Source organism: Gilliamella sp. Choc6-1, assembly GCF_001690385.1.
GTDB lineage: Bacteria > Pseudomonadota > Gammaproteobacteria > Enterobacterales > Orbaceae > Gilliamella > Gilliamella apicola_A.
The window spans coordinates 1-115,343 of sequence record NZ_LZHI01000064.1; the positions used below are offsets into that span (position 1 = coordinate 1).

The window sequence follows — 115,343 nt, forward strand, 5'->3', positions numbered from 1 at the left end:
CGGTTTAACGTTAGTCTAGCCAGTCGTGGCGATAAGACCACTTGATAATGCGCTTCTTCTTTATTTACCGATAATTGGCTAAACTCGGTGATAATGCCATAAATCTTGCGAGTGCTTTTATCATTGGTAAAATCACCCAAGGCACGGATTGCAGAACTGAGCGCATCGCTTACAACAGAATTAAATGAGAAAGTAGCCGGTTGGTTTAAAAAAGCATCGGTAGATAGGGTTTTATTGGCACTGGTAAAAGTAATGGTGTAATGCCACAGCTGGTTTAAGGCCTCTTCGCCTTTGACGTTTAACACCGATATAGGAGCGCTGAGTTCATCAATGGTTAGTGTGTAACGGTTGTGGTTTTCGGTGTTTGATAATCCGCTGATTAACGTTTTACCCACTTGATGGATGATTGGATTTAAATCTTTTGCCATTTTTTATCCTTTTTATTCCATTCTATCTAATTATTGCATTAGTCGAACTGCTTTTAATGTCTATTTCAATTGTGATTTACCATCACACATAAAATAAGTCCATATTTTACCATTCTGATTTTTTTAAAACGGCAGTCTGTTCATAAACTATCATTACTTAGATAAATCAATTAATTGTTATTACATTATAATTATGCTCTGAAATGATATAGATTAATGGTCAAAAAAACAAAATTTTATTAACAAAATTTACAAAATTAATTATGAAATTCACAAAGAAGTCTATTTTTAATCGGTTAATTTTTATTAACGCCTTTTAATGCAATAAATTATATTTTAAAAAAACACTATATATTCTGTATGTAGAATTATTAATAATAAAACTATAATGACTAAATAGCATTTTAAAAATAAAAATACCGTTAGTATAACTAACGGTATTTAAACATGAATAAAAAAAGAATAACTAATATTAATTTTTTATTTCTTTATCGCTTTAGCATTAGGTAAATCGGTAACGGAACCTTCATAAATTTCAGAAGCTAAGCCGATCGATTCATGCAAAGTTGGGTGAGCATGAATGGTTAAGGCAATATCTTCTGCATCACAGCCCATTTCAACGGCTAAAGTGATTTCGCCAAGCAATTCACCACCATTGACCCCAACAACTGCACCACCTAATAAGCGATTATCTGCTTTATTGAAGATCAGTTTTGTCATTCCTTCAGAACAATCAGAAGCGATGGCTCGTCCTGAGGCTGCCCATGGGAAAATTGATACTTCATAATCAATACCTTTTTCTTTCGCTTCTTTTTCAGTTAAACCTACCCAGGCAACTTCCGGTTCTGTGTAAGCGATAGAAGGAATGGTTTTTGGATCAAAGAAGTGTTTTTTACCAGCAATCACTTCTGCTGCTACATGCCCTTCATGTACGCCTTTGTGCGCAAGCATTGGTTGCCCCACAATATCACCAATGGCATAAATGTGTGGTACGTTGGTGCGCATTTGTTTATCCACTTCGATAAATCCACGGTCAGTAACATTAACGCCTGCTTTTTCGGCACTAATTAATTTACCATTTGGTGTACGGCCAATTGCTACTAATACCGCATCATAAGTATGGGTTTCGGTAGTTCCGTCTTTCTTTTCCATGGTGACATAAATTGCATCATGTTTTGCTTCAACGGTAGTAACTTTAGTTTCCAATCGTAACGTGAATTTCTTTTGGATCTGTTTAGTAAAGACTTTAATTACATCTTTATCTGCAGCCGGGATCACTTGGTCAAACATTTCAACAACATCAACTTCTGAACCAAGTGCATGGTATACAGTTCCCATTTCAAGGCCTATAATTCCGCCACCCATTAATAATAATTTTTTAGGAATGGTGGTTAGCGCTAAGGCATCTGTAGAATCCCAAATACGCGGATCATCATGTGGAATAAAAGGCAACTTGATTGGACGAGAACCCGCTGCAATAATCGCATTATCAAAGGTGATCTTAGTTATTCCTTTTGATGAAGTCACCTCCATTGTATGACTACCGGTAAACTGTGCTTCACCTTGAATAACATTGACTTTACGCATTTTGGCCATACCAGCTAGTCCATTAGTCAGTTGACTAATAACTTTTTCTTTCCAGCCACGCACTTTGTCTAATTCAAGTCTAGGTGTACCAAAATGGATACCATGTTCGGTTAATGATTTTGCTTCATCCATTACTTTAGCAACATGAAGTAATGCTTTTGATGGAATACAGCCTACATTTAAACAAACACCACCAAGTGTTGAATAACGTTCAACAAGGGTAACTTCTAGTCCAAGGTCTGCAGCACGAAACGCAGCGGAATACCCCGCTGGTCCTGCTCCTAAAACCACAACTTGTGTTTTAACATCTTGACTCATAATTTGATCTCCTTAATTACATCACTAAACGACGTAAGTCGGATAAGACGTTAACAATATGGCTTAAGAAGCGTGCACCATCCGCCCCATCAATCACTCGGTGATCGAATGATAATGATAATGGCAACATTAGCCGTGGTGTAAACTCTTTGCCATTCCAAACTGGTTTCATGCTAGAGCGAGATACACCTAAAATACCAACTTCTGGCGCATTAACAATTGGTGTAAACGAGGTTGTACCAATGCCACCAAGGCTAGAAATAGTGAAACATCCACCTTGCATATCGCTACCTGTCAATTTACCTTCACGTGCCTTTTTAGAAATTGCCGCAAGCTCACGAGAAAGTTCAACAATACCCTTTTTATCAACATCTTTAAATACTGGTACTACAAGACCATTTGGTGTATCGACAGCAACGCCAATATTAATGTATTTTTTGATAATTAAGGTTTGGGCATCTTCAGATAATGAGCTATTAAAGCGTGGATACGCTGTTAATGCACTTGCTACCGCTTTCATGATAAACACAAGTGGAGTGATCTTAAGATCAAGTTTTTTCTTATCTGCTTCTGCATTTTGTTGCTTACGAAATGCTTCTAAATCAGTAATATCTGTTTCATCAAATTCTGTCACATGCGGAATCATTACCCAGTTACGGTGTAAATTTGCACCTGATACTTTTTGAATTTTAGTTAATGGTAAACTTTCAACTTCACCAAATTTGCTAAAATCAACTTTAGGCCATGGTAATAGACCAGGTAATGCGCCACCTGTAGCGCCACTTTCAATTTGTTTAACAGCATTTTTTACGTAAGTTTGAATGTCTTCACGTAAAATACGGTTTTTAGGACCTGTAGCGGTAACTTTTGCTAGATTTACCCCAAATTCACGTGCTAAACGACGTACAGATGGTGTTGCATGAGCATAAGCATCGTTTTCAACAAACTCATTGCTTGATGAAGCAGGCGCTGATTTTGCAGCAACTGGTGCTGGCGTTGGCTCAGGTGCTGCTTTTTCAGCAACAGGAGCTGCGGCAGCTGGAGCTGCTTGAGTAACTGGAGCTGCACTAGATGTGGTTTCAAATTCCATGATTTTGGAACCTGTTTTTACTTTATCACCCACTTTTATCGTGATACTTTTAACTGTACCTGCAATGGTTGCTGGTACTTCCATTGACGCTTTATCACCCTCAACAGTAATTAATGAATCGTCAACAGATATTGTGTCACCCACTTTTACCAAGATTTCGGTCACTTCAACTTCGTCGCCGCCGATATCAGGTACATTAACATCAACAATTTGACTAGCTGCAGCTGTCACTGCTGCTACTTCAGCTTTTGGCGCTTCTTGTACTGGAGCAGGCGCTGCCGATGCAGCGCTACCCTGTTCATCAAAAACCATAATATCCACGCCAGTTTTGACTTTATCACCAATTTTTACTGAAATGGATTTGACAATACCCGCTTGTGGAGCAGGGATTTCCATTGAGGCTTTGTCGCCTTCAACAGTCATAATTGACTGTTCTGCCTCAACTTTATCACCAACGTTAACCAGAATTTCGGTTACTTCGACTTCATCACCGCCGATATCAGGTAATTTAATTTGAATACTCATTATGACAACCTCTTATGCAATTCGTGGGTTAAGTTTATCAGCATTGATCTCGAACTTTTTGATCGCGTCTTCAACAACACTTGCGTCAATATCACCGCGTTTAGCAAGTTCACCCAATGCAGCAACAACGACATAAGATGCATCAACTTCAAAATGATGACGTAAATTTTCACGGCTGTCACTTCGACCAAAACCATCTGTGCCAAGTACTCGGTAACTTTCAGCAGGAACAAATCCACGAATTTGCTCAGCAAAGATTTTCATGTAATCAGTTGAAACCACTGCTGGATTATTATTCATAATTTGAGCAACATAAGGAACTTTAGGTGCTTCGCTTGGGTGTAACATATTGTAACGTTCACAATCTTGTCCATCACGAGCAAGCTCTGTAAAGGATGTTACACTATAAACTTCAGAGCTAATACCATAGTTTTTCGCTAAAATATCAGCTGCTTCACGTACATGACGTAAAATTGAACCAGAACCTAATAACTGTACTGTTGGTTTGCCTTTTTGACCTTCAACGGTATCTAGTTTATAAATACCACGACGAATGCCTTCTTCTGCACCTTCGGGCATTGCAGGTTGTGCATAATTTTCATTAAGTGTTGTAATGTAGTAATAAACATTTTCTTGTTCACCATACATACGACGTAAACCATCTTGCATGATTACCGCAACTTCATAAGCATAAGCTGGATCATATGAGATACAATTAGGGATGGTTAATGATTGAATATGGCTATGACCATCTTGATGTTGTAAGCCTTCACCATTTAATGTTGTACGACCTGATGTGCCACCAATCATAAATCCACGTGCTTGTTGATCACCTGCTGCCCACATTAAATCGCCAATACGTTGGAATCCAAACATTGAATAGTAAATGTAGAAAGGAATCATTGGGAAATCATTAGTGCTATATGATGTTGCAGCAGCTAACCATGATGCCGTTGCACCACATTCGTTAATTCCTTCCTGTAGGATTTGCCCTTTTTCATCTTCACGATAATAAGCTACTTGCTCTCTATCTTGTGGCGTGTATTTTTGACCATGTGGATTATAAATACCAATTTGACGGAATAAGCCTTCCATACCAAAAGTACGAGCTTCGTCAGCTAGAATTGGTACTAATCGTGGTGCTAATTCTTTATCCTTCAGCATAATGTTAAGTGCTCGGACAAACGCAATTGTGGTTGATATTTCTTTTGATTGTGCTTCAAGTAATGAAGAGAATTCACTTAGTGGTGGAATAGAAACAGTACCAGAGAACTTAGTTAATCGCGATGGAACGTAACCATGTAATGCATTACGACGCTCATGGATATACTTGTATTCTGGAGTATGTTCTTCAAATTTGATGTATGGTAATTTTTCAAGTGCTTCATCTGTTACTGGAATATTGAAGAAATCACGAACATGACGCACGCCATCCATATTCATTTTTTTCACTTGGTGTGCAATATTTTTTGCTTCAGCTGCAGCTCCCATTCCATAACCTTTAATGGTGTGAGCAAGAATAACTGTTGGGCGATCTTTCGTTTCTTTTGCTCGTTGGAATGCAGCGAACATTTTAGCTGGATCTTGACCACCACGGTTTAATCTAAAGATTTCTTCATCAGACATATCTTTAACTAATTCTGCAGTTTCAGGATATTTGCCGAAGAAATGCTCACGAACATAAGCGCCATCTTTAGATTTTAATGTTTGATAATCACCATCTAGCGTTTCATTCATTAAGCGAATTAATTTACCTGATTTATCCTTTTGTAATAATTTATCCCAACGATCACCCCAAAGAACTTTAATAACATTCCAACCGGCACCACCAAAAACACCTTCTAATTCATTGATGATTTTACCATTACCCGTTACTGGACCATCTAAACGTTGTAAATTACAGTTGATAACAAACACTAAATTATCGAGTTTTTCACGCGTTGCAACGGTGATTGCCCCTTTTGATTCTGGTTCATCCATTTCACCATCACCTAAGAAAGCATAAACAGTTTGTTCAGAAGTATCTTTTAGTCCACGATTTTCTAAATATTTTAAAAAACGTGCTTGGTAAATTGCACTAATAGGACCAAGCCCCATTGATACTGTTGGGAATTGCCAGAATTCTGGGAGTAGTTTAGGATGTGGGTAAGAAGGTAACCCTTTACCATGTACTTCTTGGCGGAAATTGTCTAATTGTTCTTCGGTTAAACGACCTTCAATAAATGCTCTCGAATAAACCCCAGGTGAAATATGCCCTTGGAAATAAATTAAATCGCCGCCATCTTTTTCATTGCGTGCTCGGAAAAAATGATTAAAACAAACTTCATAAAATGTAGCCGCTGATTGGAATGATGCCATATGACCACCAAGTTCCAGATCTTTCTTTGATGCCCTTAGTACCATCATAATGGCATTCCAACGAACAATTGAACGAATGCGTCTTTCTATTTCCCAATCGCCAGGATAAGCAGGTTGTTCTTCTACTGGAATAGTATTTATATAATTACTTGTTGAAGAACCAAAAAGTAACGGTACACCTCCATCTCTCGCCTTATTGACTATTTGTTCAATAATATACTGCGCACGTTCGATTCCTTCTTCACGGATAATTGACTCAACACTTTGTAGCCAATCTCGTGTTTCGACGGGATCGATATCATTCATTTGCATGTCCGACATATAAAAACCTCTTTTTTGTTTATAAAAATGCAGTATTTGCTATCCTTAGCTATGACTAAAGCTATGAAACTTTATAAGCTAGAAGCCTGCATTACGGAACTTTATTAATATCAGTCTGCCATTTTCAAGAAAAAAGTAAAGCAAACCAAGGTTTAGAAAAGAATGTTAATTCCTATCAAATTAATCAACCATTTCAATGATAATATTTAATACAGTGTTAGTTATTTGATAAATAACCAAATTTTACTAATGAATAAATACAAAAAAAAAGATACAATGTCTATATCGAAATCATCTACAAGTTGTCAAATTGTAGTAAAATCTGATATATATTTATAAATTTTTTGTTAATATCAATAAGCAATACCATGAGCATTAATAATGTTATCATTAAAGATTTACATATTGTTCCTTATATGCAAACTTATCAAGCTATGCATGAATTTACACAAAATCGTAATGAAAAAACACTTGATGAAATTTGGTTAGTAGAACATAAGCCTGTATTTACCCAAGGTAAAGTGGGTAAAGCTGAACATTTACTAAATCATACAAATATTCCAGTTATTCAAACTGACCGCGGTGGTCAAATTACTTATCATGCACCCGGTCAACAGATCATGTATACTCTAATTGATTTAAAAAGACGTAAGATTGGCATTCGCAATATGGTAAGCTTTTTAGAAAATAGTGTCATTCAAACTTTAGCGCATTATGGTATTATAGCTTACACCAAAACAGATGCCCCTGGTGTGTACATTAATCATAAAAAAATTTGTTCCCTTGGTTTGCATATAAACCGGGGTTGTACTCTACACGGGCTGGCATTAAATATTGATATGGATCTTGCTCCCTTTAATAACATTAATCCTTGTGGTTATGCTGGGTTGCAAATGACACAATTAAAAGACTATGTTTCAAACATTGATTATAATGAAATAAAACAACTATTAACCGATAATTTTATTAATTATCTACCTAAGTATTAAGATACCAATTATGCAAAATAATGAAACAATAATCAGAAGCTCGAAATATCGTGATGCTGATAAAACACGCTTAATTCCAACAATAACATTAGAAGATTCTGCACCTCTAAAAAAACCTGAATGGATGCGAATTAAATTATCTGCTCACTCTGATAATATTGCACATATCAAAAATACCATGCGTAAACATGGGTTGCATTCAGTTTGCGAAGAAGCCTCTTGCCCTAATTTAGCAGAATGCTTTAACCATGGTACAGCCACTTTTATGATTTTGGGAGATATCTGTACTCGCCGTTGTCCATTTTGTGATGTTGCACATGGTCGTCCATTACCACCAGATCAAGATGAGCCAATAAAACTAGCTAAAACTATCCAAGAAATGAAGTTGCGCTATGTTGTTATTACTTCTGTAGATAGGGATGATTTAAAAGATGGTGGCGCTAGTCATTTTTCTTCTTGTACACAAAAAATCCGTGCTTTAAACCCTAGTATCAAAGTCGAAACGTTAACACCTGACTTCCGTGGTTGTATTGATGAAGCAATTGATGTCTTAAGTGATAATCCACCTGATGTATTTAATCATAATTTAGAAAATATACCTCGATTATATAAGAGAATCCGCCCTGGCGCTAACTATGAAGGATCACTTAAATTACTGGCAGCATTTAAAGAACGACATCCTGAAATTCCTACAAAATCAGGATTAATGGTTGGACTTGGCGAAACCAATGAAGAATTAATTCAGGTTTTAAAAGATTTACGTAGCCATGGTGTTACTATGCTTACCCTTGGGCAGTATCTACAACCAAGTAAATATCATTTACCTGTTGAACGTTATGTTTCACCGCAAGAATTTGATGAATTAAAACAGATAGCATTAGAGATGGGATTTACACATGCTGCTTGTGGACCTTTTGTTCGCTCCTCTTATCATGCGGACTTACAAGCAATGGGTAAAGAGGTAAAGTAGCATTTATTTACAACAAACATTAGCTATTATCATTTACCATAATAATAGCTTTAAACCATTGGCATAGATAATATTAGCTTTTAATGTTATCTATGCTTTATCTTTTTAAAATAGTATATAATTAAAACAGTGCACTAAATATAATAAATTTTTTATGCATTATTTTAGGTAACTTTTAATTATTTTTCCTTATATAACTAAATACAGCCTAATGTCACTAATAGCACTGATGAAAATTAAAAACTATGAAAAAATCATCATTTATTTTTTCAATTAATTATTTAGTTATCAACCACCATGAATCGACGATTTTCAGTCACAATTTGTAAAAATATAGGTAAGCTAATTTTTTCGCCTTTTTGTACTTTTCCATTAAGGTTATAAATTTTAGAGCGACCAAATGCATCAAGAATAATGGTTTTATCACTATAAAGTGCAGCAATTTCATTATCATTACCGGCAATAATCCATTCTCGTTTCTTGTTATTAAATAAATTGTTACCTTGGCTATATTGTGGTGGTGATGTGGTAACATGAAGAGCATCTTGCATTAATGTACGCATTATATCTGTTTGTGATGTAATATTGCTTATGTTTGTACTGTTTTTATTTGGCCATGACATGATTAATGGCACTTTTAAAGATGCTCGGCTGTAGTCTTTATCGTCATTACGCAATACTAATTTCTGAGCGGTATCTATTTTAATATCGTTTGTACCAGTAATAATAATCACCGTATTGTCAAAGGTATTAGTCGATTTTAGGTAAACAATGAGTGATTCTAGATATTGATCCAATTTTTTCGCTTCTGATTCTAGCATACTAACAGATAAATTTTTGTTTTTTACACCAAGAGAGTACTGTATAACCGAAAATAATGGTGCATGATTATGAATTCTGTTTTGCTCATCATACCATACCAGCCAATGATCGGTGATTTGTTTATTGGATTGTTTTTTCGGTTCAGGTATCGAAAAATTAGATAGTAAAGCCGAACGATATAAAGGTTCAGCAAACCCATCATACGAAAATAATCCTAAACTATAATGTTGATTGATTACTGTATCAAATAAAATTGAAGTTCTATGGCTTGCTAAAATACTATTATAATAGTTTGGATCTAAGCCATAAAAAAGCGAGAACTTATTAATATTAGATTGGTTACTTGCATCATAATGATTTACAAACTCGATATTCTCACTAGCAAATTGTTTTAACCATGGCATATTATGAGTAAGTAAGTAATTATTCCAACCATCAATAATAATCATCAATATATTTTTTTTGTTTTGTTTGTCATCATACGTTATACGTTCAAGTGGATATTCTATTGCGATGGCGAAAGGATTGCCAACTTGACTAACACGCGTACGGTAGTCATTTTCTTCCATAAAACCATAGCGTTCAAGAAAATGGCGAGCCGTCAATGGATATGATAATGGTAAACTTGATCGTTGCATGGTTATTGGTCGATAAAAATTTGCATCTGCCCAAATGTGAATAAAATGTGAGGAAACAAAACAGAGAATAAATATAATTACCACTGGTTTGGCATAACGTTTGCGTTTACTTAGGCTTCTTAGTTTTTTCCAACTCCATAACGCAAATAATATTTCAACCAATAAAATAAATGGAATAATGATAAAAGCAGAACTTAAAAAGGTCGCTTTTTGTGAGGTAAATAATTGCCAAATTGATAAATTAAGATGCATTCTAAAGTGTGAAAAGATCTCAATATCAATTAATAATAATGAGATGCCTAATGTCGCTATGGTAGTTGCTATTATTCGTTGCCAGCGAGAAGAATGTATAAAAAAACTTAATGGGAAAAGCACAATTAAATAAGTAATAAATGTTAAAAAACTAAAATGCCCAATTGCGCTAATAATGGCATATAGCCTCCCCATAAAAGTTCGTGGCCAATCTGCGATGATTAAATATTGACTTCCCAGAGCAATAGCAACAAAAACATTAAACAATGTGAACCAGTGCCCCCAACTAACAATTTGTGAGGAATGGTCATCTTTAAGATGATTATTTTTGAGTTTAAGCATATTTAATCGTTGATAATAAAGAAATAAATACTATATTTTGTTCTATAGTTTACCTGATTTTGGAAAATCTTTCTGTAATTTTTTTATTTGTTAGCATAAATGTTGGGGTAATTTGTTGGCGTTAATAGTGATACTTGCTATAATTTGCCGATTAATTTAGCTAACTAATAAGGCTATAATTTTGGCCATTACACAACTTAAAGCGCATCAGACCCAACCTGATTTAGCTCATGTTATTGAGCTTACTAATAAAAACAATGTAACAGAAGAATCAGCAATAGTTGAATTAAATAATTTGCTGGCTTGGCAACCACGTGTTGCATCTGCATTATCAATGTTATGTCCAAATAAGAAAACCAATTATACTCCAAGATTTATGCTGCTTAAAGCTCCTGAAAGCGAGCTGTTTTTTGACTTGCTCAAGCAAGCAGTTAAGCTAAATTTATCACCTACTACTCTTGGTTATAGTTATTTTTTTGGTGACAATAAAATTACATTGTCAAAAGCTAAAAATAAGCAAGATAATTTTGCCTCCCAAGATAGCTGTTTATCAGCAATTTATGCTGATGTAGAAAAGCTGTTTGGCTGTGTTAGACAACCTGAAAATAGCACAATGAGATTACAATCAGGACTTGTTCATCAAGCCAATGGCGGGGGTTTAATTTTAGGTATGCGTTCCCTACTTAGCCAACCCAATCTATGGTCACAATTAAAGCAAATGGTTATAAAACAAAAGTTTGAATGGGTTTCAACAGATGAAGCTCATCCGTTACCATTATCTATTCCGCCAATGCCACTTGATTTACGTATTATTTTAGTTGGCGATAGGTTAAGTATGGCTGAATTGCAGGAGTTTGAACCTGAGTTTTATACTTCTGTAATTTATACTGAATTTGAAAATGAACTACATATAAAATCATCAACACAAGTTGAATCGTGGTTGGATTATGTAAAATTCATCGCCAATAAACAAAATTTACCAATAATTGATTCATCTGCTTTTAGTAAAATTTATCGAGAGGCTATACGACATACGGGAGATCAATATTATTTACCATTTTCTGTCGATTGGATTCATTCAATGCTAGTTAATGCCTCGTATTTTGGTCAAGATAACATGATTAATGAATATTCTATTAATCAATCAGTTAAAGAAAAATCTTGGCGTGAGGATTATTTAAAGGAGCGAATCTATGAAGAAATCTTTAGCAATCAAATAATGATTAAAACTAAAGGGTATGTAGTAGGGCAAACAAATGGCTTATCGGTTATTGAATATCCTGGATATCCAATAGCAATTGGTGAACCAAATCGATTAAGTTGTTTGATTCATTATGGAGATGGTGAATTAATTGATATTGAGCGTAAAACTGATCTTGCTGGGAATATTCACACAAAAGGCATGATGATTATACAAGCATTTATTATGTCTGAATTTGCAATTAATCATCAATTACCTTTTTCAATATCGTTAGTGTTTGAGCAGTCTTATGGTGAGGTTGATGGAGATAGCGCATCACTTGCAGCACTCTGTGCAATTATGAGCGCATTATCTGGCATGCCTATCGATCAACAATTAGCCGTTACAGGTTCAGTTGATCAATTCGGTAATGTACAATCGGTTGGTGGCGTTAATGAAAAAATAGAAGGTTTTTTTACAGTTTGTAAACATCAAGGTTTAAACGGGCAGCAAGGAGTCATTATACCTGCAAATAATCAACGTCACTTATGCTTAAGTGATGAAATAGTTGAGGCTATTGAGCAAAATAAATTTTCAATTCATACCGTTGATCATGTCGCCGAAACTCTCCAATTAATTACAGGTATTGCTTATAAAGATGATAATAATATTAATCTGTATAAACTTATTCATGCTCGTATGCAATCTATGCTAATGCAGGATAAAAAAAAGGATGGTTGGCTAAGTAAATGGCAAAGATATTGCAAAAAATCTTAATACCCAATAAACTTTAGCCGTATTTTGTTAATTGTCTAATGGGAAAATTTATTTAGCCTTAGAGTTTTTACCGACTCTTGATGATTATTAATTTGATAATCATGTAGTAATAACAACAGATAAAAGGTTTTTTTATGATATTTGAACGTAAATCTTCATATGATAAATCAGACTTGATTAAATCAGGAAATAGTGAATTATTTGGCCATGATGGTCCACCATTGCCATCTGATTTAATGCTTATGATGGATCGTATTATTGAAATGAATGAAGAAGGTGGTAATTTTGGCAAAGGCTATATTGAAGCAGAATTTGATATTAACCCCGACTTATGGTTTTTTAAGTGCCATTTTAAGAATGATCCTGTTATGCCAGGTTGTCTAGGACTTGATGCTTTGTGGCAATTAGTCGGGTTTTATTTAGGATGGTTAGGTGGAAAAGGTAAAGGCCGTGCGCTTGGCGTTGGAGAATTGAAATTAAAAGGTCAAATTCTTCCAAAAAATAAAAAAGTAATCTATAAAATTCATTTCAAACGTGTTATTAATCGTAAATTAATTATGGGGATCGGTGACGGCGAAGTTTATGTTGATGATAAATTGATTTACGAAGCAACCGATCTTAAAGTTGGTCTTTTCAAAGATACGAGTGAATTTTAATTTAACTTTGTGTTTTATAATCAGTCTTACTATTTGTTTATAGTGAGACTGAAATTAGGTGCTTTTCTAAATAGTTATGAAAATAAATTTTATTGTTGATAACAATCTTTCAATTTATAATTATTTTTATCGTGTTAATTTTTAATGATTTCTGTGTTTTCATTTTTAGTTATAGTTAAGACAATATGATAACTAAATTCTTTAATTATTGATCCAATATGTGATAATAATGTTTTTATTAAAACAATTTCTTATTTTTTTAATTCTCGTCAGCTCATTAACTTCTTTAGCATTTGCAGATTTTAAAGGTAGAGTCATCAAAGTTATTGATGGTGATACCATTGAGATTTTAGTCCCCAAAAAAAGAACAGTTCGAGTGCGATTACTTGATATTGACGCTCCAGAACGTCAACAAGCTTATGGAAATATTTCGAAAAAATATCTAGCTTCGCTTATTTCTGGCAAAACTGTTTTTGTTAAAGAAAATAAAAAAGATATCTATAAAAGAACGTTAGGAACTATTTTTTATAATGGCACTAACATTAATATGAAAATGGTTAAAAACGGGTATGCATGGGCTTACCGATATAAAGGCATTGCTAATAACAAAAAAATGGTCGAATTAGAATATAAAGCTAGAAAAAACAAGATAGGACTTTGGAAAGATAAAAATCCTATAGCCCCATGGAATTTTAGAAGCCTAAATTAATATTGATTTAAGTGTTGTAATAACATATATTTTTTAATCGAGGAGACATTACTTCAAGCTGTTTTAGAGCATCTAAACCTTGTTTGCAACCAAACTCTTGATTATCTTTTGGCATTTGAGAAAGTTACTTTTTGTATCTTTTAAGCCTTTTTCATCATATCTGTTTTCTGTTTTGTAGCTGCCTCACTTCACTGGAATAGCTTTAGCAATTTTATCCACTTTATCGAAAGATACTTTACTGCTTATGATAATTCAGCCATAGCAACTGAAGATAAATCTAATAAAATGACTGATAATAATAATTTTTTCTTACGTTATTTTTCATTACAGGAATTTAGATTATTATTTTGATAATATTAAGAATTAGTTAAATATTGAAATTATAATAGCAATTTTTCAAATACAACAATATTGGCAAAATAAACGAATTAAAAGATGGAAATAATACAATTCAAAAACAATTTTAGGAGGCATCTTATCAGCATATTCACATGCTGATAAGATAAAAGAGGGGGCAAGTAATTACATTACTCTAACGTCTGCTGCAGATGGACCTCGTTCACTATCTTGGATAGAGAATTCAACTTGTTGGCCTTCACCTAAAGTTTTAAATCCTTCACCTGCGATTGCAGAAAAGTGCACAAACACATCTTTACTGCCGTCTGCTGGGGAAATAAAACCATAACCTTTACTTTCATTGAACCATTTTACTTGACCAGTTTTCTTAGACATAATAATCTTCCTATTAAAAATAAAATTTAAGCCGATTAAGGCTAACTTAAAAAAACATAAAACTCGGACTGCTTATAAACACTGAAAAGCGAAACTGAAGAGAACTAATACTAATGTTACTAATGTAAATAGAAAGTAAACTACAAACTGCTTATATCAAGATGTTACTAAATAAATCTGCACGTTATATGCTGTTGACTATTAACTCATATATTGCGGGTTAATGCAAGAAATGTTTATATAGTTTTTCTTTATCAGTATAATAGGCAAAACTTATATCATTTTCCGGTATAAGATTTTCCATAGTAAGAGAACAATATAAAGTTTAGAATTTTTATTCTTTACTAAGAAATTTGGATTTATTAATAGTTATTTCTACTGCATCGATCACAGCAGAACGAAATCCTTTTTTTTCAAGCATTTGCACACCTTCAATAGTTGTACCAGCAGGCGAACATACCATATCTTTTAGCTCACCGGGATGTTTTTTTGTTTCAAGTAACATTTTTGCTGATCCCATAACAGTTTGAGCCGCAAATTTGTATGCTTGTTTTCTAGACAGCCCGCCCTTTACAGCACCATCGGCCAACGCTTCAATAAACATAAATACAAAAGCTGGAGATGACCCACTTGCTCCTACAATGGCGTCAATTAAATATTCAGGTACGATCTCTGTTTCTCCAATACAGTTAAATAAATTTTGAACAATGGCTAATTCATCTTCTGATACTTCAGTATTAGGTGTAATAGAACACATTGCGGCATTGACTAATGCTGGTGTATTTGGCATCACTCGGATGATTTTTTGTTCATAGCCAACACTTTTAGCGATAGCTTTAATACTAACGCCAGCAGCCACAGAAATAATAATCGTATTTTTTTTCAATTCTTTTTGGATATCATTTAATACATCCATTATGACATTCGGCTTCACCGCAACAATAACAATATCGGACTCCCTTGCTACATTTTTAGCAGAATCTAAATTATTAATCATATAAGAGCGATTAAGGTTATTCCCTTTTTCTGGATGTGTATCATAAACGTAAAGTTGTTTTCCATGTACAATACCACTAGCTAAAATACCTTGTAATATTGCATTTCCCATATTACCTAATCCAATAAACCCAATGCGTTGTTCCATTTTTATGGCCTCTTTAAGTTTTATATGTACCTGTATAATAGTATAACGTATTTTTTATAAGAACTTTAAAAGTTATTTTGCTAATGATTTTGGTGTTAATTCTTTATTGTTTTCTTTATCTGTCTTAATTTTTTACTTTATTATGTTAATCGTCATTCTCAATTCTCTTTCATGATTTGCATCCCATATTGTTGACCAGTCTGCATCAACGAGAATATCTGATTAATCTTTCCTTCGTAAATAAGATGACTTACAGCAGGTGTATTAATTAGTATTTCAAACAATGCTTTACGATTACTATTCTCTAAAACTAATTTTTGACTGATAATCGCTTTTAAACTATTGGATAACCTTGCTCGAATAAAATCACGTGAGTCTTTATCAAACACACCAATAATACGATTAATACTTTTTATGGCTGATTGTGTATGTAAGGTAGCAAAAACTAAATGGCCTGTTTCTGCTAGCGTTAGAGCTGTATGTATTGCTTGTCTATTGCGTAGTTCACCAAGCAATATAATATCTGGATCTTGTCTTAAAATACTTTCTATTACAACATTGAAATGAGTAAGTTCTCGTTGTTGAATTAGTGATTTATCATTTTGATAAATAAATTCTATAGGATCTTCTAGTGTAATAATATGTTTAGAATCGGTTGCGTTAATATGTTGAACTAATGCTGCCAATGTAGTGGATTTACCACTTCCTGTTGCACCTGTTATCAAAATAATACCATTTTCTGTTTTTGTTAATTTAGGTAAAATATCAGGTGCAGCAAGCTCAGATAAACTGGGTATCCGCTGATTAATAATACGGAATACAGCAGAAATACCACGCTGCTGATAAAAAATATTTGCTCTGAACCGCCCTATTTCGTTAGTTTGATAAGCTATATCAATTTGCCCATGCTGTTGTAATCCTTTTTTTTGAGACTCGTCAAGTAAACTAAGCAACTCATTTTTTAATACCGAGGATACTAATTTTTCATGAGATAAAAAGTGCAATTGTCCATTAATGCGAATACATGGCTTTTCGCCACTTGAAAGATGCAAATCTGAAGCATTTTGAGTTACACTAAGTGCTAATAATGAGTTTAGCATTATATTTTACCTATTAATCATCATTTGGAAATTAATATGAATACCGTATATGACAATTTACTTGCCATTAAAAATGAAATAAAAAAAATTGCCTCGCTATGTGATAGAGATCCCAAGGATATTGAGCTTATTGCAGTCAGTAAAACTAAATCAGTAGCACAAATTACAGAAGCAATAAAAGCGGGGCAAGTTTCATTTGGTGAAAATTATGTTCAAGAAGGTATTGAAAAAATTAAGCATTTTAAGCAGAACATGCCTGAAATACCATTAACTTGGCATTTTATTGGTCCATTACAATCGAATAAGAGTAAATTAGTTGCTCAATACTTTGATTGGATGCATACAATTGATCGTTTTAAAATCGCTCAGCGCTTAAGCGAGCAACGCCCACCAGATATTCCTAAATTAAATGTATTGATTCAAATCAATATCAGTCAAGAATCAAGCAAATCAGGAGTTACACCTGAAGAAGCTGCTGATTTAGTAAATCAAATAATTACCCTTCCAAATCTAAAATTACGCGGCTTAATGGCTATTCCGGAAATTGAAAATGATTTTAAGAAACAATTAAGTGTTTTTACTCAAATGAAACAGCTTTTAAAAGTATTACAGGTTAATTATCCATTTATGGATACCTTGTCAATGGGAATGAGCAATGACATTAAAGCAGCTATTGTTGCTGGTAGTACGATGGTTCGCATTGGTAGGGCTATATTTGGCGAAAGGCAATATTTATAATATATTACTTAAATATCTTATTTTGAGGAATTTTAAATGACATCGCTTTTCTTTCTGGGAAAAACAGTTTTAACCGTTTGCCTTTATATTTTAATTTTGCGTTTATGGATGCAGCAAACTAGAGTCAACTTTTACAATCCTTTTACTCAATTTATTGTTAAAATTACTCAACCTATTTTAGGTCCACTACGAAAAATTATTCCATCAATTGGACGATTAGATACTGCAACATGGGGACTTTTGTATCTATTTGCATTATTAAAAGTAATATTTGTTTGCAGCTATAGTTTAATAAGTTTTCCATTTTGGGATATAAGTTATTTGCTATTTGCTTTTCCGGCAATATTACATGCAGTTGGACACCTTTTATTTTGGCTGTTACTATTTCGAGCAATCCTAAGTTGGGTTAGTCGAGGGTATTCAGATGCTGATGATCTACTTTCTCAACTAACAGAACCTTTAATAGCCCCAATTCGCCGAATAGTTCCGCCGATAGGTATGATTGACATTTCTTTTATGATCATTGTTTTTATTCTTATGCTATTAAATATGTTTGCATTCGATCTTTTTGGTTATTTGTGGATTATTCTGTAAAGCGGTTTATGAAAGCATTAGGTAAAAATGGAGCAACTGCTCCTTTTTTATTTTTTAGATTATATGATCTTCCCAACAAATTACATCTTTTTCATAAACAATACGGTTTCTAACTGATATTTTTAGTTTATGCATAAGTTTTTTATTACCAATAATAAGCGGATGCCATTCTGGTAATCTTCCATTTTTAGAAAAGTAGCGATATGAACAGGTCAATGGTAACCATTCAATAGTTAAAAGATTTTCACGAGTCAACTTAATACAATCCGGCTCATAATCAAATCGTTTATGATAATGTCTACACTGACAAGTATGAGAATCAAGCAGGTTACAAGCAACATTAGTATATAAGATTTCGTTTGTATCTTCGTCCATTAATTTATTTAAACAGCATTGACCACAACCATCACAAAGTTGTTCCCATTCTTCATCGCTCATTTGAGCTAATGTTTTAGATTCCCAAAATGGCTCTATCATACTTTAAAATCATCTTCTTTTAGCATTTGTAAAAAAAAACCATCCATTTTAATTTTTTTCTCAATCTCATCTGAAGTACCTACCACAAAACGTCGTTTACCATCAAGTAAAACTTTCATTACAAACACTGGTTTACCAAAAATAGACAATATTTTATCAGGGATAGTGGAAAAATTATTTTCTTTTTCAATATATAGATAACAGTTTTCTTTTTTAGAACTTCGATAGATATAACACCACATCATAAGGTAATCCTTAATAATTTTTTTTGAGGCTATTTTTTAAATAAACGCCTGCACCAAATAACCCTGGGTTATCATGTATTATGACATAAACAGGAATTTTTTTTACTAAGTATGACATTCTTCCTTTGTTTTCGAATGCTTCTCGGAATGGGGATGCTTTAAAAAACTCAATGAAACGAGGCACAATACCACCAGCAATATAAACTCCACCTTGTGTATTAAGCGTTAATGCTAAATTACCGCCAAAACGTCCCATAAATGTGCAGAAATAGGTTAATGTCTGCAAGCTTAATGAGCAACTTTTAGCTAAAGCTTTCTTAACTATAATTTCAGGTGTTACATCTTCAATTGGTTGGTTATTAATTTGTAATAATGCTTGATAGATATTCACAATCCCATTACCTGATAAAAAACGCTCTGTTGATACACGTCCAAATCTTTTGCGTAATTTTGCTAAGATTCGATCCTCATCGTCATTTATCATAGGTAATTCAGTATGACCACCTTCCCCTGGCAAGCTCATCCAGTTTTGATTCACTTTAATTAAGTGTGATACCCCAAGCCCAGTGCCGGCGCCATAAATTGCAATTGGGTAATCTAAATCCGGTTCATTTCCACCTATTTTAACTAGATCATGTTTAAGTAATTTGGGAATCGACGTTGATATTGCTATAAAATCATTAATTACTTCAAGCTTTGTTAGTTTCAATTCTTGCATTAATTCATAACGAGAAAATGACAAATTATTATTGGTCATATTTACTATATCTTCATCATCAATCGGACAAGCAATAGCAATACAAGCCATCTCAATATTGACTGATTGTGCTTGCAGATAATTCTTAATTAACGTTAACAATATATCATTTTTTGAAATAAGAATTTTTTTAATGGCTGATAGCTCGTTGGTTGCTAAATTGTATAGCGCAAAACGGGCATTAGTTCCACCAATATCGGTGACTAGTGCATATTGACTCATTTAGTTCCCTTTTATAATAAATTAATTTTTTAATTTAAATAACAAGCTACTTTATTTGTCAGTTGTAGAAAGTAATATCATCAATTATTTATAACAATTTAACTAGGTTAACTTTATTGGTATTACTTATATTGGACCCCGCTAAATAAAGTTTAGCAGATAAAGTCTTAAATATTTAAAATAACCAAAGCCTATAGCCACTTTTTAAGTTTAAAATATATATAAGGTGCTACGCCAGCTAGTAACATTAAGAGTAATGAAAACGGATATCCATATTCCCATTTAAGCTCAGGCATATTTTCAAAATTCATACCATATGCTGAGGCAACCACTGTAGGTGGTAAAAATACTACTGAAACAACTGAAAATATTTTAATGATTCGACTTTGTTCAATATTAATAAAACTTGTTGCTGCCTGCATTAAAAAGTTTACTTTTTGAAATAATGATTCATTATGCGGCACAAGCGATTCAATATCTCGAATAACTTCACGAGCTTGTTCTAACTGCTCCGCTGGCATTTTAGCACGACGAACTAAATAATTAACTGCACGTTGGCTATCCATTAAACAAAGGCGCACTTTCCAAGCAGTATCTTCAAGTTCTGCTAATGAGGTAATAGCTTCATCATAGTGTTCTTGTGCAGAACGATCCATAATAATTAAACTTAGCTCTTCAAGCTCACTGTAAATATTTTCAATCTGATCCGCTAATTGTTCAACTTTAACTTCAAATAAATCAAGTAAAACTTCATATGGATTTCCATCACCCATAGTTTGATAACGTGAGCGCATTCGATATAAACGGAATGCAGGTAAGTCTCGTTCACGTAATGTAAATAAACGCCCGTTATGAACTGTGAAGGCAACTGTCGAGTTACCAGCTCGATCTTCAGCATCTTCATAAAAAAAGAAAGAGTGAACATGCAGGCCTTCGTTGTCTTCAAAAAAACGAGCTGATGCTTCAATATCATCTAATTCTATACTTGTTGCTAAGTTTTGTCCTAAATTTGCTAAAACAAATTCGCGATCGACTTCTTCTGGTTCAATTAAATCAATCCAGGTCGCATTATTTATGTCGCCTTCATTAATCTTCACTAATTGTTTGTTTTTTAGTCCAAACGCATTAATCATAAGGCCTCCTCCTTTAGGGGAAATGTTTTAGAACACGCTATTAACAAATGTGGGGCATTATACTCGTTCTATCTATAAATTCCTATGGTTAAGCTGATTTTTCTGTATTACAGGAAATTGTGAATTTCATTCCATTATTGAATTAAATTCGGTGATGTTACAGCTGTCTCATGCTACAATAATACACTTAAGTATATGTGCACTTTTTAGGAGTTTATAATGGCAAATCGAGGAATAAATAAAGTCATTTTAGTGGGTAATTTAGGTCAAGATCCAGAAGTTCGCTATATGCCAAATGGTAATGCTGTCGCTAATTTTAGTATTGCAACGTCAGAATCATGGAAAGATAAGCAAACTGGTGAAACACGTGATCGTACAGAATGGCATAGAGTAGTCGTCTTTGGTAAATTAGCCGAAATTGCAGGAGAATATATTAAAAAAGGAACTCAGGTTTATCTTGAGGGACAATTACAAACTCGCAAATGGCAAGATCAAACCGGCAATGATCGTTACACTACTGAAGTTGTTGTGAATCCAATTGGAGGTACATTGCAAATTTTGGGTTCTCGAAATAGTAATGAAGCATTTGAAGATGGATCACAAAAATGGGGACAAAGTGCTAATAATGTTTCTTCTGCACCTACTGCGGCGCGCTCTTCAACACAAAGCATACCAACTTCTCATACTAAAGCCCCTGAACCCCCAATGGATTTTGATGATGATATTCCATTTTAATTTTCGCAATAACTGGGTGTCAAAGTACGCCCATATTTCTTTTATTTATAATTATTTATCTGCAGTCAATCAATTGAAAAAAATGGTCACTATGATGTTTCAACTTGAGTTGTTTACACCGCTTTAATTTTAGTGCTTTTATTGTTATGTATTATTCTTTAGCTTTGTATACGAAGTGCTAGCAGTATAATGCGCTGTGTAGAAAAAGTGGCATTGAAGCTATTTCAAAAATTATGGACTCTTTATTAGCTTGTGTTGGAATACAGTTTATAATCAATGGTGTAAAAGAATTAGTATTAAATTTTACCAACATCTAATATAAAAATAAACTTAATAAAACTAAAGCGTTGTTATGCTTTTAATCATTTCTACTCGCATTAAATAATCATAGAGTGGAATTAGTTGTTTAAACCCTTTAACTAATTTTTTGGGTAAATCACTATTTAACACGTCTTCAATATGATTACTTGTCACCATAACCGCAAGATTTTTTCGGTTATACCAGGTTGCAACTTTTTCTTCTTGTTCTTTGATCAATGGACGTTTATAACTTTCCCCAACAAGCTCAAATGGTTTTTTGACACAACGTGCCATAGCTAAAAACTTCTTAGTATCATTAAGAATCTCATCTCGAAAAATATCCATCGTTTGTTTTGATGAACAATAATAGCCAAGTCCATATTGATAACTATTTGGACTAATTTCAAAAAAGTAAGCGGGAGCCTCTTTCCAATCTTTATTGGGGCGCTTAAATGTCAACCATAATCGGCTACAATAAAGTGATTTATCATTTGAAAAACGGGTATCTCGATGTATACGTGAAATTGTTTTACCAATAGCTGGGCGAGTTTCAAACCATTCGTCAATTTTAAGCATTTCCGGAGCTAATTGTTCAACCAAAAGCCTAAATGGTTTAACTAAATCGTTATCATAAATAGCACGATGTTCTTCAAACCATGGTTTGCTGTTATTTATCCAAACATCTTGTAAAAAATTAAGCCCATCTTGCGTAAACCCAGTAAAGTTTGCCATTGCTTACTCCTTAAATAACGCTCTTACTTTTTCTAAATCTTCTAAAGTATCAACACCAATTGCTGGAGGCTGTTTTGCCACAGCGACATGAATTTTTTGACCATACCAAAGCACTCTGAGTTGCTCTAACATTTCAATTTGCTCAAGTAAAGATGGAGCCCAATTAATATACTGACGAATAAAACCTGCACGATAGGCATAAATACCAATATGACGAAGATAAAAATCACCAATGCTAGGCAGTTTTAATAGATCAGTCGATTTAGCAAAACGATCTCGTTCCCAAGGAATCGTAGCACGAGAAAAATAAAGTGCATAGCCTTCTTTGTCAGTCACAACCTTAACCGTACCAGTATTAAATGCTTCGTCAACAGAATTAATTGGTACGGCTAACGTTGCCATTCCTGTTTTATATTGCACCAAATTTTCTGCCACTTGATTAATAATCATAGGTGGTATTAAAGGTTCATCCCCTTGTACATTAACAATAATTTCATCATCTGAAAATTGATAAGCATTAATGACCTCTGCTAACCTTTCGGTACCTGAATTATGCTTATCACTTGTCAGAATGACTTCTCCTCCATGCGTTTTGACTACATCAAAAACTTGTTGATGATCGGTTGCAATAATCACTCGACTGGCTAAGGATTTTTGCGCTTGTTCCATTACACGCACAATCATAGGTTTTCCATGAATATCCGCTAATGGCTTTGCAGGTAAACGGCTTGAGCCATATCTAGCAGGAATAATAACTGAAAAATTCATAACTAATATCCTGCCTTTTTATTCTTGAGTAGATAATGGCTTATTAAGTGACTTTGCTTCACATTCAAGTAAAACAGGAATATTATCTTTTACGGTATAGACTAAATTATCAGCTAAACAAATTAGCTGTTGATTATTGGCATCATACTGTAGTTGCTCATGGCATTTTGGACAAGCAAGTGCGCTTAAAAGTATTTCTTTCATATTTTATTCTCTTTTGGAATTTATTTTATCTAATAAGGAACAGATCTGCTCAATTACTTGCACGGGGATTACCGCATCAACTGGTAAATACCACCAATTTGCTTGAGCAAATTGTCTGCATTTAACCGCATCTTTTTCAGTCATTAAAAGAGTTTGGTCACAATTTGCAATATCGTTTAACAATAACAACGTAAATTGTTGATGATCTGCAAAAGGAATGGTTTTAATTACATTCATTTGCATTTTAATCAACATATCAAAAAAACGGTTAGGATGGCTAATACCTGCAATAGCACAAATATTTTGTAATGAAGATAATGGTTTTTTTTCTTGAGTAAGCAAATTTACCGCGTATCGTGGTGTTAATTGCATTGTGTAGACTTTATTAGGGTACTTTTGAGCTAGGTTATTTACACTATCACCATTTATAATGATTAAATCAACCGACTTTAATCGACTTTCTCGTTCTCGCATTGGTCCTGCAGGCATCCACCAACCATTACCAAATAAACGTTTTCCATCAACAACTACAACTTCAATATCACGCGATAGTGCATAATGTTGCAAACCATCGTCAGTCAAAATAACGTCTAATTGATACTGCTTTAATAGTGCTTGAACAGCGTCAGAACGGTGTGGAGATACAGCAATAGGCACATTAGTACGTTGATAAATAAGTACAGGTTCATCACCTGCTTGTTCGGTTGTTGTTGTTTTATTTAAAATAAGAGGATAACAATCAGACTTACCACCATAGCCTCGTGAAACTACTCCAACTTGTAACCCTTTTTGTTTTAGCGATTCAATTAAACCAACAACTAGTGGCGTTTTGCCATTACCACCAACAGATAAATTGCCAATAATAATAATAGGTACGGGTGAACGCCAAGGTTTTAAAATACCTAATCGATATAAAAAGCGACGAACAAGAGCAATCAAACCATATAATAAAGAAAATGGTATTAGTAACCAAAATAAACGATTTTTACCATACCACAGTTTTTCAATCATTATTTAATCACCATTTAATTTTGTTTCTTAATAAAATTCAATTAGTTGATATATTTTTAATATATCCCATTATTCTATTTTTAATCTATTAATTTTATAAAACTTATTAATAACTGGATATTTTAAGTAAAGCCTTAAAAGGGAATTATCTTATCTTATAATTAAAAAAAATACTAAATCAATTTATGAATAGTTTAATAGTATTTTACTGAAATTTTTTAATATTATATTTAAAAAATTCTTTCTATTAATAGAAATTGATGCAATAGTGATTTGATAAAACAATTATTGAGGTTTACTAAATGATAAACTCAAAATAATTAATCTATAAATTTGGAAAATTTGAACATAATAATATAAAAGAGAAAACAAATCTAACCATTTATTTTATATGATATTTTTCAACATTCAAAAATCTATATATCATTGATAAATGATATATAGATTCGTAATTATGTTAAAGAATTTTCAATCTATTTAGATTGTGCTTTTTGTAAGTAAGCTTGGAAATCTTGTTTATTACCATCAAAAACGATATTACCGCTATTTAACATGATTACACGATCGACAAAATTAAGTAGATTAGTTCTATCTGTTGCGATAATCATTGTTTGTCCTTCTTTTGCACGTAATTCTAACTGAGCTAATAGCAATTTTTCGGAATTGGGATCTAACTCAGCTGTTGGATTATCAAGGAGTGATATTGTATGCGGAGATAATATAAATCGTGCTAAAGCTAACTTTTGACGCTGTAATATTGTTAAAGGAACAGGCAATTGACGCCAATGAGTATCAAGCCCATTGTTTAAAAACGGGAGTAAACTGTGTAAATTAACTTGTTTTAATACTTCAAGAGCTCGCTCATGCGTAATTTGGTTAGGCTCATTATTTAAAGTAAGATATTCATAAACTGTTTCACCGATAATACCACTATATTGCCATAGATAGTGGGTTTCACTACGTAACGAATCTGCAATTGATTTGGTTAACATAAAGCCATTCCAAGTTATATTACCTTCATTTGCACCTAAAATACCTAGTAATAGTTTTAGTAATGTACTTTTGCCAGCCCCAGGACCACCAACTATAGCAATACGCTCGCCTTGCTTAATTTGCAAACTAATATCATTTAAACATGGTAATGAGGGATGATATTTAAAACTAACTTTTGATGCACTCCAACCATTTTCTGGACCATTAAATCCACTTAATAATCCATTTTCACTTTGTTCCTTATCTAGAAGAACATTTATTTGATTCATTGAGCTAGTCATACGTTGGAGGTTTGGTAACATATGCATTAACGAGAAGAGAGGTTGACTTAAACGCCCACCAATGATAATTGTTGCAAATAAACCCGCTGGTGACATATTGCCTGTTTGAATAAGATAAAAGGCAACAATAACAGCTAGCACAGTCTGTAAGCTCATTAGTCCCATTAAAAATGAGCTACAACGATTATGAATAATAAATCTTTTTTGTTCATTTTGTTGTGCTTTTTCGTTACCAGCTAAAAATGTGTATGCTGCTTCTTTGTAAGCAACTGAAGATTGATAATATTCAAGAGTTGTTGAAGAGAAAGGAACCTGCGCATTAATAGTTTGTATAGCTTTATTTTCGTAATAAAAAAGTGTAATACGAACTATTGCACAGATAAATATAACAATAGGTACAATAATCAACCAACCAGCAACTATCGCAATAACAATAAAATATAGAATACTAAATACTAAGTCTAAGACTGTACTAGAAAAAAATGCCAAAAATTGCATTCTAAATTGATTCCAGCTATTCATTGCTTCAATAACTTTACGTCCCCATTGAGTTGTAACGCTAGGCATTACTTGAATAAGTTCTAAAATAATTTTTGGTTCTAGTCGATATTGAACAAGCGATGAATATTCGCAACCTAATTTTATTCGATCCATTCGGAAATAATACTCTACAAAAATTGCAAGTATTACACCTAAAGAAAGTGTCCAAAGTGATGCATCTGCCTGCCCAGGAATAACACGATCATAAATAGCATTTAGATACAAAGGAATAATCATAATAAATAAATTTATAATTAATGTTGTCCAAAAAAGACGTGAAATAATTTTATTTTCTTTTTGGCCAAGCACTAATAAAGAACGCCAAGTTAACCTATTTTGCCTTTCTGTTGGTAAAACACGCCAAGTATTTTCTGGCAATTGCTTTAACTTTACATTCTTTTCATTTTTAATTTTATTAAATCGAACGGAAAGTAAAAGCCATCCTGTATTTTCTTCAAAAGCGACATATAAACCTTTATTAACTGCATTATGATCTTTTGAACAAGGAAACAACTCAATACCAAGGTATTTTTTAGCTAATTCAAACAATGTTTCTTGAGTTATATTTTCATCTAGCTTATCGACTTGCTCCTGCCACTCCCATTGACCAATAGGTAAGGATAGTTTTTTTGCAGCCCCAGATAAGACCGACTTTAATTGTGAAATACTCGAATTATTTAAAGTATTTGAAGATAATTCACTATTCATAAAGATATTTAATACCTATACATGATTCCAAGTTAATGTATGGGTACCGTCAGTCCACTGATCAATTCCTGCAGCAACTTCAGTATGAACCCATGTCCCCATGCTATCAAGGATTTGAAGCGAATCAGCGCTATCTGTATCAAATTGGATATTATTATTATCCATATTTTTAAACAGATCATCAATATTAACAATAATAAAATCACCATTAACATTATCTTTAAAATTGAACACATCTATATGTCTAAATAAGCTATTATCAAATGTGGTAAAATCAAAGATTCCTGAACCTACACCCTTTGCTTTTGATACTGCATCATTGCCTAAGCCACCATCAATCAATTTGTATTTAGTTAAATCAGAAAGTGATTTGAATTGGAAATCATCATTCTGGTTAGTTCCTATAATATTAGCGATAAAATAAATTTGATCATCGCCCAAATTACCTTTATGAACTTTACCTGCTGACATATCAACTTTAATAGCTTCACTTATTAAGTGATAATCCAAAGTTGTCGTACCAGAAGCTGCATTATGACCATTAACGATTTTATCATTACCTGCACTTCCATAAACAATATCATTACCATCTCGAGTATAAATTTGGTCATCTAAATGACTTCCATAAATGATATCGCTGTTATCAGTACCAATTATTGAATAAATATTGTTAAGCGAATCTACTCCATTATATCCATTGTTAGAAACCTTACCTGTTTCTAGGTTAGCTACGACACCTTGCCCTGTTCTGACCGAAGAGTAATCTACAACAGCATCTGAACCTACACCAGTTAATTTATTATTTCCTGCACCTCCAACTAAAAGTCCCTTTCCAGTTAGAGCATCATCGTATTGTGAGCCTCTAATGTGGTTGATTCTAGAGATTTTATCATGTCCACCAAAACCATTAGTTGCAGTACCATTACCATTTTCATCTAAAGTAACTATAACACCTTGGTTACCTGAATCATAAAAAATCCAATCATCACCACCACCACCATCAATAATATTATCGCCGCCATTTGCACGAATATGATCATGTTGAGAGCCACCAATAATTCTATTACCTATTGATTTATTACCGTTAATTTCTGCACTACCACTTGTCATTAACATAACGTTAGTAATACTGTTCATGCTTACCTTACTACTGCCTGTAATGATTTGGTTTTCAAGATCTATCATATAACGACCAGTCATGGTATTTGACAATATGATAGTATCCTTTCCACCATTCCCATTTATTAAAGTTGTACTTTTATCCAATAAAAATATATCATTGTTAGCCGTACCAACAAACTTTGTAAAGGCATTATTGGTGAAAGTATCCTCATACTGTTGACCATTTATAACTTTGATTACTTTACCGTTGACAGCATCTACTTTTATTCCATCACCTTGGCCAACGTTATTTGAATAACGACTATAATCTAATGTGTTTGTTCCACCTGCTTTTGCAATAATCTCATCATTACCTAATGATCCATAAATGATATTATTAAAACCACCACCTAGTGTTATTTTGTTATTTTCTGCATTACCTTCAATAACATCATCAAATGCTGAACCAACAATATTTTCGATATTTTCTATAATGTCTTGTCCATATTTACCATTCTGTTCTGAGCCATTTTTATTAGCGATATTATTTTGTAAGCTAACATCAATATTACTACTAACGTTACTATAATCTAATGTATCTATACCTACGCCACCATCGTAATGATTATTCATACTACCTTTACCCACTATAATATAATCATTACCATTACCAGTGCTTATCTTATAGTCAGTATTATCGTTTAAGGTAAGATGATCATCAAAATTTGTAGCAATAATGCCATTAATACCGACCAATTGGTCTGTACCACCAAAGCCATTTGAGTAAGCTCTCTGTGTTTTTAAATTTATATTAATTGCAGAAGTTGCCAAACTATAATCAACGGTATCATTATCCATCCCACCTATATAAGTGTTATAACCTTTACCTGCAATATAAATATTATTTCCTGATTCGCCATGAATTACAGCACGGCTTGTTGTATCACCATTAATTTTGAATATATCATTACCTGCTCCGCCATAAATAGTCATACTACCATTTGCTGTTACAAATAAATCATCGTAATTACTTCCTATAATTGTTTGAATATTTTTAAGAGTATCTTTTCCACCGAAGCCATTAGCTTCGACTTGCTCTACACTATTCGCTAAATTAACGACAATTCCATTGGTTGCATATTCATAGCTTGCTGTTACATTACCCCCATTACCACCAATTAAGGTATTATTTCCACCCATTCCAATTAAAGTGTCATTTCCACCATTACCAATAATAATGTTATCTTTATCATCACCTTTTAATATGTCATCAAAATGCGTACCAGTAATATTATTAATATTTTTAACGGTATCATTACGTCCCATACTATCAGTAACAGATCCTTTAGTTAAATCAACATTAATACCCTTGGCTGTTGTTTCATAACTTAAGGTGTTAATACCCTCTTTACCATCAATATAATTAGCATTCCCACCTCCAACGATGAAAACATCGTTGCCAGCGCCGCCAATGAGTTTATTATCAGTATTTAAATCTCCAATGAAAGTATTATTACCATCATTACCAACAATATTTTGAATATTCTTGAGTTCTTGATTCGCAGCACCTGAAACCATATTAGCATTTAAATCAAAAATTAAATCCCCTTTTACTTTAGAGTAATCAACAGTATTTACACCTGCACCACCATCATAAATATCCTTGGAATTACTGGCAATAATTACATCATCACCCGCACCACCAATGACATGTACATTATTAGGCTTACTTGATAAGAGAAGGTTTCCATCCATATCAACAATCGATGAAGGAGATTCGACAATAGAAAAATTAAAATTTTCTGTTTTTGTTACACCATTTTTATCGGTATAGGTAACATTCACACCAAATTTATTAATCTGATTTTCAGGATATAAAAGGATAGCTTCATTTGGTAATAAGCCATACTTATCACCTTGAGGAGTACCTCCTTTGATAATTTCATATCCCTGAGGAAGCCCAGTTATGCTATCAATAGTTTGCGCATCATCAAAAGAAATAATACGAAGAATTTTACCCTCTTGAATATAGTTTCTATTTGTGACATCGATAGTCCAGTTAGCATTTTCTGTCGAAAGATCAACAACAGTATTTGAATATTGTTCACTAGCACCATCGGTTGTTCTAGCAGCTAAATTACCACTACCTACCTTTACAACATGTTGAGCACCATCAATTAGCCCTTCCCATTGATAAAGTTTGACTTTTGGGGGTTCTGGTGCCAAATTCTCACTTGACTGTGGTTTTACTATTGGTGCTACACCATCGATATTAGATTCGTAATTTGATGAATCGGAACTCGAAGATGATGTTGAACTTTTCTTAAGCATTATTGTAGAATTCGGCGATTTGAGTTTGTTAAGTGTTATCTCCATATCAATATTCATCATTTCATCCAGCGATGACTCAACATCAGCAGTCGACATGTCAGCACCACCACTACTATCAATAACCACAAAATTATCAGTCATATTAGTTGTGACATCGACAGTTTTATCCTCGGTGCTATGTGCGTTTTGTTCATCATCTTTAGTAATATTATGATCGGGAACATTTGTCTCAATAATATTTGGAGAAGTTTCTTCCACATGTGCTAAGCTTAAAATATCATAAGAAGTTAGCTTTTTCCCATCATTAAATGCAAGAGAAAGAACTCCACCATGAAAAGAGGCTAATTCTGCCCCCATTGTTAAGATTAATTTACGCCCATCACCTGTTGTAATAATTAAATCAGGACCATTAATTGATAAAACTATATTATCCTTTTCCCATGATGCGTTAATATTATTATCTTTAAATGTAAATGGGATCACTGAAAAAGCTGAGTCTGACGGTGTCAATGCTGTATTTGTATTACTCATAAACTTATCTCATTTCTTACTTTATTGTGATTTAAACGCGATTAACTACTAATTCATTTGTGCCGTCAGTCCACGTTTCTGTAGAACCACTTGTTGTATGACTCCAAGAGGAGGAATTAATTACGGCTAAATTATCATTACTATCTAAGACAAATTCTACTTTGTTCTGATCCATATTATTGAACAGGATTGATAAATCAATAGAAATATTATCCGTTTTACTATCATTAAATTCAAAACGTTCAATGTTTTTGAAAATAGTTTGAGCATGCGATCCAAAAGAGAAATTGCTTGATTCGCCTGATTTTTTAACTATGTCTTGACCTAATCCACCATCAATTATTTTGTAATTATTTAAGTCTTTTGATGAAGATATTTTAAATACATCGTTTTCATTAGTACCAATAATATTTTCGATATTTTTAAAAGTATCTTTACCATTGCTACCATTATTACCTTTAAAAACTGTACCAGCTTGAATATCCACTTCAATTTTCGTATTACTTAATTCACTATAATTTAAAGTGTCATTGCCATTACTACCGTCATATTTGTCGTTACCTTCGCTACCATAAAACATATCATTTCCAAAACGTCCTGTTATGATATTATCATTTGCGTTACCACGAATAACACTATGATTTGAACTAGCGGTAACATTATTAATGTTAATCAGCGTATCGATTCCTTTTGCTCTATTACCTTTTTTGATAGCTGTCCCAGTTGTTAAATTGATATCAACAAATTCCGCATGATAATAATCAACTATCGCATTACCTATACCGTCGATTGTATCATTGCCAGATAACGTTTCAATTTTTCCACTCGCTTTGATGTAATCATCATAATTAGTCCCTATAATTCTGTTGATATTCTCGATTGTATCAACACCACCATAGCTATTTTGTGTTGCCATACCCGTCCCTGTTTCATCAAGCGAAATTACTAGACCTTGACCTGTTTTTGATTCCATATAAGATATGAGATCGGAACCACCCCCACCAATTATGTAATTACTTCCCCCCATAATATAGAAAGTGTCGTTTGAAGCCCCTCCAACAAACTTGGTTACTCCAGTTGTTTTAGTGTAACCTACATTGCCGTTAATATTTGAAAATCTCACTTCATCAATATTATTTATTTTATGTTGATATAGTGTATCTTTATTCCAATAATCAATCTCTTTTTTATTAAGAGATGCTAAAACTTTTCCTGAAATGTTACTGTAATCAATGGTATCATGGCCTGCACCACCATCTATTTTTTGAAAACCAGTTGATGCAAAAAAAGTATCATTACCACTTGAGCCAACAAAATTGTTAAAATTTAAGAAGCTATCTACACCTGAATTTTTACTAACTTCACCAGTACCGATATTAACTTTCACACCATTAGTTAAATTATCATAACTTAATGTATTATCACCTGCTCCGCCATCGATAGTGACATTGTCTATACCACCGTGAATAACATCATCATAGTCGGATGCAATAATTTTTTGAATATTAGTTAACGTGTCCTTACCACCAAAACCATTATTCGTTACGTTACCGGTTAGCAAATTTATATCTAAACCAGTAATTGCATTACTATAATTAACAGTATTAGTAAAACCCGCACCGTTACTTCCACCATTAATTACGTTATTACCATAACCAGCAATAAAAGTATTGTTTCCTAAACCACCATCTATAGAATGATCACCATTACCTAAAATAAAATAATCGTCATGATTAGAACCAACTACCTTATTAATATTTTTTAAAATATCAATACCATAAAAACCATTTTCAAATGCAACTCCCTGATCAAAATCCAAAATTACTCCAGTAATTGCCGATGAATAATTAACGATATCGTTTCCTATTCCACCTAAATAATTATTAAATCCCACACCAGCAAAATAAATATTATTACCACTATTACCACTTAAAAATGTAATACTTGCATCATTACCGGAAATATGGAAAATGTCATCTCCTGCACCACCATCAATTATAGTTGTCCCTACACCTGTATGGAAAATATCATTATGGCTACTTCCAAGAATATTTTGAATATTGATAAGTGTGTCTTTACCACCAAAACCATTTTTAATAACTTGTTTATCAGAATTTCTTAAGTCAACGTTTATTCCTGACTTTGCGTCAGCATAACTGGCAGTATTATTTCCTTCACCGCCATCAAGAATATTGTCCCCCCCCATTCCTGATAAAATATCATCACCTTTGCCGCCATTTATCTTATTATTTTGATCATCGCCAATCAGTACATCGTTAAATAAACTTCCTATAATATTTTGTACATTAGACAAAGAATCTGAACCACCATTTCCATTATTAAGTGCGATGCCTTTAGATAAATCAACCGAAACTCCACTCGCCGCAGCTTCATAATTGATGGTATTTTCACCTTTTCCACCATCAACAATATTGTTTCCACCGTTACTAATAATTACATCGTTGCCATCACCACCAACTAATTTATTACTATTTGTTAAATGTCCAATTAAAGTATCACCATTATTACTACCAACCACATTTTGAATATTTTCTAAGGTATGATGGGTATTTTTTGAAGTACTTTCACCTTTATTCAAATCAATAATTAATGATTCTTTTAGTTGACTATAATTTACTGTATTTGTTCCCTCACCTCCATCATAATGCCCATTCTGGTAACCAGCAAAGATGGTATCGTCTCCACTACCTGCAGTAATATCAACATGGTTTTTAGATGAAGCTAGTTGAAAATGTCCTTTACTATCAACGATAACACTAGGATTATTGGAAACATCGAAATTTGCTTCTTCTGTTATATTTTGCCCATCATTATCAACATAGCTGAATGAAAGGTTGAAGGTAAAATTTACTCCTTCAGGATATAAAATTAGAAATTGATTTGATTTTAAACCGTACTGTTTACCTAGAACAGAATCACCTGTAATTATTGTCATATTACTAAGTTCACCTGTTACAGAAGTAACAATTCTAGCATCATCGACTTCAATAATGCGACCGATTTTCCCGATAGGAATCATATCAGTATTATTTACATAAATTGACCAATCTTCCGTTTCCTCCGATAGATCAATATGAACCTTTTTATATTGTAATGCAAAATTATCAGAAGATGCTGCTTCATCATTGCCAGTTCCACTCATCCAAGTTTTTGTTGTTTGATCAACAACAGATTTAATCTGGAATAGCTTAATTGCCGGAATTTCGACTGCATCAGGTTTTTTATCAACATGGCCTTCATTGTTCTCAATCATAAGCGGCGCTTCTGCAATAAATTTTTCTGGTAATGATTCAGCTGTATCCGATGCTGAAACTAAAGAACTATTCTCTGATACATTTACGTCAATTTCTTTAAATGATGGAGAAGATTTTTTAGATATCATTTTTTCAAGTTCTTCAGTACTATCTTCCTGTTGTTGTAATTTACTTTCAAGATTTTCAATCTCTATAAATTCAACAACTTCATTTGCTAGCGACTCTACTACTTCTATATCATCTTGCCCTTTTAACTCAGATTTTGTATCAATAGGAGATTCATTATTTTCAGTAAATTTAGGGGCTGTATTGATAAAACTGGCTTTTGATATTATTTCATCTGAATTTATAGTTACACCATCTTTAAACTTGAACGTGAAAATATTTTGATCTAACGATGCAAATTTAGCTGCTAAAGGTAATATTAATTTTTTATCACCAGACTGAACAATTAAGTCAGTACCATTAATTAATAACTCAACATCTTTATAGTTAACAGGAATATAATTATCTGCATATGTTGCAGGAACGACGGCTATTTCCGGAGATGCTGGTATTGGTAATTGATTATATGACATCTATTTACATCCATTCATTTAATAAGTTAAGGTTCAGAAAAAATAAGAGAACTATTTGACAATAAAGGTTTTAAAAAGTACTCAAGTAATGTTCTTTTTCCAGTAAGCAGGTATGCATCAACGCTCATCCCTGGATACATTGTAACATTATATTTTTCAGCTGGAACTTCAATACTTACAAGATAATAACGCCCTATATTTTCATCAGATAAAGCATCAGCGCTGATAACAGAAACTTTGCCTTCTAAGGTATTAGCATATGAAACATCAAAAGCACTTACATGTAATTTTGCGACCATATTTTCCCAAATGCGATCACGATCCTCTGGTCTTACTCTTACTTCAGCAATTAAAGGAACTTTTGATGGTGCGATTTCAACAACCTCTCCACCTTGCCTAATAACTGCACCTTTATGAGCAACAAAAAGGCGCTGAATAACTCCATCAACGGGGCTTACAATTTTAGAGTTTTCTCGTCTTTCTTCACTAGCTGTTTTTAATGCATCAACACGACTTAAATCAGTATTAACTTGAGTTAATTGTTTTTGTACATCAGATATAAAATCTGCTTGAATCTGTTCATATCTTGCTTCATATTCTGAAAGCTCACTATTTAGTCTTGGTATTTTAAGTCTAGCTTCATTAAGGGCAGTTTGAATTTGTTGATATTCAAGTTTTTTCTGTAGTAAACTTCCTTGAGCCGCTGCACCTTTAGTCACCATAGTTTTATAAAGCTGAACCTCTTGTTTTGCTAATTCTGCTTGTTTGCTAAGATCATCAATCTTGGTTGCCAACTCCAAAATTTGAGCTTTTTTCTGTTCAACTTGAGCGCTATTAACCTGTTTTTGTGCTTGTAAAGCGACTGATCTCGATTCAAATAAACTCGATTCACTAGTGATGATTTCATCTAGGTATTTTTCTCCAGTAAATTGTGGTTCAAATTTTTCACCACTTAGTTCTGCATGTAATCGCTGAACTTTTACAAGCAATGCTTTGCGTTCAACCTCATTTTTAGCATAGCTTTCATTTACATAACTATTATCGACAATAGCAATCAACTGACCTTCAGTGACTTGTTGCCCTTCATGTACTAAAAGTTGTTGAATTACTCCCCCCTCTGGGTGTTGAAGTGTCAAGTTTCGGCTCTCGACTCTAATCACTCCTATTCCTTTTACAAGCACATCAACTTTAAATAGCGAGATCCAGATTAGAAATAAAATGAAAACAACTAATGTTCTACCTGCTATACCATCAGGCATATAGTTAGTTATCCTTTTTAGAATGTCTAAAGATTTATCTTCCATTTTCCTTCCAATTACTCTCTAATTTTCCTATGAGGGTTATTTATAATTTACACTACTGTCCTATTACTCTTGATTGATTTAGTGATTGTCCTTGACGTTGAGTAGTCGGTTCTGTTTTTATATCAGTACTATTTTCCCGTATATGTATTGAGACAAACCCAATATCACTCTTATTGACTGAAGAATTTTCTATCTTAACTTTTTGAATAGAAACCCCTTCAATCTGTAATATACTAAATACAGACAAACTACGATCATATTGTAGAGATAAAGAAACTCCCATTTGAGCATCATCTGATGAAGTAGCAAATATAACTGCTCCTTTATCCTCAATTTGATCTTTATGAAGCTTAATCCAATTTACCAATTCCTCTTTATTTTTAGCAGTTAAATAATTTTGGTTACGTAGAAATTCAAGACGTAACTCATCGCGGTAAAAAGGTTCATTATATACAAAAAATTGTGTAGCCACTTGATTACGCTCACGCAATTTAATACCAACATTTTGCTGAGCAATTATCATTAGTATTTGAAAAAGTAATGTTATTAAAAGATAAACAAGTAACAATACTGTCATCATATCTACATATGCTGGCCAGAAATGTGAATTTGATTTCATAAGACAATACCTTCTCTGTTAATTCAAGTTTAGTCTAGACATTCCAACCTCTAACTGATCAGCAAGAAGATATAGACCTAATGTTGAAAGATAATAATCATATAATGCAGATAATTTACTCACTTTAGCACTAAAATAGTCAGTTTCTACTGTTAATAAATCATTTAGATTACGCTGTCCTAAACGAAATTCATCCATATATAATTTTCTTGTTTTGCTTGCATCTTGTTCAGCTTTATATTGAATTCTGAAAGTATCTGCAGCATTAAGTGCATCTTCTACCAAATTATTTGATATTTCTTTAACATCACGAACAAGTTGATTATAAGATGCCATGCTATAAGTATGACGTGCAGTAGCCTGACCAATTCTAGATGTATTAATTCCACCATCTAAAATTGGCATGCTAACTTGTAGCGAAACTTTACCACCTATAAAGTTACCGTCTTTATCATCTGGATGTTGGAAAGGTTTAGTATAAGAACCTACCGCATCAACTGTCGGGTATCTCGCACTTTTGGCAACTTCAACTTCTGATCGAGCACTGTTTAATTGAGATTCAGAAGCTTTAATATCAGGGTTATTAACTAAAACACTTTCTAAAATTTCTTGAAGCTCTTCGCTACTAATAAAAGCCTCCTTTAATTTTAAACTTTTAGTGGGAACAGAACGCCCTAACAAAGTGTTTAATTCTTGGGTTGATTTCTTCAACTGAAGTTCAATTGATTTAGCAGCATTTTGAGCATTAGTTAACGCTAGTTGAGCTCTTATTGCTTCAGATTGAGGAGAAAGACCGCCGTTTACACGTACACCAATAGTTTTAACGAGATCTGACATTTCTTTTATATAATCTTGTGCATAACTCTTTTGTTGAGTATAACGGCGAATATTAAAGTAAGCTTTAATCACATTGAAAGATACTTTATTTTCTTCATATTCAGCAATATATTTAGCTGATTCGCGAAGCTGAGTTGCACTGTCTACACCATAACGAGTACGCCCAAAGTCAAGTAAATTATATTGAAGAGAAACTTGAGCTTGGGCGTATTCATCATTTGAGCGAGAAATAGAATTCATTCGATCAAATGAGTAATCACGAGTTTTCGCTAATACGTTTACCTTTGGGTAATAGCCAGCTTCAATTTCTTGAATTCGTGCATCAGCTTCTGTTAATTTAGAATTGGCTGACACAGTTCGTAAGGAATAGAATTGAGCAATCTCTATGGCTTCTTGTAAACTTAAACCGCTTGATGAAATATCAATACCATGTAATAAAGCAGTTGGTAGTTGTTTGCTTGCTAATAGCAGACTTTCATTAGCATCATAAGTTTTGTTCATATCAGGTTGTTCATGTTTAACAACACAGCCAATCATAAGAGAAGATAATACACTTAATACGATAATTTTACTTTTCACAACAAAAATCCATATAATGAATAACGATTAAACACAGCTTAGTTTTACTTTATTTCCACAAAATAGAGTTAACTAACTTAAGATAAAATATCATCTCAAGACTGAATAGATGCTCTTATAGATGTCATTTGACCAACACATTCAATCAGTGCTTCATTTTGTTGACGTATAGCTTTAACAACCGCTTCGGAATCACTCGTTTTAGTACGAGCAATAGATTCAATAGTTAATAGCTGTTGGCGAACACCTTGAATTTCAGATTGTAGCTCTACTAATGTTTTAGCAACTTCATTGAAAGAAGTAACTATCTGTAAGCGATCTGCGTTCATGCCCCCAATAGCTTCTATTAAAGCAACACGGCTTTGTTCCGTTGAGTTGCGAACATTATCGATAGCATTAATTGTTTGGTTCTGAATTTCAGAAATTTTAACAGCGTGATCATCAATTGCATTTAATGCATTATTTGCTGTCTCTAATTCAAATTGAATACTACGCAATATTGGTTGCTGACCTTCAATAGAACCCAATACTGAGTTAATACCAATTAATTCACTTTGAATCTGACCTAAAATTGATTGCATAGAATTAAAAGATTGATTTTGTGATACCACACTCTGCTCTTGTTTCTGAATAAGTTTATCAAGAAAATCAGCTAATTTATCTGTACCTTCAATTTGTTTTAATTGATTATTTTCAAAGGTTTTTTGGTTAGAAAGAAACTGATTAAATAAATCTAACAACGCAGCATTAAGACCATTATTCTGTATAGAAACGCTGCTGCAGCCTCTCTTCCTACTATTGAACTTACAGAACCATTTTTTCCTGGAATTTGACCGATAAAATCATCAGCATGCGTTTTAGCCCAATCCTCCACCGAAAAGTAGATGTTATCAACAGTTGAACTTAATAAATGAGCAAATAACCCCATTATTAATGACCCCATCAGCCCTAGAAATGATGCCGTAAACGCAGCTGACATACCGCCTAAAGGAGCCGCAATTCCTCCTAATAGAGCTGAAAGATCGGAAGATCCAGAGGTAACAACATCCATTGATTCCCTTATACTTCCCATAGTAAGTATAAGACCAATAAACGTACCTAATAAGCCTAATCCAACAAGTAACCCTGATAAGTAATCGGCTCCAGATACTCGATGAGAAAAACTATCTTTTAACTTGTCTAAAATTGAGTTTCTTATTTCAGGTCCTTCATAAACCAGTTCAGAAATTCGTCCATTTAAACTTTTTACAGCCCCTTGAAAAGGGAATCTATCTAGTTTTTCAATATCATTTGAGGATGACGAGGATGCCATTCTTGTGAATTTATTCCAACTAGTCACACCTATCATTAATGAGATAGTAGAAAAAGAGATATAAATCACACCAATAATTTGCATTGAAACGATAGCAGTATTAATTATTACGTTATGACTAATAGCCTCTAAAACGTCTTCATAAAAATATGCAAAAGCTATAACTATTACAAAAAGGATCACTAAAATTAATCTTAGTGATCGTTTAACAGAATTCAACTTCACTTTATTCATCCTTAATCTAAACTAGAAAATTATTTATAATTTAGTTTTGATATAACTATTTTCTATTTTTTATAAAAAATTAAATTTAATCACTTTTTTTTGTATATTTTGATAAATGTACATTCTATTATCAATTAAATAAAAATCAAACTTTTTTATCAAAAAATATTTAAATGATTGTTAATATGAAATGAATTAGACGAAGAATCACTTATTAAAAACAATTTTAATTTTAAATTAATAATATTTTTTGATAACGTTTTTTCAATAAGATTTTCTTAAAATTGATAATTTACGCTTTAACTATAAATTACTTTACACTAATATCTAGTCTTTTATATTTAATAATTGTCTGACAAATAACCAAACCAATTATGATACCATCTCGGTCTATTGTGAGCTCGCATGGTTTTTAATTCCCATTTATTTTTATAAAAAAATAGAATTATCTGACCTGTTCTTGCTGTAGTATAGTAGTCTAGTTGTAAATCTTTATAGCGTTTAGCTATCTTTTTTGAAGGCAATTTCCATGGATTATAACGTGATGTGGAAGCCAATGAACTTTTGGGTTTGACATGATTTAAAAATGCATAACTTGATGAAGTATTGCTACCATGATGAGGTATTTGTAATATCGTTGATTCTAGTTGATTATGATATAAAGATACTAATTGATATTCCTGATTGTGTTCCAAATCACCGGTTAATAATATTGAAAATTTACCATCAGTTACTTGTACAATACATGAATCTTCATTTTCTGCATAATCAACCATTTTATTTGGCCAAAGCACTTTAAATGTTATTTCATTCCAGATAATGCTATTACCAGCCAAACATTGATAATTGTTATTTAGCTGTGTAGAAGAACTCATTAGCCATGAATTAGGATATATTCGTTGAAGCTCTTTTAATCCGCCAATGTGATCATTATGTTGATGACTTATGATAATACCTATAACATTTAAATCATGCTGCTGTAAAAACGGAATAATAATGCGTTCTGCTGCTGAACTTTTTTGCCAATTGGCTCCAGTATCATACAAAACTGCTGATTTACCATTATGAATAACAATAGCCAAACCATGACCTACATCTAACATATCAATCCTCCATAAATAATCTTGTTTTTTTAGTAACGGAGAGGTTAATATCATTAATATAATTAGAACAGTGATATTAAAGCGGTACAAAAATCCAATACGTATAATTATAATTGCAAATATACCGACAAAACTTAGTAGACAAAAGTTTGAAGGCGTATTTATCCATAAAAACTTCAAGGAATTTAAACAATAAAATAACCATTCTAGTGATTTTTCAGCAATCAACCAAAGCCAGAATGTAAGATTAGAACAGTTAACAAAACAAGTTATTAATGCGAATAAAATAACAGGAAACGTTATTAGAGAGATTACAGGAATTGCAATTAGATTAGTAAATAATGAAACTGCACTTACACCTTGAAATAAAAAAAACTGAATAGGTAACAACAAAATTGTCAAACTAAATTGTAGATGCAATAATCTAATAATATACCAGCGTTTTTTATGTTGTATGCATTTAGATAAAGGTATCCATTCATAAATAAAAATTAAGCTAATTACGGCATAACACGATAACCAGAAGCTTTCTGATAAAATCATTAATGGATCAAAAAGCAACAATAATGCAATAATTCTATTAATCTTTTGCCATTTACTTATTTGCTCATACTTATAACGCAGATAAATCCAAATTGTTAATGCTAATATTGCACGTAAAGCAGGAGGATTTAAACCTGTAAGCCATGCATAAAAAACCGCACATAACCAACCTATCATAATTGGTATATAAAAATGCATAAAACGCTGGGGTATTAAAAACATTTTTACTTTTACTAAAAAATAACTAATACCGAAAACAATCAAGATGTGCATACCTGATATTGCCATTAAATGTGCAACCCCTGTTTTCATCATGATGTTACGATGATCATCATTAAGTTGAGATCGATCACCGAAAGCAAGCGCGATTAATATACCGCGATAAGTAAATAAATTAATATAAGGTAAAACATTATCTACAATACTTTGGCGAATATCGATTTTACCATCTAATAAATTAGCTTGGATTATTTTAGCAGTTAATAAATTTCGATTAACAATTGCAAAACGTTGACTATCAAATGAGCCCTCATTTAAATAGCTATGTACTACTTTTGTTTTCAATTTTAATTGCCAAATTTGGCCAGATTTTGGAATTTCTGACATATCCCAATAAATTGAAATTGGCATATTTGTGGAAAGAGGATGATAAGTATTATTCAAAATGGAAAATTTTACATAATAAGGTTCAACTAATGTGACAAACTGTCGGGTATTGATACTTTCAACTTTAGCGTTCACAACTAATGTTTCATCAATAAGAGACTCGATATTTAATAAATATTGCTTAGAATAAGCTGTAGACCACAAAAAGCTTAAACCAAACATAACAACACAAATCCAACACTTTTGAAATTTGGATGGTAGTACTAATAAAATGATAACCAGTATTACTGCAATCAAATACCACTGGGTATCAGAAGGTAAATAAGACAAAAACATTAATGGTAAACAACCTAAAGATAACATAATTGCTTGTAAATCTAGTGAATTAATTTGCCTCATTGTTTCAAATACAATTTATAGAAATAACTTTAGCAAACCTATCATGTTATACTTTATAATAAGGTCTTTATTTTTAAATTTTCGAGCTAACTCTCAATATTATATATTTATTTGATATAAACATATAACTTACCTATAAATATTTAAAAATTAATCATAAATAAACTTGACGTTAAGATTTTAATCAATGAAAAAGTTTAATAATTTTGAAAATTAGAATGCAGCAACTACTTTAAATATCTTAATTTTACTAATCTTAATAAACTAAAAAACCTTTGATTTTACTCAAAGGTTTTCAATGAAGAATATTTGAAAACTATGCTTTTACGCCGTTATTTACTCTTTCACGTAACTCTTTACCTGGTTTAAAATGAGGGATATACTTCTGTTTAACCACAACTTTAGTACCTGTTCTAGGATTTCTTGCTTTACGTGGGGCACGATAGTTCAAACTAAAACTACCGAAACCTCGAATTTCAACACGATCATTATTTTCCATTGCTAAAGCGATCTGTTCAATAATATCCCTTACTACTTCATCAACTAATTGCACAGGAAGGTGCGCCCGCCAGTTGACGATTCTTTCTGCTAAATCTGATCTGTTCATGGTCACTCCTAATTTATTTGCAGGCATATAATTCTTTTATTTTATACTACAAAAGAAAAAGAGGGCAAGCCCTCTTTACTCTTTAAATAAATAATTTTTACTCAGTTTTTGATGCTGCTTTAAATGCTTCAGCCATCGCATTAGTAAATGATGCTTCTTCTTGATTAGCAGTGTTATTTACAGTAGCAAGAGCTTCTTTTTCTTCAGCTTCATCTTTTGCACGTATAGATAAAGAAATTGCACGTGTTTTACGATCTACATTCATAATCTTAGCTTCAACTTCGTCACCAACTTTAAGTGCGGTGGTTGCATCTTCGATACGTTCGCGTGCAATATCTTGAACTTTTAAGTAGCCTTCAATACCATCAGCAATTTCAATAGTTGCACCTTTAGCATCAACTGCAAGTACTTTACCTTTAACTATTGCACCTTTTTTGAAGTTTGAGGCAAAACTACTGAATGGATCATCTTCTAATTGTTTAATACCTAAAGAGATACGTTCACGATCAGCATCAACTTGCAGAACAATAGCTTCAATGTCATCACCTTTTTTATATGATTTAACAGCTTCTTCACCTGGCATACTCCAAGAAATGTCTGAAAGATGAACTAAACCATCAATACCGCCATCTAAACCAATAAAGATACCGAAATCAGTGATTGATTTGATCTTACCACTAACTTTATCACCTTTATTGTGTGATTCAGCAAATTGTAACCATGGATTTGGTTTACATTGTTTCAGACCAAGAGAAATACGACGACGCTCTTCATCAATTTCAAGCACAATAACTTCAACTTCATCACCTAAGCTAACTACTTTAGATGGGTGAATGTTTTTGTTTGTCCAATCCATTTCAGAAACGTGAACTAAACCTTCAACACCTGTTTCAATTTCAACAAAACAACCGTAGTCAGTTAAGTTAGTTACTTTACCAGTTACTTTAGTACCTTCTGGATAACGTTTAGCGATTGAAACCCATGGATCTTCGCCTAATTGTTTTAAGCCAAGTGATACACGTGAACGATCTTTGTCAAATTTAAGTACTTTAACAAGTAATTCTTGACCAACTTCAACCACTTCACTTGGGTGTTTAACACGTTTCCAAGCCATGTCAGTAATGTGAAGTAAACCATCAACTCCACCAAGATCAACGAATGCACCGTAATCAGTAAGATTTTTGATGATACCTTTAACTTCAGAACCTTCTTGTAGATTTTCTAGAAGTTGTTCTCTTTCTGCACTATTTTCAGATTCGATAACTGCACGACGTGAAACAACAACGTTGTTGCGTTTTTGATCTAATTTAATAACTTTTAATTCGATTTCTCTATTTTCAATATGAGAAGTATCGCGTAATGGACGAACGTCAACAAGTGAACCAGGAAGGAACGCACGAACGCCATTAAGATCAACCGTAAAGCCACCTTTAACTTTACCATTAATAACACCTAAAACTGTTGCAGCATCTTCAACTGCTTTTTCTAGTATTATCCATGCTTCATGACGTTTTGCTTTTTCACGAGATAAAATTGTTTCACCAAAGCCATCTTCAATTGAGTCAAGCACAACATCAACAATATCGCCAACTTGAACTTCTAATTCACCTTGGGCATTTTTAAACTGCTCTACTGGAATTGCGGATTCAGATTTTAAACCAGCATCAACTAGAACAACATCTTTGTCGATTGCAACGACAGTACCACGGATCATATTACCAGAACGAGTGTCTAGTTGATTTAAAGACTCTTCAAAGAGTTGAGCAAAAGATTCAGTCATATTTATATACTTAAAATTAATTTAACGTCCACATTACATCATGTCTTATGGGGTTATTGATGATACTCCACTCATCCTTGTGATGGAGCTTGGTTTACTCACGCTGTAAACTGACTTACAACACAATTTTTTGTTTATATACGTAATAGATTGTTCAAAAACATCTTGAATAGAAAGCGATGTAGTATCAATTATTAGCGCATCAACTGCAGGTTTAAGTGGCGCAACAGCCCGATTACGATCTCGTTCATCACGCTCAGTTATCTCCTGCAAAATTCCGGCGAATTTAACATGTTTTTGCTTATGTTGCAACTGTTTCATTCGTCTTTCAGCACGTGATTGTGCACTTGCATCAAGAAAAATTTTAACAGGTGCATCGCTAAATACCACGCTACCCATGTCTCGACCATCGGCAATAAGCCCAGGTGCTTGCCTAAAGTCACGTTGACGTTGTAATAAGGCAACTCTAACTTTATTGAGTGCAGCTACCTTTGAAGCTGCGCCACCTGTTGCTTCGTTGCGAATATGTTTAGTTACATCAACACCACTTAGCAGAACCTTAACTTCAATATCATTACTGTCAAAAGTCAAAGGTAAATTTAATGCTAAATTAGCTAACTGGTTTTCATCATCCAGGGCAATATTTTTTTCAAGAGCAGATAATGCTAGTACGCGATAAATAGCTCCTGAATCTAAAAGGTGCCATTTTAAATGATTCGCTAATGCTTGACATAATGTACCTTTACCAACACCACTTGGTCCATCAACAGCAACAACGGGAACTATTTTATTCATTTTATTGTTCGCTTAATCGTTTAAATTGTTCAAAATAATCAGGAAAAGTTTTCATTGTGCATTTAGGATCTAATATCGTCACTGGTGTATCAGATAATGCAACTAACGAAAAACACATAGCAATACGATGATCATTATAGGTTTCGATTTTAGCATGATTTAATTTAACTGGTGGAATAATAGTAATATAATCGTGACCTTCATCAACAGTTGCACCAACCTTTCTTAATTCTGTCGCCATTGCATATAAGCGATCAGTTTCTTTCACTCGCCAATTATAAATATTACGAATCGTAGTAGGACCTTTAGCAAACAATGCCGTTGTAGCAATTGTCATTGCCGCATCGGGAATATGGTTCATATCCATATCAATACCATTTAATTCACCATGTGAACATTCAATATAATCATCAGCCCAAGTGATTTTAGCGCCCATTTTTTCAAGCACATGAGCAAATTGCGTATCGCCTTGCAAACTTTTTTTACCAATTCCTGTAACACGAACAGTGCCACCTTTAATTGCTGCAGCCGCTAAAAAATAAGAAGCAGAAGAAGCATCACCCTCAACCAAATAATCGCCTGGCGATTGATAATCTTGGTTTGCTTTGATAACAAATGATTGATAGTTATTGTTAACTACAGTAACGCCAAACATTGCCATCATTTTGACTGTAATATCAATATAAGGTTTAGAAACAAGATCACCAATAATAGTAATTTCAGTGTCTTGTTTTGCTAATGGCGAAGCCATTAACAACGCTGTTAAAAATTGGCTAGAGACCGAACCGTCAACTTTGATATCACCACCTGTAAAGCCGCCTTGAATATGTAGTGGTGGATAACCTTCATTTTCAAGATAATCAATTTTAGCTCCACCTTGACGCAAAGCATCGACCAAATGACCAATTGGGCGTTCTTTCATGCGAGGTTCGCCCGTTAACACAATATTATTATTTCCAAGACATAACGTAGCAGTTAAAGGACGCATTGCTGTGCCTGCATTACCCAAAAAAAGTTCTAATGCATGGTCGGATTGCAAAATACCGCCTACACCTTGCACATCACAAATCGTACGATCGTGTGATAGCTGATACTTCACACCTAACGTCGCAAGAGCATCAAGCATATAACGCACATCATCACTATCAAGTAAATTCGTTAACCGTGTATTACCTTTACTCAATGCTGATAGTAATAACACACGATTAGAAATACTTTTTGAACCAGGTAAATTGATTGTACCATTAAATCTTTTTATCGGTTGTAATGTTAAGGATAACATAAGGGCTCTCTTTAATCTTCTTTAAAATTTTTCTAACGTCGCTTTCAATAAATCAATTGCTTGCTTATTTTTAGCACTATTTTCACATAGCTTATCAAATAAATGACGATACCGTTTAATTGCATCGTAAGATGAGGTAATCGAAGCAATACCAGTAGTAACATTAGGTAACTCACCTAATCGAAACGGGCTAATTGCTAATGAAATAGGATTCTCATCTTGATAAAAAATCTGAAAAGTAATTGACGGAATTGCTTCTTGTGTAATAGCAATCGTTGGCGAAAGGGATTGCTGTTCAATTAACTGAATTAAGTGATAAACTTCTTTACGTGCTAGTAACATTCTTTCCGATTTTTTACCTGGCGAAATAGCTAAATTACCTACCAAACCAATATGTAAAAAACGTTCTACATTACGTAAACTGATTAAATTAATAACTTTTGGGACTGATTGATGGAACTGAGCTTTACGATCTTTTAAAATAGACAAGGTAGTTGCATATTTTTGAGGATCTATGGATTTATTTGCCTCATTTAACATCATTGCTAAATGAGGCAAATAATCAGAAGAGGTTAATAAAAATGAAAAAGGATCAAAGTGAGAATAAATATGAGTTGATTGCTGTTCTAGTTGGCGCATGCGTTCAAAAAAGCCTTCACCACTCGAATAGTACTCAGTGTCAATACCAAGTAAACTAGCAAAAGACGTGTCGAGTAAGAAAGCTAAGCGCTCTAGAGTGTCAATTTTAACGATCTCACCTTTTTCTAACCGATATACTGCTGCTCTTGAAATTTTAAGACTTTCTGCGACATCTTCAGCCTTCAAAGAGGCTGCGATTCGGTACGCACGTAGACGCTGACCAATAGCACAATAATCAATCGTTCTAGTAATCATAATTCACTCAAACTATTTAGATTACTGCAGTGTATCATATAGCAATAACTATGCCAATTTTGAATATAAGCTATTTTAGGCTGGTTATATGACGGTAAGTTCATGTGATTAAAAATTTTATTATAAGAGCAATTTTATAGCGCTTATATAATGATAAACTAGAGCTTAAGATATTATAGATTCTGTTTTAAAAATCGAAAACAGAATGTTATTGTAATATAAAGGAATAGTTATCGATTTATTAATAAATTACTTTTAATTATATTTTGTTATCCATAGTTAAACAGTCCCATAAAAATTGGCATTAACAAAGTTAGCAAAAAACCCTGAACCATTGCTGAAGGAACAATAATAACACCAGCTCCTTTTTGTAACATTGGCAAAGTAAAATCCATTGAAGTAGCCCCACACAAACCAAGTGCAGTCAATTTATAACGTTTAATCAATATAGGAATTAATAATATTGCAGATACTTCACGTAGAATATCATTTAAAAATGTGGCACTCCCAATAATAGCACCATGCGCTTCTGTCATTAAAATACCCGATAACGAATACCAACCAAATCCCGATGACATTGCAAGACCAACGCGAACAGGCAAGTTTAAAATAAATGATGCAATTATTCCTCCTAAAAAAACACTCATAACGACCAAGATAGTCGCCATCACCCCTATTTTATTAATTAAAATATGCTTAATTGAAATATTATTACTGCGTAATTGAATTCCGACTAAAAATAATAAAAAAACCAGTATAACCTGAGTTATATTTTCAGCATATTGCCAAATAAATAATGGCAATAATCCACAAATAAATCCGATAATTAATGCAATAAAAACACGTAATGATTCAAAAATCATCTTAAAAGGTGATGTATAAGTTTGAGTTAAGCTATTGGTCTTGGAAGTAAAAAAATAGTCAAAGATAATTAAAAAAATAAAATTACCGCCAAACGAGCAAACAAAAATAACACAGGCATAACATAAAATAATTTGCAAATTAGTAGTTAGATTATCCATATGGGCAAGTTCAGCGCCCATAATAAATAACATTAAATAAATCATCCAACTTAATGTTTGGTTAATCGTATCTATCCATTTCTGGCTTTTGAATTTAAACAAATAACCTATACACATTGGAATCAGAGCAATAAGGATACCAAAATACATACTTTATCTCCTAACTTACAATTTATCTTTTCCTTTTTAATACTACTATACTCTTTATATTAAATTATGTTAAAGAGGCTAATTGTGTTTCTATATCATTTGCCATTTGATCTAGCAAAGCATAACGATTACGATACTCAGAACGCTTTTTACTAGCAATTTCTTCTATCGATTTTCGTTCTATTTTGTTTGGTAAAATAAATAAACCTTTGGTATTTTTTTTACCATCAATGCTTAACCAAAAACTATCATAATCAGATAAGATTTGTTCCTGACGACTGTTATAACGCCAGTTATTGTAAATATGAGTTTGATTTCCAACGGCTACAATTTGCTCTAAATGGAAATAATGAACAATAACTGATACAGCTTCAATCAACACTCGCTTAGGAAATAATCCATAACAGTTTTTAGTTGCTTTTTGTACACGCGATCTTGCATCGGCATATCCACTACCTTGTAAGCCTGCAATAAACAGAGTCGTTTTTTGTTGATATTCAATGATACAAAAGGTTAATGTTGCCAAATCAACACCTTCATTATCAAAAAAATAAAGACTTATTTCACCTTCTCGTGCAAATTTATTTCGCGCTTGAATGGCTATTTGTATATTAACATCATTCTTTACTATTAAATTAGCTAGCACATAAGGTGAATCTGGATTATAAAATGCTTTTGTCATACTATCTGGGTGCTGCGATAAAAAATCGTAATGGTAAGATAATGCAGCAAAACGTTCTTTTTGCGTTAGACAAGATGACAAATATGGACGTTGTAACTTACATGGCAAATTAGTCTGGCATGAAAAGTAATACCCAAGTAAAGGATACTTCCTTAATTTATCGAGCCATTTAAGTGTAATTGTTTTTAAAAATAAGGTTCTTAAAAAAAACTTATAACGATAGGTCGCTTTAAGCCACAGTTCATTTAACGGTAGTTTACCTGTACAAAGCCAGTTAAATAATTGCCATTTACTTTTTGGCTTAGACATATTCGTAATATTATTCATAAGGAAAAAATTTAAATTGAGCTAGTTAATTGAAAACATTAATGCGATGACTAAATTAAGAAATACCAATTATATATTAAAAATAAGTCATGAATACAAGGTGCAAAGAGTATAACACAATATAAATCAGCGCAACTATTTCTATATATTGTTAAAAAAGTTGATGAAAATAAAAAACGGCGAACAAGTCACCGTTTTTATTAAACGATAGATCAAACTGCAAAATAATTATTGACCTTTAACTTCTTTTAGCCCGTTAAATGGTGCTTTTGAACCTAAAGCTTCTTCAATACGAATTAATTGATTGTATTTAGCTACACGATCAGAACGGCTCATTGAACCAGTTTTAATTTGCCCCGCAGCTAAACCTACCGCTAAATCAGCGATTGTAGAATCTTCGGTTTCACCACTACGATGAGAAATAACCGCTGTATAACCTGCATCTTTCGCCATTTTAACCGCAGCGATAGACTCAGTTAATGTACCGATTTGATTTACTTTAACTAAGATAGAGTTGGCAATACCTTTTTCAATACCTTGTTTGAAGATTTTAGTATTAGTTACAAATAGATCGTCACCTACTAATTGGATTTTGTGACCTAATGCTTTAGTTTGATAAGCCCAACCTTCCCAATCACTTTCATCTAAACCGTCCTCGATTGATACGATTGGATATTCACTAGTTAAACCTTCCAAGTAATGAGTAAATTCTTGAGCAGTGAATTCTTTGTTGCCTTCACCTTTCAATACATATTTGCCCGTTTCTTTGTTATAGAATTCAGATGCAGCACAGTCCATTGCTAAAGTGATGTCTTTACCTAAAACATAACCTGCTTTTTCTACTGCTTCTTTAATGCATGCTAATGCTTCCGCATTTGACCCTAAGTTAGGCGCAAATCCCCCTTCATCACCTACTGCAGTATTCATGCCCTTAGCATGTAAAACTTTTGCTAAATTGTGAAATACTTCTGAACCCATACGGATTGCCTCACGTACTGTTTTAGCACCAACAGGTTGAATCATAAATTCTTGTAAGTCGATGTTGTTATCAGCATGCTCACCACCATTGATGATATTCATCATTGGTAATGGCATTGAGTATTGACCTGGAGTGCCGTTAAGGTCAGCAATATGTTGATAAAGTGGAACTCCTTTAGCAGCCGCTGCGGCCTTAGCCGTTGCTAAAGATACAGCAAGAATTGAGTTAGCACCTAAATTAGATTTAAAATCAGTTCCGTCTAAGTCAAGCATAATTTGATCGATAGTAGCTTGATTCAATGCATCTTTACCTACTACAGCTTTTGCAATTGGACCATTAACATTTTCAACAGCTTTTAGAACACCTTTACCTAAAAAGCGAGATTTGTCACCATCGCGAAGTTCTAACGCCTCACGTGAACCTGTTGATGCACCAGATGGTACAATTGCAAGACCAACAAAACCACCTTCTAAATGAACTTCAGCTTCAACTGTTGGATTACCACGAGAGTCGATCACTTCACGACCATGTACTTTAACGATTTTTGCCATGTTATTTTCCTCTATATGACAGATATTTTACTAATGTTAATTCAAAACTATTTTTGTTGCTGCTCTTGATAAACTTTGGCAGCTTTTATAAAACTACTGAATAATGGGTGTCCATCTCGTGGTGTCGAGGTAAATTCCGGGTGGAACTGACAAGCAACAAACCAAGGGTGTTCTCGAATTTCAATAATTTCAACAAGTTTTCTATCTGTTGAAAGCCCTGTTACTTTCAAACCAGCTTTAACAACTTCTGGTAATAAATTATTATTTACTTCATAGCGATGACGGTGGCGTTCAGCAATAGATTCGTTTTTATACATACCATATACTAATGAGTTTGGTTCTAGATGACAAATTTGTGAGCCTAAGCGCATAGTTCCACCTAAATCACTATTCTCATTACGTTGAACCACATTACCTGATTCATCACTCCATTCAGTGATTAAAGCGATAATAGGATTAGCACAATCTTTAACGAATTCAGTTGAATTGGCATCTTTAATACCAGCAACATTACGTGCGTATTCGATCATAGCTACTTGTAAACCAAGGCAAATACCTAAATATGGAATTTTGTTTTCCCGTGCATAGCGAGCTGCCATAATTTTGCCTTCAACACCACGATAACCAAATCCACCTGGAATTAAAATAGCATCTAAACCTTGTAGTAAATCGGTACCACGTGATTCAAGATCTTCTGAATCAATATAACGGATATGCACCGTTAAACGATTTTTTAATCCACCATGTTTTAACGCTTCATTAACTGATTTATAGGCATCTGGTAAGGCAATATATTTACCCACCATACCAATGGTCACTTCGCCAACTGGATTTGCTTCTTCATAAATAACTTGCTCCCACTCAGAAAGGTCAGCTTCTTTACAATCAAGATTGAAACGTTTACAAACAAAGGAATCTAAATTTTGTGATTTTAATAATGCAGGAATCTTATAAATTGAATCAACATCTTTAAGCGAAATAACCGCACGCTCAGGCACATTACAAAATAGGGCGATTTTGGCTCGCTCATTAGCAGGGATGATGCGATCAGAACGGCAAATTAACACATCGGGTTGAATACCAATTGATAATAATTCTTTTACTGAATGCTGCGTCGGCTTGGTTTTAACTTCGCCAGCAGATCCTAAATAAGGAACCAATGTTAAATGCATAAACAACGTATGTTCACGCCCCACATCAACGGCTAATTGGCGAATTGCTTCTAAAAATGGCAGTGACTCAATATCGCCCACCGTGCCGCCGATTTCAACAATCGCAACATCAAAACCTTTAGCACCATCAATCACACGCGACTTAATTGCATTTGTGATATGAGGAATAACCTGCACTGTTGCCCCTAAATAATCTCCACGGCGCTCTTTACGTAACACATCAGAATAGATGCGACCAGTAGTAAAGTTGTTTTTTCGCGTCATTTTAGTGCGAATAAAACGCTCATAATGCCCCAAATCAAGATCGGTTTCGGCACCGTCTTCTGTCACGAAAACCTCACCATGTTGAGTCGGGCTCATTGTACCTGGATCAACATTAATATAAGGATCAAGTTTAAGCATGGTGACTGTTAAATTGCGGGCTTCTAAAATTGCAGCAAGTGATGCTGCGGCAATGCCTTTACCCAAAGAAGAAACGACACCGCCTGTAACAAAGATATAATTCGTGACCATTAATACCAGACCATTATTTATTTAATAGAATAATATTGCACTAAAACTAAATGATAAAAACCAATGCAATATACGATGAATTAGACGGGAAAATAGTATAACAGAATCCATCCTTGCTCACAATTAAATAATTATTTTTAACCAATGTTTTCAACAAGCATATTAGCCAAACTTATAACGAGTTTAGCTAATCAACTTTCACGATTAAATATTATCAATAATCGTGAAAATCATTCTAAATTATACGATTAGCGTATAAATTTTTAATTTTATTGTTACGAAGTCGATTCTGAATTAGTTTCAACAACAACATGAAACCGTTAAAAATGGTTGTGGAAGTTAAAACCCCAAATAACAGTAGGCTTAAACACATTGGCAATAGATTTTCGCTTATATTCGTTTGATATAAACTTTGCGTATTTATGGTTAATGCTGCAATGGTGTGATTACTGTCATAATCAACCTTTGAAACGAATCCCGAAATTTTGAGCAGACCAAGATCTGCATAAAACTTTTTGTCAGCTTTTGGATCTACAGCCTTACTCAATTGTAAATTTGCTTCATCTTTGCCATCGGTTTGATGAAAATATCCATTAGATATTACTAAATGAAAAGATGTACCTGTTGTTAGACTGTGAATTAATGCTTTTTTGCATATATCAGCATCATCTTTAACAGGCCTATCACATGACCATGACTCCCCGTTCAAGTTTAAATACAATAAATCACCAGGCTTGATATTGCTATCTAACAATTTTGATGCATCATCAAAAAACCAACGTTGTGAATCATGATTAAATTGATGATAAGCAAATGAGATATTATCACTCACATGTGCTTGAGTATAGACAACATAAATAAAGAACGTTCCTATCAAAAAAAGCCATAAATTACGCCCCCAAAATCTTGGTGGACCAAACTGTTCAACCTCTTTACCAACCGACATAGCATAACCATAGCGAACAATTTTTTTATTGTTTATATCAACATCCATTTCAATATTAAAAACACTACTTTCAGGAATAAATGATTGCCAATTTTTAGGATAGCTTAACTCTAAATTACGGCCAACTATAATCTTTTGTGATTTGGCAATTTTATGATTTATTTTTCCTCTTATTTGATTAATAAATTGCACTTTTGTTTTAGATTTTGGTTTACGGTAATAAAAATAAATAGCAGCCAGAAAATTCACCCCAAACCAAAACAGATCGTGCAATTCTTTTGTTTGCCAAAAACCATTAAAATAGCTGATTGCAAAAATACCAAAAAATACCGTGACTATCCCTTTATTTGATTTATTACGGCAAGCTGATTCTTGAAGTGTTTCTTTTCGAACTGATAAAATTTCGTAACCAAATTTTTTACTCAGTTTAGGATTTGGACTTACAGTGTGTTTAATATTTTCATCTAAGTTTTCACCTTCTGGATATTTTGAAGTGCTGCTCAACCAATACATTGAACTTTGTTTATCATATTTTTGTTCTGCCAAATAGATAGCTTTAAATGCTGAATCTATTTTATGACCATTTAACTTAACGGCGATAGCGTAATTTTGGGTAAGCACAATTTCAACTTCGTTAAAATCACTAAGGTAACGGTCCATTTTAAAAGGAAATGTAACATCAATATTATCGATTTTATAGGAAAAAGTGTCTTCGGGATGTGAAAATTCATTTTGTTTTAAACAATTACCGGATATTAACATCACATCTTTAGAAACTAATGATAACTTTTTTACCCCTGAAGATTTCTGACTAGTCATCGTTAAATATGTTTCTACACTATTTATTTCGTCTTTAGTCACTATTCTAATAGGTTTGAAGTTGTTAACCGAACTACTTGCCATTAGCTTTTTTTATACTTAGTGCTTCTATATTTTTTTATTGGATAAAAAATAAATGAAACAATAAATTGAATTAAGACGACCACCAACATCTGCATTGTAACTTATTCCTTATAAACCCTATTGTATAATAACTAACTGAAAAAATTGAATCTTAATTTCTTAACCACGAAAATTAAGGATTTACTGTTTTCTAACTGCGCGATAAACCGATAATACCAGAACGAACAATTTCAACTATATTGCACGTTTCACGAATTGAGGCTAAAAATGAGTCTAGTTTTTCGCTAGTCCCCGATAATTGTACGATGTAATGTGTTGCCGTTACATCCACAATTGATCCTCTAAAAATATCAGCGCAACGTTTAACTTCATCACGAGCATCAGCCCCTTTCGCTGCAACTTTAACAAGCATTATTTCACGCTCAACATGTGGTCCTTCGGTTAAATCATGCACTCGGTAAACATTAACTAGTTTATGTAGCTGCTTTTGGATCTGCTCAAGGACGTGTTCATCACCACTAGTTTGTATTGTCATGCGGTGCATGGTAGGATCTTCTGTCTGTGCTGTTGTAATTGTTTCAATATTAAAACCACGTTGCGAGAACAAACCAATAATTCTAGATAATGCACCTGGTTCATTTTCTGTAAGAATTGATAAAATATATCGCATTAAGTTCTCTCCGTTTTACTAAGCCACATTTCATTCATTGCTCCACCTCGAACTTGCATAGGGTAAACATGTTCGGTAGCATCGGTCATAACATCAACAAAAACCAATCGATCTTTAATTGCCAATGCGTGTTTAAGTTTTAATTCGAGCTCCTCACGCTTAGCAATAACCATACCTACATGACCATAAGCTTCTGCAATTTTAGCAAAATCAGGCAATGATTCCATATAGGAACAGGAGTGACGACCAGCATAAATCATATCTTGCCACTGTTTTACCATTCCTAAAAATCGATTATTAAGATTTAAAACAATAACAGGCAAATCATATTGCAATGCAGTTGAAAGCTCTTGAATATTCATTTGAATACTACCGTCACCAGTCACACATACTACACACTTTTTAGGAAAAGCTAATTTAACACCAAGAGCCGCCGGTAAACCAAAACCCATGGTACCAAGCCCTCCGGAAGTAATAAATTGACGGGGTTTATCAAAAGGATAGTAAAGTGCAGTAAACATCTGATGCTGACCAACATCGGTAGTGATAAAAGCATCACCTTTTGTCAATTTATATAAAATTTCAATTGCTTCTTGCGGCTTAATTCGATCACCTTCGTGATTATATACAAGACAATGACGAGATCGCCAATGTTCTATTTGCTTCCACCAATCAACTAATGCATCTAAATCACGCTCTACATTTAGCTCATCAATTTGAAATAACATTGTTTCAACCACCATTTTAGCATCACCCACAACAGGGATACTTGCCATAATCGTTTTTGATATTGACGTTGGGTCGATATCAATATGAATAATATTAGCTTTTGGGCAATATTTTTCAACATTATTTGTTGTTCTATCATCAAATCTTGCCCCTATAGCTAAAATAACATCAGCATTATGCATAGCCATATTGGCTTCATAAACACCATGCATACCAACCATACCAAGATAATGTTTATTAGTACCTGGAAAGGCACTAATCCCCATTAATGTTGAAGTCACTGGCAAATTTAATTTTTCAGCAAACGTTTTAATTGCATCACTGGCATTTGCCGCAATTACTCCACCACCGATACACAAAACAGGCTTTTTAGCAGTTAATAAAATGGTCAGCGCTTTTTTTATTTGCCCTTTATGTCCATGTATGGTTGGGTTGTAAGAGCGCATAGCAATAGATTTTGGATAATGATAATTATATTTGTTGGCAGGATTAACAATGTCTTTAGGTAAATCAATAACAACAGGACCAGGCCGACCTGTAGAGGCAATATAAAACGCTTTTTTGATAGTCTCAGGAATATCTTTGCTATCTTTGATTAAAAAACTGTGTTTTACAATTGGACGTGAAATACCAACCATATCACATTCCTGAAATGCATCATTACCAATTAAATTACTAGCAACTTGCCCAGATAATATTACTAACGGTACCGAATCCATATAAGCTGTTGCAATCCCCGTAATTGTGTTAGTTGCACCTGGGCCTGATGTAACTAAAACCACGCCTACATCACCCGTTGCTCTGGCATAACCATCGGCCATATGTACTGCAGCTTGTTCATGGCGGACTAAAATATGTTCAATTCCACCAAGAGTATGAATAGCATCATAGATATCGAGTACGCTGCCACCGGGATAACCAAATATCTGTTTTACTCCTTGATCTATCAAAGATTGGATAACCATTTCTGCGCCAGATAGTTTTGCCATGGATTTTGCCTCCAATATAACTTTATTTATCATTAAGTGATTCATTTTGCATCAACTCATATACAAAATCAATAAAGTCAATAAACTAAGACAATTAGTTTTCTCTAACATTAAATAATTTATTTTTTTAAGATATCACTGATAAATCCGCAACCTACCAATTTTACTATAATATTATTGATTGATTTTATTGTCTGTTTTTAATTTCTTATATAAACTTTGTAAAGTAATTAATCTAGCCACTAGGTACTAGAATCATTTATTTCCAATAAGGTACTATCATGAGCAATTATTTTTGCAATTCAATCTCTCTTGCAGATTGGCAACTAGTTAAAGTTTCTGGCGACGACAGTCAAAAATATTTACAAGGTCAAATTACTAATGATATTAACAAACTTTCTGAACAATCAGCAATATTTGCTGCTCATTGTGACGCTAAAGGTAGAATGTGGAGTAATTTATTAATCTTTAAGCGAGGATTAGACATATATTACATTGTTCGTAAAAGTGTTGCTGAAAAGCAAATTGAAGAATTAAAAAAGTATGCTATTTTTTCTAAAATTACTATTGAATCTGTTCAAGATTTAAATATGGTTGGATTAGTTTCAAATGCGATACCTAGCAAGGTTATTTCGCTATTAAAAGATAAAAACTGTATTACAAACAATAATATCACTTATATCAAGTTACCATTACCAGAAACTCGCATTATTATGATAACTCCAGAGCCTATAGTAGATGATTTATTACCATGTAATAAATGGTTACAACTTGACTTAGAAGCAGGCTATGCTGTTATTGACATCGCCAATATAGAAAGTTTATTACCACAAGCCTCTAACTTACAATACTTTGATGCTATTAGCTTTGATAAAGGCTGTTATTGTGGGCAAGAAATGGTTGCTAGAGCAGAATTTCGCGGTGCCAACAAACGAGGGCTCTATTTATTATCGGGCAAGAGTGAGGCCTTACCAATTATAGGTGACACGATTGAATATCAAATTAATGATCATTGGCGAGAAAGTGGGCAAATTTTAGCAGCACTCAAATTAAACAAAGATAATGATATTTATGTTCAAATAGTATTGCCTAATGGCATCGATCTTAATACACAATTTAGAATAAAAGGACATACAGACAGCCGCCTGACATTCAATTGATGATAGATCTTTTTATTGATTATTTAAAAATATAAAAATTTATTGATTATCAACGATATCCTATATTGAATTATATAAGAATGTACTGAACATAAATTAATAAAAGATTTATTTTGTCGACTAATTATTAAAATAGATGAGAATTGAGCTATGATTGTTAAATATTAATTATCAATTCTCACTACTTATTAGATCGGTTTTTAATGAGCATAAATTTTTCTATTCTATAATTTTCTACTCATTAAAATACTTATTAACTTAACTCCTGTTTAACAATTTCAATAAAATATTTGGCACCTGTTATTAATATTTCATCATTAAAATTATAAGTAGGATGGTGTAAGTTAGCGCCATTACCCGCACCTAACCATACATAAACACCGGGTATTTTTTGCAACATAAATGCAAAGTCTTCAGCTCCCATGGATGGTTTAGTATCTATCACAACTTTATTAGTTCCAACTATATGAGTAGCAGCTCTAATGGCAATATCTGCTTGATTTGAATGATTAATTGTTACAGGATAACGCCTTTGGTAATTAACTTCAGCTTTAGCTTCAAATATAGTAGCAATACCTATTGCTATTTCTTTAATTCTACTTTCTGCCATATCTTGTAATTGAGGACTAAAGGCACGAACCGTTCCGCGGATAACTGCTTTTTGAGGTAACACATTCCAGGTATCACCGCTATGAACTTGAGTAACACTAACTACTAGGGCACTCAACGGATCGGTATTACGGCTTACAATACTTTGTAAAGTGCTAACAATGTGTGTTGCTATTAAAATAGAATCCTTACCTAAATGGGGAGCGGCAGCATGTGAACCTGTACCTGTAATTTTGATTTCGAAAACATCAAAAGATGCCATTATTGCACCATGATTGATATAAAAATGGTTTAACGCCATATTTGGTTGGTTATGCAAGCCATATATAGCTTCAATAGGAAAACGTTCAAATAGACCATTTTCAACCATAACTCTTGCCCCTCCTTCGTTTTCTTCAGCTGGTTGAAAAATAACTGCAACGGTACCAGAAAAATCACGAAACAAATTAAGGTATTTAGCTACACCCAATAATATTGCTGTATGCCCATCATGACCACACGCATGCATCTTGCCATGTATTGTTGAGCAATAATCAAATGAATTTTCTTCAACAATATCTAATGCATCGATATCAGCGCGCAATGCGATAAAACGACCTTTTCTATTGCCCTTGATAAGACCGACTACACCCGTTGGAGAAAAATCCGTATATAATTCAGTAATACCAAACGATTGCAGTTTTTCAATTATAAATTGGGTGGTATGTATTTCTTTAAATGCAGTTTCAGGATGAGCATGAATGTAATGTCTCCAAGAGATCATCTCATTTTTTAATTCATTAATAGCCGTCATTTAAAATTCCTTGTTTAATTAATTGGTTATGGTTCAGTAAACTAATCACTACTATAATGTGATTTAAGCTTTATCTAAAATAACCAATTTCACTATCATTATTAATTTTAGTTATATGCAAATAGAAAGCTATCCTATCGAATAAAAACAAATCACAAATAGCACTCTAGATTCACTATCTATAAAATATAGAAAAAGCAATACCCAGACATAAGCAAAAAAGGTCCAAAAGGAATGAATTTTAGGGATTTATTATTGAGAACGTAACGTAAGAAAAGAAAATACACAATACCCAATAAAGATGCAATAATCAATAAAATCGGTAAAGATTGGTAAGAAACCCAAGCACCGAATGCGGCAAACAGTTTGATATCACCTTGCCCTAGCCCATGATTTTTGGTTATAAGATAAAATAACATTGCTGGAATTTTCAACAAAAGGTAACCAAACAATATACCTATCATTGCATCACTTAATGAATGATTGAACAATTGAAAAAATGCACACAAAACACCTAGCCACATTAACGGCTGAGTGAAAAAATTGGGTAATAAGTAATATTGAAAATCAATCATGCCCAATAGCAAGAAATAACAAGCGAGTAGCATAAGAAAAACACTTTTAAAATCAATACCTCTATGTAAAAAAATTGCCATAAAAATAATGGCCACTATAATTTCTACTATAATGCACCGATAGGTAATTTTACAAAAGCAATAATAACATCGCCTTTTTAAAATAAGCCAAGAAAGAACAGGTATCAATTGCCAAACTGTTAATAGATGTTGGCAGGAAGGGCACCTGGAACGATTAAAACAAATTGCTCTGAAATACTCGAATAGTGATTGCTCTGATGAAAAACGATAATAAGCAACATGAATAAAACTTCCAAAACATAGCCCTAAACTAAAAACAATCATAATCATAATTAATGAATAACATCGCCAAGTTGAAAAATCGGTAAATACATTGCAACAATTAAGCTACCAATAATGACTGCTAAAATTATCATAAATAAGGGTTCAAAAGTTTGCGACAAATTATCGATCAATATTTGACTCTGTTCTTGATAGTAACACGCTAATTTTTGAAGCATTAAATCCAATGTACCTGACTCTTCTCCCACATGGATTAACTGGCTACATAAATCGGGAAACAGCGTTTGTTGTTTTAAAACAGAACTGAAAGAATACCCTTTCTCAATTCCAACTATTATTTGATGAACAGTATTAAGATAATAAGTATTGTGCATTGTATTAGCTGCTGCATGTAAGCCAGTTAATAAAGGAATTCCTGCAAACTGTGTGATTGAAACAGTTTGAAAAATTTGGGTTAAATGGTTAACCTGAATAACTTTTCCCAATATTGGAAGCTTAATTATCCAACTATCTATTTTTATTTGATAATTTGCTTTCAAATAATATTTATAAATTACATAAGTAAAAATAAAGATACAAATGCTTTTAAACCAATTATATTGTATATAGGTAGACATATTGATAATAAATTGCGTAAACACTGGTAGATCAGCATCAAAACTTTCATAAACATCAACAAATCTTGGCAATACACATAACAACATAACTAACATAACAATTAAAGATACAGACAATAAAAATAAAGGATAACGCATGGCGCTTTTAATACGCTTTTGTAATTGTATCGACCTTTCAAGTTGTAATGCTAATTGTTCGAAACTCTTATCAAGTTGACCTGTCAATTCACCTGTAGCAATAATTTCACAATATAGTTTTGGAAAAATTGATTGATGCAAAGCTAACACCTTTGATAGTGTTTCACCTTTAGCTACCTGTTGCTCGATTTCAATAAGCAGATATTGCCATTGTGGTTTAGGATTATCTTGCGATAATAATTTTAAACTTTCAATAAGTGGCAAACCTGCTTTGAGCATAGTTGCCATCTGTTTAGTAATGATTAACAGTTCAGAATGTTTAAAACTACTAGTGCTAATAAATATACTTGCGTTTAGCCTGATTACTATTTTACCTTGTAATAATAATTGCCGTTTGGCTTCTTGTCTCGAACGAGCAATAATTTTATGTTGACAAAAATCATCATCATACCAATAATAAAGCCTTTTCATATCAAATCTCCTAATACACGATGTAGCTCCGCCAATGATGTCACCCCTTCTATAACTAACTTTTGCCCTGCTTCTTTAAGAGTGATCATATTCGATGGTGAAATAGCTTGTTTATTTAAGATCTGATTCTGAATTTCACGAGTGACTAATAAAAATTCGTAAATACCTATGCGCCCTAGATATCCACCAATGCAGTGTGAACATCCTGTTGCAATAAAATGTGGTGAGGGTTCTTGGCCAAACATAATAAGCTCACTTGCTGCTAGTTTACAATAAGGGCAAAGCTTACGAACTAATCGTTGAGCAATAACAAGTTTTAAACACGACGATAAAAGATAATTTTCAATTCCCATTTGATTTAGTCGTGTTACACCTTCAATGCTTGAGTTAGTATGCAGTGTAGATAAAACCAAATGTCCTGTTTGTGCAGCTTGAATAGCAATTTCAGCAGTTTCACGATCACGAATTTCGCCTATCATCATAACATCGGGATCTTGCCTTAATAAGGCTCGTAAAATAACTGAAAAACTTAATCCTGATTTCATATTAACAGCTGTTTGATTAATGCCTTCTAAAGGAATTTCAATAGGATCTTCAACACTACATATATTACGATAAGATTGATTTAGCATTTTCAATCCGCTATATAACGTTATTGTTTTACCACTTCCAGTAGGCCCTGTAACTAAAACCAACCCTTGTGGTTGAGCTAAAATCTGCTGAAATATAGAAAGATTTTGCTCTGTTAAACCTAAATCGTAGAGTGAAAGTTGTGTCTCATGATTGTCCATTACTCGCAAAACAACTTTTTCACCGTTCATTACAGGTAAGGTTGCAATGCGCATTGCATAATTATCAATCACTAATTGACCATCTTGGGGTAATCGCTGTTCGGCTATATCTAACTTAGCCATAATTTTCAACCTAGCTACAATTTGCTTAGCAAGAAAAAGAGGCGGTGAAAGCATCTCTTGCAAGACTCCATCAATCCGCATCCGTATACGATAGCTGTTTTGATAAGGTTCAAAATGAATATCTGAAGCACGTTTGCTTAATGCTTCAAGTAACAGTTTATCAATACTCTCTATCAATTGTTCTTCTTGCATTAACTATTCCTAGTTCCAAAATACTACCAAATCAAAATTTGAAAATATCTTCACAAATTCTCTTTAAACTTGTATCTATAGGCGAAGTTACGCAACTACGATTCCAATCTAAATTCCCATGTTCAGAATTTAATACTGGAGTCAGTGTAGTTGTTAAAGCTGATAAAACGCTTTTTCCAACCAAGGTTATCTCACCTTGATTAACTGTTATCGAAGTAACATAATTGGTAGCTCTTGTTGCTGGTACACCATTACTACCATTATTGCAATTAGCCAACTCCCCCTGCTCTATAGCACAAATTTCAACAGCTGTTTTATATGATGCCATTGTTTGTAACATATCAGTCATTGCTGCTTTTTTAACATAACTTTGATAGGCTGGTAAACCAATAGCAGTTAATATAGCAATAACGATAATAGCGATCATAAGTTCAAATAATGAAAATCCAGATTGGTTATTCATAAAGTATCTTAGTAAGTAAAATAAATATTTAACATAATTGACTTTATAGCTTAAAAGAAAAATGAAATAATAGACCAATGTGAAATAAGTAAAATAAATCACAGAATTATTTTACTTATTTCAATTGTTTTCATTTTGTGTGATTTACTTCGCAATAAAAAATTGATTTAAAAGTAGGTCTATCAAATCGTATTGGAGTCAATATGTCTTTAAAAATTGTTAATGGTTGGTTACAAGGCGTAAAACAGATCATTTCACCTTTTTATAATAATCGTCCCAATGAAAAACCGATTACATTATTAGTAATTCACAATATAAGTTTGCCCCCTAATCAATATGGAGGTCCTTATGTTGAGCAACTATTTACAGGAAAGCTTGATCCAACAGGACATCCCTATTTTGCTGAAATATATCAATTACAAGTATCCTGCCATCTATTTATTCGTCGTGATGGCGAAATAATTCAGTTTGTAGCATTTGATAAACGGGCATGGCATGCAGGAAAATCACAGTTTGAACAGCAAGAAAATTGTAACGATTTTTCGATTGGTATTGAAATAGAAGGTTGTGATAGCGAAAATTTTACCGAAATTCAGTACGCTCAGTTAGCTAAAGTAACTTTATTACTTGAACATACTTATCCCATTAAAAATATTACTGGGCATAGTGACATTGCGCCAGATAGAAAAACGGATCCAGGACCATGTTTTGATTGGCAATATTATAATAATTTGTTGGCACAAAAAAAGTTAGCTCAAGCAATAACAAACCAAATTGAACAGATCAAACAAGAGTTACAGAATATAAAATTATGGCAAATAAGCCCGCCACATGCTGATGCATTTTTAAGTCAAGAACCATTTGCGATTGACACAATGCAAGCTCATGAATGGTTACAATGGGTATTTATACCAAGAGTGCAAATTTTAATTGATTCGGGTATAAAATTACCTAAATTTGCCTTGCACCCTTATTTTGAAGAAGCACTAAAAGAAGGTGAAAATGTCAACGAGCTATTAAAGCTTATTAAGCAACTTGATGCTTTTTCTTTAGAAGATTAATTTTTTATACTCTAAACAAATAACAATAGTTCTGTTAGCCATTTGAAAATATTTAATTTTAATATTTAATTAACTTACGATAGTAAGTTACAGCCCGCTTATGACTATTATAATCACTGGTAAATGTATGTCCTCCTGTACCATTAGCAACAAAAAATAAATAGTTTGTTTTAGCAGGATGAGCTGCTGCTTCTAAGGATGCCAGGCTCGGCATGGCGATAGGAGTAGGTGGCAATCCTTCAATGATATAAGTATTATAAGGATTTTTAATATCGGTTAAATCGATACGCCTAATTTTACCTGTATAATTATTTCCTAACCCATAAATAATTGTTGGATCAGTTTGTAACTTCATTTTTTTTTTCAAACGATTAACAAATACTGAAGCAATATTAGCCCGTTCCGTACTTAAACTCGTTTCTTTTTCAATAATTGAAGCAATGATAAGCAGCTCATATGGAGTTTTATAAGGAAGCTCAGAATCACGATTTTCCCAAACTTGTTTAAGATTACTTTTCATAGCACCGTGAGCACGTTTTAAAATACTAATATCAGAGGAATCAGCAGTATAAAGGTAAGTATTAGGAGATAACCAACCTTCAATCGAACCTTCTATACCTAATAATTTAGCAATTTCCTCATTCGATTTTTCGGATAATGTTTGTCTTACATAGGGAGCATTTTTTAATAAATTTAACCAATCTTGAGCACGTTTTCCTTCCACAAATTGAATAGGAAAATAACTTTCCTTGCCGGAAACTAATAATTTTAGAAATTCTTCATTCGTCATATGCGGTTGCAATTGATAAGTTCCTGCTTTAATTGAACTTAATTCAGGGTGCAATTTATATAAATAAGGAAGTAAATAAGCATTATCCATTAAATTAGCTTCTTTAATCTGATCAACTAATTGATGTAATGATATTCCCTTTTTTAGAATAAACATTTTATTACTATCAGTTACATGAATTTGCTTTTTAGAAAATTGGTATAAATAATAATAAGCTATGCCAATAAAACTGCTAATAATAAAAGTAAATGTTATCAAAGTGTATAAAAATATCTTTTTAATCATAACTCATTTATCTATATAACAAATCTTTGCTCGAGCTGTTAAACGCGTTATTAACTCATAGGCACTAATACCTGTGTGTTTAGCAATCTCTTCAACCATTAATCCCTTTCCCCAAAAGATCACTTCATCACCCGGCATAGCTAGGCAATCAGCCCCTAAATCAACCACGATCATATCCATTGAAACTCGACCTACAATAGGCACACGACGTTCATTAATTAAAACAGGTGTATTAGCTGGAATATTTCGAGGATAGCCATCACCATACCCCATTGCAACCACACCTAATTTTGTATCTTGTTTGCTTGTCCAAATCTGTCCATAACCGACCGATTCACCCTTTTTGTGTTCACGCACAGCAATTAGTTCAGATTTAAACGTCATAGCTGGTTTTAATTCGTAAATCGGTTTATCAAACGGTGAAACACCATATAATGCAATACCAGGACGAATAGCATCTCGATGTGACATTGGCCAAGCTATGATCCCGCCCGATGCAGCAATAGAAGATTTACCAATTAGTGACCTATTTTCAATGGAAGTAATAAATTCATCAAACAATTTAATCTGTTGCAATGTTTTATCTGAAGTAAGCTCGTCTGCAGAGCTGAAATGGCTGAGAATGTTAATTGGTTTACGGACTGCCGGACAACTAGCTAGGCGATAAAACGCTTTTTTTGCTTGTTCAAGATTAAAACCTAAACGGTGCATTCCTATATCTAACTTAAACCAAACAGTAATTTGATTTTGAACAGCCAATTTATTTAAAATATCTATCTGCCATTCGCTATGAATGGTAGGCTGAACATTGAAATCAATTATATCCCAAACATTATCATGAGGAAAAAAACCTTCTAACGTAATAATGGGCGTAGTAATTTTCATTTTACGTAAAATTTGCGCCTCAGCAATTCTCGCAACTCCAAAACCATCGACTTTATCGTGCAATAATTGAGCAACACTTTGGATTCCATGGGAATAAGCATTAGCTTTTATAATAGCGATAAGCTCAGTACCAGGAGCTATTTTCCTAAAGTATTCAATATTATGAAGGATTGCTTGGCGATTAACTTCAACTACAGCAATAGACATTTTACTTAACCTAACTTATATAACCACAAGGTATTGTAAGTTTTGTTTTTGATAATCACAAATAAAAAATAACAGCTCATGTGAGTTCTTAATACACAAAATATTTATAATCAATATATTGTACAAATAATAATCTAAAATATAATTGATTAAACTTATCAAGAGATAGTTTAATGCATATATAAATCCATATTAATTAGATTACTGTTTTTTAAAATATGATTCGATAATTAAAAAACTTAGTTTACTAATATAAAAAAACCGACCACAAGGTCGGTTGTAATTTGTGATATCTAATTACTGTTTCGCTTCGATATTGTCGCCAACTAAATCCAGATGAATGGCTTTACCCGGGACTAATTTTCCTGACAATATTTGTTGCGCCAATGGATTTTCGATCTCTTGTTGGATAGCTCGTTTTAACGGTCTTGCGCCATAAATTGGGTCAAAGCCAACTTTAGCTAATTGTTCAAGTGCCGCATCCGAAATATCCAATTGATAACCACGTTCTTCTAAACGTTTTTCAACGTATGCTAACTGAATTTTTGCAATCGCTTTGATGTTTTCTTTACCTAATGGATGGAATACCACTGTTTCGTCAATACGATTGATAAATTCTGGTCTAAAGTGTTTGGTTACAACTGTCATCACTAGAGATTTCATTTCATCATAACTTAGTTCAACTTGACCTTGAATTAGGTCAGAACCTAAGTTTGATGTCATAATTATGACAGTGTTACGAAAATCAACTGTGCGACCTTGACCATCTGTTAAGCGCCCATCATCCAATACTTGCAGTAAGATATTAAAGACATCTGGGTGTGCTTTTTCAACTTCATCAAGTAAAATTACTGAGTATGGTCGTCGTCTAACTGCTTCGGTTAAATAACCCCCTTCTTCATACCCAACATAACCTGGAGGCGCACCGATTAATCGAGCAACGGAGTGTTTTTCCATAAACTCGGACATGTCTATACGCACCATAGCATCTTCGCTGTCAAACATAAAGTTAGCCAGTGATTTGCAAAGCTCGGTTTTACCGACACCGGTTGGTCCTAAGAATAGGAATGATCCAATCGGTTTATTTGGATCTGAAAGCCCTGCTCGGCTACGTCGAATCGCATTTGCAACCGCTAATACTGCTTCATTTTGACCAATTACACGTTTATGTAAGGCATCTTCCATGTGCAATAGTTTATCTTTTTCGCTTTCAAGCATTCTAGAAACTGGAATACCTGTCGCTTTAGATAATACTTCTGCAATTTCGTTATCGGTCACTTTGTTACGCAATAACTTCATGGTTTTGCCTTCTAATTGCGTTGCTGAAGCAAGTTTCTTTTCAAGCTCTGGAATTTTGCCATATTGTAATTCTGACATTTTGTTCAAATCGCCAGCTCGACGAGCTTGCTCTATTTCAGTACGTGCCTTTTCTAGTTCTGCTTTTATGTTTTGAGTACCCGAAACAGCTGCCTTTTCTGACTTCCACTCTTCTTCAAGTGAAGCATATTCCTTTTCTTTTTCAGAAAGTTCATCGTTTAGCATTTCTAGTCGCTTTTTACTCGCATCATCAGATTCTTTTTTAAGCGCTTGTTGTTCAAGTTTAAGTTGAATTATGCGCCTTTCAAGTCGATCTAAAGATTCTGGTTTTGAATCCATTTGCATACGAATACTTGATGCGGCTTCGTCAATTAAATCAATCGCTTTGTCAGGTAACATGCGATCAGAAATATAACGATGCGATAATGTAGCTGCAGCTACGATTGCCGGATCGGTTATTTGCACATGGTGATGTAGTTCATAACGTTCTTTTAAACCACGCAAAATAGCAATAGTATCTTCAACTGTTGGTTCGGCAACATAGACTTTTTGGAAACGACGCTCTAATGCCGGATCTTTTTCAATATATTGACGATATTCGTCAAGTGTGGTTGCTCCCACGCAGTGTAATTCACCACGAGCTAATGCGGGTTTTAACATATTACCAGCGTCCATTGCTCCGTCGCTTTTACCTGCGCCGACCATGGTGTGAATTTCGTCAATAAATAAGATAATGCGACCTTCTTCTTTAGCTAAGTCTTTAAGCACCGCTTTTAAGCGTTCTTCAAATTCACCACGGTATTTTGCGCCCGCAATTAATGCGCCCATATCTAATGATAATACACGTTTATTACGTAATCCCTCTGGCACTTCGCGGTTGACAATACGTTGTGCTAGTCCTTCAACGATGGCAGTTTTACCTACACCTGGTTCACCAATAAGTACTGGGTTGTTTTTGGTACGACGTTGTAATACTTGAATGGTACGGCGAATTTCTTCATCACGACCAATAACTGGATCTAACTTACCTTGCTCTGCACGCTGAGTTAAATCAATGGTGTATTTTTTAAGTGCACCGCGTTGATCTTCTGCATTAGGATCGTTCACGTTATCGTTACCTCTTACTTGATTGACTGCTTGGCTAAATTTATCTTTATTAACACCTGATCTTTTAAGAAGATCACTTAAACTGCCCTTATCTTCTAAAGCGGCTAATATAAAGAGTTCTGATGAAATATAGCTATCACCGTTCTTTTGGGATAATTTATCGCAAAGATTTAATACTCGAACAAACTCTTGCGATGGAATAACATCTCCACCCACACCTTGAACTTGGGGTAATCGGTCAATAGCTTGAGCTAATTCTTGCTGCAAAACAGCAACATTAGCACCCGCTGTATTCAATAATGGTGCAACGCTGTTGCCTTCTTGGTTGAGCATAGCTAATAGAACATGCACCGGCTCGATATATTGATTGTCTTTACCTAATGCTAGCGATTGCGCATCAGCTAAAGCTTGTTGAAATTTGTTGGTAAGTTTATCTAACCTCATAGTTTATCTCCTGAGCAATAGATTTGGTTTGCATGTTTAATTCATGTAAACCATTGCATTGATCATTAAATGAGTGTGGAAGAATAATTTTCAAGAGCAAGTTAAGAATATTTTTACAAATTTTGTACAGCACGATCTTTATTAGTTTAAGCTTTAAAAAAGCCAAAATAAAGAAGCATAATACCAAACCACTACCAACCGATATCACACTCAATAACATATCAAAGATGACAAATTGCTGTTTATCGATTATAGTAGCCGCCTTTTATTTTGTTAGCTTACTAACCGTGGTTCGTAACCCATCCCACGTAAAAAAACTAGGAATACAACATGTTCAAAATAGCCAAAGAATTTCAATTTGATGCTTGTCATATGTTAGATGGGCATAATAAGCAATGTCACAATCTGCACGGTCATACTTACCGTTTATTAGTCGAAGTCAGCGGTGTTCTTATTGATAGCGGTTCAAGCCAAGATATGGTCATGGATTATGCCAATTTAAAGCAAATCGTTAAACAGCATATTGCCGATCCACTCGATCATGCTTACCTTTACAATCAAAATAACCCTAATGAGTGCCGTATTGCGTCGTTATTGCAAGAGATGGATCGAAAAATCTTTGCCTTTCCCTGCCGAACAACAGCCGAGGGGATGAGCCAGTTTATTTACGATCGTCTGTCGCAATACTTGCCTGTTTCGATGATCAAATTATGGGAAACGCCCACCTCATATTGCGAATACCGTCGGAGTTAATATGGTCGAGTTTCGTATTGTTGAAATCTTCGAATCCTTGCAGGGTGAAGGTTATAATACAGGTATGCCTGCCGTTTTTATCCGTTTTTCTGGGTGTAATTTGAAGTGCACTTGGTGCGATACAAATTTTCGTCAGTTTACTCGCTTTTCGTTGGCGGAACTGCTTGGCAAAGTGAGCAAATATAAAACTAAAAATATCATAATTACCGGTGGCGAGCCAACCATGGTTAAAGCGTTACCTGAATTGCTTTTGTCACTTAAAAAAGCGGGGTATTTTATCGCCATTGAAAGTAATGGGCTTGGTAAGGTCGATCCGTTAGTTGATTACATTGCACTTAGTCCAAAATTTTGCTATCAGTCACGCTACAAAAAAATAGCTCAATCCACCGCCAACGAGGTTCGCATTGTTGCCGAAAATCACTCCGATTTTATCGATTTTTGCCAATATATCGAAAGCCAAATTCAAGCTAAACGCTATTACCTTTCACCCTGTGAAAAAGATGGCGTGTTTAATATGTTTGAAACCATTGAACTATTGGGCAAAATCAACAAAGATCGCTTGGATAATAAATGGTTACTTAGTGTACAAAGCCATAAATTTGCCAATATAGAATAAAAAAATCAATACTTTAAAAAACAAAAAATATTGGCAAAACTTAACACGCAAGATTAACAAAATTAATTTTTATTCGAACCAAATCATTGACGCCATCCTACCGGTATTACTTTCCCGGCGGTACGAAAAAAACGTGTCTTGCTCAGTATAAGTACAAAAATCACCGCCAAAAATCTTAGTTACTCCCATTGCTTGTAAGCGTTGTTTAGCAATTAAGTAAAGATCGGCTAGGTATTTTTGTTCTGCAGGGTTAATTAATTTAAAAGCAGTTTGTGCGTTGTAGTCAATTTTTTCAAATTGCTTCTTGACCTCAATACCAACTTCGAATTTTTTGGCACTGATTGCTGGTCCAAGCCAAGCAATGATATTTATGGGTGGTGAGGCAAATTTTTTGACGGTTTCTTCCAGTATTCCGTTACATAATCCACGCCACCCTGCATGCGCAGCTGCAACTTCATCCCCTTTAGTTGAACAAAATAAAACTGGCATACAATCAGCAGTCAGTACAACGCTAACTTGTTTTGCTTGATGAGTATAAGATGCGTCGGCTTCTACCGTTTGGTTAGGAATGTTACCTGTTGCCATTTGTAAGGGAATTTTCGATATGTCTAGCGCTATAATGCTATGGGTTTGTGTTAGCCAATAGGGCTCGCTAGGTATTTGTTCCACCTGTATAACACACCGGCGGTTTTGGGCTACATGGGTTAAATTATCGCCTACTCGACTTCCCATATTTAAGCTTGTAAATGGTGCCATGCTAACACCACCTATTCGTGTTGTAGTCAAAGCATGGACATTTTTTGGGGCTGTCCAATATGGGTAAATCGATTTTATCATGTTGGTTACCAATCTAGTTCGTCTTTGTGTTGTTCGGTATCTTCTTGCAAGGCTTGAATTAACGTTTGCATATCTTGCGGTATTGGTGCATTCCATTGCATAAGTTCACCTGTAATAGGGTGATATAAACGTAACATGGCAGCATGCAATGCTTGACGATCAAAATCTCGCAAAGTTTGAATAAACGATTCGCTCGCACCTTTAGGGGGTCTTGGGCGCCCGCCATAAAGAGGATCGCCAATTAAGGGGTGGGCAATATGCGCCATATGTACACGAATTTGATGTGTTCGGCCAGTTTCTAAGCGCAAGCGCAAGCGAGTGTGTAGACGGTACCTTTCCATCACTCTGTAATGTGTTACTGCAGGTTTTCCTGTTGGAAATACTGCCATATGAGTGCGTTTGGTTGGATGACGGGTAATAGGTTGATCAACCGTGCCTCCGGCAGTGATAATGCCCATAGCAACAGCTTCATATTCACGTGTGATTTCACGATGTTGAAGCGCATCAACTAAATGTGTCTGAGCATTAATGGTTTTAGCAACAACCATTAGGCCTGTGGTGTCTTTATCAAGTCGATGAACAATACCTGCTCGTGGCACGCGTGCTATGTCAGGATAATAATGTAATAAAGCATTTAATACTGTGCCATCAGGATTGCCTGCTCCAGGATGTACAACAAGGTCACGCGGTTTGTTGATAACAAGGATATCGTCGTCTTCATAAACAATGTTGAGCTTTATATCTTCCGGTTGGTGGCAGTTTTCTTCTTCGATTTCAGCATTGATTATTATTTTTTCACCACCTAATACTCTTTCTTTAGGCTTGTTGACAATAACATTATTAACAGTGACTTTATTATTAATAATCCAATCTTTTATTCTTGAGCGTGAATAATCAGGAAAAAGCGCTGATAAAGCTTGATCTAAGCGCATCCCTAATTGGGTTTGTTCAATTTCGGTTGATAATTTTAACTTATACATGTGTAATTTATCTATTTTAAGCTGTTATGTTTTAGAGTATTATATATCAATCATAGTTTTTAATGTTTAATTATATTTGGATTGGGAACTGAATGAAATTACGTTTACACTCTTTATTAGCGATTGCTTTAAGTGGCATGTTAATTGGCTGTACTTCATCGATTAGATCTGACATTGATAATGTATCTGAAGTTGAACTTCACACTAAAGCACAAAATGAACTTGATAATGGTAATTTAAAAACCAGTATTTCAGTACTAGAAGCGTTGGATAAAAGTTTTCCATTTGGTCCATATTCACAACAAGTACAATTAGATCTAATCTACGCTTATTATAAATCGGGGGATTTGCCACTTGCTATTGCATCAATCGACCGTTTTCTAAAATTAAATCCAACACATCCTAATATTGATTGGGTTATCTATATTCGTGGTTTATCTAATATGGCTCAAGATGATAATACGATTCAAGGCTGGTTCAATGTGGATCGTTCTGATCGTGATGCGGAATTTGCCAAAGCTGCTTTTAAAGACTTTTCGTATCTTGTAGCAAGTTTTCCATCAAGTTATTATACTGCCGATGCGTATAAACGTTTAGTTTATCTAAAAAATAGAATCTCACGCTATCAGTTAAAAGTAGCTCAGTTTTACACTGAACGAGGTGCTTATGTTGCAGTCATTAATCGAGTTACAAAAATGTTATCAATGTTTCCTGATACTGATTCAACAAAGCAAGGTTTATTGTTAATGCACAATGCATATAATAAATTAAATTTAAGCGATGAAGCTCAAAAAGTTGATCAACTTATTCAGGCGAACCTTGTGAATATGCCTAAAGAACAGCAAAAAACATTTTTATCAAAATTTACCAGTGTGTTTAATGGTGGTTAAACTGTTTTTTAAATCATTTTGTAAATATGTTACTTAATATATATTAGTTGCTATTTAATTCAATTAAATAGCAATTTTTTCCTGTCGTTCATAAATATATCAATATTCTACATTATCGCCTATATTGCTTTCCTTTTGTGTGAACGGTTCACTCTATTTTTTTTAAATAGTCATTAAAGTAAAATTCTAGGTTAAAATTTATTGTTTTAAGCCGTCAAAAAAAGCAATAAAGCTAGTTTCATCTTTTTTGATAATACTGAAAATAACCAAATTACACCATTACTAACCTATATAACAATGGGTTGATAATTAAATTCAACCAAAATTAACTGCTTTTAAAATAGCTGTTTTATTTTAAACTAACAATAAAATTACGCATTAATTTATTTTTTGAATTTAATTGATGGGATTTGTTTGATTTTTTACATAGCAAGAAATCATGTTTTAATTTATATATCGTTTGTAAAACGAGTCAATAACCAATACAATTAGTAACATATTTTTATTAGCAATAATAGATAGGACATTAACTCGTCATGCAAGAACAATATCGCCCTGATGAAATCGAAGCCGCCGTACAAAAACACTGGCAAGAAAATAAAACCTTTCATGTTACTGAAGATTCATCAAAAGAAAAATATTACTGCTTATCAATGCTGCCTTACCCTTCTGGGCGTTTACATCTTGGTCATGTTCGTAACTACACCATAGGCGATACCATTTCACGTTATCAGCGCTTAAATGGTAAAAATGTACTTCAACCAATAGGTTGGGATGCCTTTGGGTTACCTGCTGAAGGTGCGGCTGTTAAAAATAATACTGCGCCTGCAAAATGGACCTATGAAAATATTGCTTATATGAAAAAGCAATTACAACTTTTAGGATTTGGTTATGATTGGGATCGTGAGGTTACTACTTGTCATCCTGAATATTATAAATGGGAGCAGTGGTTTTTTACTAAGCTATACGAAAAAGGCTTAGTTTATAAAAAAACATCAGCGGTTAACTGGTGCCCAAATGATCAAACCGTACTAGCTAATGAGCAAGTGATTGAAGGTTGTTGTTGGCGTTGTAGTACGCCTGTTGAGCGCAAAGAGATCCCACAATGGTTTATTAAAATCACTGAATATGCCGAAGAACTTCTTAATGATTTAGATACACTTGAAAGTTGGCCTGAACAAGTTAAGGCCATGCAACGTAACTGGATTGGTCGCTCTGAAGGGGTTGAATTTGATTTTGCTGTTGAAAATTATGCTGATAAGTTGCGCGTCTATACAACTCGTCCTGATACATTAATGGGCGTTAGTTTTGTTTCTGTTGCCGCAGAGCACCCTCTTGCACAATTAGCTGCAAAAAACGATCCTAAAATTGCTGAATTTGTTGCTGAATGTAAAAATACCAAAACTGCCGAAGCTGATATGGCAACCATGGAAAAGAAAGGTATTGCTACAGGCTTTTATGCTATCCATCCTTTAACAGGTCAAAAGGTTCCTGTTTGGATTGCTAATTTTGTGTTAATTGAATATGGTACAGGTGCAGTAATGGCTGTGCCTGGTCACGACGAACGTGATTACGAATTTGCTTCAAAATATAACTTACCAATTAATCCTGTTATTTTAACTCAAGAAGGTAATGCACCTGATCTTTCTGAAAAAGCATATACTGAGCATGGCAAGTTATTTAATTCAGGCGAATTTGATGGCCTTGATTTTGATCAAGCATTTAATGCTGTTGCTGATAAGTTAATTGCATTAAGTATTGGTAAACGTAAAGTTAATTACCGTTTGCGTGATTGGGGTGTTTCGCGTCAGCGTTATTGGGGTGCACCAATTCCAATGGTGACGCTTGAAGATGGTACAACTGTACCAACACCAGAAGAACAATTACCAGTTATTTTACCTGAAAATGTTGAAATGAATGGTATTACAAGTCCAATTAAGGCAGATCCTAACTGGGCTAAGACAACCGTTAACGGTCAACCTGCACTACGTGAAACTGATACGTTTGATACCTTTATGGAATCTTCTTGGTATTATGCTCGTTACACTTGTCCAAACTACGACAAAGGTATGTTAGACGAAAAAGCGGCAAACTATTGGTTACCTGTTGATCAGTATGTAGGTGGTATTGAACATGCCATTATGCATTTACTTTATTTTAGATTTTTCCATAAATTAATGCGTGATTTTGGTTTGGTATCGTCAGACGAACCAGCAAAACGTTTACTATGCCAAGGTATGGTGTTAGCCGATGCATTTTATTACACCAGCCCAACAAATGAACGCATTTGGGTTTCGCCAACTGAAGTCGCTATTGAACGTGATGATAAAGGCCGAATTGCTAAGGCTGTTGATAGTCATGGCAATGAGCTAGTTCATGCTGGTATGACCAAAATGTCAAAATCAAAAAATAATGGCATCGATCCGCAAGAAATGGTTGAAAAATATGGTGCTGATACCGTTCGATTGTTTATGATGTTTGCGTCTCCTGCTGATATGACACTAGAATGGCAAGAATCAGGCGTTGAAGGTGCAAATCGATTTATTAAACGTGTATGGCGTTTAGTTTATGAACATACCCAAAAAGGTGTTGCTGCAAAACTAGACGTCACAGCTCTAGGTAGTGAACAAAAGTCATTACGCCGTGAGCTACATAAAACTATTGCTAAAGTCAGTGATGATATCGGTCGTCGCCAAACATTTAATACTGCTATTGCCGCTGTGATGGAATTTATGAATCGCTTACAAAAAGCACCTCAAGAAACTGAGCAAGATCGCGCTCTAATGAGTGAAGCTTTAAATGCAATTGTTCGATTACTTTATCCTATGATGCCACACGCTTGCTTTGTTATGTGGCAAGCTCTAGGTCACAACGAATCGATTGATAATGCAACTTGGCCTATTGCTGATCAATCAGCAGTGATTGAGGACGAGAAGCTCATTGTTGTACAAATCAATGGCAAAGTCCGTGGTAAATTTATTGTGCCCGCTGATGCCGATCAAGATTTTGTTGTGTCACAAGCAAAACAAGAGCCTAACATCCAAAAATATTTGAGTGATGTTGCCATTCGTAAAGTTATTTATGTACCAGGTAAATTGTTAAATCTTGTTGTCGGTTGATATTGTTGAATAATCAAAATTTGATGGTAATACTTATGAAAAAATATATAGCCTTACTTATGTTAATTACAATATCACTAACTGGTTGTGGATTTCATTTACAATATGATACGGAAATACCAGAGCGATTCAAAACGATGTCTTTCACAAGTAATGACCCTTATGGTAAATTATCAAGAAATATTAAAGAGATCTTACGTGATAATAAAGTTACATTAGTAAATGATAATAAATCACCAACTCTAAGAGTAATTAGAGACGATATTGAACGTAACACCATTTCAATTTATCAAGATGGAAAAGCGGCTGAATATCAATTAGTGTTAATTGTTCAAGCTCAAGCAGTTATTGCTGGAAAGCAAACTTATCCTCTGAATGTTCGCGTATTCCGTACTTTCTTTGATAATCCATCTACCGCTTTAGCTAAAACAGCAGAGCAAAATTTAATTGAAGATGAAATGTATGAACAAGCAGCTAAACAGATTATTCGTAAATTAAAAGCTGTTGATGCTGTAAATTAAAATTCGTCATGATAAAAATTAGTGCTGATCAGATTAGCCGTAACTTAGGATCGTCCTATTATTTATTATTAGGTAGCGATCCTTATTTACAGTATTATGCTCAAACGCAACTAAAGGATGCTTTTAAAAAATTAGGCTTCGATGAGCAACTTGATTTCAATATTAATAATCAAACTGATTGGGCTAATATCTACGATAGCTGTCAGGCAATGAGTCTTTTTTCTTCAAAAACTCTTATTTGCCTCGACGTGGGTGAGGGAGGATTAAATGCTGGTATAACAACCAGACTTAATACATTAAGTGAAGTTTTAGCGCCAGATGTTGCATTAATAATTTGTTTAAATAAAATTACTAAATTACAAGAAAATGCCAATTGGTACAAAACATTATCTAACAAATTAGTAATTGTCAATTGCACAACGCCCGATACTTTACAACTACCACAATGGATTAAAAACCATCTACAACAAAAGCAAATAACTATTGAGTCAGAAGCTATAGAATTGCTTTGTTATTATTATGAAGGAAATCTGCTTGCATTAACACAAACCATAGAACAATTAAACCTGCTTTATCCGAACCAAACTATTACTTATAATTTGGCTGAAAATAATATTAATGATTCCTCAATTTTTACAGCTTATCATTTGATAGATGCAATGGTTTCGCTTAAGACTAAACGTACAACCCATATTTTACAACAATTAAAAATAAATGATTTTGAGCCGTTAATTTTGTTACGAATTATTCAACGTGAGCTAATATTGATAATTAATTTAAAAAAAGCATTACGGCAAAAATCCTTAAAACAGGTTTTTGATGAATATAAAATTTGGCAGCATAAAAGAACGATTTATGCCAATTATCTAAACCGTTTTGATATTAAAAATTTATTTAATTTGCTAGCCAAACTAACCGAAATTGAAATCAGTTTAAAATATGATAATCAAATACAAATATGGAATGCAATGTCTAGTTTATCGATGCAATTTATGGGATTAGATAAATGTTGACTGCATTATTAGGGGGGACTTTTGACCCAATCCATTATGGGCATCTTCGCCCTGCTATTTCATTAGCTAATGAAGTTGGTTTAAAACAAATTCGCTTGTTACCTAATCATATTCCTCCTCATAAACCACAACCAGAAGCCGATACTGAACAACGTTTAGCAATGTTAGCATTAGCTATTGAAGATTTACCTTTATTTGTATTAGATATAAGTGAGATCTTACCTGAAACATCAATACGCCCATCTTATACTGTTGAAACCCTACAAGCATGGCGATTCAAAAATGGTAACCAAAAACCGTTAGCGTTTATTATGGGGCAAGATTCATTACTAGGATTACCAACTTGGCATAATTGGCAAACGTTGCTTGATTATTGTCATTTGTTAATTTGTCGCCGTCCTGGTTATGAGAACAAAACCAATAATGCAAAATTGCAACAATGGATTGATGCTCACCAGACCACCAATGTAAAAGATTTACACAATTCACTACATGGTTATATCTATTTTGCGAATACCCCGCTTGAAAATGTTTCGGCAACAGAAATTAGACAAAATATAATCACTCAACAAAATTACAAAAATTTATTACCACCAAAAGTTTGGCAATATATCCATGAACAAGAACTCTATAATGCAAAGAAAAAATAGAAATAGCTTTACATCTGAAAGTTTTTTCGGCATTATTTTGGCGCTGTATTTATATTTCTAAGTTCAGTTAATCTGTGTTTAAACTCTACATCAATCAGCCATGTAATAAAAAGCCAAAATGATTATTAGAAAAGTTTAATATATAACATTTCGCTCACTCAGTTTTAGTTGAAATTACATTTAATGATTAGTAGATATTAATTTGTTTTTATTATTAAGAGGCCCCAATGGCAAAAGAAGATAACATTGAAATGCAAGGTACTATACTTGAAACACTTCCAAACACCATGTTTCGCGTTGAACTTGAAAATGGTCATGTCGTTACTGCACATATTTCTGGCAAGATGCGAAAAAACTATATCCGCATTTTGACTGGTGACAAGGTTACGGTTGAAATGACACCTTACGATCTATCTAAAGCACGTATCATCTTCCGTAGTCGCTAATAAGGTTATTAAACTTACTGATTTTTATCATTAAACCTTATAATGGGCTATTTTACTCTTCTTTAATAAAGCTCCGTCGACAAATGTCGACGGAAAAAGAGAAACTAAGTAATGAATGTTAATTAATTTACTTTAGAAAAGTCCATTTGTTCATATTTAACCCACTTTGTCTTTTTCAAGAACTTATAACTAAAGTAAATTAGCAAAAATAATGGAATACCCACATAAGTCGCAATCACACTATTCCAATCAATGGTATCTTGCAAAAATGCTTCGTAATTTTGTCCTAGTGTAATAATTAAACATAGACCGAATGCAAATATTGGTCCAAATGGAAAGCAACTTGAATAATAAGGTAAGTTGCTGACATCATACCCTTGGATTATATATCCTCTTCTAAAACGGTAATGACTAATAGCAATCCCAAGCCAAGCAATAAAACCGGTCATACCGGACATATTAAGTAGCCATAAGTAAACTTCTTGATCTTTAAACATTGAAGTTAAGAAACAAAGCATAGCAACAAAAGTTGTTGCAATTAGTGCCATCCGTGGAACACCTGATAAAGATAATTTTGCAAAGATTTTTGGTGCTTTTCCTTCTTTCGCTAATGCATACAACATTCTGGTTGAAGCATATAGTCCTGAGTTTCCAGCGGATAAAACAGAAGTTAAGATAACAGCATTCATTAATGTAGCAGCAGATAATAATCCTGCATGTTGGAATACTAACGTAAATGGACTAACACTAATATCTGTTTCATCATTACGTAGTAAATTGGGATCGGTATAAGGAATGATTAAACTTATTACCAAAATTGCGAAGATGTAAAATAATAAAATACGCCAAAATACTTGTTTCATGGCTTTAGGGATGTTTTTTTCAGGATCTCTTGATTCACCTGCTGCAATACCGATTAATTCAGTACCTTGGAATGAGAATCCTACGACCATTGCAACACCAATCATTGATGAGAATCCACCTACAAATGGCGCTTCACCAATTTTCCAGTTATGCCAACCTGCACCTTCAGCTCCGTTTAAAATGCCAATAATCATCAATAACCCGATGATAATAAAGATAATCACGGTGACTACTTTTATCAATGAAAACCAAAATTCTGCTTCACCAAAGCCTTTAACGGAAATATAATTTAAACCAAAGATAATACTTAAAAATAGTAAACTCCAAAGCCAACTATAATTACCCGAATCTATCCAATAGGAAATAACCAGCTGCGCCGCTACCAAATCAACAGCTACAGTGATAGCCCAGTTGTACCAGTAATTCCAACCAATAGCAAAACCAAATGCCTCATCAACATAACGTGCACCATAAGTAGCAAATGTCCCTGATACTGGTAAATAAGCAGCCAGTTCACCGAGACTGGTCATTAAAAAATAAACCATCAGACCTATGATAGCATATGAAATTAATGCTCCACCAGGACCTGCTTGAGCAACTGTCGCACCTGATGCAACAAATAACCCTGTACCGATTGAGCCGCCAATAGCAATCATTGCCAGATGACGTGCTTTTAAATCTCGTTTTAATTTTTTCTTCATATCAATATTCTTCTTGACTAAAAGCGTAAACTTAATAAGACATGAATTAAATTCATGCTTCATCAATATTTAATTATTCAACAAATCAATAATAGTGAAACCTATTTTGTTGATTATAATTTTTTATTATCAAGTAATAAAATGCTGTGAAGTTTATCAAAAAAAAAACAGTGAGAGATAAATAATTCTAATAATTAAACTGATTTGTTAAATAGAAGCAATACTTATACGCTATTTACCTGTTCTAATTGGGTTAAATAATCCATGGTTTGGGAACGATTATTTCCGCACATTTTTAAACAGAGTGTTAATAGACCACAAACAATCGGTATTGAAGCTTGCACAAACAAAGCACATTTAAAGTCTTTGCCAAAATGTATACTAGGTTCGCCAACGAGTTTACCAGAGATGTAGGATGAAATTTAAGGTACAATACAGCATACACCGCAATTTTTTCTACATTTAAATAAATCGGTCATGGCTTTCATCTATTTTAAGAATCTTTGATAAATTTTGATGGTGACAATAGCAAGTTAGCGGTAAAATAACAGGTTAATTTTTTTAACTACATTTTTATTAATTGTGAAAAAACTATTATGGCTAAAGCAAATGAAATAAAACGTGGCGATGCGGTCACATATAATGGCAAATTATTAATCGTTAAAGATATCGACGTTCAAAGTCCAAGCGCACGGGGCGCTAGTACACTTTATAAAATGCGTTTTACCGATGTAAAAAATGGTGGAAAAGTTGAAGAACGCTTTAAAGGTGATGATATCCTTGAAACAATTGAACTATCCCGCCGACCTGTTAGTTTTTCGTATATTGATGGTGATGAATATGTGTTTATGGATAATGAGGATTTTACTCCTTATATATTTAAAAAAGAACAAATTGAAGATGAGTTATTGTTTATCCCTGAAGGTGGTATGAATGGTATTCAAGTGCTAATGGCTGATGGTGAAGTTCTTGCCTTGGAATTGCCACAGACTGTTGAACTTGATATTATCGAAACCTCTCCAAGTATTAAAGGCGCTTCAGCAAGTGCACGAACCAAGCCTGCAACCTTATCAACAGGGCTTGTTATTCAGGTTCCTGAATATATTGATAACCACGAAAAAGTCAAAGTTCATATTGCTGAACGTCGTTACATGAGCCGTGCCGAATAACCAATAAAATTGTGATGAATACATATAATCAAAATAAACTACATAAACGATTGCGTCGCTTAACTGGCGAGGCAATCTCTGACTTTAATATGATCGAAGAAGGCGATCGTATTATGGTTTGCTTATCAGGTGGTAAAGATAGTTATACTTTACTTGATATTCTTATCAACTTAAAAATCAGTGCACCAGTATATTTTGATCTAATAGCAGTTAACTTAGATCAAAAACAACCGGGATTTCCTGAACATGTATTGCCTGAATATCTAAACTCTTTAGGCATTAAATATAAAATCGTGCAAGAAAACACCTACGGTATTGTCAAGGATAAAATCCCGGAAGGAAAAACAACTTGCTCGCTTTGTTCACGACTACGCCGTGGCATTTTATATCGCACAGCGACCGAACTTGGTGCAACAAAAATTGCCCTTGGCCATCATCGAGATGATATTTTAGAAACACTATTTTTAAATATGTTTTATGGTGGCAAACTCAAAGCAATGCCGCCAAAGCTAATGAATGATTCAGGTGAACATATCATTATCCGACCACTAGCTTATTGCAAAGAAAAAGATATCGCCAAATACGCTGAAATTAAACAGTTTCCGATTATTCCTTGTAATCTTTGTGGTTCACAACCAAATCTGCAAAGACAAGTGATTAAAGAGATGCTAAATGAATGGGATAAAAAATACTCAGGGCGTATTGAGACCATGTTTCGTGCAACACAAAATATCACCCTATCTCATCTGTGTGATACCAATTTGTTTGATTTCAAAGGAATTAAAAAAGGTGATCTTGCCGTTAATGGTGGCGATATTGCTTTTGACCGCGAAGATATCAAACCGATTATAGGCTTTGATAGTTCAGATCTTGAAGATCAAGATTTGATTTTATGGAAAGAAGTTAAATAATTAAGCTAGTTAAAATATTAAAAACGCCGTTCTAGTCGGCGTTTTTAATACTATTATTTCAGCCACTTTTGCCAACTTTGATTGACTATTTCTGTTTCTTGCTTAAACTGCGCGCTATCCACCGTACTTGGTAATAATTGCAACGCAAGTTGATGGATTTTATTACGCATATCAATATAAGCTTGCGTTAGTTGCTGTGCTTCGTGGCTATCGATAATGTGATATTTTGTTGCGAGTTCTAAGATACGAACATTATCGCTCCATTGAGTCATTTGGGGATGCTGGTAAGCATAATTAAGTACCAAATATTGTGATAAAAATTCAATATCACCAATTCCACCCTTATCAATTTTTAAGTTAAATAAATTATCTTGAGTGCTACCGAGGTGTGATCGCATTTTTTCACGCATTTCACGTACTTCTTTTTTTAATACAACTTCATCACGCTTTTTACAAAGTACATTATGACGAATTTGATTAAAACGATCGATTAATTCGGCTTCACCATATACGGCTCTGGCTCGTACTAAAGCTTGATGTTCCCATGTCCAAGCTTCATTTATTTGGTAATCTTCGAACGAATCTAAACTACAAGCAAGAAGCCCTGCATCGCCTTGAGGACGAAGTCTTACATCAACTTCATATAAAATACCAAAGCTAGTGCGTACATTAAATAAATGAATAATACGTTGTACAAGGCGCAAATAAAATTGACGGCTATCGATCTGCTTGTCACCATCAGTGACGCTATTAACAGGACAATCATGTAAAAAAACCAGATCAAGATCTGAACCATAACCCAATTCCCAACCGCCTAATTTACCATAGCCAATCACAACTAAACCTTTATGGTTATCAGCCAAATGATCAGGCTTGCCATAACGAGCAATCATTTGATTCCATGCCATTTGTACGACAAAATCTAACAAAGATTCGGCCACATAAGTTAGATGATCGCTAATTTTCATAGTAGTTAATACATGCTCAACATCGGCGGCAGCGATATGCAGTAATTGCATCTGCTTAAATTGACGTAAAGCTTCAAGTTGTTGTTCTTCGTCATCCACTGCAATGCGCAGTAAATATTGATAAAGTTGGCTTTTATATTCATTTGGGGCAATCGTCTGATAAAGCGAATTGATATCAATAAGCTCATCTAACAGTATAGGATAATGAGCCAGTTGATCGCTAATCATTGACGAAGCACTACATAAGCGAATTAATTGCTTCAAAGCGGTTGGATATTCAAGTAACAGTTCTAAATAAGTAGTACGACTAACAATATTAACAAGTAACGGCAAAATTCTTGATAACACTATTGTTACTTGCTTTTCACTACAGATAGATTCTAATAAACGTGGCATTAATTGATCGAGTATTTCACGCCCCCGTACACCAATTGTACGTTTACCAATATCATCACGAAATTGTATTAGCATTTGATGGATCTGTGCGATTTGTGTTTCTGAATAATTGGGTAGCACTGAGCTAACATCACTTATTTGAAGATCTGGCACCCAAAGATCGTCAAATTGATCATTATAACACTTGGTTTTCGAAACAGATTCTGATTCGTTTTCGCCAATAAGTTCATTAAAAATTTGGCGATTACATTGCATTCGTACTGATAATTCTTGTTCAAAATCATACCAATGATTAAACCCCATGCTTGTCGCTAAACGGGCTTGGTCCAGTACATTATCTGGCAAGGCTTGGGTCTGTTCATCGGCAATAGCTTGTAGAAGATTTTCACAACGACGTAAAAACAGGTAATTTTCTCGTAATAGCGATACTTCATTCGATGCAAGTAGAGATTCTTGTTCAATCACATTAAGTGCATTTAATAACGAACGAGTTTGCAATCCCACTACTCGCCCACCACGAATAAGCTGAAAAACTTGTACAATAAACTCTATTTCACGAATCCCACCAGCGCCAAGCTTGATGTTATTTTTTAAACCACGACGACGCACTTCACGTTCAATCATGCTTTTCATATTACGCAATGATTGTAAAACACTAAAATCAATATAACGACGATAGACAAAAGGCTTCAACATTTGATACAGTTCGCCTACATAAGGGGCGTGTTGATCACCAAGAACTTTGGCTTTAACCATAGCATAACGTTCCCAATCTCGACCTTGCTCTTGATAATAATCTTCCATAGAAGAAAAGCTCAGGACTAAAGGTCCCCCATCACCAAGCGGGCGTAAACGCATATCCACACGATACACAAAACCATCTTCGGTAATTTGATCTAGTGCTTTAATTAAGCGTTGGCCTAATCGGGTAAAAAAGACAGCATTATCTAATTCTCGCCGACCATCTTTTGTTTGCCCATGCTCTGGATAAGTAAAAATCAAATCAATATCGGACGAAAAGTTCAGCTCCCCACCGCCCAATTTACCCATACCTAAAATCAGTAGTGGCTGCGCCTGACCTTGAGCATTACAAGGTGTTCCCCACTCTTTGCAACTAAGCTCATAAAGCCAATTGCGAGCAGTAACAATAATCACCTCGGCTAGTTCGGTCAGTTGCAATAAAAGCTGCTCATCATGACTTATTTTAGCTAATTGTGACCATGCAAGGCGCACTAACATAAAATGCCGAAATAGCCTAAGCTTTTTCATAAAAATAGCTTCATCGGTCACATTTGCCAATTGTTCATCTAGCCAAGATTGATAAAATTTCCTTTCATCGGCTTGCGGTGGTTTTTTTACTATGTCAGCAAACCAACTAGGGAACCGACAAAACGCATCTACTAAAAAGTCACTTTGCACCAAAATATCAAGGTGAGCTTGCACTTGAGTTAAGTTGTATTGATTAAGTTGATGGGTGACTTTTTGCTTTTGTTGTTCCAACAAAGAAGAAAATGACGAGTTAAATTCTGACATAGGCTACTCTCTTAAAATTGATTTACAATAACAAAAATCAGTGATTGCTGATAAATAATTACATTTAAACTTAAATATTTTGATGATTTTTATCCATTTTACCAAATATTCGTTTAACCACTATTCTCACCAATACGCATCTTGAAATAAATAAAATTACTGCCATCATAAACCAAATAATTATTATTTCTAACTCACTTATTTTGCACCAATATTCTAAATAATGTGATAATGAAACACTAAATATTACTAATGCGATCAATAATAAACAATTTAATATAAAAATACCCATTGAATTAAAGATGATCCTTCTTAAGGCTAAGGTCTCCGTTACACCAGTAAAACATCCTTTTAACAAAAAATAACCAAGCAAATTAGCAACAAGAAAGAGCAATTAGTACTATAAATAAACCTAAATGTATTTGTAGGCTCTTTTTTGAGTTAATGCATTGTCGTCCAGGCTATATCCACTCATCAATACTGATTTAACAATGCAATCAACCAACAATATCGCCTAATATGATTAATATGGCAATAAATAAACTATTGACGATATTTTTTGAATTGATTTCGTTAATAGCATATTTGTTCAATATCATTGGGGAAGTAATAAATAGCAAAAGTGAAGTAGGTAACTGTAAAAAGAAAATAGGTAATATTCGCTTAATAAGTTTTCTGCTAATCTGATAGGTTGTCGTATCTGACGATATAAAAAATATTCATCAATATCCAATAAGATAAAACTAGCAATGAAGATAGTCTAAAAAATGACTTTTTCATCTCTATATCCTTATATTTATATGTTATTTTTATTCATTTCAACAAGTAACATTAGTTTTAACTTCGTATTTATCTCACTAAAAGCAAATTCTTTTACAGAATTAATAATTAACAATGCCGCTTGCCATTGAGCAAACTCTGGATCTTTAAAAAGCAGTTTATTGGTTAACTGATCGTTTACTTGATTTAAAGTTTGTTTGTAGTATGATAAATCATCCATTTCTAACGCATATTCTTCGTTTTGTTGCCAAAACTCAAGTAATTTAGGTAAATCACATTGGCTTAAAAGCGTATAAGCACACTTTTTAGGTGCTAGATTGTTCAGTAATCGATAACCTCTAAAAGCTTTACTTTGTGAAAATAGATGCAAATTAAATCGACTTAGCTCAATAGCAAAATTAAATAAATCATATTTGTTGCCTTGCTTGATTTCAAGTTCAACTTCCTTAATGGGGATAGATTGATTATTTGAACTAATTTGCCCTTGATCTAACGCAACTTCAATTTCACTACTTGCAAACGAAATTAACCACGCCTGCCGTTCAAAATTGGTGGTAAATAGAGGCTGTAAATTCCGTTGTAGCTGAGCAACATCACAGTCATTTGGTAATGCATGACAAGGTAATGCGGTTAAATCAGGAACAGAGTCAGGCAAATCGACATTAAATTCAGCACGCTCATGCAACCCCGGAGTCGATTTTTTATCCCGTTTTAATGTGATCTCAAAAAATTTTATTAAACCATCATCACACTTTCTTACACGCAACCCACAACCGTGATTACGCAAGTAATAATCACTAGTATCGTAATAGGTATTGATCAGATTTAGTTTAGTAAAACTATGTTTGGCCGATGATAATGTTGGTGATATTGCCGAAAATTCAGCTTCGTCACAATCGATCCATTGATCTAAATAATATTTTAAACTAACAATGTCGCTAGTATTGATTTCAAACTTTAATTCGATTTCGTTACTCATTCATCTATTTTTTCGTTATTTTTTAATATAATCAACGATGACTTTCTTTTATACATTACAACGAATAACCATTAACTAACAATATTACAAATTATTTTACAACTCGAAATGGATTAGGTTTTGGTTTAGATTTTTCAGGTTGTTGAGATAAAGATTCACGCCGTACCTGATATTGAGGCTCATCTTCAAATCCCATACCGACACCATTTTCACGAGCATAAATTGCTTTGATTGCAGCTATTGGCACCACAATATGCTGAGACACACCAGAAAAGCGAGCATTGAATTCAATTTTTTCATTTGTTACTGAATATTGGCCAACTGAATGTGGTGCAATATTCAGTACAATTTGATTGTTTTTAACAAACTCTTGTGGAACAACCACACCATATACTTTTGTATCTACAACAATATATGGTGTTAATTCATTATCTAATATCCAATCATAAAAAGCTCTAAATAAATAAGGGCGACGGGCAGACATTTGGTTAGGATCCATATATAAGAAGCACCTTTTAATTAATAAGTAAAGTAGATAAATGTATAATGTTATAGCCTTATCTTTTTTTCATCTTCTGTTAATGAATTAATAAAAGCTGGACGTTCAAAAATACGTGCCATATAACTTAAATAATTTTTTTCAGCAACTTTTGGAAGTTCTATTTCCAGTAACGGCAGACGCCAAAGTAAAGGAGCAAAGTAACAATCGCATAATGTGAAATCATCACTCATAAAGTAATCTTTTTCTTTAAATATCACTGAAATAGCGACAAGATCATCTAGAAGGTTTTTACGTGCAATTTTAGCTACATCACTATCAGGATCGGCAAGAATCGTTTGATAAGCTCGATACCATTCTCGCTTCATTCGATACATTGTTAGCCGAGAATTTGCACGTACAATCGGATAAACTGGCATTAACGGAGGATGAGGAAACCGCTCATCAAGGTACTCTAACGCGATATGTGATTCGTATAACGTCAGATCCCGATCAATTAATGTTGGAATAGTAGCATATGGATTGAGATCCAATAATTCTTGAGGTAAGTTACCTGCTTTTACAAACTCAATCTCAGCAGTTACACCTTTTTCTGCCAACACAAAACGAATCTGATGGCCGTAAATATCTGTTGTATCACAAAATAATGTCATTACAGAACGTTTATTAACAGCAACAACCATGTTAACTCCAAATATGCAAAATTATAAAAATGAGTGTACAGGATTACTATTCTAGCAAATTGGATAACAAATTTGTTAAAAAAAATAATTTTTCTTACTAACTTTATAGAATTCACATTCTTTCTGACAAAATATTTAACAAAAGCCTTATATTTTATTTAAATATCATGTCATTTAAATGATCAAAACATGAAGATATAATTATTTCAATTAATTATATTTATTTTAAATACCAAAAAACCCAGAAAATACTGGGTTTTTGAAGAAATTGTAACTTCTTTTGTAATTTACAATTAACGTTTGCTGAATTGTGGACGGCGACGTGCTTTCCGTAACCCCACTTTTTTACGTTCAACCTGACGTGCATCACGAGTTACAAAGCCCGCTTGACGTAAAGTAGAACGTAAAGTCTCGTCATACTCCATTAACGCACGAGTAATACCGTGACGAATCGCACCTGCTTGACCTGAAATACCACCACCTTTAACAGTAATATAAAGGTCAAGTTTGCCGGTCATCTCAACTAACTCTAACGGTTGCATAACAACCATACGAGCTGTATCACGACCGAAGTATTGCTCTAATGAACGTTTATTAATAACGATGTTCCCGCTACCTGGTTTAATAAACACACGAGCTGCGGAACTTTTGCGGCGACCTGTACCGTAATATTGATTATCAGCCATCTTTTATCCCCTTAAATATCTAATATTTGCGGTTGTTGTGCCGCATGATTGTGCTCACTACCAGCATAAACTTTAAGTTTACGGTACATTGCACGACCAAGAGGACCTTTCGGTAGCATGCCTTTTACAGCAATTTCGATAACTTGTTCAGGATGACGTTCAATCATTTCCTTAAAAGTCGCTTCTTTAAGTCCACCGATGTAGCCAGTATGACGATAATAGATTTTATCAGTGCGTTTTTTGCCTGTTACAGCAACTTTTTCTGCATTAATAACAATAATGTAGTCACCTGTATCAACATGTGGTGTGTATTCTGCTTTGTGTTTACCACGCAAACGGTTTGCGATTTCAGAGGCTAAACGACCCAACGTTTTACCTGCTGCATCAACAACATACCAGTCGCGTTTAACTGTTTCTGGTTTAGCTGAAAAAGTACTCATTCGTAATTATCCAATTTTAATTAATCTCACGTCAATAAATCACTTGATTTATTTACACTTTTTGATTGCAATTTTTAATTAACTAACCCCTTCGAGCTGTTATATTAACTTTGACAACCGAAAACAGCGTTGGGAAAAATGCTGTTGTAACGTGGGTTGAGTTATTATACAGTAATATAATAAAAGTGCTAGAACTTAAAATAAAAAATGTGGCAAGAAAAAAAACTTGCTGATAAACTTCAGACCAACATTTACTAACTATCTTAATACTAAATTAAATGAAAAATATAATTCAACTAACTGATAAAGATTACATTAGCAAAGGGTTGCACCGAAAATGTTATCATCATCCAGATGATCCGAATAAATGTATTAAAATTAATTATAATGAGGGTGCCGAACAAGAAACAAATCGTGAAATTGCCTACTATAAACATTTAATAAAAAGGAATATTTCTTGGAATACTCTCGCAAAATATTATGGCCCTGTTCAAACCAGCTTAGGTGAAGGACAACTCTTTGAACTTATTCGAGATTATGATGGAAAAATCTCAACTTCTTTAGATAAGTTTTTTGCCGATGAACAATTAACTAAACAACATTATGATGAACTTGTAGCATCTTTACGGGAATTAAAATCAGAATTACTTCAAAACCGTATCATTACAATGACAATAAAAAGTAAAAATATCTTATTTCAACGTGTTTCCCCGAATCAAAATCGTTTGATTATTATTGATAATATTGGTAACTCCACATTTATACCTGTTTCTAATTATATTTCTTTTTTTGCAACCGCAAAAATTGAGCGAAAATGGCAACAATTTTTAAAACTGATTCTTCATGAAAATTGGTATAATCCAGAACTTAATAGTTTAGTTGCTCGAGTGAATAGGTAGTCCATAATTGTGCAATCGTCTCTTGAGCTATATCTTGTCGATTTTTTTAAGGTAAGGTAAATACATCCATGATGTAATTTTACAATACGGCTAACAATACACAGACCAAGATCAACACCATCATGTTTACGATCCATGTGGAAAAAAGCTTGTGTCAATTTTTCACTTTTTGACTCATCAATGACTGTTGCTTCATCTTCAACTGATATAATGATAACTTTTTTATCGTTATAGCAATTTACAAAAATTTTGGTATTTTCAGAGCGGTAGCAACAACTATTTTCTACTAAGTTGTGAACTAATAATTTAAATAATGTAGCATCACCATTAAAAATATGATGATTATTCACTTACAATTGGACATACGGTCCTTTTCGTAACGTTAATTCATTCATTAATGGAACTATAATATCATTATGAAAATTAATGAGTTGATATTTACCTATTGTAAATTTCTGATTGCTCTAGCAAACATTAGTAGCTGTTCAACTAATCAATACACTCAATGAGTTCCTTACAATCAATATTATGTTTATTTTCTAATAACTCTAAATGTAAACTAATACCAACAAGTGACGTTCTCATTTCATGAGCAACATTTTCTGTAAAAAACGCGCTTGTGATAAAGAATTACCCAAATGAACAAAAAGATTATTTAAAACAGTGGTAATCGATTTAATTTCACACATGTTACTGATTGGCTCAATAGGGTTGAGATTTTTCTCTGTGCGTTAATTAAGATCTTTTTCCAGCACATTTAGTGATTTAGTTGTCCATTTAATCGCTTTATAAGATAAAAATAGTATGACAAGTATCATTGTAAAGATGGAACAAAATAAAGCAAAAATAGCTTCTAATTCTTCATGTTCAACGACTTCATCAATTTTATTTTGTCTTAATATTAAATTAACCAATACTCGATTTGTTCTTTAATTTCGTGCCATAACCAAAAAATAGTATAATTTGGTAAATTAACTTAATCGTTCCTAAAGTGAAAAAAGGTTCCAACGGATGCTTTGACGGGTATGATTAAGTGATGATGAATCCATAATTGCCTTTTACTTTGAGTAATATGTTTAGTTAAACTAAGGTGATTTTAAATTAAAAAATGTATTAATGCCTCACATTAAGTTGATAACCATATCCACGCACTGTTCTGATTATATTTTTACCTAATTTATTTCGTAATCCATGAATATAAACCTCAAGAACATTTGAACTAGGATCTCTTTGCCAATCATAAAGATCATTTTGCAATAAATCACGATGTACTTTCTCGCCTGCTTTTAACATTAATCTAGAAAGAATGATAAACTCTTTAGGCGTTAATACCACGTCTTGATTATTGAAAGTTACTTTTTGTTGTTTGATATCCATTGTGATTAAACCATAACTGATAAGATTATTAGCCGTTCCTTGGTTGCGACGAATTAACGCTCTTATTCTTGCCAATAATTCTGATAAGGCAAAAGGCTTAACTAAATAATCATCAGCACCAAGATCTAAACCTTCAACTCTATCTTCTATGGAATCTCGAGCAGTAAGAATAAGAACTGGTGTATCTATTTTATTTTTACGCCAACGAGTAAGCAATTCTAATCCATCACAATCAGGTAAACCTAGATCTAAAATAATAACGCTAAATTGTCCAAATTGAATATATTGTTCAGCTTGTTTACCATTTGACGCTATTTCACAAACATAACCGTTTGAAGTTATACCAGAATAAAGTCCTCTTTGTAACAAACTATCATCTTCCACAATAAGTATTTTCATTATAGTTTACCCTATTACGGATTTTCGTTCTTATTAAGTTAATATTGATTCAGTATACGCTTTGATATGCCCATCCAAAAACATTTAATAAAAAATTATAATAAATAATACTTTTCCCTTTGTGAAACAAATTATTTATTTACTTTGAAAAATTAATCAGCATTTCCTAACAAAGTAGGCTGATAATATGCTAACAATGAACCCAATAATGATATCTAAAGGCCAATGGATACCTAAATAGACTCGGCTCCAACAAACCAATAAAGCTACTCCAACACAGAGGTACAGCAATGCTCTAAACTGTTGTTTGTAATTGAAAAGAATTGTTAGAGAAATAGTCCATACAAAAACAGCATGTTGGCTTGGCAATGAGCTATTTTTTCCATGATGCAGATAATTAGTCCCTATTTCCATTTCAAAAGGACGCGGTGAATAAAAAAGATAACGAATAACAAAAGTGATCCATAATGCCAGCATTAAACCAATTATAATTTTAATTATTAATTGCCTACTAATTGGTTTAATTAACCAATAAACACCTAAGATAATAATAGGAAAATAAATTAAATAGCTAGCACAAAAGATAGCAAAATTTATAAAAATTTTTGATGCATGCTCTGAAGCATTAATTAATAAAAAAAGTTGAATATTGATATTGCGCCACATGAAATACTCATCAAAATGATTTAAACTTTAAACTAATTTAATAATTTAATCTTAAAAGAACCTTAAAAAATATTTACTGATTAAAAATATAAAACTAATTTTAAACAATATATTTATATTATTAATATTTGTACCCAAACACTATAACTTTATTTTCGATAGTGATGAGACAACTATATTAAGCAGAACATAGATAATAGAATAGACTATTATGAAAAATAAAAATATTTCCTCTCGATGGGCTATACTTAGGCATTCCCCTGGATCAACAATAAAAGTAAACTCTGCAACACCAACAATGTGTCAGAGACGCATTTTTAATCAAAGATACTCATTGAGTAACAAAAGATAGCAAAGCCATTGTAATGTTTGTGGCTAAGCAATATAAATAATTACTTTTTTATCCAAATTTAAAGAAAATGCACTTGCTATTGATCTTTGCCAATCACAATTATTCCTGCATGCACACAATGCCCAATATATGCCGCATTAATAAGTAATAATGTGTAGCTCACAGCAGCAATAGCAGAAACATTCACATTAAGTAATACAAGCAATAAAAAGCATGTCCAATTATCATAATTACTTGAATCGCTCTTAAAAATCCGAGTATATCTATTAATAAATACCAAAAGATCCTTTTAGAAATAGTAAAACAAGTTAAAATTTCATCCTTAACTGCATTTGATTTTTATTCGTTCAATAGCTATTTGAAATGTCTTATTAGTCTGAGCTAAATGCGATTCTTGAAATTTGACCACTTTCATCTAATAATAACAGATGATGCAATCCTTTTTTAGAAATAGTTAATGTTACTTTTTCGTTATCAAATGAGCGAGCAAAAAAATTACCATCTAAAAACCACCACTTGTTTCCAGATCCACCTTCAGCTGTCAAATCTATAGTAACTTGATGTTTTCCTGGTAAAGATTTAATCAATTGTTTATCGCGTAAACCAATAATCATAAGTGTAGAAAAGATATCTTTACCTAATATTGGGCAATTTTGATCTATCGGTGGTAATAAAGATTTTCTGCGCTCTTTAGGCAATAACCAATTTTCCAGAGCAACAGGCCAGATAGCTATTTGTTTTTTATGGGCACCTTTACAATCTGCTGCAACACGTTTACCTTGTTTATTCACCCAAATATTTATCCATCCAGAACGATAAATATTATTGTTGAGTTCGGAAAGTGTTCCCAACGTAGGCGGTATCATATTATTTAATACCCATGCAGTTTTTTGGCGATGACAATTTTCATCATAATTTGATAATGATATTCCTAAAGGCCAGCATATTTTTTCGGCAGTGACAGAATCGGGTTTTGCGAATATCGGTAACGGTCGATTTAATCGGATTTCTTTATTTAATAATAAAGAATTCACTTGCTGTAAAATCGGCATTGCTGATATTGAACCATATTGCCCTACAACAGGTGTGCCATCTGGTCGACCAACCCAAATGCCAATTAAATAACGGGGAGTTATGCCTATTGCCCACGCATCGCGATAACCATAACTTGTTCCTGTTTTATATGAAAGCAAATTAGTATTAATCATCATCTGTTTTGTTATCCATGCACCACCATCTGAAAGTAATGGCTTGCTAAGCATAGGATCATTTTGGGTAAAACGTAAAGGAGCAACTTCTCCATGTCTCGCAAAAGCACTATAAGCACTAACTAAATTATCCATTCTTAATGATGCTCCACCTAATATATAAGATATATTAGGATCATTATTTAGTGATAAGAGTGGTAAACCAGCACTATTAAGTTTACTAGTGAATTTTTTTGGTCCATATAATTCCATTAATTGTACTGCTGGCAAATTCAGGGATTTTTTCAGCGCATCAGAAGCACTGACTGGTCCATAAAAATCTTCATCAAAATTTGTTGGTCGGTAATCAGATGTAATACGGGGCACATCCTGCAATAATGATTCTGAATGAATCATGCCTTCATCAATAGCAAATGCATAAATAAAGGGTTTGAGTGTTGAACCTGGTGAACGTAATGCACTAATCATATCCACTTGACCAAATCTCTCTTTATCATTAAAGTCAGCTGAGCCTACATATCCTTTTACAGTCATATCGGTATGATCCACCACTAAAATAGCAAGTGAAGCCTTAGGCGGCAATTGCTTTTTACGATTAATTGCCATATCCTCAAGATAATATTGTAGTGAAGCATCAATCGTTGAATGAATGGTATTTTCATTAGGATATTTCTGCTTTAATCGATATGCCAACAATGGAGCAAGTTGTGGTGCTCTGCGTGGATATACCCATACTTCATCTTGTCGAACTTGCCTAATAATTTCTACTGGCCATACATCAAATTCGGATAAACGATTTAATACTTTATCTCTCGCTCGTTTTGCGCGTTCTGGGTATCTATCAGGACGTAGTCGGCTAGGTGATTGTGGTAACACAGCTAATAAAACCGCTTCGCTACGAGTCAACTCACTTGGTTTCTTACCAAAATATGACCAACTAGCTGCTCCTATGCCTTCAATTGTGCCACCATATGGAGCATGATTAATATATAAAGTTAAGATCTCTTTTTTACTGTAATGTAATTCTAATTGTAACGTTCTAAATATTTGTTTTAGTTTTCCAACAATAGTCCGGTCGTGAGGATAAAGTAGTCTAGCTACTTGCATTGAAATAGTACTTCCACCTGAAACAACCCTATCATTGCTGATATTTTGCCAAGCAGCACGAATAAGAGATACAGGGTTTATCCCAATATGATGATAAAAATAGCGATCCTCATAATTTAACAGAACATCAAGGTAATAATTAGGAACATCATCCAATTTAACTGAATAACGCCAGATACCATTTTCGTCCGCAAAACGCCATAATGGTGTTTCATCTTGAGCAATAACGGTTTGTGTAGTTTTATTTTGTGAGATAGATATTGGGAAAAAATAATCAAAAATTAAAAAGCCAAAACAAAGCAAAAAGAATAAAACTAATAAGTAAATTAATATATTAAGGAAATATTTTTTCATCACTATCTACTTATTCAAAACTAACAATATATTTATCAAATAAAAATACCGCCAAGTTTCATTGGCGGATTATTCATGTAGTATAGATTATTTACATAATTAGTTCAGTATAATGTTATTACCTATCAGTTATTGTAGGATTTGAAATTGTGATCATATCAAGTGATTGACCAATAGCAAATTGGTCAGGCCGATACATAGACTCAACATATGGATATGGTAACATATACTCGCCTGGAGTCACTGCCCTAACTAAATAAGCAACACGTTTACGATAATACCCATTGCCAACATAATTATGAATATTAACTGCAGCAATATATCTATCATCACGATATTCTTGATATTTAATATCGTTACTATCTTCATTTCCTAATAGATTAGCGAATTCAGGAATAGCTAGTAAGTTAACACTAGAGTTCATTAAATTTTGGTTTTCAAGTTCAAAACCTGCTGGTAAAAAATCAACAATTAATGCATCATGAATCATTTTTTGTGCAGTTACGTCTATTAGTGCCACCATCATACTACCAACCTTTAAGTTTGATGGCGTAATTTCATTACCTTTAAGATCATAATATTTTCGGGTAATCGTCAACATATTGCTTTCAGAGGTTGCCTTTGGAGCCTTTTTCCCATAGCCCGCAATTGTTAATTTAACATAAAGAGGCTCATCATTCTGTGGATTAGCAATGGTGAGTCCATGATTTAAATCACTAAAACTATAGGCTTTAGTTAAAGATGAGATCACATTACTTACTTTACCATTAATTTCGACTTTAAATTTATTTTTACCTTTAGCCTGTTCTAATGACCAACCAGCCATAAATAAAGCATTTAATTCCTGAGTTGAAAAATATCGTGTATTATTTAATAAATCGGATAAAGAATACAAATAATCAGCTTGTTTGGTAACAGCTATATCATTGTCCACTAATATCGATAAAATTAATGCCTCATCTCGAATTTCACTACCATAAACACCTAACCATGTATTTGAATCTACATAAGATAAATTAAACACATTTGACATAAGATCTTGGTAAATATTTCCAAAGCCAACAATCTTAGCCGATATTGCCAACTGTGCAATCGGTAATGGCGAAAACATAACTGATTGATTATTGTTAAACTGTCGGTACATTCTATTAATTTCGTTACGCATAGGAGAAGTAATTTTATTATGTTTGGCAAGAACCATTAATGCATAAGCTTTAGTCGAAAATTTACTATACTCAATATAATCTGAATTGCTATAATAATTTTGCATATTATTAAAAGCAGATGAATCATAAATATATTGACCTATACGCATCATTGCCGAATTAAGTGCTACATCACTAACATGATAGCCACGTTCTTTTGCTTGTAATAAAAAGTCAGTTGCGTAAACTGTTAACCAATGTTCTTCATCACTTTCACTGTTCCATAAACCAAAACTACCATTATTTCGCTGCATTGATAAAATTCGCGAGATACCTAATTGCACTTTTTCACGTCGTTTTTCATCAGATTCAGTTTTAATACCTAATGAGGCAAGTTGTTCTTGATTTGCATACAATGAAGGGAATAGCCCACTCGTTGTTTGCTCTAAACAACCATAAGGATAAGCAAATAATTCCTGAATATATTTGGCGATGTTCAATGGTGGCTTATTCGAAACAACCAATTTTGCATCAATGGTATTATCAATCAAATCAGTTAGCACAGTAGCAGGTAATTCCCAATGGTCACCAGCATTAATTGCTGCAACATAATCTTTAGTTGTACCTGAATAAGCTGGCCTTATTCCTATTATCCATGAGCGATGAATTTGGTAATTCGATTTATCATCTAGAACGATACCTTCAACGTCAACATTAACTATTCCTTTTCCATACCCATAATCTGCAATAATAGGAACTTGTAAAATATTTTTCTGTTTGCTATCAAGTGTCATTGTGATTGTTTTAGGTGAATCTTGATTAACTAATCCTGAAGTTGTGATATTAATCTGCATGGTTTGTCTTGTTTCAGTCAAATTATGGACATCTAACGCTAATATTGCCCGATCTCCACCAGATAAAAAGCGTGGTGTTGAAAGTTCAGCAACAACCGGGGCTGCAACAATCATTGTTTGCTCAGCTTTACCAAAGCGGTTATCATCCCATGCTTGTGCCATTATACGTAATTCACCATTAAAATTAGGTAAAGGTAATTCAATAATGCCTTCTCCATCTTCATTCAATTCAATAGTTTTAAGTTGCTGTGCAACAATTTGAACTTCGGTTAATGATTTTTTTCCACCTGTCCCAGTGGCATCCCCCCCAAAACTCATATTAACTACACGACCAGATGCTTCAATTAACTTACCATAAACATCATATAAATCAACATCATATCTCTTACGCCCTAAAAAAGAAGTATAAGGATCTGGAGTGGTAAAATCAGTAATATTTAGTACACCAGAATCCACAGCAGACACCAATACTGTTACTTTGTGCTCTTTTTGAATTGTTTGCTTATCCATTCGGATTTTTATTGAGATGTTTTTTTCCGGCTCCGTTTTTTTAGGTACATCTATAGTAACATTTAATTGACGGTTACTGGTGTCAATAGGTAAATAAAGTAAACCAATTGCACGTTTAACTGTTTGCACTGTCACATCCTTTGAAGGGCGAATAATCATCGCGCTGATATAAATATCATGACGTTTCCAATCTTTTATTGGAATTTCAACTTCAAGCCCTTCTTCACCGACTGCGATATCACGTTTCCATAAAATACCGTCATTAGTTTCAAGCGAAATGTAACCTGCCCCAGGAACAGGAGCCTGTACATAAACTTTAGCCGTATCACCATATGTGTAAGACGCTTTATCGATGCTTAACTTAACTTGATCTGGGCGTACTGAATTTGTACCACGGGTATTATCTTCCCATTCATAGCCTACCCAAAAGCGAAGACTACTAATAATATTATTTTTAGTATCGACAATTTCAATACGATAAGAACCATAATCATTAGGTTGATAACTCACTTTAGTAGTGCTGTTTTTATCAATAGTTAATTGGTTTTCTAAAACAATAAATTCGCTAGAATTATAATTTTCTCTCCAACCTTCATCGTCACTCCAAGTCCAATAGTAATCTCGTCGCTCACGTACAAATCTAGCTTTTAAATCATTAGTTGCTAATTTTTCGCCATTTGTATTAATATATGCAACTTCAAATTCAGCATTACTATTTATATCAATTGTTGGACGATTATCATAGCGATCAGCTTCCCAATTATAATAAGGCGACTCGCCAAAAAGCGCTTTAACAGCAGGCAATTCACTTGCAGGCCAAATAACTTGGCTAGCATAGCGAGTAATTGGTCTACCACCAGAATCAAGTAAACTTGCTTGTAAAATCAATTTAATTGGTGATCGCACGCCTGACCAGTTATCAGCATCAACATTTATTTGTACAGCCCCATTGTTATCAAGCGTTTTTTCAATATTCGCTAATTGTTTATATAAGTCCTTATCAGTGACTGAGCCAATTTTATAATCATCCAGTTCAGATATTGAATCCATTTTCTTAATATAAAGACTTCCTTCTAAGCTATTACTTGAAGCCGGAGCACCATAAAGATACCAACCTTTAATATTAAAATTAACCTGTTCATTAGCTAAAATTGGTTTATTCGATAATGTGTTGATTTCCATTGACATGCGCTCAGGTAAAAACTCTTCTACCTGGAAATAAGAATAACGATAATTATCATCGCCTAAATTAAAACGAAGTGACCATTTACCTGTTGCGGCATCACTTGGTACCACAAAATGAGATTGATACAATCCATTAGATTCAGATTGACTTTTTAGTTGAAAGTTTTCGATAACGCGACCATCTGATGAAATAACATCCACTATAATCGGTTGATCTGGTAAAGGCTGCCCATCTGCATCTCGTAATAAAGCATTAAAGTAGACGGTTTCTTGAGGACGATATAAATCACGGGGACCAAAAATAAATAGCTGTTTTTGGTAGAAAGCTGAGCCAGACAGGTTAAATTCCGTTAAATTAAGTGCATTACGATCTAGATTAACAAATGATGTTTGTTGTCCATTATTGGCCGTGAGTAAAGCATAATTCGATCCTTTAGGTAAAGCAATTTCAGCATAACCTTCTTTATCTGTTTTAGCCGAAATCATTGCACAATGTTTGTTACTATCACGAATATTTTTACGGCAAAATAATGTTAAATTAATATCACTAAGTGGTTTCCCATCATCCAGTGCATAAGCCATTACTGATAATTTACCATTCTTATAAGCGTGAATCGATACACCAATATTACTGATTGAAAATAACGAAGCAGGATTTGACTGATTATACGAACCAGATTGATTCATTACGGCAATATAAACACCTTCTTGATTCAGGTCAGAAATTTTAGATAAATTAAGTAATATCGTCTCTTGAGTATTAGGCTTAGGATTAAGATTAAAGCGAGATGAATAGACTAAATCTGCATAATGATTTAAATCTTTTGAACGCCAGATTGATATAAGATCGATAAACCCAAAATCGGCTATTAAATCAGGTAATTTTTCAGGTTTAATTTTGAAAAAGTTTACATCGACTTGATCAACATTTAAAGTTGTGACAGGTAAACCTCCTATTGATTTGCTTGGCAATAAAAAACCACTACTAGCAAATCCAATCATTGGTTGGCGATTTTGAGTTGTGATATCTACTTGATAAACCGATTGTAAATGACTGTCATTAATTGCGGATAACATTTTATCAATCGTCAAAGTTAACTTTCGATTTGGTTCAAGGAATCGATGCCTTAATTCTAATCCATTATCAGAAAGCTCCCAGGCACCATCGACATCACCACTTTCGCGATCAACAAGTCTAAGTAAATTTGAAAAGTTAAGTTTTGGGTTAATGGGAACAGAAAATGTAATAACTAAAGTACTTGAACCATCAAGAATAACTTCAGAGCTATTAATAACAGTCAATTGTTTATTTTTATATTTTTCTATCAGCTCTGGAGTTAACGTGAAAACACTTTTTGATTCAGCTTTTTGATTATTTTTACTGCTAGAATGATTGATATCCAATAACTGCGTCGTTTTCTGACTTTCATTTTGCGTTGTAGGCGGTATATATTTACTATTACTATTATCGCAGCCAATTAATGCCAAAATTAAGCTCAATACACTTAACCTTTTTGCAAGTTTCATTATTTACAACCCCTTACCCATTAAAAAAATTAATAATAATTATTATTATGATCAACTATTATACCATGCTGGTGATATATTATGCACTGGCAAACCATGTTTGGCAAAAAATGTTTAAAAACGATTTTGTGATTTTTGTGATTTTGGATATTTGAAAAAATATTAATAAAATAGCAATTAAGGTGGAATTAATTTTCCAATTATAGCCAGCTTTAAAAACTCATTTAAGAAAAATAATAAATGAGCTTTTAAATAAAAAAATTTTTGATTATAAAATATATCAAATTATTAATTGGAATTGGGTAGTGAGACTAATCTTTTTAATAAAAAGTTTAAAATCACCCCATAAAGAGGCAAAAAGAATAGCCCACAAATTAGAATTTTAAAACTATAGTCCATTAACGAAATTTCGATCCAATGATTTGCCATAAATTCATCGTTACTTTGATAAAATGCGATAGCAAAAAAGACAATAGTATCAATACCATTACCAAATATTGCTGATGCTGTTGGGGCAACCCACCATGATTTGTTTTTTCTTAAATAGTTAAAAACAGTAATATCCATTAGTTGTCCAACTAAATAAGCGGCAAAACTTGCCAATGCAATTCGAAATACGAAGCTATTAAATTCCGTCAATGCTGATAATCCAACCCAATGGGTTTCAAAAAATAGTACCGAAATGGAATATGAAAATAGCAAGGCAGGAATCATTACTACAAAGATGATCTTTCTTGCCAAACTTGCACCATAAATTCGAATGGTTAAATCGGTGGTTAAAAAAATAAATGGAAATGTAAAAGCACCCCATGTGGTGTGAAAACCCAAAATATCAAATGGAATTTGGACTAAATAATTGCTTGAAGCAATAACTAATATGTGAAAAAAAGCCAACCAGTAAAGAGCTTTTTGCTTTTGTTTACGGGTAAAACTTTTTTCTATCGATTCTGAATGAACATTTAAGTGCATCTTTTTTCCTTTTTAATGGGGTGAGAGAAACCAATGATGAATGAATTAATTTATTTAGCTTGAGCCATATATTCTTGTAGGCCCTTATTGCGCAATAAACAACTTGGACACTTACCACACCCCCCTTCAACACCGTAATAACAGGTATGGGTATGTTTTTGGACATAATCAAGATAACCTAGTTTATCAGCCATTTCCCACGTTTGCGCTTTGGTCAAATACATCAGCGGAGTGATGAGATTAAACGCATAGTCCATGGCTAAATTCATTGATACATTCATTGATTTAATAAAAACATCACGACAATCTGGATAACCACTAAAATCGGTTTCACAAACTCCAATAATAATGTCAGAAATTCCTTGCTGCTTGGCATGACAGCCTGCTAAAAGTAAAAAAAGCATATTCCGCCCATCAACAAAGGTATTGGGGTAATCACCATCTTGAGCTGCTTTAATTTCTTGAGCGTCATCAATCAACGCATTATTTGTAGTTTGTTTGATAACTGAAGTATCAATGAGGGTTTGCTCAATACCAAGATCATCAGCGATCCATTTGGCTTTTTCAAGTTCTATTGCGTGACGTTGACCGTAGTGAAAACTGATTGCCTGAACATTTTCACGTCCATAATCAGCAATGGCTTGCAGTAAGCAGGTGGTTGAGTCTTGCCCACCAGAAAATATAACTAGTGCTTTACGAGTTTGCATTAACTGTTCCTGTTAGGATAGATTAAATTAGCGATTATCCACTTTTTCTGGATACATGTCGTGATTGGCTAATCGATTAGCCGCAACTTGTTCCCAATGAGTACCTGATTTGCCATAATTAGCATAAGGATCAATCGAAATGCCACCTCGCGGAGTGAACTTTCCCCAGACTTCAATATATTTAGGATCCATCAATTTAATAAGATCTTTCATAATGATATTAATGCAATCTTCGTGGTAGTCACCATGATTACGAAAGCTGAACAAATAGAGTTTTAACGATTTACTTTCGACCATTTTAATATTCGGCACGTACGAAATATAAATTGTCGCAAAATCAGGTTGCCCCGTGATAGGACAAAGGCTAGTAAATTCTGGACAATTAAATTTAACAAAATAGTCGTTATTCGGGTGTTTGTTATCGAACGTTTCGAGTATTTCAGGACAATAGGTTGTTGGATAGCGAACAGACTGATCGCCTAGTAGTGTAATTTTACTCATTATTTTTCCTTAGTTTTTTAGCGTGGGAGGTTCACGAACCACGTAACAAGACGCACACCATACTCTTTTTTAATAAAAAAGTCTAGCTAGGATAAGATACCATGCAAAAGACTAAATACCCCCATCGTCAGTAATCAGTAATGGGGGTTATAATTAAAACGTCATTATAGAATCAGTGAATTAAGCTATTAGTTGGTTTATTTGCTTCAAGCTCTTTATAAAATTTAGCTAATTCAGCTTTAACTTCATTAAGTTCTTGTTCGGCATCAGCTAATTTTATTTGTTGCTTAGTAATTTTTTGTTTATCACCTTTTGTTTTTGCTTGAGCCAATTCTTGGGTTCTTTTGGCTACTTTATCTGTCTTTTCTTGGATTTTTTTCTTATATTTTTCTTCTAAATCTTTATTTAAACAATGATTCTTAATATCTTTTAATATTTTTTGAAGACCTTCAACCTTATGGATATTATTGTGATTTTTTGCTTGTTCAATTCCGACCTCAATAGCCTGTTTTTTTCCTTCACAGGTGAGTCCTTCTACATGATCAGAGGCATAAATGCCAAACGGAAATGAAATAACCAAAGCGATAATACTTAATTTGGTCACTGCTTGAATTACTGACTTCATATAAACTCCTATTAATTTATTTTCTTAACTGAATCAAATCAACTTTGTGATCTTTACCTTTAGTTAAAATTAAGCTGGCTCTTTCTCTAGTTGGTAAAATATTTTCAATTAGATTTAATTCGTTAATTTCACACCAAAGGCGATTAGCAATATTGACCGCTTCTTGTTCTGGTAGCTGTGAATAATGGTTGAAATAAGAGTTAGGATCACTAAAAGCCCCTGCTCTAAATTTTAAGAATCGACTCACATACCAATCATGTAACAATGCTAAATCAGCATCAACATAAATTGAAAAATCGACATAATCAGACACAAAAACACGATTATTGGCTTGGGTATAGTTTATAGTGCCTTGTAAGACATTTAATCCTTCAAGAATTAAAATATCAGGACAATCGATAACAATTTCTTCACCTTCGACAATGTCATAAACTAGATGTGAATATACTGGCGCTTTGACTTTATCTTGTCCTGATTTGACATCAGCAACAAAGTTAATAAGTTTTTTAATATCATAAGATTGTGGAAACCCTTTTTTATTCATTATTCCACGCTCTTCAAGCCATCTATTTGGATATAAAAAACCATCGGTGGTAACCAAAGCTACCTTGCGATGTTCAGGCCAACGGGTTAATAATGCTTGTAACACTCGAGCAGTAGTACTTTTACCTACAGCAACACTACCTGCAATGCCAATAATATAGGGCGTTTTTTGACTTTTACTTAAGAATTTAGATAAAACAGCTTGCCGATTAAAATTATTGCTGATGTAATAATTAAGCAATCTAGATAAAGGTAAATAAATTTCACTCACTTCATTTATAGATAAATCTTCATTAATACCTTGCAACGAGACTAATTCATCTTCTGTTAAAGTCATTGGCACAGTACTACGTAAACGAGCCCATTCTTGACGATTAAATTTGAGATAAGGGCTTAAGTGATTTTTCATTTTATATTGTTCTCTAATTCGATCTAACAAATTTATTTGACTCAGATTATACATAAATTTCTTTTTTTACAATCTTAAATTAGCATGACTTGTTCATCATAGCTATATTTTGGACTTACTGATAAAATATGTTTGTAAAATGATTAACCATAATATTAGATAGAGACTTTATGTTAAAAAACAAATCAAAACAGAAACCCCAAAAAAGTCGTCAAGAGATTAATGAAGAATCTCGAGAACTGAAACGTAAACGCAAACATAAGGGCTTGCCGAGCGGATCACGTTTTAATAATGGCGGGCCCAACAAAAATAAAAACACTCCAAAAGAGTTAAAGGATCCCCGTATTGGGAGTAAAAAACCTATTTCGTTAATTCTTGAAGATTCTAGAAATATAGAAAAGCGGGTTAAGCAACCTAAATCAATAAAAACGGTTTTATCGCCACAACAAGAATTAGAACAATTAGAAAACGATCCAAAATTAGATATGTTGCTTGATTTAGTTGAACAAAATAACAAACTAACTAAAGAACAACAATCCTACCTTGACAGTAAATTAAATCGAATCGACGAACTGATGCAAGAGCTAGGCTATACCGATGATGAGTTTGAAGATCAAGACGAAAAAGAAGAAGATATTGTTAGTTTTTTAAAACGCAGTTAATGACAAAAATATAAAATTATTTGTAATAGTGTTTTTCAATATGGGCAGGACGGTAACTTTAATGATTAAATTTCTGCCCGAAATTTAAATCCTATAAATTGATAACTTAAAAGCGAGTAAGCCGTAATGCCAATATTAATTATGTTAAGTTTATATTTTGGGTTATTAATTTGTACATTGTTATATTTAAATAAAACAAGTCGCATTAAAATTAAAAACAAAATTAGAAATCAGCAAAAACCAATATTAAAACTTCATAAAAACAACAGCAAATACAGATTTAAACGGAAGTAATTAGATGAGCAATACGCAATTATGGGATCAAGCATTAATTGAAAAATATAACTATTCTGGTCCAAGATATACCTCTTACCCTACTGCACTTGAATTTAATGAAAACTTCAGCGAGCAGGATTTTTTATTAGCAACAACCGCTTACTCTACAAAGCCATTATCGCTTTATGTACATATTCCGTTTTGTCATAAGCTTTGTTATTTTTGTGGTTGTAATAAGCTCATTACTCGTCAAATGCAAAAAGTTACCAAGTACCTTGATATTTTAGATATTGAAATTGCCAACCGTGCAAAATTATTTGATAACCGTACAGTGACACAAATGCACTGGGGAGGGGGTACACCAACATTTTTAACAAATGATGAAATATCTCGCTTAATGGCATCACTAAAAAAGCACTTTCATTTTGCAAATAACGCGGAACTATCAATCGAAATCGATCCTCGTGAAATTACCCCCGAAACTATCGATCATTTAGCCCATGTTGGCTTTAATCGATTAAGTATGGGCATTCAAGACTTTAATGATGAAATACAAAACCTAATCAATCGAAAGCAGGACGAAAACTTAATTCGCGCACTAATTGAGCAAGCGCGTAAAAACCATTTTCATTCAATTAGTTTAGATCTTATTTATGGCTTACCCAAACAAACTGTTGTTAGTTTTACTGAAACATTAAATAAAGTCATTGCTATTTCGCCCGATCGTTTAAGTGTTTTTAATTATGCCCATTTACCTAGCCGTTTTGCTGCCCAACGTAAAATTAAAGATGATGATTTGCCTAATGCCAATCAAAAATTACAGATTCTACAAACGAGTATTAAAAAGTTAACTCAAGCGGGTTATCAATTTATTGGTATGGATCATTTTGCAAAACCTACTGACGAATTAGCTATTGCTCAACAAGAAAATAAATTGCATCGTAATTTTCAGGGGTATACAACTCAAGGCGATGCTGATTTACTTGGACTTGGTGTGTCGGCCATTAGTATGTTAGGTGATAGTTATGCGCAAAATCAGAAAGATCTAAAAATCTATCAAACTCAGGTTGAGCAAAAAGGACATGGATTATGGAAAGGATTCACCTTAAATCGTGACGATAAGATTCGTCGTGATGTGATAAAACAGCTTATCTGCCATTTTCATTTAGATAAAAATGTTATTGAACAACAATACCAAATTCAATTTGATGATTATTTTGCTGAAGATTTAAAATTACTGGCACCATTGCAAAAAGATGGATTAGTGACAATCAATAACAATATAATTGAAGTCCAACATAAAGGGCATTTATTGATACGCAATATTTGTATGTGCTTTGATATTTACATGCGAAAAATGGCAAGGCAGCAGCAGTTTTCTAGGGTTATTTAATTTGAAGTCGTTTGCCAAATTGCTGTAAACAGTGCGAGTAATTCCACAAATAATAAAATCAGTTTAAGTCTAAATATTTACATTTTATAAATAGGGCGATAGCATCGCCCTATTTTTTAAAACTTATTCTTTTCTTTTAAAACAAAATAAGCAAACTGAGCTTATTAGTAGCTGGCTAAATAAACCTTAAATTTTGTCGTTTGTGCAATCACTTCAACACTTTTGAATGTTTCATCTAAGATGGTTTGATACGGTAAAAATGAATTTGCCACAATGCACAAATAACCATTTAATTTTAGGTGTTTTTTCGCTTCTTTGATTAGCGTATTGACGGCCGTGTAATCAGTCTGTTTTCCATCATGAAATGGTGGATTAGAAACAATTAAATGATATTTATCATTTAGATTAGAAAAAACATCACTTGCCACAACCGTTGCATTAACATTATTACTATTTAACGTGGCTTTACTTGATTCAATTGCCGCACTGCTTACATCAGATAACGTTAGTGCAATATCAGGGGATAATTTACCTATCACCGTGGATAAGATGCCTGAACCACACCCCACATCTAATACATTACCTTTAATAATATCAGTACGATCCATCAATGCATTTAACAGTAATTCACTACCAGCATCTAACCCTTTTTGGCTAAATACACCTGGCAAACTTTTAATTTCGATATCTTGATTTTCAATAGTTAAATGATAACTTAGCCACCATTCATCAAGATCAAAGGCTAAACGGTTTTCTGCCTGAAAATGATATAAACCACAACGTCTTGCGCTATCTATTTTTTGAATTGTTCCAAAATCGCCTAATAAAGATTCAACACTTTTTACGCCTGTGCGATTTTCACCAATAATAAAAATATCACTCCCTTTAGGCATATTATGTAATAAATACGATAGCTGAAACTGCGCTTCACTTTTCGTTTTGGGCCAATAGTAAATCAGTGTGTTTATTCCAACGTAAAAATCCGCTTCTGGCAACAATGAAAAATAGGTATGATTGCCTCGTGCACTAGCTTTTAGACGTAAATAAGTATGAAATTGTGTGCAATGAATCTTAACTTGATTTGCCGGCATAATAGATGGATAATTATCCTGAATATCACCAGCTATCAACACATTTTTATCGTTAAAAAACGTTTGGTGACGCTCAAGTACTTGACTTGCTGGGGTAAAAGCAGATGTTGCCATATTTCCTCAATGAAAAACCTTTATAAATTGATGCATTGATTATACAATTAACTATCTTTAATCTCTAATAAAAAACAGTAAGTCAATAATGACACTACAAGATTGGTATCTAAAACAGTGCAACATAACTCAATACGTTTTGAGGAATGCTAATGTTTTCAAAGGTGAAATAGCGACACAAATAAATGAAGAAATTAGATTGATTGTGGTTGCAGAGCAAAAACCAACACAAAAAATCTATTATGATATTTTAAATGCTATTCATCTAACTGAAGAACAAGTGTTGTTTTTAACGCCACAACAACTAATTATACCTGCAGATGAAATTAAAAAGGTAATTTGGTTTATTAATATTACGCCAGATGAATCTTGGAAGAATTCATTGATAATTCAAACAATTAACTTAGATCTTCTTGCTAAAACACCACAACAAAAACGCCTACTTTGGCAACAATTATGTCAATATGAAAACTATTTCTCCCCTAACTGAACATGATTTAATAAATGCTTTTGAATTAGAACTGATCTGTCATGAGATACCTTGGTCAAAACAGACGTTCTTTTCAAACCAAGGTGATCGCTACTTAAATTTTAAAATAACGATTGGTAACCAAATAGTGGGATTTTGTATCTGCCAACAAGCAGCTGATGAAGCAAATTTATTTAATATTGCAATACATCCCGATTTTAGAAAACAAGGACTAGCAAAAGCTTTACTCAACCATTTGATACAAGAATTACTAACTATGGAATTATCTTGCCCTATTTCAACGCTTTGGCTTGAAGTTAGACAATCAAATACACCAGCAATTAGGCTATATCATGCGCTAGGTTTTAACCAAATCACGGTTCGAAAAAATTATTATCCGACCAAAGACAGCAAACAAGAAGATGCAATTATTATGGCTTATTCATTAGATTTATATCCCCCCATAAGGATGGTGCAATGACACAAAATAAAGCCTTACTACTAGTTAATGGTGAACCACCAATACGCTACCCAAATGACATAAGTAAATATAATTATATTGCCTGTACTGACGGTGCTTACCATAATTATTTGTTTAATTTACCAATCATCCCTGATTTTATTATAGGCGATTTAGATAGCTTAAACTCCAATTGTGTGATTCCTAATAAAACTGAGATCATTCATACACCAGACCAAAATAAAACGGATTTTGAAAAAGCAATTTTATTTCTTATTAATAAGGGTATAACCAAATTTGATGTTTATGGCGCTTCCGGTCATGCCAGCGATCATTTCTTAGGTAACCTTTCCGTCGCTATGCAGTATTATCACCAATATCAAATAACTTTTTATGACAATTATTGTCACTTCTTTTTTGCAAAAGATCATCATAAAATTATTAATATAAAAAATCATATAATCTCATTTATGCCTCTTTCCGAGGTTACAGATTTAACCATTACAGGGGTTAAATACCCTTTAATTAAACAAACATTGTCTTTAGGAAAGTTCGTAAGCTTACGTAATAAAGCAACATCTAGCTCAGTTGATATCATTTTTGAAAAAGGAGATTTACTTGTTTTTATTGAAGATGTTAATTTGGAAGATTGACATCAATGTTTACGATAATTTACTATGACATAGTAATTTATTGGATGAAATATTAAATATAGGAAACTACCATGCTATTAAAACAAATTTCCATGCTGCTTTGTGCATCATTTATATCTTGTATGACATTTGCTCACAGCAAAATCAATACAAATGATACCAATAATATAATAGATGCATTTTTAGAATGTGATAATCAATTTTTTGAAAAATTAGCTAAATATAAGAAACCATTTAGCAAATATGTTACTTTAACAACTGATAACGATGTTACATATATTCCCGTCGAATCCATTAAAGATACAAATAGAAATAAAGTAATGTTCAAAAAACCATTTAAGTATCATGGGTTAACAATAACAGGATATCAAAATATCTATATTTCAACATCTTCTTCTGGCGAATTTTATTATTGGGGATTTATTATTGATAATAATCTTGAAGATGCTAAAAAAGCTTTGAATAATGTTAATTGGCTACAATTCAATTTTGAAATTTATACTGCAAATGCTAAAATGCTAGATCTTAATTCTAAGCCACCAGTTTGGCAAGATAATCCTCATTCTATTGATATGGCCTTTCCAAGACGAAAAACAATTGAAAAAGCACTTTATTTAGAAACTATAACGGAAGAACAAAGCAGGTTAACTTGCTCAATTCAAGGTGATTTGAATAAAGAAGTTTTATATGCAACTCGCCCTGATATAAAATCTATCGAAGCAAAGATAAAAACTGAAATTGATGAAAAATTAAAAGCTATTGAGTTATTACAAGTGCAGCAAGAGCAAGATAATCAGCCTAATGAATTACAAACTATTTCTGAAAATACGTCTGATTTATCCGAAATTGGTAAAAAGCAAGAAGACGAAAATTAGATAACCAATTATTGCGATAAATATTTTTTATAAAACTCGTTCACTTGATATGGGTTTATTAGCAAAGCCTTAATCAACCGTTGTTTTTAAAGTATACTATTTTATATTTTCCAAAAAATTTTAAAAAAATCAAATAAAAAGCTAATCAATATCTTACAATATTCCTATCATTGTATGATGACAAATAAGATTGGTTTATGCTAATATCTTTGCATTACAGAGATTGAGTCGAATATATAGTTATGAACATCGCGCAATTTTATACTTTAACAGAGCAACTCTTTAATAGGGTTGAACGAACTTTAGATAATTATGCTGATGAGCATAATATCGATTTAGACTATGAAACCAACGGAAATGTCATTACCATTAGTTTTCCCAATAATAGTAAAATTATTGTTAATACGCAAGAGCCCCTTTTTCAAATTTGGCTAGCTACACATCAGCAAGGATATCATTTTGATTATGTGGATAATCAATGGATTTGTAATCGCTCGGCTCGCACCTTTGATGAGGTTTTCTTAGAATCATTAAAAGATAATAGATAATTACCGAAATTCTTAGAGAGCAATATTTAATGCATTGCTCCTTGTTTTTATAAGGAACTTAAGTAAGCTAAAAACCCCAATTAGCTTAAATTAAGGTAAGATTAGCCAGTTTTACCACTAGCCATTTTACTCCTTCGTTAACAAAAGCAATTTGAACACGTCTATGGTCTCCTTCCCCATCAACGTTAATAATTGTTCCCTCGCCAAAACGATTATGCATGACTTTTTTGCCTAATATATAACCGTCGCTTTCACGGCTTTTTTCTATATAAGATTGTTTACGTTTTTCCTTATTTATGTCTTTACATTTTACCTCTGGTGTGACTAAAATCCCTCGATAACTGATTTCAGTTAATCTATCAATAGGCAGTTCAGTTATAAATCGGGAAGGCAGGTTTCGCTCTTCACGTCCATAAAGGCGCCTTGATTCACTTAATGACAATGTTAAACGTTTTCGTGCTCTTGTTATACCAACATAGGCTAAGCGCCTTTCCTCTTCCAATCTATCTGTTTCTTGTATAGAGCGTTGTGTTGGGAAAATACCTTCTTCCAACCCAACAATGAAAACATTATCAAATTCAAGTCCTTTAGCTGAGTGCAATGTCATAAGCTGGACGGAATCTTGCTCTTTTATAAAATTTCCACTTTCAAGTGATGTGTATGATAAAAATGATTCAAGTACTGTCAGCGTTTTTCCAGTTTCATGATCTTCAATTACTGTATTTTCATTGTTATGGTAAAATTGTTCAGCAGCTGAAATCAACTCCTCAAGATTTTCTAGCCTTGATTGCCCTTTTATACCTGGTTCTTGCTCATACATTTGAAGCACGCCTGATAATTTAATAATCATATCAAGTTGTTCATAAAATGGCATTGTGACAACGTCATCATAAATTGAGCCAATAAGCTCCAGGAAACGGCTAATTCCAGATCTTTGTCTTTCCGTAAATCCACCCTTTTGAATTAACAATAAACAAGCATTCCATAATGAAATACTATTTTGCTTTGCTGTTAGTCTAACTTTATCAAGGGTAACATTACCTATACCACGAGTTGGCGTATTAATCGTTGCTTCAAATGCCATATCATTATCATGATCATGTAATAATCGCAAATAAGCCAACGCTAATTTCACTTCTTGTCGCTCATAAAATCGAATAGAACCATAAATTTGGTATGGTAATCCAGCTTGTAACAAAGTATCTTCAAATAGACGAGACTGAATATTATTGCGGTATAAAATTGCACAACTGGCATATTTGTCACCCTCATCATGGCGCTTTTTTATTTGACCAATAATAAATCGAGCTTCATCAATATCATTAAATCCAACATACAACGAAATCTTTTCGCCTTCCCCTCGATCTGTCCATAAATTTTTACCTAACCGATTGTGATTTTTGGCAATAAGTTTATTTGCTGCATCTAAAATAATACTGGTAGAACGATAATTTTGTTCTAAGCGGATAATTTCAGTTTCTGGATAATCATTAATAAATGCTTGTAAATTATCGGCGTTAGCGCCTCGCCAGCTATAAATTGATTGATCATCATCGCCTACAATCATAACATTAGCTGCTGTGCCTGCTAATTTTTGTACCAATTGATATTGAATCTGGTTAGTATCTTGGAATTCATCAATCAAAATATTTGAAAAACGATGATGACAATAGTTCAAAACCTCGTCATCACGACAAAGTAATTCGTATGTTCTTAAAATTAATTCTGAAAAATCAACGTATCCTACCCTATCACAAATGGCTTGATAATCGCGATAAATGGTTTGCCACATCATTTGTTTAGGATCTTCTAGTATCATATCACTAGCACGTAAACCTCGCTCTTTTTGATTAGAAATAAAGTTAGCACATTCCTTAGCAGACCACTGCTTTTCATCAATTTTTAACTCACGAAAAATTCGCTTTATTAGGCGCATTTGATCTTCCGAATCGATAAGCTGAAAATTAGATGGAAGGTTAGCTTGCTGAGAAAACATACGCAATAAACGATGCGTTAACCCATGAAATGTACCAACCCACATGCCATTAAAATAGCCTTCCCCCATTAAGGCTTGAATACGTTCTTGCATTTCAGCCGCAGCTTTATTAGTAAAAGTTACAGCAAAGATCGAGTTTGGCGAATATTTTTTTTCAATACAAAGCCATGCAATACGATGAACTAATACCCTAGTTTTACCACTTCCAGCACCAGCAAGCACTATAGTGTATTGATTATCATTTGTGACGGCATTTTTTTGTTCAAAATTAAGATCGTTTAATAATGATTGTTTAATTTCCATTATGTTGAAACCCATTACGATAATAACAATTTTTAATCGAAATTGATGTCCAAAGTATTATCTATACGTTTATTATCTTTCAATATTTTGTTTGTTGGCTGTCGGCAAACAGGATATCAAGATAGGTATTTTATTAAATGCAATAAATGATTACATTCATTTTACTGTCTATTTATACATATGTAAATTATAGCAGATTATCTAATTCTAGCAATTGGCTTATTTCAACATGTGGTAAACATCTTGCCTCAGTAAGATGGAAAATATCTTGCTGAAAAATGTTGATCCAGCATGCTAAAAAACCGCTCTTAATTGCCCCATTCACATCAGTGAATAAATTATCTCCAATATGTAAAATTTGATGAGCAGGTACCTTTAACTGTCGTACAGCTAATTCAAATATTTCAGGAAAAGGTTTTGAACGGCCGTTCGCACCCCCTCGCAATGAAAATTGAAAATAGTGGCTTAAACCTATTTGGTTAATGTCAACATTACCATTTGTTATTACCGCCAGAGGTATTTTGGTTGCTAACTTGGACAGTAATACATGTGTTGATTGGGGTATCTGCATTTTATGTCGCCAAAAATTAAAACATGCCATTGTTTCATTAATCATGTTTTCTATCTTTGACGCTGGCCATCTAGCTTTAGTTAATAATGATTTAATTGTTGCAATTCGCCAAACGATAAC

General features: G+C 33.4%; 97 protein-coding genes, 2 pseudogenes and 2 riboswitches (1 of these 101 running past the window's edge). Of the genes and pseudogenes, 30 read left to right on the forward strand and 69 right to left on the reverse strand.

Annotated elements, in window-relative coordinates; all coding sequences use genetic code 11:
* From A9G36_RS07825 to aceE, 4 genes are all read right to left on the reverse strand, one after another.
* Positions 1 to 428 (reverse strand): contractile injection system protein, VgrG/Pvc8 family (locus A9G36_RS07825; protein ID WP_218055780.1); only part of this gene is annotated, 428 nt, incomplete at its 3' end.
* Between the two features lie 480 nt (positions 429 to 908).
* The gene (lpdA, locus tag A9G36_RS07830) at positions 909 to 2,333 is read right to left on the reverse strand and encodes a dihydrolipoyl dehydrogenase (RefSeq protein WP_065568725.1); all 1,425 of its coding nucleotides are present in this window, start codon (positions 2,331 to 2,333) and stop codon (positions 909 to 911) included.
* Between the two features lie 16 nt (positions 2,334 to 2,349).
* On the reverse strand, positions 2,350 to 3,948 hold the full coding sequence (gene aceF, locus A9G36_RS07835) for a pyruvate dehydrogenase complex dihydrolipoyllysine-residue acetyltransferase (protein WP_081295239.1): 1,599 nt from the start codon (positions 3,946 to 3,948) through the stop codon (positions 2,350 to 2,352).
* A 12-nt stretch (positions 3,949 to 3,960) separates the two neighbouring features.
* Complete coding sequence (gene aceE, locus A9G36_RS07840) at positions 3,961 to 6,627, reverse strand: pyruvate dehydrogenase (acetyl-transferring), homodimeric type (RefSeq protein ID WP_034943122.1); 2,667 nt, start codon at positions 6,625 to 6,627, stop codon at positions 3,961 to 3,963.
* Positions 6,628 to 6,995: 368 nt separating this feature from the next.
* Between aceE and lipB the strand changes: the two genes are divergently transcribed.
* Positions 6,996 to 7,616, forward strand: coding sequence for a lipoyl(octanoyl) transferase LipB (lipB, locus tag A9G36_RS07845; RefSeq protein WP_034943123.1), 621 nt, complete (start codon positions 6,996 to 6,998; stop codon positions 7,614 to 7,616).
* 10 nt (positions 7,617 to 7,626) lie between these two features.
* On the forward strand, positions 7,627 to 8,586 hold the full coding sequence (gene lipA, locus A9G36_RS07850; RefSeq protein WP_034943124.1) for a lipoyl synthase: 960 nt from the start codon (positions 7,627 to 7,629) through the stop codon (positions 8,584 to 8,586).
* Positions 8,587 to 8,867: 281 nt separating this feature from the next.
* Here the strand turns inward: lipA and A9G36_RS07855 are convergent, their stop codons facing one another.
* Positions 8,868 to 10,640 (reverse strand): DUF3413 domain-containing protein, encoded by a 1,773-nt coding sequence (locus A9G36_RS07855; RefSeq protein WP_065568724.1) that lies wholly within the window; start codon positions 10,638 to 10,640, stop codon positions 8,868 to 8,870.
* A 181-nt stretch (positions 10,641 to 10,821) separates the two neighbouring features.
* Between A9G36_RS07855 and A9G36_RS07860 the strand changes: the two genes are divergently transcribed.
* The 3 genes from A9G36_RS07860 (at position 10,822) to A9G36_RS07870 (ending at position 13,962) form a co-directional block, all read left to right on the forward strand.
* Positions 10,822 to 12,597 carry an AAA family ATPase gene (locus A9G36_RS07860; RefSeq protein WP_081296680.1) on the forward strand — a complete coding sequence of 592 codons (1,776 nt, stop codon included), beginning with the start codon at positions 10,822 to 10,824 and terminating at the stop codon, positions 12,595 to 12,597.
* Positions 12,598 to 12,731: 134 nt separating this feature from the next.
* The gene (gene fabA / locus A9G36_RS07865; protein WP_218055655.1) at positions 12,732 to 13,253 is read left to right on the forward strand and encodes a bifunctional 3-hydroxydecanoyl-ACP dehydratase/trans-2-decenoyl-ACP isomerase; all 522 of its coding nucleotides are present in this window, start codon (positions 12,732 to 12,734) and stop codon (positions 13,251 to 13,253) included.
* Positions 13,254 to 13,482: 229 nt separating this feature from the next.
* Positions 13,483 to 13,962: a thermonuclease family protein gene (locus A9G36_RS07870; protein WP_034943125.1), complete on the forward strand. Its 480-nt coding sequence runs from the start codon at positions 13,483 to 13,485 to the stop codon at positions 13,960 to 13,962.
* A gap of 522 nt (positions 13,963 to 14,484) precedes the next feature.
* Here A9G36_RS07870 and cspE read toward each other — a convergent pair.
* The 3 genes from cspE to A9G36_RS07885 form a co-directional block, all read right to left on the reverse strand.
* Positions 14,485 to 14,694, reverse strand: coding sequence for a transcription antiterminator/RNA stability regulator CspE (gene cspE, locus A9G36_RS07875; RefSeq protein ID WP_034943126.1), 210 nt, complete (start codon positions 14,692 to 14,694; stop codon positions 14,485 to 14,487).
* A gap of 334 nt (positions 14,695 to 15,028) precedes the next feature.
* Positions 15,029 to 15,838 carry a pyrroline-5-carboxylate reductase gene (proC, locus tag A9G36_RS07880; protein WP_065568723.1) on the reverse strand — a complete coding sequence of 270 codons (810 nt, stop codon included), beginning with the start codon at positions 15,836 to 15,838 and terminating at the stop codon, positions 15,029 to 15,031.
* Between the two features lie 158 nt (positions 15,839 to 15,996).
* The gene (locus A9G36_RS07885) at positions 15,997 to 16,938 is read right to left on the reverse strand and encodes a type IV pilus twitching motility protein PilT (protein ID WP_081296681.1); all 942 of its coding nucleotides are present in this window, start codon (positions 16,936 to 16,938) and stop codon (positions 15,997 to 15,999) included.
* 36 nt (positions 16,939 to 16,974) lie between these two features.
* Between A9G36_RS07885 and A9G36_RS07890 the strand changes: the two genes are divergently transcribed.
* Both A9G36_RS07890 and A9G36_RS07895 read left to right on the forward strand, forming a co-directional pair.
* Entirely contained in the window at positions 16,975 to 17,676 is a 702-nt protein-coding gene (locus tag A9G36_RS07890; RefSeq protein ID WP_065568722.1) for a YggS family pyridoxal phosphate-dependent enzyme, read from the forward strand.
* A gap of 36 nt (positions 17,677 to 17,712) precedes the next feature.
* Positions 17,713 to 18,270: a YggT family protein gene (locus tag A9G36_RS07895; protein ID WP_065585609.1), complete on the forward strand. Its 558-nt coding sequence runs from the start codon at positions 17,713 to 17,715 to the stop codon at positions 18,268 to 18,270.
* 54 nt (positions 18,271 to 18,324) lie between these two features.
* Here the strand turns inward: A9G36_RS07895 and A9G36_RS07900 are convergent, their stop codons facing one another.
* From A9G36_RS07900 to corA, 4 genes are all read right to left on the reverse strand, one after another.
* Complete coding sequence (locus A9G36_RS07900; protein ID WP_034943131.1) at positions 18,325 to 18,747, reverse strand: YcgN family cysteine cluster protein; 423 nt, start codon at positions 18,745 to 18,747, stop codon at positions 18,325 to 18,327.
* Positions 18,744 to 18,992 carry a YcgL domain-containing protein gene (locus tag A9G36_RS07905; RefSeq protein ID WP_081295236.1) on the reverse strand — a complete coding sequence of 83 codons (249 nt, stop codon included), beginning with the start codon at positions 18,990 to 18,992 and terminating at the stop codon, positions 18,744 to 18,746. The genes A9G36_RS07900 and A9G36_RS07905 overlap by 4 nt, the downstream gene beginning before the upstream one ends.
* 10 nt (positions 18,993 to 19,002) lie before the next feature.
* On the reverse strand, positions 19,003 to 19,971 hold the full coding sequence (gene glk / locus A9G36_RS07910; RefSeq protein WP_034943133.1) for a glucokinase: 969 nt from the start codon (positions 19,969 to 19,971) through the stop codon (positions 19,003 to 19,005).
* Between the two features lie 191 nt (positions 19,972 to 20,162).
* Complete coding sequence (gene corA / locus A9G36_RS07915; protein WP_034943135.1) at positions 20,163 to 21,104, reverse strand: magnesium/cobalt transporter CorA; 942 nt, start codon at positions 21,102 to 21,104, stop codon at positions 20,163 to 20,165.
* A gap of 219 nt (positions 21,105 to 21,323) precedes the next feature.
* Between corA and A9G36_RS07920 the strand changes: the two genes are divergently transcribed.
* Together A9G36_RS07920 and A9G36_RS10530 are read left to right on the forward strand one after the other, a co-directional pair.
* The gene (locus tag A9G36_RS07920) at positions 21,324 to 21,839 is read left to right on the forward strand and encodes a single-stranded DNA-binding protein (protein WP_034943137.1); all 516 of its coding nucleotides are present in this window, start codon (positions 21,324 to 21,326) and stop codon (positions 21,837 to 21,839) included.
* 203 nt (positions 21,840 to 22,042) lie between these two features.
* Positions 22,043 to 22,156 (forward strand): annotated as a pseudogene (locus A9G36_RS10530) (MarC family protein); the annotation flags it as partial.
* A 22-nt stretch (positions 22,157 to 22,178) separates the two neighbouring features.
* Here the strand turns inward: A9G36_RS10530 and A9G36_RS07925 are convergent.
* The 25 genes from A9G36_RS07925 to A9G36_RS08045 form a co-directional block, all read right to left on the reverse strand.
* Complete coding sequence (locus A9G36_RS07925) at positions 22,179 to 22,871, reverse strand: DUF2461 domain-containing protein (protein WP_065585610.1); 693 nt, start codon at positions 22,869 to 22,871, stop codon at positions 22,179 to 22,181.
* Between the two features lie 3 nt (positions 22,872 to 22,874).
* Positions 22,875 to 23,639 (reverse strand): 3-deoxy-manno-octulosonate cytidylyltransferase, encoded by a 765-nt coding sequence (gene kdsB, locus A9G36_RS07930; RefSeq protein ID WP_065585611.1) that lies wholly within the window; start codon positions 23,637 to 23,639, stop codon positions 22,875 to 22,877.
* Between the two features lie 18 nt (positions 23,640 to 23,657).
* Complete coding sequence (locus tag A9G36_RS07935; RefSeq protein ID WP_034943144.1) at positions 23,658 to 23,843, reverse strand: Trm112 family protein; 186 nt, start codon at positions 23,841 to 23,843, stop codon at positions 23,658 to 23,660.
* Between the two features lie 3 nt (positions 23,844 to 23,846).
* The gene (gene lpxK / locus A9G36_RS07940) at positions 23,847 to 24,854 is read right to left on the reverse strand and encodes a tetraacyldisaccharide 4'-kinase (RefSeq protein WP_065585612.1); all 1,008 of its coding nucleotides are present in this window, start codon (positions 24,852 to 24,854) and stop codon (positions 23,847 to 23,849) included.
* 473 nt (positions 24,855 to 25,327) lie between these two features.
* The gene (locus tag A9G36_RS07945) at positions 25,328 to 27,376 is read right to left on the reverse strand and encodes an ATP-binding cassette domain-containing protein (protein ID WP_034943149.1); all 2,049 of its coding nucleotides are present in this window, start codon (positions 27,374 to 27,376) and stop codon (positions 25,328 to 25,330) included.
* Between the two features lie 15 nt (positions 27,377 to 27,391).
* The gene (locus A9G36_RS07950) at positions 27,392 to 31,339 is read right to left on the reverse strand and encodes a calcium-binding protein (protein WP_065585613.1); all 3,948 of its coding nucleotides are present in this window, start codon (positions 31,337 to 31,339) and stop codon (positions 27,392 to 27,394) included.
* A 31-nt stretch (positions 31,340 to 31,370) separates the two neighbouring features.
* On the reverse strand, positions 31,371 to 35,192 hold the full coding sequence (locus A9G36_RS07955; protein ID WP_065585614.1) for a beta strand repeat-containing protein: 3,822 nt from the start codon (positions 35,190 to 35,192) through the stop codon (positions 31,371 to 31,373).
* A gap of 26 nt (positions 35,193 to 35,218) precedes the next feature.
* Complete coding sequence (locus tag A9G36_RS07960) at positions 35,219 to 36,496, reverse strand: HlyD family type I secretion periplasmic adaptor subunit (protein WP_080715837.1); 1,278 nt, start codon at positions 36,494 to 36,496, stop codon at positions 35,219 to 35,221.
* Between the two features lie 52 nt (positions 36,497 to 36,548).
* A complete protein-coding gene (locus A9G36_RS07965) occupies positions 36,549 to 37,115 on the reverse strand; it encodes a hypothetical protein (RefSeq protein WP_034943157.1) in 567 nt (188 codons plus the stop codon).
* Positions 37,116 to 37,133: 18 nt separating this feature from the next.
* Positions 37,134 to 38,531 (reverse strand): TolC family protein, encoded by a 1,398-nt coding sequence (locus A9G36_RS07970; protein ID WP_034943158.1) that lies wholly within the window; start codon positions 38,529 to 38,531, stop codon positions 37,134 to 37,136.
* 95 nt (positions 38,532 to 38,626) lie between these two features.
* The gene (locus A9G36_RS07975; RefSeq protein WP_065585615.1) at positions 38,627 to 39,271 is read right to left on the reverse strand and encodes a hypothetical protein; all 645 of its coding nucleotides are present in this window, start codon (positions 39,269 to 39,271) and stop codon (positions 38,627 to 38,629) included.
* Positions 39,265 to 40,068: a MotA/TolQ/ExbB proton channel family protein gene (locus A9G36_RS07980; protein WP_065585616.1), complete on the reverse strand. Its 804-nt coding sequence runs from the start codon at positions 40,066 to 40,068 to the stop codon at positions 39,265 to 39,267. Before A9G36_RS07980 ends, A9G36_RS07975 begins: the two co-directional genes overlap by 7 nt.
* Positions 40,069 to 40,409: 341 nt before the next feature.
* The gene (locus A9G36_RS07985) at positions 40,410 to 42,719 is read right to left on the reverse strand and encodes a DNA internalization-related competence protein ComEC/Rec2 (protein ID WP_065573969.1); all 2,310 of its coding nucleotides are present in this window, start codon (positions 42,717 to 42,719) and stop codon (positions 40,410 to 40,412) included.
* Between the two features lie 316 nt (positions 42,720 to 43,035).
* Positions 43,036 to 43,353 (reverse strand): integration host factor subunit beta, encoded by a 318-nt coding sequence (gene ihfB, locus A9G36_RS07990; RefSeq protein ID WP_176701028.1) that lies wholly within the window; start codon positions 43,351 to 43,353, stop codon positions 43,036 to 43,038.
* Positions 43,354 to 43,423: 70 nt separating this feature from the next.
* Positions 43,424 to 45,106 (reverse strand): 30S ribosomal protein S1, encoded by a 1,683-nt coding sequence (gene rpsA / locus A9G36_RS07995; RefSeq protein WP_034943163.1) that lies wholly within the window; start codon positions 45,104 to 45,106, stop codon positions 43,424 to 43,426.
* A gap of 45 nt (positions 45,107 to 45,151) precedes the next feature.
* Positions 45,152 to 45,901: a (d)CMP kinase gene (gene cmk / locus A9G36_RS08000; protein ID WP_065585617.1), complete on the reverse strand. Its 750-nt coding sequence runs from the start codon at positions 45,899 to 45,901 to the stop codon at positions 45,152 to 45,154.
* A gap of 1 nt (position 45,902) precedes the next feature.
* Positions 45,903 to 47,183: a 3-phosphoshikimate 1-carboxyvinyltransferase gene (gene aroA / locus A9G36_RS08005; protein ID WP_065585618.1), complete on the reverse strand. Its 1,281-nt coding sequence runs from the start codon at positions 47,181 to 47,183 to the stop codon at positions 45,903 to 45,905.
* A 21-nt stretch (positions 47,184 to 47,204) separates the two neighbouring features.
* Positions 47,205 to 48,077, reverse strand: coding sequence for a helix-turn-helix domain-containing protein (locus A9G36_RS08010; RefSeq protein WP_034943167.1), 873 nt, complete (start codon positions 48,075 to 48,077; stop codon positions 47,205 to 47,207).
* A gap of 269 nt (positions 48,078 to 48,346) precedes the next feature.
* Positions 48,347 to 49,249: a lysine exporter LysO family protein gene (locus A9G36_RS08015; RefSeq protein ID WP_065568854.1), complete on the reverse strand. Its 903-nt coding sequence runs from the start codon at positions 49,247 to 49,249 to the stop codon at positions 48,347 to 48,349.
* Between the two features lie 64 nt (positions 49,250 to 49,313).
* Positions 49,314 to 50,240 (reverse strand): VirK/YbjX family protein, encoded by a 927-nt coding sequence (locus A9G36_RS08020; protein WP_162174510.1) that lies wholly within the window; start codon positions 50,238 to 50,240, stop codon positions 49,314 to 49,316.
* A gap of 246 nt (positions 50,241 to 50,486) precedes the next feature.
* Positions 50,487 to 51,788, reverse strand: a complete 1,302-nt coding sequence (gene eno / locus A9G36_RS08025) for a phosphopyruvate hydratase (RefSeq protein ID WP_034943174.1) — start codon at positions 51,786 to 51,788, stop codon at positions 50,487 to 50,489.
* 47 nt (positions 51,789 to 51,835) lie between these two features.
* A complete protein-coding gene (gene pyrG / locus A9G36_RS08030) occupies positions 51,836 to 53,473 on the reverse strand; it encodes a glutamine hydrolyzing CTP synthase (RefSeq protein WP_065568855.1) in 1,638 nt (545 codons plus the stop codon).
* Positions 53,474 to 53,708: 235 nt separating this feature from the next.
* Entirely contained in the window at positions 53,709 to 55,322 is a 1,614-nt protein-coding gene (locus A9G36_RS08035) for an IgaA/UmoB family intracellular growth attenuator (RefSeq protein WP_081296682.1), read from the reverse strand.
* A gap of 190 nt (positions 55,323 to 55,512) precedes the next feature.
* Positions 55,513 to 55,992, reverse strand: coding sequence for an acetolactate synthase small subunit (gene ilvN / locus A9G36_RS08040; RefSeq protein ID WP_034943182.1), 480 nt, complete (start codon positions 55,990 to 55,992; stop codon positions 55,513 to 55,515).
* On the reverse strand, positions 55,992 to 57,710 hold the full coding sequence (locus A9G36_RS08045) for an acetolactate synthase 3 large subunit (RefSeq protein WP_034943185.1): 1,719 nt from the start codon (positions 57,708 to 57,710) through the stop codon (positions 55,992 to 55,994). Before A9G36_RS08045 ends, ilvN begins: the two co-directional genes overlap by 1 nt.
* Positions 57,711 to 57,991: 281 nt before the next feature.
* Here A9G36_RS08045 and ygfZ point away from each other — a divergent pair, with 281 nt between their 5' ends.
* Complete coding sequence (ygfZ, locus tag A9G36_RS08050; protein ID WP_051824954.1) at positions 57,992 to 58,870, forward strand: tRNA-modifying protein YgfZ; 879 nt, start codon at positions 57,992 to 57,994, stop codon at positions 58,868 to 58,870.
* A gap of 253 nt (positions 58,871 to 59,123) precedes the next feature.
* Here ygfZ and A9G36_RS08055 read toward each other — a convergent pair whose 3' ends face one another.
* The 5 genes from A9G36_RS08055 to ppdD all read right to left on the reverse strand — a co-directional run bounded on the left by A9G36_RS08055 (position 59,124) and on the right by ppdD (position 63,945).
* Positions 59,124 to 60,272 (reverse strand): M20 aminoacylase family protein, encoded by a 1,149-nt coding sequence (locus A9G36_RS08055; protein WP_065568859.1) that lies wholly within the window; start codon positions 60,270 to 60,272, stop codon positions 59,124 to 59,126.
* Positions 60,273 to 60,451: 179 nt separating this feature from the next.
* Positions 60,452 to 61,198 carry a prepilin peptidase gene (locus tag A9G36_RS08060; RefSeq protein WP_065568860.1) on the reverse strand — a complete coding sequence of 249 codons (747 nt, stop codon included), beginning with the start codon at positions 61,196 to 61,198 and terminating at the stop codon, positions 60,452 to 60,454.
* Positions 61,199 to 61,200: 2 nt separating this feature from the next.
* Entirely contained in the window at positions 61,201 to 62,376 is a 1,176-nt protein-coding gene (gene hofC, locus A9G36_RS08065; RefSeq protein WP_081295256.1) for a protein transport protein HofC, read from the reverse strand.
* A complete protein-coding gene (locus tag A9G36_RS08070; RefSeq protein WP_051824960.1) occupies positions 62,373 to 63,482 on the reverse strand; it encodes an ATPase, T2SS/T4P/T4SS family in 1,110 nt (369 codons plus the stop codon). The genes hofC and A9G36_RS08070 overlap by 4 nt, the downstream gene beginning before the upstream one ends.
* 31 nt (positions 63,483 to 63,513) lie before the next feature.
* Positions 63,514 to 63,945: a prepilin peptidase-dependent pilin gene (ppdD, locus tag A9G36_RS08075; protein WP_034943189.1), complete on the reverse strand. Its 432-nt coding sequence runs from the start codon at positions 63,943 to 63,945 to the stop codon at positions 63,514 to 63,516.
* 203 nt (positions 63,946 to 64,148) lie between these two features.
* Between ppdD and ampD the strand changes: the two are divergent.
* Positions 64,149 to 64,691: pseudogene (ampD, locus tag A9G36_RS10535) on the forward strand (1,6-anhydro-N-acetylmuramyl-L-alanine amidase AmpD); the annotation flags it as partial.
* On the forward strand, positions 64,680 to 65,006 hold the full coding sequence (locus tag A9G36_RS10540) for a YqcC family protein (RefSeq protein WP_442902659.1): 327 nt from the start codon (positions 64,680 to 64,682) through the stop codon (positions 65,004 to 65,006). The pseudogene ampD and the gene A9G36_RS10540, both read left to right, overlap by 12 nt.
* 58 nt (positions 65,007 to 65,064) lie before the next feature.
* Here A9G36_RS10540 and mltG read toward each other — a convergent pair whose 3' ends face one another.
* From mltG to clpB, 3 genes are all read right to left on the reverse strand, one after another.
* Positions 65,065 to 66,081, reverse strand: coding sequence for an endolytic transglycosylase MltG (mltG, locus tag A9G36_RS08085; RefSeq protein WP_065585621.1), 1,017 nt, complete (start codon positions 66,079 to 66,081; stop codon positions 65,065 to 65,067).
* 3 nt (positions 66,082 to 66,084) lie between these two features.
* Entirely contained in the window at positions 66,085 to 67,173 is a 1,089-nt protein-coding gene (alr, locus tag A9G36_RS08090) for an alanine racemase (protein WP_065585622.1), read from the reverse strand.
* A 297-nt stretch (positions 67,174 to 67,470) separates the two neighbouring features.
* On the reverse strand, positions 67,471 to 70,041 hold the full coding sequence (gene clpB, locus A9G36_RS08095) for an ATP-dependent chaperone ClpB (RefSeq protein WP_065585623.1): 2,571 nt from the start codon (positions 70,039 to 70,041) through the stop codon (positions 67,471 to 67,473).
* A 281-nt stretch (positions 70,042 to 70,322) separates the two neighbouring features.
* Positions 70,323 to 70,368: riboswitch (PreQ1 riboswitch) on the forward strand.
* 3 nt (positions 70,369 to 70,371) lie between these two features.
* On the opposite strand from clpB, the gene queD reads away from it, so the two are divergent.
* Together queD and A9G36_RS08105 are read left to right on the forward strand one after the other, a co-directional pair.
* Positions 70,372 to 70,794, forward strand: a complete 423-nt coding sequence (gene queD / locus A9G36_RS08100) for a 6-carboxytetrahydropterin synthase QueD (protein ID WP_034943198.1) — start codon at positions 70,372 to 70,374, stop codon at positions 70,792 to 70,794.
* 1 nt (position 70,795) lies between these two features.
* Complete coding sequence (locus tag A9G36_RS08105) at positions 70,796 to 71,410, forward strand: 7-carboxy-7-deazaguanine synthase QueE (RefSeq protein ID WP_065568865.1); 615 nt, start codon at positions 70,796 to 70,798, stop codon at positions 71,408 to 71,410.
* A gap of 69 nt (positions 71,411 to 71,479) precedes the next feature.
* Here A9G36_RS08105 and pgeF read toward each other — a convergent pair whose 3' ends face one another.
* Both pgeF and rluD read right to left on the reverse strand, forming a co-directional pair.
* Positions 71,480 to 72,247: a peptidoglycan editing factor PgeF gene (gene pgeF, locus A9G36_RS08110; protein WP_065568866.1), complete on the reverse strand. Its 768-nt coding sequence runs from the start codon at positions 72,245 to 72,247 to the stop codon at positions 71,480 to 71,482.
* Between the two features lie 5 nt (positions 72,248 to 72,252).
* The gene (rluD, locus tag A9G36_RS08115; protein ID WP_034943205.1) at positions 72,253 to 73,227 is read right to left on the reverse strand and encodes a 23S rRNA pseudouridine(1911/1915/1917) synthase RluD; all 975 of its coding nucleotides are present in this window, start codon (positions 73,225 to 73,227) and stop codon (positions 72,253 to 72,255) included.
* 92 nt (positions 73,228 to 73,319) lie between these two features.
* On the opposite strand from rluD, the gene bamD reads away from it, so the two are divergent.
* The 6 genes from bamD to infA all read left to right on the forward strand — a co-directional run bounded on the left by bamD (position 73,320) and on the right by infA (position 79,866).
* The gene (gene bamD / locus A9G36_RS08120; RefSeq protein ID WP_065568867.1) at positions 73,320 to 74,117 is read left to right on the forward strand and encodes an outer membrane protein assembly factor BamD; all 798 of its coding nucleotides are present in this window, start codon (positions 73,320 to 73,322) and stop codon (positions 74,115 to 74,117) included.
* A 536-nt stretch (positions 74,118 to 74,653) separates the two neighbouring features.
* Positions 74,654 to 77,236 carry a leucine--tRNA ligase gene (gene leuS / locus A9G36_RS08125; protein ID WP_065585624.1) on the forward strand — a complete coding sequence of 861 codons (2,583 nt, stop codon included), beginning with the start codon at positions 74,654 to 74,656 and terminating at the stop codon, positions 77,234 to 77,236.
* Positions 77,237 to 77,271: 35 nt separating this feature from the next.
* Positions 77,272 to 77,757, forward strand: coding sequence for an LPS assembly lipoprotein LptE (gene lptE / locus A9G36_RS08130; RefSeq protein WP_051824962.1), 486 nt, complete (start codon positions 77,272 to 77,274; stop codon positions 77,755 to 77,757).
* Positions 77,758 to 77,765: 8 nt separating this feature from the next.
* A complete protein-coding gene (gene holA / locus A9G36_RS08135; RefSeq protein ID WP_034943210.1) occupies positions 77,766 to 78,770 on the forward strand; it encodes a DNA polymerase III subunit delta in 1,005 nt (334 codons plus the stop codon).
* Positions 78,764 to 79,420 (forward strand): nicotinate-nucleotide adenylyltransferase, encoded by a 657-nt coding sequence (nadD, locus tag A9G36_RS08140; protein WP_065585625.1) that lies wholly within the window; start codon positions 78,764 to 78,766, stop codon positions 79,418 to 79,420. Before holA ends, nadD begins: the two co-directional genes overlap by 7 nt.
* A gap of 227 nt (positions 79,421 to 79,647) precedes the next feature.
* Positions 79,648 to 79,866 (forward strand): translation initiation factor IF-1, encoded by a 219-nt coding sequence (gene infA / locus A9G36_RS08145; protein WP_024495300.1) that lies wholly within the window; start codon positions 79,648 to 79,650, stop codon positions 79,864 to 79,866.
* 122 nt (positions 79,867 to 79,988) lie between these two features.
* Here the strand turns inward: infA and A9G36_RS08150 are convergent, their stop codons facing one another.
* Positions 79,989 to 81,431, reverse strand: a complete 1,443-nt coding sequence (locus tag A9G36_RS08150) for an amino acid permease (RefSeq protein ID WP_051824964.1) — start codon at positions 81,429 to 81,431, stop codon at positions 79,989 to 79,991.
* A 596-nt stretch (positions 81,432 to 82,027) separates the two neighbouring features.
* On the opposite strand from A9G36_RS08150, the gene yeiP reads away from it, so the two are divergent.
* Together yeiP and ttcA are read left to right on the forward strand one after the other, a co-directional pair.
* Positions 82,028 to 82,600, forward strand: coding sequence for an elongation factor P-like protein YeiP (gene yeiP, locus A9G36_RS08155; protein ID WP_034943216.1), 573 nt, complete (start codon positions 82,028 to 82,030; stop codon positions 82,598 to 82,600).
* A 14-nt stretch (positions 82,601 to 82,614) separates the two neighbouring features.
* Positions 82,615 to 83,511 carry a tRNA 2-thiocytidine(32) synthetase TtcA gene (ttcA, locus tag A9G36_RS08160; RefSeq protein WP_065585626.1) on the forward strand — a complete coding sequence of 299 codons (897 nt, stop codon included), beginning with the start codon at positions 82,615 to 82,617 and terminating at the stop codon, positions 83,509 to 83,511.
* 53 nt (positions 83,512 to 83,564) lie between these two features.
* Here the strand turns inward: ttcA and glnE are convergent, their stop codons facing one another.
* From glnE to rplM, 6 genes are all read right to left on the reverse strand, one after another.
* Entirely contained in the window at positions 83,565 to 86,408 is a 2,844-nt protein-coding gene (gene glnE, locus A9G36_RS08165; protein WP_065585627.1) for a bifunctional [glutamate--ammonia ligase]-adenylyl-L-tyrosine phosphorylase/[glutamate--ammonia-ligase] adenylyltransferase, read from the reverse strand.
* 796 nt (positions 86,409 to 87,204) lie between these two features.
* A complete protein-coding gene (locus A9G36_RS08175; RefSeq protein WP_065568871.1) occupies positions 87,205 to 88,167 on the reverse strand; it encodes a CYTH domain-containing protein in 963 nt (320 codons plus the stop codon).
* 91 nt (positions 88,168 to 88,258) lie between these two features.
* Positions 88,259 to 88,666: a ClpXP protease specificity-enhancing factor gene (locus tag A9G36_RS08180; protein WP_051824969.1), complete on the reverse strand. Its 408-nt coding sequence runs from the start codon at positions 88,664 to 88,666 to the stop codon at positions 88,259 to 88,261.
* A gap of 50 nt (positions 88,667 to 88,716) precedes the next feature.
* On the reverse strand, positions 88,717 to 89,349 hold the full coding sequence (locus A9G36_RS08185) for a glutathione S-transferase N-terminal domain-containing protein (RefSeq protein ID WP_034943224.1): 633 nt from the start codon (positions 89,347 to 89,349) through the stop codon (positions 88,717 to 88,719).
* Between the two features lie 293 nt (positions 89,350 to 89,642).
* A complete protein-coding gene (gene rpsI / locus A9G36_RS08190) occupies positions 89,643 to 90,035 on the reverse strand; it encodes a 30S ribosomal protein S9 (protein WP_034943226.1) in 393 nt (130 codons plus the stop codon).
* Positions 90,036 to 90,046: 11 nt separating this feature from the next.
* The gene (rplM, locus tag A9G36_RS08195; RefSeq protein WP_034943228.1) at positions 90,047 to 90,475 is read right to left on the reverse strand and encodes a 50S ribosomal protein L13; all 429 of its coding nucleotides are present in this window, start codon (positions 90,473 to 90,475) and stop codon (positions 90,047 to 90,049) included.
* A gap of 278 nt (positions 90,476 to 90,753) precedes the next feature.
* Between rplM and yrbL the strand changes: the two genes are divergently transcribed.
* The gene (gene yrbL, locus A9G36_RS08200) at positions 90,754 to 91,374 is read left to right on the forward strand and encodes a PhoP regulatory network protein YrbL (protein ID WP_051824971.1); all 621 of its coding nucleotides are present in this window, start codon (positions 90,754 to 90,756) and stop codon (positions 91,372 to 91,374) included.
* Here yrbL and A9G36_RS08205 read toward each other — a convergent pair.
* The 12 genes from A9G36_RS08205 to coaA all read right to left on the reverse strand — a co-directional run bounded on the left by A9G36_RS08205 (position 91,317) and on the right by coaA (position 105,812).
* A complete protein-coding gene (locus tag A9G36_RS08205) occupies positions 91,317 to 91,724 on the reverse strand; it encodes an ATP-binding protein (protein ID WP_065573974.1) in 408 nt (135 codons plus the stop codon). The genes yrbL and A9G36_RS08205 overlap by 58 nt on opposite strands.
* Positions 91,725 to 91,863: 139 nt before the next feature.
* On the reverse strand, positions 91,864 to 91,998 hold the full coding sequence (locus A9G36_RS10545; protein ID WP_442902660.1) for a histidine kinase dimerization/phospho-acceptor domain-containing protein: 135 nt from the start codon (positions 91,996 to 91,998) through the stop codon (positions 91,864 to 91,866).
* Positions 91,999 to 92,487: 489 nt separating this feature from the next.
* On the reverse strand, positions 92,488 to 93,150 hold the full coding sequence (gene pmrA, locus A9G36_RS08215; protein WP_065568872.1) for a two-component system response regulator PmrA: 663 nt from the start codon (positions 93,148 to 93,150) through the stop codon (positions 92,488 to 92,490).
* A 156-nt stretch (positions 93,151 to 93,306) separates the two neighbouring features.
* Positions 93,307 to 93,816 (reverse strand): phosphatase PAP2 family protein, encoded by a 510-nt coding sequence (locus A9G36_RS08220; protein WP_051824975.1) that lies wholly within the window; start codon positions 93,814 to 93,816, stop codon positions 93,307 to 93,309.
* A gap of 428 nt (positions 93,817 to 94,244) precedes the next feature.
* On the reverse strand, positions 94,245 to 94,448 hold the full coding sequence (locus tag A9G36_RS08225; protein ID WP_065568873.1) for a hypothetical protein: 204 nt from the start codon (positions 94,446 to 94,448) through the stop codon (positions 94,245 to 94,247).
* Between the two features lie 91 nt (positions 94,449 to 94,539).
* Complete coding sequence (pbpC, locus tag A9G36_RS08230; protein WP_065585628.1) at positions 94,540 to 96,837, reverse strand: penicillin-binding protein 1C; 2,298 nt, start codon at positions 96,835 to 96,837, stop codon at positions 94,540 to 94,542.
* A gap of 118 nt (positions 96,838 to 96,955) precedes the next feature.
* On the reverse strand, positions 96,956 to 102,058 hold the full coding sequence (locus A9G36_RS08235; protein WP_065585629.1) for an alpha-2-macroglobulin family protein: 5,103 nt from the start codon (positions 102,056 to 102,058) through the stop codon (positions 96,956 to 96,958).
* A gap of 288 nt (positions 102,059 to 102,346) precedes the next feature.
* Positions 102,347 to 103,027, reverse strand: a complete 681-nt coding sequence (locus tag A9G36_RS08245) for a 7-cyano-7-deazaguanine/7-aminomethyl-7-deazaguanine transporter (RefSeq protein WP_051824978.1) — start codon at positions 103,025 to 103,027, stop codon at positions 102,347 to 102,349.
* A 50-nt stretch (positions 103,028 to 103,077) separates the two neighbouring features.
* Positions 103,078 to 103,734: a 7-cyano-7-deazaguanine synthase QueC gene (queC, locus tag A9G36_RS08250; RefSeq protein WP_034943238.1), complete on the reverse strand. Its 657-nt coding sequence runs from the start codon at positions 103,732 to 103,734 to the stop codon at positions 103,078 to 103,080.
* Between the two features lie 27 nt (positions 103,735 to 103,761).
* A complete protein-coding gene (gene queF, locus A9G36_RS08255) occupies positions 103,762 to 104,235 on the reverse strand; it encodes a preQ(1) synthase (protein WP_034912452.1) in 474 nt (157 codons plus the stop codon).
* A gap of 3 nt (positions 104,236 to 104,238) precedes the next feature.
* A riboswitch (PreQ1 riboswitch) is annotated at positions 104,239 to 104,283 on the reverse strand.
* A 124-nt stretch (positions 104,284 to 104,407) separates the two neighbouring features.
* Entirely contained in the window at positions 104,408 to 104,860 is a 453-nt protein-coding gene (locus tag A9G36_RS08260; protein ID WP_051824979.1) for a DUF1090 domain-containing protein, read from the reverse strand.
* A gap of 16 nt (positions 104,861 to 104,876) precedes the next feature.
* The gene (gene coaA, locus A9G36_RS08265) at positions 104,877 to 105,812 is read right to left on the reverse strand and encodes a type I pantothenate kinase (RefSeq protein ID WP_034944588.1); all 936 of its coding nucleotides are present in this window, start codon (positions 105,810 to 105,812) and stop codon (positions 104,877 to 104,879) included.
* 170 nt (positions 105,813 to 105,982) lie between these two features.
* Between coaA and yihI the strand changes: the two genes are divergently transcribed.
* Positions 105,983 to 106,474, forward strand: coding sequence for a Der GTPase-activating protein YihI (gene yihI / locus A9G36_RS08270; protein ID WP_065568877.1), 492 nt, complete (start codon positions 105,983 to 105,985; stop codon positions 106,472 to 106,474).
* A gap of 298 nt (positions 106,475 to 106,772) precedes the next feature.
* On the forward strand, positions 106,773 to 108,143 hold the full coding sequence (hemN, locus tag A9G36_RS08275; RefSeq protein ID WP_065568878.1) for an oxygen-independent coproporphyrinogen III oxidase: 1,371 nt from the start codon (positions 106,773 to 106,775) through the stop codon (positions 108,141 to 108,143).
* Positions 108,144 to 108,307: 164 nt separating this feature from the next.
* Here the strand turns inward: hemN and rsmC are convergent, their stop codons facing one another.
* Positions 108,308 to 109,348, reverse strand: a complete 1,041-nt coding sequence (gene rsmC, locus A9G36_RS08280) for a 16S rRNA (guanine(1207)-N(2))-methyltransferase RsmC (RefSeq protein ID WP_065573976.1) — start codon at positions 109,346 to 109,348, stop codon at positions 108,308 to 108,310.
* Between the two features lie 88 nt (positions 109,349 to 109,436).
* On the opposite strand from rsmC, the gene A9G36_RS08285 reads away from it, so the two are divergent.
* The 5 genes from A9G36_RS08285 (at position 109,437) to cyaY (ending at position 112,353) form a co-directional block, all read left to right on the forward strand.
* Positions 109,437 to 109,838: a DNA polymerase III subunit psi gene (locus A9G36_RS08285; RefSeq protein ID WP_065568880.1), complete on the forward strand. Its 402-nt coding sequence runs from the start codon at positions 109,437 to 109,439 to the stop codon at positions 109,836 to 109,838.
* Positions 109,813 to 110,298 (forward strand): ribosomal protein S18-alanine N-acetyltransferase, encoded by a 486-nt coding sequence (gene rimI / locus A9G36_RS08290; RefSeq protein WP_034943248.1) that lies wholly within the window; start codon positions 109,813 to 109,815, stop codon positions 110,296 to 110,298. The genes A9G36_RS08285 and rimI overlap by 26 nt, the downstream gene beginning before the upstream one ends.
* The gene (locus tag A9G36_RS08295) at positions 110,295 to 110,930 is read left to right on the forward strand and encodes a thiamine diphosphokinase (RefSeq protein ID WP_034943250.1); all 636 of its coding nucleotides are present in this window, start codon (positions 110,295 to 110,297) and stop codon (positions 110,928 to 110,930) included. The genes rimI and A9G36_RS08295 overlap by 4 nt, the downstream gene beginning before the upstream one ends.
* Before the next feature lie 71 nt (positions 110,931 to 111,001).
* Positions 111,002 to 111,805 carry a hypothetical protein gene (locus tag A9G36_RS08300; protein WP_065573977.1) on the forward strand — a complete coding sequence of 268 codons (804 nt, stop codon included), beginning with the start codon at positions 111,002 to 111,004 and terminating at the stop codon, positions 111,803 to 111,805.
* A 242-nt stretch (positions 111,806 to 112,047) separates the two neighbouring features.
* Positions 112,048 to 112,353, forward strand: a complete 306-nt coding sequence (gene cyaY / locus A9G36_RS08305; protein ID WP_034943255.1) for an iron donor protein CyaY — start codon at positions 112,048 to 112,050, stop codon at positions 112,351 to 112,353.
* A gap of 85 nt (positions 112,354 to 112,438) precedes the next feature.
* Here the strand turns inward: cyaY and uvrD are convergent, their stop codons facing one another.
* Together uvrD and yigB are read right to left on the reverse strand one after the other, a co-directional pair.
* On the reverse strand, positions 112,439 to 114,652 hold the full coding sequence (uvrD, locus tag A9G36_RS08310) for a DNA helicase II (protein WP_065573978.1): 2,214 nt from the start codon (positions 114,650 to 114,652) through the stop codon (positions 112,439 to 112,441).
* 187 nt (positions 114,653 to 114,839) lie between these two features.
* On the reverse strand, positions 114,840 to 115,343 hold the 3' portion of the coding sequence (gene yigB, locus A9G36_RS08315) for a 5-amino-6-(5-phospho-D-ribitylamino)uracil phosphatase YigB (protein ID WP_034943260.1). It continues 210 nt past the right edge of the window; only the last 504 of its 714 coding nucleotides appear in the window; its start codon lies beyond the right edge, outside the window; it ends in the stop codon at positions 114,840 to 114,842.

Excerpts from the sequence above, each read along its gene's own strand:
- A9G36_RS08035 (WP_081296682.1), bottom strand. The coding sequence starts at position 55,322 with ATGGCAAGTAGTTCGGTTAACAACTTCAAACCTATTAGAATAGTGACT.
- A9G36_RS08300 (WP_065573977.1), top strand. The coding sequence starts at position 111,002 with ATGCTATTAAAACAAATTTCCATGCTGCTTTGTGCATCATTTATATCT.
- aceE (WP_034943122.1), bottom strand. The coding sequence starts at position 6,627 with ATGTCGGACATGCAAATGAATGATATCGATCCCGTCGAAACACGAGAT.
- rluD (WP_034943205.1), bottom strand. The coding sequence starts at position 73,227 with ATGTATAAGTTAAAATTATCAACCGAAATTGAACAAACCCAATTAGGG.
- holA (WP_034943210.1), top strand. The coding sequence starts at position 77,766 with ATGATAAAAATTAGTGCTGATCAGATTAGCCGTAACTTAGGATCGTCC.
- bamD (WP_065568867.1), top strand. The coding sequence starts at position 73,320 with ATGAAATTACGTTTACACTCTTTATTAGCGATTGCTTTAAGTGGCATG.
- cmk (WP_065585617.1), bottom strand. The coding sequence starts at position 45,901 with ATGAATAAAATAGTTCCCGTTGTTGCTGTTGATGGACCAAGTGGTGTT.
- pmrA (WP_065568872.1), bottom strand. The coding sequence starts at position 93,150 with ATGAAAATACTTATTGTGGAAGATGATAGTTTGTTACAAAGAGGACTT.
- A9G36_RS08285 (WP_065568880.1), top strand. The coding sequence starts at position 109,437 with ATGACACTACAAGATTGGTATCTAAAACAGTGCAACATAACTCAATAC.
- A9G36_RS08295 (WP_034943250.1), top strand. The coding sequence starts at position 110,295 with ATGACACAAAATAAAGCCTTACTACTAGTTAATGGTGAACCACCAATA.
- A9G36_RS08020 (WP_162174510.1), bottom strand. The coding sequence starts at position 50,240 with ATGTCTAAGCCAAAAAGTAAATGGCAATTATTTAACTGGCTTTGTACA.
- fabA (WP_218055655.1), top strand. The coding sequence starts at position 12,732 with ATGATATTTGAACGTAAATCTTCATATGATAAATCAGACTTGATTAAA.
- coaA (WP_034944588.1), bottom strand. The coding sequence starts at position 105,812 with ATGAAAAATCACTTAAGCCCTTATCTCAAATTTAATCGTCAAGAATGG.
- lptE (WP_051824962.1), top strand. The coding sequence starts at position 77,272 with ATGAAAAAATATATAGCCTTACTTATGTTAATTACAATATCACTAACT.
- A9G36_RS07885 (WP_081296681.1), bottom strand. The coding sequence starts at position 16,938 with ATGCTAAACTCATTATTAGCACTTAGTGTAACTCAAAATGCTTCAGAT.
- A9G36_RS07955 (WP_065585614.1), bottom strand. The coding sequence starts at position 35,192 with ATGTCATATAATCAATTACCAATACCAGCATCTCCGGAAATAGCCGTC.
- hemN (WP_065568878.1), top strand. The coding sequence starts at position 106,773 with ATGAGCAATACGCAATTATGGGATCAAGCATTAATTGAAAAATATAAC.
- A9G36_RS08260 (WP_051824979.1), bottom strand. The coding sequence starts at position 104,860 with ATGAAGTCAGTAATTCAAGCAGTGACCAAATTAAGTATTATCGCTTTG.
- A9G36_RS08015 (WP_065568854.1), bottom strand. The coding sequence starts at position 49,249 with ATGTATTTTGGTATCCTTATTGCTCTGATTCCAATGTGTATAGGTTAT.
- rpsI (WP_034943226.1), bottom strand. The coding sequence starts at position 90,035 with ATGGCTGATAATCAATATTACGGTACAGGTCGCCGCAAAAGTTCCGCA.
- eno (WP_034943174.1), bottom strand. The coding sequence starts at position 51,788 with ATGGCAAAAATCGTTAAAGTACATGGTCGTGAAGTGATCGACTCTCGT.
- ilvN (WP_034943182.1), bottom strand. The coding sequence starts at position 55,992 with ATGCGATATATTTTATCAATTCTTACAGAAAATGAACCAGGTGCATTA.
- rsmC (WP_065573976.1), bottom strand. The coding sequence starts at position 109,348 with ATGGCAACATCTGCTTTTACCCCAGCAAGTCAAGTACTTGAGCGTCAC.
- ihfB (WP_176701028.1), bottom strand. The coding sequence starts at position 43,353 with ATGCCTGCAAATAAATTAGGAGTGACCATGAACAGATCAGATTTAGCA.
- cyaY (WP_034943255.1), top strand. The coding sequence starts at position 112,048 with ATGAACATCGCGCAATTTTATACTTTAACAGAGCAACTCTTTAATAGG.
- A9G36_RS07950 (WP_065585613.1), bottom strand. The coding sequence starts at position 31,339 with ATGAGTAATACAAATACAGCATTGACACCGTCAGACTCAGCTTTTTCA.
- clpB (WP_065585623.1), bottom strand. The coding sequence starts at position 70,041 with ATGAGGTTAGATAAACTTACCAACAAATTTCAACAAGCTTTAGCTGAT.
- uvrD (WP_065573978.1), bottom strand. The coding sequence starts at position 114,652 with ATGGAAATTAAACAATCATTATTAAACGATCTTAATTTTGAACAAAAA.
- A9G36_RS07855 (WP_065568724.1), bottom strand. The coding sequence starts at position 10,640 with ATGCTTAAACTCAAAAATAATCATCTTAAAGATGACCATTCCTCACAA.
- rpsA (WP_034943163.1), bottom strand. The coding sequence starts at position 45,106 with ATGACTGAATCTTTTGCTCAACTCTTTGAAGAGTCTTTAAATCAACTA.
- A9G36_RS08185 (WP_034943224.1), bottom strand. The coding sequence starts at position 89,349 with ATGGTTGTTGCTGTTAATAAACGTTCTGTAATGACATTATTTTGTGAT.
- A9G36_RS08175 (WP_065568871.1), bottom strand. The coding sequence starts at position 88,167 with ATGAGTAACGAAATCGAATTAAAGTTTGAAATCAATACTAGCGACATT.
- A9G36_RS08220 (WP_051824975.1), bottom strand. The coding sequence starts at position 93,816 with ATGTGGCGCAATATCAATATTCAACTTTTTTTATTAATTAATGCTTCA.
- ppdD (WP_034943189.1), bottom strand. The coding sequence starts at position 63,945 with ATGAATAACCAATCTGGATTTTCATTATTTGAACTTATGATCGCTATT.
- pyrG (WP_065568855.1), bottom strand. The coding sequence starts at position 53,473 with ATGGTCACGAATTATATCTTTGTTACAGGCGGTGTCGTTTCTTCTTTG.
- queD (WP_034943198.1), top strand. The coding sequence starts at position 70,372 with ATGTTCAAAATAGCCAAAGAATTTCAATTTGATGCTTGTCATATGTTA.
- A9G36_RS07895 (WP_065585609.1), top strand. The coding sequence starts at position 17,713 with ATGACATCGCTTTTCTTTCTGGGAAAAACAGTTTTAACCGTTTGCCTT.
- A9G36_RS08245 (WP_051824978.1), bottom strand. The coding sequence starts at position 103,027 with ATGCACTTAAATGTTCATTCAGAATCGATAGAAAAAAGTTTTACCCGT.
- leuS (WP_065585624.1), top strand. The coding sequence starts at position 74,654 with ATGCAAGAACAATATCGCCCTGATGAAATCGAAGCCGCCGTACAAAAA.
- lipB (WP_034943123.1), top strand. The coding sequence starts at position 6,996 with ATGAGCATTAATAATGTTATCATTAAAGATTTACATATTGTTCCTTAT.
- nadD (WP_065585625.1), top strand. The coding sequence starts at position 78,764 with ATGTTGACTGCATTATTAGGGGGGACTTTTGACCCAATCCATTATGGG.
- A9G36_RS08010 (WP_034943167.1), bottom strand. The coding sequence starts at position 48,077 with ATGATTACTAGAACGATTGATTATTGTGCTATTGGTCAGCGTCTACGT.
- A9G36_RS07920 (WP_034943137.1), top strand. The coding sequence starts at position 21,324 with ATGGCAAATCGAGGAATAAATAAAGTCATTTTAGTGGGTAATTTAGGT.
- A9G36_RS07960 (WP_080715837.1), bottom strand. The coding sequence starts at position 36,496 with ATGGAAGATAAATCTTTAGACATTCTAAAAAGGATAACTAACTATATG.
- A9G36_RS08150 (WP_051824964.1), bottom strand. The coding sequence starts at position 81,431 with ATGAAGAAAAAATTAAAACGAGATTTAAAAGCACGTCATCTGGCAATG.
- yihI (WP_065568877.1), top strand. The coding sequence starts at position 105,983 with ATGTTAAAAAACAAATCAAAACAGAAACCCCAAAAAAGTCGTCAAGAG.
- queF (WP_034912452.1), bottom strand. The coding sequence starts at position 104,235 with ATGAGTAAAATTACACTACTAGGCGATCAGTCTGTTCGCTATCCAACA.
- A9G36_RS07905 (WP_081295236.1), bottom strand. The coding sequence starts at position 18,992 with ATGATGTGGTGTTATATCTATCGAAGTTCTAAAAAAGAAAACTGTTAT.
- A9G36_RS08180 (WP_051824969.1), bottom strand. The coding sequence starts at position 88,666 with ATGGATCCTAACCAAATGTCTGCCCGTCGCCCTTATTTATTTAGAGCT.
- pbpC (WP_065585628.1), bottom strand. The coding sequence starts at position 96,837 with ATGAAAAAATATTTCCTTAATATATTAATTTACTTATTAGTTTTATTC.
- glnE (WP_065585627.1), bottom strand. The coding sequence starts at position 86,408 with ATGTCAGAATTTAACTCGTCATTTTCTTCTTTGTTGGAACAACAAAAG.
- yrbL (WP_051824971.1), top strand. The coding sequence starts at position 90,754 with ATGAAAAATATAATTCAACTAACTGATAAAGATTACATTAGCAAAGGG.
- rimI (WP_034943248.1), top strand. The coding sequence starts at position 109,813 with ATGAAAACTATTTCTCCCCTAACTGAACATGATTTAATAAATGCTTTT.
- A9G36_RS07985 (WP_065573969.1), bottom strand. The coding sequence starts at position 42,719 with ATGAGGCAAATTAATTCACTAGATTTACAAGCAATTATGTTATCTTTA.
- aceF (WP_081295239.1), bottom strand. The coding sequence starts at position 3,948 with ATGAGTATTCAAATTAAATTACCTGATATCGGCGGTGATGAAGTCGAA.
- hofC (WP_081295256.1), bottom strand. The coding sequence starts at position 62,376 with ATGAAAAGGCTTTATTATTGGTATGATGATGATTTTTGTCAACATAAA.
- A9G36_RS08045 (WP_034943185.1), bottom strand. The coding sequence starts at position 57,710 with ATGGCAAAACTATCTGGCGCAGAAATGGTTATCCAATCTTTGATAGAT.
- lpdA (WP_065568725.1), bottom strand. The coding sequence starts at position 2,333 with ATGAGTCAAGATGTTAAAACACAAGTTGTGGTTTTAGGAGCAGGACCA.
- A9G36_RS07965 (WP_034943157.1), bottom strand. The coding sequence starts at position 37,115 with ATGAAATCAAATTCACATTTCTGGCCAGCATATGTAGATATGATGACA.
- A9G36_RS07870 (WP_034943125.1), top strand. The coding sequence starts at position 13,483 with ATGTTTTTATTAAAACAATTTCTTATTTTTTTAATTCTCGTCAGCTCA.
- lipA (WP_034943124.1), top strand. The coding sequence starts at position 7,627 with ATGCAAAATAATGAAACAATAATCAGAAGCTCGAAATATCGTGATGCT.
- A9G36_RS08235 (WP_065585629.1), bottom strand. The coding sequence starts at position 102,058 with ATGAAACTTGCAAAAAGGTTAAGTGTATTGAGCTTAATTTTGGCATTA.
- corA (WP_034943135.1), bottom strand. The coding sequence starts at position 21,104 with ATGATTAATGCGTTTGGACTAAAAAACAAACAATTAGTGAAGATTAAT.
- cspE (WP_034943126.1), bottom strand. The coding sequence starts at position 14,694 with ATGTCTAAGAAAACTGGTCAAGTAAAATGGTTCAATGAAAGTAAAGGT.
- infA (WP_024495300.1), top strand. The coding sequence starts at position 79,648 with ATGGCAAAAGAAGATAACATTGAAATGCAAGGTACTATACTTGAAACA.
- alr (WP_065585622.1), bottom strand. The coding sequence starts at position 67,173 with ATGTCTATTGCTGTAGTTGAAGTTAATCGCCAAGCAATCCTTCATAAT.
- A9G36_RS08060 (WP_065568860.1), bottom strand. The coding sequence starts at position 61,198 with ATGATTATGATTGTTTTTAGTTTAGGGCTATGTTTTGGAAGTTTTATT.
- queC (WP_034943238.1), bottom strand. The coding sequence starts at position 103,734 with ATGCAAACTCGTAAAGCACTAGTTATATTTTCTGGTGGGCAAGACTCA.
- ygfZ (WP_051824954.1), top strand. The coding sequence starts at position 57,992 with ATGAGCAATTATTTTTGCAATTCAATCTCTCTTGCAGATTGGCAACTA.
- A9G36_RS08070 (WP_051824960.1), bottom strand. The coding sequence starts at position 63,482 with ATGCAAGAAGAACAATTGATAGAGAGTATTGATAAACTGTTACTTGAA.
- A9G36_RS07900 (WP_034943131.1), bottom strand. The coding sequence starts at position 18,747 with ATGATAGAGCCATTTTGGGAATCTAAAACATTAGCTCAAATGAGCGAT.
- A9G36_RS07890 (WP_065568722.1), top strand. The coding sequence starts at position 16,975 with ATGAATACCGTATATGACAATTTACTTGCCATTAAAAATGAAATAAAA.
- A9G36_RS07925 (WP_065585610.1), bottom strand. The coding sequence starts at position 22,871 with ATGGCAAACTTTACTGGGTTTACGCAAGATGGGCTTAATTTTTTACAA.
- lpxK (WP_065585612.1), bottom strand. The coding sequence starts at position 24,854 with ATGATTGAAAAACTGTGGTATGGTAAAAATCGTTTATTTTGGTTACTA.
- rplM (WP_034943228.1), bottom strand. The coding sequence starts at position 90,475 with ATGAGTACTTTTTCAGCTAAACCAGAAACAGTTAAACGCGACTGGTAT.
- pgeF (WP_065568866.1), bottom strand. The coding sequence starts at position 72,247 with ATGATAAAATCGATTTACCCATATTGGACAGCCCCAAAAAATGTCCAT.
- proC (WP_065568723.1), bottom strand. The coding sequence starts at position 15,838 with ATGGAACAACGCATTGGGTTTATTGGATTAGGTAATATGGGAAATGCA.
- A9G36_RS07945 (WP_034943149.1), bottom strand. The coding sequence starts at position 27,376 with ATGAATAGTGAATTATCTTCAAATACTTTAAATAATTCGAGTATTTCA.
- mltG (WP_065585621.1), bottom strand. The coding sequence starts at position 66,081 with ATGATTAAAAAGATATTTTTATACACTTTGATAACATTTACTTTTATT.
- yeiP (WP_034943216.1), top strand. The coding sequence starts at position 82,028 with ATGGCTAAAGCAAATGAAATAAAACGTGGCGATGCGGTCACATATAAT.
- ttcA (WP_065585626.1), top strand. The coding sequence starts at position 82,615 with ATGAATACATATAATCAAAATAAACTACATAAACGATTGCGTCGCTTA.
- A9G36_RS07935 (WP_034943144.1), bottom strand. The coding sequence starts at position 23,843 with ATGAAAGAAATACTTTTAAGCGCACTTGCTTGTCCAAAATGCCATGAG.
- aroA (WP_065585618.1), bottom strand. The coding sequence starts at position 47,183 with ATGTTATCCTTAACATTACAACCGATAAAAAGATTTAATGGTACAATC.
- A9G36_RS08055 (WP_065568859.1), bottom strand. The coding sequence starts at position 60,272 with ATGACGGCTATTAATGAATTAAAAAATGAGATGATCTCTTGGAGACAT.
- glk (WP_034943133.1), bottom strand. The coding sequence starts at position 19,971 with ATGAGTCAATATGCACTAGTCACCGATATTGGTGGAACTAATGCCCGT.
- kdsB (WP_065585611.1), bottom strand. The coding sequence starts at position 23,639 with ATGAATTTTTCAGTTATTATTCCTGCTAGATATGGCTCAAGCCGTTTA.
- A9G36_RS08105 (WP_065568865.1), top strand. The coding sequence starts at position 70,796 with ATGGTCGAGTTTCGTATTGTTGAAATCTTCGAATCCTTGCAGGGTGAA.